General features: G+C 65.5%; 100 protein-coding genes, 1 tRNA gene and 1 pseudogene. 49 read left to right on the forward strand and 53 right to left on the reverse strand.

Annotated features, from left to right (window positions below):
* The first annotated feature begins 206 nt into the window (after positions 1 to 206).
* Positions 207 to 488 carry a hypothetical protein gene (locus ASD94_RS06330; RefSeq protein ID WP_056640140.1) on the forward strand — a complete coding sequence of 94 codons (282 nt, stop codon included), beginning with the start codon at positions 207 to 209 and terminating at the stop codon, positions 486 to 488.
* A gap of 68 nt (positions 489 to 556) precedes the next feature.
* On the opposite strand, the gene ASD94_RS06335 is transcribed toward ASD94_RS06330, so the two are convergent.
* The 5 genes from ASD94_RS06335 to ASD94_RS06355 all read right to left on the reverse strand — a co-directional run bounded on the left by ASD94_RS06335 (position 557) and on the right by ASD94_RS06355 (position 4,572).
* Positions 557 to 1,444, reverse strand: a complete 888-nt coding sequence (locus ASD94_RS06335; protein ID WP_056640144.1) for an alpha/beta fold hydrolase — start codon at positions 1,442 to 1,444, stop codon at positions 557 to 559.
* Positions 1,445 to 1,746: 302 nt separating this feature from the next.
* Positions 1,747 to 2,622, reverse strand: a complete 876-nt coding sequence (locus ASD94_RS06340; RefSeq protein ID WP_056640147.1) for an alpha/beta fold hydrolase — start codon at positions 2,620 to 2,622, stop codon at positions 1,747 to 1,749.
* A 59-nt stretch (positions 2,623 to 2,681) separates the two neighbouring features.
* Complete coding sequence (locus ASD94_RS06345) at positions 2,682 to 3,134, reverse strand: hypothetical protein (protein ID WP_233247157.1); 453 nt, start codon at positions 3,132 to 3,134, stop codon at positions 2,682 to 2,684.
* Positions 3,135 to 3,148: 14 nt separating this feature from the next.
* On the reverse strand, positions 3,149 to 3,721 hold the full coding sequence (locus ASD94_RS06350; RefSeq protein WP_056640153.1) for a hypothetical protein: 573 nt from the start codon (positions 3,719 to 3,721) through the stop codon (positions 3,149 to 3,151).
* Between the two features lie 152 nt (positions 3,722 to 3,873).
* The gene (locus ASD94_RS06355; RefSeq protein ID WP_056640156.1) at positions 3,874 to 4,572 is read right to left on the reverse strand and encodes a class I SAM-dependent methyltransferase; all 699 of its coding nucleotides are present in this window, start codon (positions 4,570 to 4,572) and stop codon (positions 3,874 to 3,876) included.
* A 126-nt stretch (positions 4,573 to 4,698) separates the two neighbouring features.
* On the opposite strand from ASD94_RS06355, the gene ASD94_RS06360 reads away from it, so the two are divergent.
* Both ASD94_RS06360 and ASD94_RS06365 read left to right on the forward strand, forming a co-directional pair.
* Positions 4,699 to 5,583, forward strand: a complete 885-nt coding sequence (locus ASD94_RS06360) for a LysR family transcriptional regulator (RefSeq protein ID WP_056640163.1) — start codon at positions 4,699 to 4,701, stop codon at positions 5,581 to 5,583.
* A 132-nt stretch (positions 5,584 to 5,715) separates the two neighbouring features.
* Positions 5,716 to 6,627 carry a bifunctional GNAT family N-acetyltransferase/nucleoside diphosphate kinase regulator gene (locus ASD94_RS06365; RefSeq protein WP_056640399.1) on the forward strand — a complete coding sequence of 304 codons (912 nt, stop codon included), beginning with the start codon at positions 5,716 to 5,718 and terminating at the stop codon, positions 6,625 to 6,627.
* Between the two features lie 91 nt (positions 6,628 to 6,718).
* Here ASD94_RS06365 and ASD94_RS06370 read toward each other — a convergent pair whose 3' ends face one another.
* Genes ASD94_RS06370 through ASD94_RS06390 form a run of 6 tightly spaced genes read right to left on the reverse strand, consistent with a single transcriptional unit; the run spans position 6,719 to position 12,105 of the window.
* Positions 6,719 to 7,432: an SDR family NAD(P)-dependent oxidoreductase gene (locus tag ASD94_RS06370; RefSeq protein WP_056640167.1), complete on the reverse strand. Its 714-nt coding sequence runs from the start codon at positions 7,430 to 7,432 to the stop codon at positions 6,719 to 6,721.
* A gap of 53 nt (positions 7,433 to 7,485) precedes the next feature.
* Complete coding sequence (locus tag ASD94_RS06375; protein ID WP_056640169.1) at positions 7,486 to 9,036, reverse strand: cryptochrome/photolyase family protein; 1,551 nt, start codon at positions 9,034 to 9,036, stop codon at positions 7,486 to 7,488.
* The gene (locus ASD94_RS06380) at positions 9,033 to 10,349 is read right to left on the reverse strand and encodes a DASH family cryptochrome (RefSeq protein WP_056640172.1); all 1,317 of its coding nucleotides are present in this window, start codon (positions 10,347 to 10,349) and stop codon (positions 9,033 to 9,035) included. The genes ASD94_RS06375 and ASD94_RS06380 overlap by 4 nt, the downstream gene beginning before the upstream one ends.
* The gene (locus ASD94_RS23075) at positions 10,346 to 10,522 is read right to left on the reverse strand and encodes a DUF2256 domain-containing protein (RefSeq protein WP_082576785.1); all 177 of its coding nucleotides are present in this window, start codon (positions 10,520 to 10,522) and stop codon (positions 10,346 to 10,348) included. Before ASD94_RS23075 ends, ASD94_RS06380 begins: the two co-directional genes overlap by 4 nt.
* Before the next feature lie 15 nt (positions 10,523 to 10,537).
* Entirely contained in the window at positions 10,538 to 11,551 is a 1,014-nt protein-coding gene (locus ASD94_RS06385) for an NAD(P)/FAD-dependent oxidoreductase (RefSeq protein ID WP_056640174.1), read from the reverse strand.
* A complete protein-coding gene (locus tag ASD94_RS06390; protein WP_235510594.1) occupies positions 11,548 to 12,105 on the reverse strand; it encodes a lipocalin family protein in 558 nt (185 codons plus the stop codon). The genes ASD94_RS06385 and ASD94_RS06390 overlap by 4 nt, the downstream gene beginning before the upstream one ends.
* Positions 12,106 to 12,228: 123 nt before the next feature.
* Between ASD94_RS06390 and ASD94_RS06395 the strand changes: the two genes are divergently transcribed.
* Together ASD94_RS06395 and ASD94_RS06400 are read left to right on the forward strand one after the other, a co-directional pair.
* Positions 12,229 to 12,471: a glutaredoxin gene (locus ASD94_RS06395; protein WP_056640180.1), complete on the forward strand. Its 243-nt coding sequence runs from the start codon at positions 12,229 to 12,231 to the stop codon at positions 12,469 to 12,471.
* A gap of 232 nt (positions 12,472 to 12,703) precedes the next feature.
* The gene (locus ASD94_RS06400; protein ID WP_015014942.1) at positions 12,704 to 12,955 is read left to right on the forward strand and encodes a DUF2789 family protein; all 252 of its coding nucleotides are present in this window, start codon (positions 12,704 to 12,706) and stop codon (positions 12,953 to 12,955) included.
* A gap of 39 nt (positions 12,956 to 12,994) precedes the next feature.
* Here ASD94_RS06400 and ASD94_RS06405 read toward each other — a convergent pair whose 3' ends face one another.
* From ASD94_RS06405 to ASD94_RS06470, 14 genes are all read right to left on the reverse strand, one after another.
* Positions 12,995 to 13,870 (reverse strand): alpha/beta fold hydrolase, encoded by an 876-nt coding sequence (locus ASD94_RS06405; protein WP_056640183.1) that lies wholly within the window; start codon positions 13,868 to 13,870, stop codon positions 12,995 to 12,997.
* Positions 13,871 to 14,045: 175 nt separating this feature from the next.
* On the reverse strand, positions 14,046 to 15,194 hold the full coding sequence (locus ASD94_RS06410; protein ID WP_056640186.1) for an ABC transporter substrate-binding protein: 1,149 nt from the start codon (positions 15,192 to 15,194) through the stop codon (positions 14,046 to 14,048).
* 125 nt (positions 15,195 to 15,319) lie between these two features.
* Entirely contained in the window at positions 15,320 to 17,464 is a 2,145-nt protein-coding gene (locus tag ASD94_RS06415) for a D-(-)-3-hydroxybutyrate oligomer hydrolase (RefSeq protein WP_056640189.1), read from the reverse strand.
* A 93-nt stretch (positions 17,465 to 17,557) separates the two neighbouring features.
* Positions 17,558 to 18,631 carry a branched-chain amino acid ABC transporter permease gene (locus tag ASD94_RS06420; RefSeq protein WP_056640192.1) on the reverse strand — a complete coding sequence of 358 codons (1,074 nt, stop codon included), beginning with the start codon at positions 18,629 to 18,631 and terminating at the stop codon, positions 17,558 to 17,560.
* Positions 18,632 to 18,647: 16 nt separating this feature from the next.
* Positions 18,648 to 19,634, reverse strand: a complete 987-nt coding sequence (locus tag ASD94_RS06425) for a branched-chain amino acid ABC transporter permease (protein WP_056640195.1) — start codon at positions 19,632 to 19,634, stop codon at positions 18,648 to 18,650.
* Between the two features lie 115 nt (positions 19,635 to 19,749).
* A complete protein-coding gene (locus ASD94_RS06430) occupies positions 19,750 to 20,487 on the reverse strand; it encodes an ABC transporter ATP-binding protein (protein ID WP_056640199.1) in 738 nt (245 codons plus the stop codon).
* Complete coding sequence (locus tag ASD94_RS06435) at positions 20,484 to 21,266, reverse strand: ABC transporter ATP-binding protein (RefSeq protein ID WP_056640202.1); 783 nt, start codon at positions 21,264 to 21,266, stop codon at positions 20,484 to 20,486. Before ASD94_RS06435 ends, ASD94_RS06430 begins: the two co-directional genes overlap by 4 nt.
* A gap of 82 nt (positions 21,267 to 21,348) precedes the next feature.
* The gene (locus tag ASD94_RS06440) at positions 21,349 to 22,833 is read right to left on the reverse strand and encodes a PHB depolymerase family esterase (protein ID WP_056640205.1); all 1,485 of its coding nucleotides are present in this window, start codon (positions 22,831 to 22,833) and stop codon (positions 21,349 to 21,351) included.
* Positions 22,834 to 23,034: 201 nt separating this feature from the next.
* A complete protein-coding gene (locus tag ASD94_RS06445) occupies positions 23,035 to 24,228 on the reverse strand; it encodes a substrate-binding domain-containing protein (RefSeq protein ID WP_056640208.1) in 1,194 nt (397 codons plus the stop codon).
* Positions 24,229 to 24,379: 151 nt separating this feature from the next.
* Positions 24,380 to 25,891 carry a sigma-54-dependent Fis family transcriptional regulator gene (locus ASD94_RS06450; RefSeq protein WP_056640402.1) on the reverse strand — a complete coding sequence of 504 codons (1,512 nt, stop codon included), beginning with the start codon at positions 25,889 to 25,891 and terminating at the stop codon, positions 24,380 to 24,382.
* A 165-nt stretch (positions 25,892 to 26,056) separates the two neighbouring features.
* On the reverse strand, positions 26,057 to 26,722 hold the full coding sequence (locus ASD94_RS06455) for a DUF2325 domain-containing protein (RefSeq protein WP_056640211.1): 666 nt from the start codon (positions 26,720 to 26,722) through the stop codon (positions 26,057 to 26,059).
* Positions 26,723 to 26,945: 223 nt separating this feature from the next.
* Positions 26,946 to 28,451, reverse strand: coding sequence for a tripartite tricarboxylate transporter permease (locus ASD94_RS06460; protein WP_056640213.1), 1,506 nt, complete (start codon positions 28,449 to 28,451; stop codon positions 26,946 to 26,948).
* Positions 28,452 to 28,463: 12 nt separating this feature from the next.
* Positions 28,464 to 28,982, reverse strand: coding sequence for a tripartite tricarboxylate transporter TctB family protein (locus ASD94_RS06465; protein WP_056640216.1), 519 nt, complete (start codon positions 28,980 to 28,982; stop codon positions 28,464 to 28,466).
* 88 nt (positions 28,983 to 29,070) lie between these two features.
* Positions 29,071 to 30,030, reverse strand: a complete 960-nt coding sequence (locus ASD94_RS06470) for a tripartite tricarboxylate transporter substrate binding protein (RefSeq protein ID WP_056640219.1) — start codon at positions 30,028 to 30,030, stop codon at positions 29,071 to 29,073.
* A 128-nt stretch (positions 30,031 to 30,158) separates the two neighbouring features.
* On the opposite strand from ASD94_RS06470, the gene ASD94_RS06475 reads away from it, so the two are divergent.
* Genes ASD94_RS06475 through ASD94_RS06485 form a run of 3 tightly spaced genes read left to right on the forward strand, consistent with a single transcriptional unit; the run spans position 30,159 to position 32,727 of the window.
* The gene (locus tag ASD94_RS06475; RefSeq protein WP_056640405.1) at positions 30,159 to 30,842 is read left to right on the forward strand and encodes a response regulator transcription factor; all 684 of its coding nucleotides are present in this window, start codon (positions 30,159 to 30,161) and stop codon (positions 30,840 to 30,842) included.
* Entirely contained in the window at positions 30,839 to 32,299 is a 1,461-nt protein-coding gene (locus ASD94_RS06480; protein ID WP_056640222.1) for a sensor histidine kinase, read from the forward strand. Before ASD94_RS06475 ends, ASD94_RS06480 begins: the two co-directional genes overlap by 4 nt.
* Positions 32,296 to 32,727 carry an RNA-binding S4 domain-containing protein gene (locus ASD94_RS06485; RefSeq protein ID WP_056640225.1) on the forward strand — a complete coding sequence of 144 codons (432 nt, stop codon included), beginning with the start codon at positions 32,296 to 32,298 and terminating at the stop codon, positions 32,725 to 32,727. Before ASD94_RS06480 ends, ASD94_RS06485 begins: the two co-directional genes overlap by 4 nt.
* A 101-nt stretch (positions 32,728 to 32,828) precedes the next feature.
* On the opposite strand, the gene ASD94_RS06490 is transcribed toward ASD94_RS06485, so the two are convergent.
* From ASD94_RS06490 to cysS, 6 genes are all read right to left on the reverse strand, one after another.
* A tRNA-Ser gene (locus ASD94_RS06490) sits at positions 32,829 to 32,921 on the reverse strand.
* A 189-nt stretch (positions 32,922 to 33,110) separates the two neighbouring features.
* Entirely contained in the window at positions 33,111 to 34,061 is a 951-nt protein-coding gene (gene tilS, locus ASD94_RS06495) for a tRNA lysidine(34) synthetase TilS (RefSeq protein ID WP_056640228.1), read from the reverse strand.
* A 164-nt stretch (positions 34,062 to 34,225) separates the two neighbouring features.
* Positions 34,226 to 36,076 carry a methyl-accepting chemotaxis protein gene (locus ASD94_RS06500; protein ID WP_056640231.1) on the reverse strand — a complete coding sequence of 617 codons (1,851 nt, stop codon included), beginning with the start codon at positions 36,074 to 36,076 and terminating at the stop codon, positions 34,226 to 34,228.
* A 193-nt stretch (positions 36,077 to 36,269) separates the two neighbouring features.
* A complete protein-coding gene (locus ASD94_RS06505; RefSeq protein ID WP_056640234.1) occupies positions 36,270 to 37,247 on the reverse strand; it encodes an acetyl-CoA carboxylase carboxyltransferase subunit alpha in 978 nt (325 codons plus the stop codon).
* A gap of 78 nt (positions 37,248 to 37,325) precedes the next feature.
* On the reverse strand, positions 37,326 to 37,997 hold the full coding sequence (locus ASD94_RS06510) for a DNA-3-methyladenine glycosylase (protein WP_056640236.1): 672 nt from the start codon (positions 37,995 to 37,997) through the stop codon (positions 37,326 to 37,328).
* Positions 37,998 to 38,044: 47 nt separating this feature from the next.
* Complete coding sequence (gene cysS, locus ASD94_RS06515; RefSeq protein ID WP_056640239.1) at positions 38,045 to 39,427, reverse strand: cysteine--tRNA ligase; 1,383 nt, start codon at positions 39,425 to 39,427, stop codon at positions 38,045 to 38,047.
* A gap of 220 nt (positions 39,428 to 39,647) precedes the next feature.
* Here cysS and ASD94_RS06520 point away from each other — a divergent pair.
* The 5 genes and pseudogenes from ASD94_RS06520 to ASD94_RS06540 all read left to right on the forward strand — a co-directional run.
* Positions 39,648 to 40,119 (forward strand): annotated as a pseudogene (locus ASD94_RS06520) (tetratricopeptide repeat protein); the annotation flags it as partial.
* A gap of 235 nt (positions 40,120 to 40,354) precedes the next feature.
* Positions 40,355 to 40,939: a peptidylprolyl isomerase gene (locus tag ASD94_RS06525; RefSeq protein ID WP_056640245.1), complete on the forward strand. Its 585-nt coding sequence runs from the start codon at positions 40,355 to 40,357 to the stop codon at positions 40,937 to 40,939.
* Positions 40,940 to 40,961: 22 nt separating this feature from the next.
* A complete protein-coding gene (locus ASD94_RS06530) occupies positions 40,962 to 41,489 on the forward strand; it encodes a peptidylprolyl isomerase (protein ID WP_056640247.1) in 528 nt (175 codons plus the stop codon).
* Between the two features lie 36 nt (positions 41,490 to 41,525).
* A complete protein-coding gene (locus tag ASD94_RS06535; RefSeq protein WP_056640250.1) occupies positions 41,526 to 42,302 on the forward strand; it encodes a UDP-2,3-diacylglucosamine diphosphatase in 777 nt (258 codons plus the stop codon).
* A 46-nt stretch (positions 42,303 to 42,348) separates the two neighbouring features.
* Positions 42,349 to 43,173, forward strand: coding sequence for a zinc-dependent peptidase (locus tag ASD94_RS06540; protein WP_056640255.1), 825 nt, complete (start codon positions 42,349 to 42,351; stop codon positions 43,171 to 43,173).
* 120 nt (positions 43,174 to 43,293) lie between these two features.
* Here ASD94_RS06540 and ASD94_RS06545 read toward each other — a convergent pair whose 3' ends face one another.
* The gene (locus ASD94_RS06545; RefSeq protein WP_056640260.1) at positions 43,294 to 43,527 is read right to left on the reverse strand and encodes a hypothetical protein; all 234 of its coding nucleotides are present in this window, start codon (positions 43,525 to 43,527) and stop codon (positions 43,294 to 43,296) included.
* 146 nt (positions 43,528 to 43,673) lie between these two features.
* A complete protein-coding gene (mdeB, locus tag ASD94_RS06550) occupies positions 43,674 to 46,340 on the reverse strand; it encodes an alpha-ketoglutarate dehydrogenase (RefSeq protein WP_056640263.1) in 2,667 nt (888 codons plus the stop codon).
* A 102-nt stretch (positions 46,341 to 46,442) separates the two neighbouring features.
* Here mdeB and ASD94_RS06555 point away from each other — a divergent pair, with 102 nt between their 5' ends.
* On the forward strand, positions 46,443 to 46,910 hold the full coding sequence (locus tag ASD94_RS06555) for an Lrp/AsnC family transcriptional regulator (protein ID WP_056640266.1): 468 nt from the start codon (positions 46,443 to 46,445) through the stop codon (positions 46,908 to 46,910).
* Between the two features lie 36 nt (positions 46,911 to 46,946).
* Here ASD94_RS06555 and ASD94_RS06560 read toward each other — a convergent pair whose 3' ends face one another.
* The 6 genes from ASD94_RS06560 to ASD94_RS06585 all read right to left on the reverse strand — a co-directional run bounded on the left by ASD94_RS06560 (position 46,947) and on the right by ASD94_RS06585 (position 51,137).
* On the reverse strand, positions 46,947 to 47,837 hold the full coding sequence (locus ASD94_RS06560; protein WP_056640269.1) for a DUF3014 domain-containing protein: 891 nt from the start codon (positions 47,835 to 47,837) through the stop codon (positions 46,947 to 46,949).
* Positions 47,838 to 47,997: 160 nt separating this feature from the next.
* Complete coding sequence (locus ASD94_RS06565; protein ID WP_056640272.1) at positions 47,998 to 48,669, reverse strand: alpha/beta hydrolase; 672 nt, start codon at positions 48,667 to 48,669, stop codon at positions 47,998 to 48,000.
* 58 nt (positions 48,670 to 48,727) lie between these two features.
* Positions 48,728 to 49,558 (reverse strand): class III extradiol ring-cleavage dioxygenase, encoded by an 831-nt coding sequence (locus ASD94_RS06570; protein ID WP_056640275.1) that lies wholly within the window; start codon positions 49,556 to 49,558, stop codon positions 48,728 to 48,730.
* A 155-nt stretch (positions 49,559 to 49,713) separates the two neighbouring features.
* Positions 49,714 to 50,127 carry an alternative ribosome rescue aminoacyl-tRNA hydrolase ArfB gene (gene arfB, locus ASD94_RS06575; RefSeq protein ID WP_056640280.1) on the reverse strand — a complete coding sequence of 138 codons (414 nt, stop codon included), beginning with the start codon at positions 50,125 to 50,127 and terminating at the stop codon, positions 49,714 to 49,716.
* Positions 50,128 to 50,156: 29 nt separating this feature from the next.
* Positions 50,157 to 50,630, reverse strand: coding sequence for a type II 3-dehydroquinate dehydratase (gene aroQ, locus ASD94_RS06580; RefSeq protein WP_056640410.1), 474 nt, complete (start codon positions 50,628 to 50,630; stop codon positions 50,157 to 50,159).
* 171 nt (positions 50,631 to 50,801) lie between these two features.
* Positions 50,802 to 51,137: a hypothetical protein gene (locus ASD94_RS06585; protein ID WP_056640282.1), complete on the reverse strand. Its 336-nt coding sequence runs from the start codon at positions 51,135 to 51,137 to the stop codon at positions 50,802 to 50,804.
* A gap of 171 nt (positions 51,138 to 51,308) precedes the next feature.
* On the opposite strand from ASD94_RS06585, the gene ASD94_RS06590 reads away from it, so the two are divergent.
* The 4 genes from ASD94_RS06590 (at position 51,309) to ASD94_RS06600 (ending at position 55,645) form a co-directional block, all read left to right on the forward strand.
* The gene (locus ASD94_RS06590) at positions 51,309 to 53,144 is read left to right on the forward strand and encodes a glutamine--tRNA ligase/YqeY domain fusion protein (RefSeq protein ID WP_056640286.1); all 1,836 of its coding nucleotides are present in this window, start codon (positions 51,309 to 51,311) and stop codon (positions 53,142 to 53,144) included.
* A gap of 14 nt (positions 53,145 to 53,158) precedes the next feature.
* Positions 53,159 to 54,151: a TIGR02391 family protein gene (locus tag ASD94_RS23080; protein WP_156391363.1), complete on the forward strand. Its 993-nt coding sequence runs from the start codon at positions 53,159 to 53,161 to the stop codon at positions 54,149 to 54,151.
* A 530-nt stretch (positions 54,152 to 54,681) separates the two neighbouring features.
* Positions 54,682 to 55,230 (forward strand): DUF924 family protein, encoded by a 549-nt coding sequence (locus ASD94_RS06595; protein ID WP_056640290.1) that lies wholly within the window; start codon positions 54,682 to 54,684, stop codon positions 55,228 to 55,230.
* A gap of 115 nt (positions 55,231 to 55,345) precedes the next feature.
* Positions 55,346 to 55,645: a hypothetical protein gene (locus ASD94_RS06600; RefSeq protein WP_056640294.1), complete on the forward strand. Its 300-nt coding sequence runs from the start codon at positions 55,346 to 55,348 to the stop codon at positions 55,643 to 55,645.
* 55 nt (positions 55,646 to 55,700) lie between these two features.
* Here ASD94_RS06600 and ASD94_RS06605 read toward each other — a convergent pair whose 3' ends face one another.
* The gene (locus ASD94_RS06605) at positions 55,701 to 56,651 is read right to left on the reverse strand and encodes a M14 family metallocarboxypeptidase (protein ID WP_056640296.1); all 951 of its coding nucleotides are present in this window, start codon (positions 56,649 to 56,651) and stop codon (positions 55,701 to 55,703) included.
* Between the two features lie 215 nt (positions 56,652 to 56,866).
* Here ASD94_RS06605 and ASD94_RS06610 point away from each other — a divergent pair, with 215 nt between their 5' ends.
* The 5 genes from ASD94_RS06610 (at position 56,867) to ASD94_RS06630 (ending at position 60,784) form a co-directional block, all read left to right on the forward strand.
* Positions 56,867 to 58,282, forward strand: coding sequence for a serine protease (locus ASD94_RS06610; RefSeq protein ID WP_056640299.1), 1,416 nt, complete (start codon positions 56,867 to 56,869; stop codon positions 58,280 to 58,282).
* The gene (locus ASD94_RS06615; RefSeq protein WP_056640302.1) at positions 58,279 to 59,280 is read left to right on the forward strand and encodes an FHA domain-containing protein; all 1,002 of its coding nucleotides are present in this window, start codon (positions 58,279 to 58,281) and stop codon (positions 59,278 to 59,280) included. The genes ASD94_RS06610 and ASD94_RS06615 overlap by 4 nt, the downstream gene beginning before the upstream one ends.
* A gap of 60 nt (positions 59,281 to 59,340) precedes the next feature.
* Positions 59,341 to 59,670, forward strand: coding sequence for a hypothetical protein (locus ASD94_RS06620; RefSeq protein ID WP_015014990.1), 330 nt, complete (start codon positions 59,341 to 59,343; stop codon positions 59,668 to 59,670).
* A gap of 152 nt (positions 59,671 to 59,822) precedes the next feature.
* Positions 59,823 to 60,140 carry a DUF2322 family protein gene (locus tag ASD94_RS06625; protein ID WP_056640304.1) on the forward strand — a complete coding sequence of 106 codons (318 nt, stop codon included), beginning with the start codon at positions 59,823 to 59,825 and terminating at the stop codon, positions 60,138 to 60,140.
* A 170-nt stretch (positions 60,141 to 60,310) separates the two neighbouring features.
* Positions 60,311 to 60,784: an SRPBCC family protein gene (locus ASD94_RS06630; protein ID WP_056640307.1), complete on the forward strand. Its 474-nt coding sequence runs from the start codon at positions 60,311 to 60,313 to the stop codon at positions 60,782 to 60,784.
* A gap of 40 nt (positions 60,785 to 60,824) precedes the next feature.
* Here ASD94_RS06630 and ASD94_RS06635 read toward each other — a convergent pair whose 3' ends face one another.
* On the reverse strand, positions 60,825 to 61,610 hold the full coding sequence (locus ASD94_RS06635) for a transporter substrate-binding domain-containing protein (protein ID WP_200954201.1): 786 nt from the start codon (positions 61,608 to 61,610) through the stop codon (positions 60,825 to 60,827).
* Between the two features lie 258 nt (positions 61,611 to 61,868).
* On the opposite strand from ASD94_RS06635, the gene ASD94_RS06640 reads away from it, so the two are divergent.
* Positions 61,869 to 62,117, forward strand: a complete 249-nt coding sequence (locus ASD94_RS06640) for a hypothetical protein (protein WP_015014994.1) — start codon at positions 61,869 to 61,871, stop codon at positions 62,115 to 62,117.
* A gap of 29 nt (positions 62,118 to 62,146) precedes the next feature.
* Here ASD94_RS06640 and ASD94_RS06645 read toward each other — a convergent pair whose 3' ends face one another.
* Positions 62,147 to 63,409 carry a phosphatidylserine/phosphatidylglycerophosphate/cardiolipin synthase family protein gene (locus ASD94_RS06645; protein WP_056640310.1) on the reverse strand — a complete coding sequence of 421 codons (1,263 nt, stop codon included), beginning with the start codon at positions 63,407 to 63,409 and terminating at the stop codon, positions 62,147 to 62,149.
* 194 nt (positions 63,410 to 63,603) lie between these two features.
* Here ASD94_RS06645 and ASD94_RS06650 point away from each other — a divergent pair, with 194 nt between their 5' ends.
* Both ASD94_RS06650 and ASD94_RS06655 read left to right on the forward strand, forming a co-directional pair.
* Complete coding sequence (locus ASD94_RS06650) at positions 63,604 to 64,530, forward strand: M23 family metallopeptidase (RefSeq protein WP_082576790.1); 927 nt, start codon at positions 63,604 to 63,606, stop codon at positions 64,528 to 64,530.
* Between the two features lie 88 nt (positions 64,531 to 64,618).
* Entirely contained in the window at positions 64,619 to 65,155 is a 537-nt protein-coding gene (locus ASD94_RS06655; RefSeq protein ID WP_056640312.1) for a pseudouridine synthase, read from the forward strand.
* A gap of 19 nt (positions 65,156 to 65,174) precedes the next feature.
* Here the strand turns inward: ASD94_RS06655 and ASD94_RS06660 are convergent, their stop codons facing one another.
* Both ASD94_RS06660 and gstA read right to left on the reverse strand, forming a co-directional pair.
* A complete protein-coding gene (locus ASD94_RS06660; RefSeq protein ID WP_056640317.1) occupies positions 65,175 to 65,885 on the reverse strand; it encodes a glutathione S-transferase family protein in 711 nt (236 codons plus the stop codon).
* Entirely contained in the window at positions 65,885 to 66,493 is a 609-nt protein-coding gene (gene gstA / locus ASD94_RS06665) for a glutathione transferase GstA (RefSeq protein ID WP_056640319.1), read from the reverse strand. Before gstA ends, ASD94_RS06660 begins: the two co-directional genes overlap by 1 nt.
* 132 nt (positions 66,494 to 66,625) lie before the next feature.
* On the opposite strand from gstA, the gene ASD94_RS06670 reads away from it, so the two are divergent.
* From ASD94_RS06670 to ASD94_RS06685, 4 genes are all read left to right on the forward strand, one after another.
* Entirely contained in the window at positions 66,626 to 67,516 is an 891-nt protein-coding gene (locus tag ASD94_RS06670; RefSeq protein ID WP_056640322.1) for a LysR family transcriptional regulator, read from the forward strand.
* A gap of 295 nt (positions 67,517 to 67,811) precedes the next feature.
* The gene (locus ASD94_RS06675) at positions 67,812 to 68,225 is read left to right on the forward strand and encodes a PaaI family thioesterase (protein ID WP_056640325.1); all 414 of its coding nucleotides are present in this window, start codon (positions 67,812 to 67,814) and stop codon (positions 68,223 to 68,225) included.
* Between the two features lie 85 nt (positions 68,226 to 68,310).
* On the forward strand, positions 68,311 to 69,246 hold the full coding sequence (locus ASD94_RS06680) for an IclR family transcriptional regulator (RefSeq protein ID WP_369818043.1): 936 nt from the start codon (positions 68,311 to 68,313) through the stop codon (positions 69,244 to 69,246).
* Positions 69,247 to 69,249: 3 nt separating this feature from the next.
* Entirely contained in the window at positions 69,250 to 69,651 is a 402-nt protein-coding gene (locus ASD94_RS06685; protein WP_056640327.1) for a hypothetical protein, read from the forward strand.
* Between the two features lie 12 nt (positions 69,652 to 69,663).
* On the opposite strand, the gene ASD94_RS06690 is transcribed toward ASD94_RS06685, so the two are convergent.
* The 4 genes from ASD94_RS06690 to ASD94_RS06705 all read right to left on the reverse strand — a co-directional run bounded on the left by ASD94_RS06690 (position 69,664) and on the right by ASD94_RS06705 (position 74,649).
* Positions 69,664 to 70,638 carry a tripartite tricarboxylate transporter substrate binding protein gene (locus tag ASD94_RS06690; protein ID WP_056640330.1) on the reverse strand — a complete coding sequence of 325 codons (975 nt, stop codon included), beginning with the start codon at positions 70,636 to 70,638 and terminating at the stop codon, positions 69,664 to 69,666.
* Positions 70,639 to 70,670: 32 nt separating this feature from the next.
* Positions 70,671 to 71,873: a CaiB/BaiF CoA-transferase family protein gene (locus tag ASD94_RS06695; RefSeq protein WP_056640422.1), complete on the reverse strand. Its 1,203-nt coding sequence runs from the start codon at positions 71,871 to 71,873 to the stop codon at positions 70,671 to 70,673.
* 8 nt (positions 71,874 to 71,881) lie between these two features.
* On the reverse strand, positions 71,882 to 73,021 hold the full coding sequence (locus ASD94_RS06700) for a MaoC family dehydratase N-terminal domain-containing protein (protein WP_056640333.1): 1,140 nt from the start codon (positions 73,019 to 73,021) through the stop codon (positions 71,882 to 71,884).
* A 77-nt stretch (positions 73,022 to 73,098) separates the two neighbouring features.
* Positions 73,099 to 74,649, reverse strand: coding sequence for an acyl-CoA synthetase (locus ASD94_RS06705; RefSeq protein WP_056640336.1), 1,551 nt, complete (start codon positions 74,647 to 74,649; stop codon positions 73,099 to 73,101).
* A gap of 272 nt (positions 74,650 to 74,921) precedes the next feature.
* Between ASD94_RS06705 and ASD94_RS06710 the strand changes: the two genes are divergently transcribed.
* Positions 74,922 to 75,461 carry a dihydrofolate reductase family protein gene (locus ASD94_RS06710; protein WP_056640339.1) on the forward strand — a complete coding sequence of 180 codons (540 nt, stop codon included), beginning with the start codon at positions 74,922 to 74,924 and terminating at the stop codon, positions 75,459 to 75,461.
* Positions 75,462 to 75,514: 53 nt separating this feature from the next.
* Here the strand turns inward: ASD94_RS06710 and ASD94_RS06715 are convergent, their stop codons facing one another.
* Positions 75,515 to 75,952, reverse strand: coding sequence for an Lrp/AsnC family transcriptional regulator (locus tag ASD94_RS06715; RefSeq protein ID WP_056640342.1), 438 nt, complete (start codon positions 75,950 to 75,952; stop codon positions 75,515 to 75,517).
* Between the two features lie 139 nt (positions 75,953 to 76,091).
* Between ASD94_RS06715 and ASD94_RS06720 the strand changes: the two genes are divergently transcribed.
* Positions 76,092 to 76,637, forward strand: a complete 546-nt coding sequence (locus tag ASD94_RS06720) for an alpha/beta hydrolase (protein WP_056640344.1) — start codon at positions 76,092 to 76,094, stop codon at positions 76,635 to 76,637.
* Positions 76,638 to 76,682: 45 nt separating this feature from the next.
* On the opposite strand, the gene ASD94_RS06725 is transcribed toward ASD94_RS06720, so the two are convergent.
* Positions 76,683 to 77,177: a DUF2242 domain-containing protein gene (locus tag ASD94_RS06725; RefSeq protein ID WP_056640425.1), complete on the reverse strand. Its 495-nt coding sequence runs from the start codon at positions 77,175 to 77,177 to the stop codon at positions 76,683 to 76,685.
* A 440-nt stretch (positions 77,178 to 77,617) separates the two neighbouring features.
* Here ASD94_RS06725 and ASD94_RS06730 point away from each other — a divergent pair, with 440 nt between their 5' ends.
* The 4 genes from ASD94_RS06730 to ASD94_RS06745 all read left to right on the forward strand — a co-directional run bounded on the left by ASD94_RS06730 (position 77,618) and on the right by ASD94_RS06745 (position 82,743).
* Complete coding sequence (locus tag ASD94_RS06730; protein ID WP_369818044.1) at positions 77,618 to 78,115, forward strand: thermonuclease family protein; 498 nt, start codon at positions 77,618 to 77,620, stop codon at positions 78,113 to 78,115.
* A gap of 149 nt (positions 78,116 to 78,264) precedes the next feature.
* On the forward strand, positions 78,265 to 79,563 hold the full coding sequence (locus ASD94_RS06735; RefSeq protein ID WP_056640347.1) for an MFS transporter: 1,299 nt from the start codon (positions 78,265 to 78,267) through the stop codon (positions 79,561 to 79,563).
* Positions 79,564 to 79,714: 151 nt separating this feature from the next.
* Complete coding sequence (locus ASD94_RS06740) at positions 79,715 to 81,319, forward strand: DUF1800 domain-containing protein (protein ID WP_056640350.1); 1,605 nt, start codon at positions 79,715 to 79,717, stop codon at positions 81,317 to 81,319.
* A gap of 197 nt (positions 81,320 to 81,516) precedes the next feature.
* Positions 81,517 to 82,743, forward strand: coding sequence for a DUF1501 domain-containing protein (locus tag ASD94_RS06745; protein ID WP_056640354.1), 1,227 nt, complete (start codon positions 81,517 to 81,519; stop codon positions 82,741 to 82,743).
* Positions 82,744 to 82,841: 98 nt separating this feature from the next.
* Here the strand turns inward: ASD94_RS06745 and ASD94_RS06750 are convergent, their stop codons facing one another.
* Positions 82,842 to 83,759: a DHH family phosphoesterase gene (locus ASD94_RS06750; protein WP_056640357.1), complete on the reverse strand. Its 918-nt coding sequence runs from the start codon at positions 83,757 to 83,759 to the stop codon at positions 82,842 to 82,844.
* Positions 83,760 to 83,897: 138 nt separating this feature from the next.
* On the opposite strand from ASD94_RS06750, the gene ASD94_RS06755 reads away from it, so the two are divergent.
* Positions 83,898 to 84,362 carry a TerB family tellurite resistance protein gene (locus ASD94_RS06755; protein ID WP_056640359.1) on the forward strand — a complete coding sequence of 155 codons (465 nt, stop codon included), beginning with the start codon at positions 83,898 to 83,900 and terminating at the stop codon, positions 84,360 to 84,362.
* A 112-nt stretch (positions 84,363 to 84,474) separates the two neighbouring features.
* Here the strand turns inward: ASD94_RS06755 and ASD94_RS06760 are convergent, their stop codons facing one another.
* The gene (locus tag ASD94_RS06760) at positions 84,475 to 84,810 is read right to left on the reverse strand and encodes an ankyrin repeat domain-containing protein (RefSeq protein ID WP_056640362.1); all 336 of its coding nucleotides are present in this window, start codon (positions 84,808 to 84,810) and stop codon (positions 84,475 to 84,477) included.
* A gap of 106 nt (positions 84,811 to 84,916) precedes the next feature.
* Between ASD94_RS06760 and ASD94_RS06765 the strand changes: the two genes are divergently transcribed.
* The 8 genes from ASD94_RS06765 to ASD94_RS06800 all read left to right on the forward strand — a co-directional run bounded on the left by ASD94_RS06765 (position 84,917) and on the right by ASD94_RS06800 (position 94,600).
* The gene (locus ASD94_RS06765) at positions 84,917 to 85,708 is read left to right on the forward strand and encodes a pseudouridine synthase (protein ID WP_156391364.1); all 792 of its coding nucleotides are present in this window, start codon (positions 84,917 to 84,919) and stop codon (positions 85,706 to 85,708) included.
* Between the two features lie 71 nt (positions 85,709 to 85,779).
* A complete protein-coding gene (locus ASD94_RS06770) occupies positions 85,780 to 86,730 on the forward strand; it encodes a nitronate monooxygenase family protein (RefSeq protein WP_056640367.1) in 951 nt (316 codons plus the stop codon).
* Positions 86,731 to 86,870: 140 nt separating this feature from the next.
* Entirely contained in the window at positions 86,871 to 88,049 is a 1,179-nt protein-coding gene (locus ASD94_RS06775; RefSeq protein ID WP_056640370.1) for a two-component system response regulator, read from the forward strand.
* Positions 88,050 to 88,154: 105 nt separating this feature from the next.
* Entirely contained in the window at positions 88,155 to 88,790 is a 636-nt protein-coding gene (locus tag ASD94_RS06780) for a histidine phosphatase family protein (RefSeq protein WP_082576791.1), read from the forward strand.
* A 25-nt stretch (positions 88,791 to 88,815) separates the two neighbouring features.
* Complete coding sequence (locus ASD94_RS06785; RefSeq protein ID WP_056640378.1) at positions 88,816 to 92,490, forward strand: response regulator; 3,675 nt, start codon at positions 88,816 to 88,818, stop codon at positions 92,488 to 92,490.
* A 218-nt stretch (positions 92,491 to 92,708) separates the two neighbouring features.
* Positions 92,709 to 93,617, forward strand: coding sequence for a DMT family transporter (locus ASD94_RS06790; protein ID WP_056640380.1), 909 nt, complete (start codon positions 92,709 to 92,711; stop codon positions 93,615 to 93,617).
* A 138-nt stretch (positions 93,618 to 93,755) separates the two neighbouring features.
* A complete protein-coding gene (locus ASD94_RS06795) occupies positions 93,756 to 93,983 on the forward strand; it encodes a hypothetical protein (protein ID WP_056640383.1) in 228 nt (75 codons plus the stop codon).
* Between the two features lie 77 nt (positions 93,984 to 94,060).
* On the forward strand, positions 94,061 to 94,600 hold the full coding sequence (locus ASD94_RS06800) for a DUF924 family protein (RefSeq protein WP_056640386.1): 540 nt from the start codon (positions 94,061 to 94,063) through the stop codon (positions 94,598 to 94,600).
* Between the two features lie 80 nt (positions 94,601 to 94,680).
* Here the strand turns inward: ASD94_RS06800 and ASD94_RS06805 are convergent, their stop codons facing one another.
* Positions 94,681 to 95,616 (reverse strand): succinylglutamate desuccinylase/aspartoacylase family protein, encoded by a 936-nt coding sequence (locus ASD94_RS06805; protein ID WP_056640390.1) that lies wholly within the window; start codon positions 95,614 to 95,616, stop codon positions 94,681 to 94,683.
* Between the two features lie 105 nt (positions 95,617 to 95,721).
* Here ASD94_RS06805 and ASD94_RS06810 point away from each other — a divergent pair, with 105 nt between their 5' ends.
* From ASD94_RS06810 to ASD94_RS23480, 4 genes are all read left to right on the forward strand, one after another.
* Positions 95,722 to 97,455 carry a polymer-forming cytoskeletal protein gene (locus ASD94_RS06810; protein WP_200954203.1) on the forward strand — a complete coding sequence of 578 codons (1,734 nt, stop codon included), beginning with the start codon at positions 95,722 to 95,724 and terminating at the stop codon, positions 97,453 to 97,455.
* Positions 97,456 to 97,536: 81 nt separating this feature from the next.
* On the forward strand, positions 97,537 to 97,947 hold the full coding sequence (locus ASD94_RS23990; protein WP_156391365.1) for a DUF6678 family protein: 411 nt from the start codon (positions 97,537 to 97,539) through the stop codon (positions 97,945 to 97,947).
* Positions 97,948 to 98,002: 55 nt separating this feature from the next.
* Positions 98,003 to 98,260: a CPCC family cysteine-rich protein gene (locus ASD94_RS24260; RefSeq protein ID WP_082576789.1), complete on the forward strand. Its 258-nt coding sequence runs from the start codon at positions 98,003 to 98,005 to the stop codon at positions 98,258 to 98,260.
* Between the two features lie 35 nt (positions 98,261 to 98,295).
* A complete protein-coding gene (locus ASD94_RS23480) occupies positions 98,296 to 98,595 on the forward strand; it encodes a hypothetical protein (protein ID WP_156391366.1) in 300 nt (99 codons plus the stop codon).
* Positions 98,596 to 98,771: the final 176 nt, after the last annotated feature.

The following is a 98,771-nucleotide window of genomic DNA, read 5'->3' on the forward strand; positions in this document are numbered from 1 at the left end:
CTATAGCGTCGTCATTGGCATGGCCCGGTAGAGCCAAGGGCCGATTTTCGGCATCAATCAAGCGATTTCAAATCAGTGACGGCTCTTGGGAGACGATGGTCACCGTCGGCTCAGGGCCCAAAGCCGAAGTTCGATACCACTTGAAAGGGGGCATTCATAGGAGCCGGGTACAGTCCTTATGCCATCTCAAACTCAAGGAACATCGCATGCCGCAAGACCTCGACAAGCTTCTCGGCCAAGTGACAGACGAAGACTCGTTCCGGACGTTTGTTGCGGCCTTGGCGGCCGACTTCGCAGAGGAACGCGAGATTGAAGCAGTCACACCGAGCAGTCCCTACGGACCCGGTGCGCTGGGTTGGGAACACGGCACGATTGACGAATACCTGGGCGCGGCTGCCGCGTGCGGCGTTGCGGCCGTCGATGGCAACCTGAGTAACCCCTGGCTTCGTTGCGCAGCCATTCTGTATGGTGGCAAGGTCTACGAGTAAAAGTCGAACAGCCGCTTTTGGCCGAAAACAGGCATCGAACAAATCGCCTAAACAGCATTGCGCATCGACTACGCCACCCCAACACGCATCCGCAACCACCCCACCACATCCCCCGTCACCTCATCCCGATTCGTCTCGTTCAAGATTTCATGCCGCGCCGCCGAGTACAGCTTGACCGCCACATCGGCCACACCGGCATCCCGGTATCGCTGCCCCAGTTGCTCCAACAAGACGCCGCCTGCGGCCAGCGGGTCTGCGTCGCCGGATGCGATGAGGATGGGCAGGTCGCTGCGGATGCGCGCGAGTTGTGCGGGGTCGGCCAGGCGGGGCGCGGGGGCGAAGAGCGAGGGGATTACGTCGGGCGGCACGTCCCAGCCGCACCACGGGTCGGCCACGTAGGCATCGACCTCGGCAGCATCGCGCGACAGCCATTCGTAGCCGGTGCGGTGTTCAAAGCCTGCGTTGAAAGCAGCGAGCCCGGCGGGCGCGTCGGCGGGGGCGTTGGCCATGGCGGCGGCGAACAGGTCGAGGGCGGTGGAGCCTGACAGGATGACGCCAGACCAGGTGGATGAATGGTCGACGATGGCCGCCTGCGCTGCGAACGAGCCCATGGAGTGGCCGAAGAGAAAGAGCGGGAGCTGCTGCGGCCCGTGCTGCGCACGCAGCAGCGCGCCGAACTGGGCCACGTCGGCAATGAGGCCGCCGAAGCCAGCGCTGCCAAAGTCACCCAGCTTGCCACCGGCCGTGCGCCCGTGGCCGCGATGGTCCACGGCGTGGACGATGAAGCCTGCGGCGTTGAGGGCCCGCGCAAAGCGGTCGTAGCGTTCGCCATGCTCGGCCAAGCCGTGGGAGATTTGGACGACGCCCACCGGTTGGCCCGGTGTTTCGGCCCAGGTGTAGGTGGTGACCCGGGTGCCGTCGGCGTTGGACTGGAGGGAGGAGGTGGTGGTGCTCATCGGGTCATTCTGGCATGGGGTCTGGCCGCTACGCCACGATGAAATTGCCAGGGGCGAGACCGCCACCACTTGCTGCGATGCGTGCCGTAAGGCGCGTGCAAAGGCCCAGTGAAAGCGTGTGGCCTGTGCTGGGGCGTGCTGCACGCCGGCAGTGGTGACACGCTCAGGCCTTTAGGTCAAATCAGTGCTTTGCGCCCTTTTTGCGGGCGCTGATAGCTATCCAATTGATAGCTAACTGATTGCACACCAGAATGCGCAGCGCATGTACGCGCAGCAGCTCACCAGCCATCCCAACGTGTACCTCACTGCGCGGGCGCGCTGCCCTCAGCGCGCCCCGGGGCGGGAGCGGTTTGCCCGTGCCCGTCGTCTCGCGCTGCGGCGCGGGGCGCGCGGGTCGCCTGCAGTGCTGCGCGAATTGCGCTGACCACGGCTTCGGGTTTCTCCAGCGGGATGCCGTGGCCGCTGTCCACCCACACCTGGGTGGAGCCGGGGTAGAGGTGGGCAAAGTCAGCGCGTTTTTGGCGCACATCTTCGGCCAGCGCAGACGAAGCCCCCGGGGTTTGCAGTGCGCTCAGCACAAACACGGGCACCGATGGGTCCACCGGCAGGCTGGCAACGCGCTGCCCGGTGGCGTCCAGCGCTGCCAGCTCTTGTTTGACCACGTCAGAGGTGCCCAGGCGGAAGGCCACTTTCAGCCAGGTCGGCCACAGGTCGGGGTTGCCCGCCCCGCGCATCTGCTCGGGGTGGGTGGAGTCCACCAGCACCAGCGCGGCCACCTCGGCGGGGTATTGGCGCGCATACAGCTGCATGTACAGGCCGCCCAGCGAGTGGCCGACCAGTACATAGGGCGGCGGTAGCTGGCGGGCCCGGAGCAAGGCGCGCAGCTCTTGCACCACTTGCGCACCATCGCGCGGCTGGGGGGACGCATCGCTGCGGCCGTAGCCCGCGCGGTGGTAGGCCAGCGCGCGGGTTTCTGCAACGGTGTCGGGCCAGACCTTGGCCCACCAGTCCAGCCGGGCGCCCAGCCCGTTCTCAAACACCACCACGGGCGTGCCCTGCCCCGCCTGCACGTATTCCACCGTGCGCCCGTCCACCGTGTCGGTGGTGGCGCCGGGCAAGCTGGCGCAACCGCTCAAGCAGGCCGCCAGCAGCAGGCTGGCCCAGTGCCATGGCTTCATGGTGCAAGGCCCGTTGCAGACAAGGATGTGGCCCGCAGGCCAAAGCGGTGCGGTGCCATTCAGCAGCGCCCTGCCGTGCGCAGCAGTGCATTGCATTCCTTGGCCGTACCGCGGCCCTGTGGCTGGGCGGCTGCTGCCGGTGCCTGGGTACCGCCGTTGCCCGCGCCGCCCACCATGGCGGTGCAGATGGCGTCGGAGTGTGGTGTCTGGCCGAAGGTCATGGCCTTCTGAAAGCCCGTTACTCCGTACACGTAGCACCGGTAGCTGGCGCCGTCGCGGGTGTTGACGGTGTAGTTGATGCGGCCGCCGGTTTCCTCCTGCCGGTCGGTGATGGTGAACTGGCCTGTCGTGCGGCCAATGGCTTGCCCCGTGCGCTGCTCCAGGCCTGCCTGGTCGAGGGTGGACGCGCAGCCGCTGAGGAGCGCCAGAGCTGCGACGACGCAAGCCACGGGGTTCACGGACAGCCGGTGCATGCGTGATTTCACGGCAATGATGTGTGTCATAGATGTCATGGTGTGGATGGATGTCAGCGGGTAAAGCAGTTGTCTGCGGGGATGGTGGCCACACTGGACGCGACGGCTGCGAGTGTGGGTTGAATGGTCGGGATCTCGTCGCCCAAAAGGCACAGCAGGTTGTTGGGCCGCAGCGTCCAGATAGCTCCTGAGCGGGTGCCGATGACGGTGCGCAGCTCGCCCCAATGGGCGGCCAATACCTGGTTGGCTTCTGAGCGGGCAAAAGTCACCGTTCCCGTTTTGGTGGGCCCAGCCGCTTGCGACGCGCCAGCGCAGTCGTTGCCATTGAAGGTCAGCACGCCTTCGAAGTAGTCAATGGCGGTCTGACCTGTGATGCGCACACGCAGGGTCCGCTTGAACGACTGCGCACCCGCCTTGACACATCCTTTCTGCAACCAATCTCCTTCCAGCGCGCTGATGGACACCGATGGCCCCACACCGCCAGAGCCGCCGTCTGGCGGCTCACTGTGACCGTCCGAGCCTCCACCACCGCAGGCCGCCAGCGTCAGGGTGGCCACAGCGATCAGCGCGCTGCCAGACCAGCGCGCAAGGTGGGTGCGATCCGACGAAGGGGAAAGAACAGACATGACAGGCTCCTTGGGGTTAATAGGGACGAAAGAACTAGGGCTCAACCAACGGATCAGAAAACGCGCTGCAACAGCGCAGCAAAAACCAGCAGGCAAAACAACCCCCTGCGGCCCCGCAAAGGTCCGCACGCGTTGTGATGGAAGGGGGAAATTCAGCCCGGCTTGCGGGCCACGACAAAGGCGCGGGTGTCCTTGCCCCGCGTGCCATGCCGCTCGACGCAGACGATCTGCAGGCCTTGCCGCAACATGGCCGACCGCAGACGCTGTTCGTCAAGGCACAGCAAGGGCGGGGCCTTGCCAATGGCGCGCATCAACGGCACAGCCAGATAGGGGATCAGCGGGTTCATCTCGGCAATACAGGCCGTCTTGGAGATCAGTAGCCCGCCCGGTCGCAGGGCCAGTACCAGCCGCTTCAACGCCTCGTTCAGGTCGCTCGTCAGATGCAGCACGTTGAAGGCCAGTACCGCGTCGTACACCTCTTGCCCCAAGTACGTGGCCTCGGCGTCTGCCACGGCAAAGCGCAGCTGCGGCGAGGGCTGCGCGGCCAATCGCTGGTGGGCAATGGCAATCATCTCGGGCGAAACATCGGTGGCCAGCAGGCTCCGGGTGAAGGGGGCCAAGCGCAGGGCCGTGCTGCCCGTGCCGCAGCCGATCTCCAGCACCTCTTGCTGGGTAGACAGCAGGCCCTGCACTCGCTGCAACGTGGCCTCATACCCCGCCAGGTCGGCGATGGGATCGGCTGCGTATTTGGGCGCAATGCGGTCCCAGAATTGCGCTTTGGACGCTGCAGCCGGTCGGGCCGCAGCAGAGGGCAAAGCGTCAGGGACCGGAGCAATATCAGGAGAGGACATGGGTGCAGGGCCAGGTGAAGGCGAAGAAGCGGTAAGGCAAAAAATGCAATGGGCGACACCCGGATGCTATCCATGCAACGAAGCGCAGAAAATGCGACAAATTGCAGTGAACATATACATTTACGTATGGATAACCTCGACTGGAATCAGCTAAAGGCGTTTTTGCACACGGCGCAGACCGGCTCGCTGTCTGCCGCCGCTCGCAAGCTGGGGCTGACCCAGCCCACGCTGAGCCGGCAGGTGGCGGCCATTGAACAGCAGATGGGGGTGACCCTGTTCGAGCGCGTGGGCAAGGCCATGGTGCTCACTCCCACCGGGCTGGATCTGCTGGAGCACGCCCGCAGCATGGGCGCCGCCGCAGAGGCTCTGGGCCTGGCCGCCAGCGGCCGGTCGCAAGCCGTGGGAGGCGTGGTCTCGGTGTCGGCCACCGACGCCGTGGCCACCTACCTGCTGCCTCCCATCGTCCAACGCCTGCGGGCTGCAGAGCCGGGCATTGCTGTCGAGGTGATCTCTTCCAACGCGCTGAGCGACCTGCTGCGCCGCGAGGCCGACATTGCCATCCGCCATGTCAAGCCCGAGCAGCCCGAACTGATCGCCCGCTTGGTGCGCGAGGCGAAGGCCTACTTTTATGCAGCCGAAACCTGGGTCCAGGTCCACGGCCATCCGCGCACCGCGGACGATGCTGCGCAATTGCCGTTTGTGGGCTCAGACCGGAACGGCCAATATCTTGCCTATCTGCGCCAGTACGGACTGAACCTGAGCGAGAGCAACTTCACCTGCTACGCGGACAACACGGTGACCCATTGGGCGCTGGTGCGCCAGGGCTTGGGCATTGGCGCCATGATGGACGAGATTGCCCACGAGACGCCCAGCATGGTCCGCGTGCTGGACGACGTACCGCCCCTGCGCTTCCCGATCTGGCTGGTGTCGCACCGCGAACTACGTACCTCTCGGCGGATTCGACTGGTGTTTGAGGCGCTGGCGGAGGGGTTGGCCGGGCTGTCCGATTAGCACAAAGCAGGTGCTTTGCCTGAGCCGCACCCTTCGCGCAAAGGCGGTGGCTTAAAATTAGAGCTACGTCGAAAGAACCGTCGCGGCTACCGCCCTGAAAGGCTTTCATTCTTGAAACCAAAGGTGGTGAAGATGAACAAGCCTTTCATTTCTCTGTGCCCCGAGATCACCCGGGCCAACGCGCTGACTCTGATGGACTGGCTGGAAGACGAGGACGTCACCCGCTACCTGAGCGACTCGCGCCATGTCTCCCGTTTCATCGAGCAGGTCATCGGCCGGGTGCAGTTGCCGATCCTGACGCATCTGTTCAACCAGGGCGGCCGGTTCTTCATGGCCTACGACCAGCATGACGTGCCGGTCGGCTTCGTGCGGCTCGTCAAGGCGGGCACAGACTGCGAAATGGTCCTGGTCATCGGCAACCGCGACAACTGGGGCCGCAAGCTAGGAGCAGGCGCCATCCGCGAGGGCATGAAGCTCGCGTTCTTCGATATGCGTGCCGAACGGCTCATCGCCAAGATCCACCCGGACAACGCACGATCACTGAAGGCCTTTGTGCGCAGCGGTTTCTGGCTGGAGAACGAAACGCCTGCGATCACGTCGCTGGTCATGAGCTCAGAGCGCTATCGCCGGCTGTTGCGCGAGAGCCCTGCGGCGCACACGGCTGACATCTACATCACCGAGATCGACAAGGCCCGGCTCAGGAGCCTATTGGAGTTCGAGCGTGGTTCGGAAATCTTCGAGCTGGAGCATGAGATCGAGCGCGCCATCGTGGTCGATCCACGGCAGGTGGCAGAGGACGTCGTCACGATGAACTCCAAGGCCCTGCTGAAGGTGGATGACGAAGCGATGGAAGTGGCGCTGGTCTACCCCGAGGATGCGGACGACCGTGCCGGAAAGCTGTCGGTGTGCTCCGGCATTGGCACCGCGATCCTCGGCTACAAGGAGGGCGATGCCTTCAGCTGGCGGGTTCCAAACCGGACCTGCCATATCCGGATTGAGAAAGTGCTTTACCAACCCGAAGCTGCGGGTGATTTCCATCTGTAACGTGTTTGATGGAGTTCCTTCGCTGGCGCCCGCCCACCAGCGATCTTCGGTATCCAACCCGTAGCCAATCGCTGCACCGTCACGCGCCGCATCACCACGGTAACTGCTCGCCGTTGTAGGCATAGAAGCTGCCGGTATCCTGCGCCCCCAACCCGTCCAGCACCCGCAGCAGGTCGCCTGCGGCATCGGCAGCGGGGCGACCGATTTCTGCGCCTTTGAACGGGGCGGACAACGCCGAGTTGACCGTACCCGGGTGCAGTGCCACCAGCACCGCCTGGGGGTGGCTGCGAGCCACTTCAATGGACGCAGTTTTGAGCAACATGTTGAGTGCGGCCTTCGAAGCGCGGTAGCTGTACCAGCCGCCCAGGCGGTTGTCGCCAATGCTGCCCACCTTAGCAGACAGCACAGCCAGCAGGCTGCGCCCCTGCTTGGGCAGTAGCGGAGCAAAGTGCGCCAGCACCAGCGCCGGGCCGAAGGTGTTGGTGCGGAAGGTGGCCTCCATCTGAGCGTAATTGAGCTGGCCCAGGCGCTTTTCAGGCATGCCGTGGGGGCCATGCAGCATGCCTGCGGCGTGGAGGATGCAGTGCCATGGGCCCTGCGCTTGGAGCTGCTGAGCGGCACGGGCAATGGTGGCTTCGTCGTCCAGATCCAACGCCGGGATGGTGTGACGGCCCAACCCCACAGCCAGAGCGCAGCGCGGGTCGGCCTGCAGGTGGGCCAGCACCGCGCTGCCGATGGCGCCGCTGGAACCAATGACGAGGGCGCGATAGCCTTGAGGAAGGGATTGCAATGAAGGCGACGACATGGGGCGGCTCCGGTGGATGGAGTGAGTGAAGTGACGGTGCAGTGCGCGGTTGGCTACAACGTATCCAGCCGCGTGCGCAGACTGGCGGCGTGCTCGCGCAGTGCATCGAGCTGCGGGCCCTCCATCTTCTGCAACTGGCGGTACACCATGCCGAGACGAAAGTTGCTGCCCAGCGTGCCTTCGTTGCGCGCAAAAAAGTCCCAGTACAGCGCGTTGTACGGGCAAGCGCGGTCGCCCAACTTTTGCTTCTTGTCGTAATGGCAGCCGCTGCAGTAGTCGCTCATGCGGTCGATGTAGGCGGCGCTGCTCACGTAGGGTTTGGTGGCCAGCAAGCCGCCGTCGGCAAACTGGCTCATGCCCACAGTGTTGGGCACCTCCACCCATTCGAAGGCGTCGATGTACACACCCAAGTACCAGCGGTGCACGGCGGCGGGGTCGAGCCCCGCCAGCAGCGCAAAGTTGCCAATGACCATGAGGCGCTGGATGTGGTGGGCGTATGCATGCTCCAACGACTGGCCCACGGCGTGCTGCATGCAGCGCATATGGGTCTTGCCCGTCCAGAACCATTCGGGCAGCGGCGTGTGGTGGCCCAGGGCGTTGCGCTCGTCGTAGCCGGGCATGTGGGCCCAGTAAATGCCACGCACGTACTCGCGCCAGCCAAGGATCTGGCGGATGAAGCCCTCTACCGCTGGCAGAGGCGCAACGCCTGCGTGGTAGGCGGCCTGGGCACGTTGCACCACCTCGTGCGGGCGCAGCATTTTGGTGTTGAGCGCGAAAGACAGCAGCGAGTGAAAGAGCCGGCTGCTTCCCGTGCTCATGGCGTCTTCGTACGCTCCAAAGTGCGGAAGCGTGGTGGTGATGAAGTGGCCCAGCCACGCCAGCGCCTCCGCCCGGTTCAGTGGCCAGCGCAGTGCGTGGGCCTGCGGATTGCCAAAGCTTTGCACGCCTGCGGCCTGGATGGTGGCCCACAGGGCGCTGTGGTCGTGCATGGGGCGGGCGTCGGGCGGCAACGCGGGCGTGCCAGGCCAGGGTTTGCGGTTGTCGTGGTCGTAGTTCCATTGGCCGCCTTCGGGCTCGCCAGCCTCGTCGATCAGCACGCTGTGGCGCTGGCGCATGCGGCGGTAGAAGTGCTCCATGAGCCATTGCTTGCGGCCCTTGAATACCTCGGCCATTTCGGTGCGGGTGGTGTAGAAGTGCTCGCTGTTGACGGCCTGCACAGTGAAGGACTGCTCCGCCCCCCAGATGCGCAGTTGCTCGTCTAGCCGCCATTCGTCGGGGTGCTGGTATTGCAGCGTGTGCGCGCCGTAGTGGGCCACGAGGGCGGCCAGGTTGTCAGGCATCGACTGGCGGTTGCTGGCGTCGTCAATCGCCACGTAGCGCACACGGTGCCCCGCCTCGCGCAGGTGCCGGGCCAGGTCACGCATAGCAGCAAAGATGGCGAGGATTTTTTGCGCGTGGTGCAGCACGTAGTCGGTCTCTTGCCGCACTTCCATCAGCACGTAGACCACGCCCTCGTCCTGCGTGGCGAACCATGAATGCTCGGGGTTGAGCTGGTCGCCGAGCAGCAGGCGCAGGGTGTGCGTTCGCGGTTGCGGCGTGCTCATAGCGTGCCCCACATGCGGCGGTAGCTGCCGTCGGCATCGTGGTCTTGCGCCTGCTTGATGGGGTTGAAGCGGCGCCCCCCGCGCGGGTCGGTGCCGCGTCCGGCGATGTAGAGCCAGTTGCCCTGGTTGCTGTACACGTCGTAGTCCACCAGCTGCGATTCAAACCATGCAGCACCTGCGCGCCAGTCGCTGTGCAGGTCGTAGATGAGGTAGCTGGCGACCACTTGGCGCAGGCGATTGCTGAGGGTGCCAGTGGCTGCCAGCTCGCGCATGGCGGCATCGACCAGCGGCTCACCGGTCTCGCCACGGCACCAGCGTTCAAAGCCACGCGGTTTGTGTGGGGTGGGCGGCAGTGCTGACAGGCCCCGCGCCCGGTACAGCGCCGCGCCGTACTGCAGGTGCAGCAAGCGGAAGTAGTCACGCCACAAAAGCTCAAACCACAGCCAGTAGGTGCCATCGTTCGCGCCGTGGTCGCGCTCAAAGGCTTTCAGATCGGCATAAATCTGGCGCGGAGACAGCGCGCCGGTAGCCAACCAGGGCGAGAACTTGCTGGAGTAGTCCAACCCCGTGAGCCCGTTGCGAGTGTCCTTGTAGCTGTGGGGCAGCTTGCGGGCCAGGTACTGTGCCAGGTGGCCTAGTGCGGCGGCCTCGCTGCCATCGCAGGCAGGCGTGCCGTAGGGGAAGGATGAACGGGCATCGCTGCCCTGGGGCAACTCAGGGGGCTGGATGCTCGCAGCGCCCTGCACTGCGCCCACGGCCTGCAACACGGGCGCGGGCACATCGGGCGGCAGCAGCAGTTGGGTCGGCAGCGGCAATGGCGCAGCGGGAGCTATGCCTGCACGCTCGACCTTTTGGCGGAAGCTGGTGAACACGCCCGGCAGTTGGTCTACCGGCCACGGCATGCGCGACGGCGGCAGCAGGCTGCTGTGCCACACAGTACGCACCTGCAGGCCAGCGGCGCGCAGTGCGGCCACCTCGGCCTGCTCGTAGGGGGCGGCAATGTCTTCGCACACCACGGTGGTGGAACCGATGGCCCGGGCCAGTTGCGGCAAGGCAGTGGCGGGCGGTGCCTGGCAGATGAGCAGCGGGTTACCCAGTGCGTCCATCTGCCTTTGAAGCCCGCGCAAAGCGGCAGCAGTGAAGGTACGGCGGTGCACGCCCACGCGGGCAAAGCCCCAAGGCGTGGATTCATCGGCTGCGGGCAGGCACACCACCGGCAGCAGGTGCGTGGCGCCGCTGGCCAGGGCTGCGTGCAATGCGGGCTGGTCGTGCAGGCGCAGGTCGTTGCGGAACCAGAACAGCACAATGCTCATGGGGTTGTGCCCTCCCCCGTGCCAAGGCCCGAGCGCTTGCGTTCGCTGCGGCAGCGGTCAGAGCAGTACTTCACCTCGTCCCACACCTTCTCCCACTTCTTGCGCCAGGTGAACGGCAGGCCGCAGTGTTGGCAGGTCTTTTGGGGCAGATCGGACTTCTTGCGCATGCGCATGTGGGGCCTGCGAGTTCAAGCGACGTGTGCGACCTGCCGCGCCAGCGCGCGCCCGCTGAGCCAGGCGCCTTCCACCTTGCCGCCATTCAGCCAGTCTCCACACAGACCCAGGCGGGCGTCCGCGTCCCACCAGCAGCCCAGGGTGAGGGCAGGTTCGGTATCCGCGTAGCGCCAGCGGTGGGCCGTGGCCGCCAGGGGTGCGGGCCCGCCCAGGGCCGCAAAGGCGGCAAGCAAGGCAGCGATCACGCTGTCTGCACTGTCTTCGATATGCGTGTCACTCCACTCGGCGCTGGCGTGCAGCAGCCAGGTTTCTGGCCCTGCACGGCCGGGCTTGCTGCTGTCGCGCGCTACCCAGCGCAGCGGGCCGGCGTTGATGAAAGCGCCATCCCACGGTAAAGCCACAGGCGCGCCGTAACGCAGCATGACGGCCCAGCTGCCACGCATGCGGGCGCGGCCCGCCACAGCGGCACCGGCAGGAGCCACGTCAGTCAGCAACGGCCCCCCCTGGGGCGCAGGCAGGGCCAGCAGCACTGCGCTGTAGCGCTGGGGATGCAGACCCTGTTCGGCCGAGGTGATGGCCCATCCGTCAGGGTGGCGCTCCAGTTGCCGCACGGTGGTCTGCCACTGGGTGTGGGCGCGCTCGCCTACCTGCGCCAGCCAGGTCGCGGGCGAAGTCATGCGCGGCGTGCCCACAAAACGCTCCAGAGGCGTATGCGGTGCGGTCCAGGTTTTGCCGTCAAAACTGGCCAGGCGTGCATCCCACTGCGCGGCCACACCGGCCTGCTGCCAGCGGGCGACTTCAGCGCGGAACTGCGGATCGCGTACGGTGAAGTACTGCGCTCCGTGGTCACACTGCCAGGGGCCTGCCGCATCTTCGGCGCGGCGCGTGCTCATACGGCCAGACGGGCCCCGGCTTTTGTCGAACACATGCACGGTGTGCCCTGCCAGCAGCAGGGCCTGCGCGCACGACAGGCCCGCCAGGCCTGCGCCGATGACGGCGATGGGGAGTGTTTGAGTGAATGCGCTCATGGCTGCGGGTCGGTGCGTTCGTGGGTGACCCAGATGAGGGCTTGCGCATCAATGCCCAGTGCTTGGGCACGGGCGATGAGCTGTTCGCGCACGGCGGGTGCAAGTGTTTTGGTGCGCGACAGGATCCAGCAGTAGCTGCGGTCCGACCCCACCACCAGGGCCCACTGGTAGCCGGCATCGAGCGCGGCCACGTGATAACCGCCGTAGAACGGGCCGAAGAACGAGACCTTGAGCGAGGCGGTGTTGGCATCGCCCGTGAACAGGGCCTTGCCCTCCGCCTGTCGCCAATCGTTCTTGCCGGTATCAAAACCCCGATTGAGCACGCGCACACTGCCATCCGGCTGGCGCTGGTAGGTGGCGCTCACGTCCGTCATGCCGCGCTCGAACGAGTGGTCGAGCCGCGCTACCTCGTACCAGCGGCCCTCGTACCGGGACAGGTCAAACGGCGTGACAGGGGTGACGCCCGGGGGCGGAGCGGTGGTTGAGCAGCCCATCAAGGCCACAACAAGAGCCGCCGACAAAAGCAGCATCGAACGGCGGATCCAGAGGAGCATCGGAGACATAAATTACCAATCGGTCACAAAACAAACCGAATGGTAAACCACTCCGAAAAAAGAACGCACCCGCCAGCGACCCGCGCGCCGACAGATGCATGCCCTGCCCCGTAAACTTACGTCATGACCCTTCAAATCACCGTGTACTCCAAGTCCGCCTGCCCCCAGTGCGAGTCGGCCAAGATGCTCCTCAAATCCCGCTCACTGCCCTACGAAGAAATCAAGATGGATGACGAAGCCGAGCGCCTGGCGTTCTATGCCAAATGCGGGCCATCGGTGCGACAGATGCCACAGATCTTCATCAATGACCAGCGCGTGGGTGGTCTGGCGGGCCTGCAAGCCGCGCTGGCGCAGCTGGCCGCCTGAGTCCGGGGCTGGCGCGCCCTGCCGCCCCATCGGTACGGTGTAGCCACGATGAGCGGCCCGCTGCGCAATGGCGGGGTACCGCCGGTCTCACACCTTGTGCGGGCGGCGCTGCAACTCCGTGGCCGTCCTACATCCCGATCTGCCAGGGCATGCTGCAATAGTGCCCAGGCTAGGCATGCTGGCATGCGTATGCCCTGCCGGCTCTCTCACCCAACACACAAAGGATTTCCCCATGGAAACCGGTATTCACACCATGTCCGACCTGTTTGATCAACTGGGGCTGCCGTCCGACGAAGCATCGATGACCACGTTCATCGCAACGCATCGCACGACGGCGGTCAATTTCACGCTACCGGACGTGGCGGTGTGGTCGCCCGCACAGGCCAAATTTTTGCGCGAGGCGATTGCAGCGGACGCCGACTGGGCCATCCCTGCCGAGCAGCTGAGCCAGGCCTTGGGCTGCGGGCCCGGCGTGCCACGCTGAAGCGAATAGCGCGGGCGGATGGGCAGACGGGCAGACAGGCTATTGCCCGCCTTGTGAGCTCGCCAGAAACCCGTCCACCAGCGCGTAGTGCTCAGGCACATTGAGCGCAGGGGCATGGCCGCAGCCGGACACCTCCACCACCTGGGCCTGGCCGCGTGATCCTGGGCCCCGGGTCAACATTTCGGCAGTGACGTCTGGCAGCACCAGATCCGACTCGGCCCCGCGCAGGCACAACACGGGAACGTCCAGCGCGTCGTAGTGGTCCCAGATCAGGTAGTCGTTGGTGTGGTGCGTGAACTGCTGCACCATGGCGGGGTCGTAATGCGGCGTGACACGGCCATCTGGCAGGCGGCGGGTGCTGCTCTCGGTGAGCAGGCGCCACTGGTCATCGCTAAGCCAGCCGTACGGCTTGTATACCTGCCGAAAGAACGCCTCCAACTCCTTCACCGTGTCGAATGCGGGCGGATGGCCCGCATAAGCCTTGATGCGCTCCAGCGCCGCATCGGCCAGACGGGGGGCGTTGTCGTTGAGCAGCAGGCTCTGGATGCAGCCCTTGAGCTGCGGCTCGAACAATCCCGATGCGCAGACCGTACCGATAGCGCCGCCCATGGACGTACCCACCCAATGCGCTTTCTCGATGCCCAACTGGTCAAACAGGTCGGCCGCAATGCGCGCGTAGAACGACAGGCGGTATTCGTCCTGCGGCGCGCGCGCCCACTGGCTCAGGCCCCGGCCCAGCGTATCGGGGCAGATCACCCGGTAGCGCGATGCGAGGTGGGCGGCCAGCGGGTCCATGTCGCGGCCGGTGCGCGCCAGCCCGTGCCACGCAATCACCACGGGGGCATCCGGCGCGCCCCATTCCATGTAATGGATTTCATAGCCTGCGCAGGTGGTGTAGCGCGATAACGGAGTCATGGTGGGCAACCTTGTGAGTCGGTGGAGGGATGCAGGCTGCGGACAAAACAACCTGTGGACGGGTAGCGGCTCACAAAACTCAGCGAAGCGGTCCTGGCTAGGCGTTGCGTCGCAGACAGTACTGAAAGTACGGCAAGACGCAACAACGACGCCAGGAGAGTTTTTTGAGCCGCGCTCATTTCATGAGGCGGCCGTTGCTGCCGATGACGGTAACCTCGACATAGCGCGAGCCAATGCGGTTGGTGGGCGAATAGCCCAGCGTGATGCCGCCGAGGTCATAGCTTTGCAATGACTCCAGCGCCTTCACCACCTTGGAGCGTGTGGGCGCAGGCCCGGCGCGGCGCAGGGCTTCGACCAGTACCTTGGCACCGAGGAACTGCTCGAAGCTGGTGTAGTTGACCTCGGCGTCTGGGGCGTACTTTTTCAGCAGCGTCTGGTACTCGCGCACCACGGGCAGTTGCGGCCGGTAGGGGTATGGCACCACCTGGCTGATGCCCAGGCCGTGCGCGTTCTTGAGACCTGCCAGCTTGACCAGCTCCGTCGGGTCCACCACCGAGATGTTGTACAGCTGCGCGCCGCCGCCCTGCTCGCGGTAGCGCTGGATGAAGGCCGCCGCAGGCTTGTTCACCGCAATCATGATGACCGCGTGCACATCGGCGGCCTTGATGGCCTTGACGGCGTCATCCACCTTGTCGGTATTGCGCTCGTAGCCTGCAGACACCACGAGCTTGAGGTTGCGCTTGGCCAGCGCTGCCTCCACCCCTGCCAGGCCCGCCTTGCCAAAACCATCGTCCTGGTACATCACCGCCACGCGGTTCATGCCCAGGGTGGTGAGCTGCTGCACCATGTGCTCGGTTTCGTCGGCATAACCGGCACGTACATGAAAGATCCAGGGGTTGAACGGGTTGCGCAGCGACTCACCCCCCGTGTACGGCGCCACCAGCGCGGCGCCGCCCTGCTCCAGCACACCATCCGACAGCAGCTGGGTGATGTTGGCCGTGCCTGCAAAGCCGTACAGGGCCACCACCTCGGGTTTGGCCAGCAGCTCGCGGGTGCGGGTCACCGTGTCTGCCACCTTGTAGCCATCGTCGGCCACCGCCTGGCGGATGCTGGCGCCGTGCACGCCACCCTGTGCATTGACCCAGTCGAAATAGATCTTGCCGCCCAGCACCATCTGCGCGCCGGTGCTGGCCAGCACGCCGGTGAGCGGCGCCACCTGCCCCACCACAATCTCGGCAGCGTGCAGCGAGGGCGTTGTGGCACCCACCCACATCACCGCCAGCGCTGCCGCCAAGCGGCGGCCCCATGTATTCATTTTTTCCATGTCGGTTCATTCCCTGGTTGACTGGCTTGTTGCAGCCGCGCCCACGGGCGGCGCAGGGGCAGACAGCCCATGCGCGTGCCCGGCAGGCAACGGTGACGGCGTGTCGTCTGGCAAAGCTCCTTGGGTCAGTCCGGGATGGCAATGGCGCCCGCCGTGATGGCGATGGCGTTGGCGGCAGCGGGCGTGGTAGCCAGCGGAGGCACGTTCGCGGCGGTGATGGCCGGGGCGCTGCCCGGTGTGCCGCCACGTGGCACCGTACGCACCACCTGGCTGGCGGGCAGCGCCTTGCCGCTGGCAAGGTGGTCGTACACGGCGTCGAGCGCGTGGTTCAGGTACACGTGCAGCGGCACATAGCGGGTGTCGTAGCCAGGCAGCACGGTGGGCAAGCCAATGAAACTGTCGAAGTGCTGGGCATTGGCGACTTCCACATAGCTGAGCTTGCTGGCGGCGCCTTCGACCTTCTTGTTCAGCGCAGCGTAGGGGCGCGAGGTGTGGCTGACGGGCAGCAACGCGTCGGCACGGCCATGCACGATGACGGCAGGCTTGCCGCGCAGGTTGCCGCTACGGCGGGTTTCGTCCACCCCTGCCTGCAGCTTCTTGGCCGCAGCGTCATTGCCAACAACAAGGTTGCGCAGGCACAGCGCACCGCTCAGGTTCCAGTCAGCCACACCCGCGTCAGACACCGACAGGAAATCGCGCGCGGGGCCCAGCTTGCCCAGGTTGTTGACTAGGTTGATACCGCCCGATGGAGGCACGCCGTTGCCCGTGGCAAACATGCCCGCCAGCGCGGCAGGGGCCAGCGTCGTCACCGCGCCCGTGGCTGCCGTGGCCGCATAGCTGAAGCCGCACAGGTGGTCCTTCACGCTGGCGCGCGACAGGCTGTTGGCGAAGGTGACAGCAACCGCCGGAGCGACTTCAAACGCAGCCAGCGACGCATGCAGGTCGTTGGACTCCGGCTCCCAGCCGTAGGCGCGCAGCTTTTGCAAAGCCTCTTCGGCCTGCGTGGCCGTGGTGGAGGCCGTGAGCAGGCCTGCCGCCTTGAGCGAGGCACAGCGATTGGGCGCAATCGGCAGGGCCGCACTGCCAAAGCCTGCGGCAAAGGCGGCGGCGTAAGGGCTGGTGCTGACCGATGGCGCCAGCGATGCGCAGGCCTGGTACAGGTTGGCGTAGGTCGTGAAGTCCACCAGTGTCTTGCCGGTGACGGCCACATCGGCACTGCCACGGCGCACGGTGACACCGGGGTTGGCAGGCATCTCGATGGCGGGCTCGGACACTGCCACGCCGCTGATCAGGCCCTGCGTGTCCAGCTCGGCCGCAGCAATCGCTGAACCGCCACCGTTGGAGATACTGGAGGCAATCACGATGGTGTTGGCCGGGGTCAGCGTCTTGAGGCGCTGGCCTGCCGCATCGGTGGCGCCGTAGCGCTGGTTGAGTACGTAGTAGCCAAACTCCACCGCCTGCAGGGTGGTGGTGCCCCAGTCCTTTTCAGAATTCTGGCCCGAGTGGGCGTGCTTGAAGGCAAAGCGGTTGGGGGTGGCGGTATTGAAGGCCGCCAGCTCGGTGGCGGTGAGCCCTGCATTGAAGGCCGCTGCCTTGCCCGCTGCCGTCGCCGTGGTGCGGGTGCCGTCGATCAGCGGCACGGTGTCGTTCTGCAGGTCGTGCGGTGCGCCACCCGTGCCCTTGTCAGAGTACGCCACGGCGCAGCCCTTCTTGAGGCCCCACTCGCCGGTGGAAATGCCGCCGTACACACCGCGCGAACCCGAGGCCGTCGCAGTGATCATGCAGGGCTTCTTGGGGTCGAAGCTGGCAGGCACCTGCACCATGAGGGTGACGTTCTTGCGGCCCGAGCCGTCGTCCGCAAACGCGATGTATTCGGTGCCCGCCACCTTGCCTTCGCCGGTGGTGACCTTGCCCTGCGCGTCCACATTGGGACCATACAGCGTGCCGTAGCCGCCGGCCGCTGTCATGTCGAGCATGGCGCGGTAATTGGTGTGGATGGCGGTGCGGCGCAGCTCGGTCGCGGTGGGCTTGAGCGGGTCGGCATAGGCCGGTGGCACCGCGGCTGCCAGGCCTGTGGCACCCAGGCCCGCCGTGAGCAGGTCGTTGCTGGTGCCGTCGTACGTGGCCTCGCTGATGGCGCCCAGGTACACGAGCTTGGTGTTGAGTGCGGCGCTGTCGCCATCACTGCCGCCGCAGGCAGCCAACACAGCCGCAGCCAGCACGGCGGGAACGAAAGGACGAAAACGCGGGTTCTTCATGCTCATCTTCATGTGCTTGTCTCCTGGAGTTTTTTCTTTGCGTCTTTGTTGCACAGCTCACCCACACACCCAGGCCACGCCAGTCACCCGGCGCGGCCGGGCCACTCAACCCACCTTGCGCGCAGCTGCCGCGCGCAGGCGCCCCACCACACCGGTGGGGAAGTAGTAAACAGACAGAACGAACAGCACGCCCAGCCACAGCAGCCAGCGGTCGGGCGACAGCAGGGCCGACAGCCAGGGCAGGCCCGAGGTGGCCTCGCTGCCCAGGCGCAGCAGATCCTGCAGGTAGCTTTGCGCCACCAGAAAGAGCACGGCGCCAATGGCCGAGCCGTAGATGGTGCCCATGCCGCCGATCACCACGATGAGCAGGCAGTCCATCATGATTTCAAAGCTGAGCGAGGTGTCCGGCCCGTTGTAGCGCAGCCAGAGCGCCAGCATGGCTCCTGCCATGGTGGCAAACAACGCCGACAGCACGCTGGACGTGGTGCGGTACACCACCACACGGTAGCCAATGGCCTCGGCGCGGAACTCGTTCTCGCGGATGGCCTGCAGCACGCGGCCGAAGGGCGAATTGACGATGCGCAGCAGCGCCAGCACCAGCGCCACGGCCGTGACGAAGAGCAGGTAGTAGCAGATCAGCCGCCCGTCGATGCTCACGCCCAGGAAGGGGTCGTCAAACGGCTCGAAGCTAGGCGACAGGAACTCGGGCACTTTGAAGGTCAGGCCGTCTTCGCCGCCAGTGATGTCCGATAGCTGTGAGGCCAGCGTCTGGAACGCGGCGGCCACGGCCAGCGTGATCATGGCAAAGAAGATGGCCCGCACGCGCAGCGAGAACAGCCCCACCGCCAGCGACAGCAGCAGCGAGAGCACCAGCGCCCCGGCCAGCCCCACCAGCAGCGCCGACCACGTGGGCCCCATGCGGGTGGTGGCCACGGCAATGCCGTAGGCCCCGATGCCAAAGAACATGGTGTGCGCAAAGCTCACGATGCCGGTGTAGCCCAAGAGCAGATCGAAGCTGGCGACCAGCACCACAAAGATCAGCACCTTGGCCGCCACGGACAGCGCCTTGACACCCGGGAAGAGGAACGGCGCGAACGCCAGGCCCACAAAGATGGCCACCAGAATCACCGCCAGCACCTTGCTGCGCGGATAGTCGCCGGAGAGAAGTCGGTTCAGCATGTCAGTCGGCTCCTCATCAGCGGTTGGCCACGGGATAGACGCCCTGCGGACGCCACAAGAGAATGGCCACCATCAACGCGATGTTGGAGAACAGCGCCACCTTGGGCACCAGGAAGCCGGTGTAGTTGGCCATCAGCCCCACCAGCAGCGCGCCGATGAGCGCGCCGCCCGTGCTGCCCAGGCCACCGATGATGATCACGATGAAGATCAGCACGTTGACCTGCGCGCCCATCTGGGGCACCACGTTCTGCTGGTACAGGCCCCACATCACGCCGCCCAGGCCCGCCAGGGCCGAGCCCACCACGAACACGCCCACAAACAGGCGACGGATGCGGTAGCCCAGGCTTTCGACCATCTCGCGGTCCTGCACACCGGCACGGATCAGCAGGCCAACCTTGGTGCGCGACAGCGTCCAGGCCAGCACACCAAACACCAGCAGGCCCACGGCCACCGCCACCAGGCGGTACTTCTCGATGGCGGCATCGCCCACCAGCAGCGAGCCGCGCATGCCCTCGGGCAGCGGCAGCGGGATCTGCGCGGGGCCCCAGATGACCTTGATGAGTTCTTCACCAATGATCATGCCGCCCATGGTGATGAGGATCTGCTTCAGGTGCTGGCCGTACACCGGCCGCACGATGAAGCGCTCGAACGCAAGGCCCACGGCACCCGCCACCGCCATGGCCACCACCATGGCAGGCAGCACGGCCATCAGGTTGCGCCAGAGCTCGGCGCTCTGGGTGTAGTCGCCCATGGCGCCCAGCACGCTGGTGGCCACAAAAGCTCCCAGCGCAATGAACACGCCGTGGCCGAAGTTCAGCACGTCCATCAGGCCAAACACCAGCGTGAGGCCCGAGGCGATGATGAAGATGATCATGCCCATGGCTAGCCCCGCCACCGTGAGCGTGAGCCAGGTGCTGGGCGAGCCGATGAAGGGCAGCACCAGCAGCGCAAGCGCCGGCACCAGCGCCAGCGGCTTCCAGTCGAAATCGCGGGTGATGCTCATGCCCGACCTCCAGCAGCTACGGCCGCACCGCGTACATCAGCTACACATTTAATAGCTAACAGGGCAATAGATACCTGCGCTACCGCCCGAAAACACCTGAAATTGCTCATACGACTCATAGCGCCAACCCCAGCAGCGAGCGCTGCAGTTCTTCGTCTTGCGCCAGTGCGGCCATGCTGCCCGCATGCACCACCTGGCCGTTGTCCATCACGGCCACGGTGTCACCCAGCCGCTTGGCAAAGTTGATGTTTTGCTCGACGAGCAGGATGGTCACGCCGCTCTTCTTGAGCTGGTCGAACGCATCGATCATGTTGTTGATGATGGCGGGCGCGAGACCCTTGCTGGGCTCATCGACGATGAGCAGATCGCGCGGCTCGACGATGGCGCGGCTCACGGCCACCATCTGCTTCTGGCCGCCGCTGAGCTTGCCGGCGGGGTGGTTCCAGAACTTCTCCACGGCCGGGAAGAGCTTGAAGATCCACTGCAGCCGCGCCTCGTCCATCTGCGCAGCGTTGCGCGCGCTGCGCGCGGCCAGCAGCATGTTCTCCTTCACCGTGAGGTCGGCAAAGATGCCCATGTTCTCGGGCACATAGGCGATGTTCATGCCCGCAATGGCAGGCGTATTCATCGCCGTGATGTCTTTGCCGCCGAAGTGGATGGAGCCCTGCGACGCATGCCACAGGCCCATGATGGTGCGCAGCGTGGTCGTCTTGCCCGCACCATTGCGGCCCAGCAGCATGGTGAGCTGGCCCTTGGGCACGGCAAGGTCCACGCCGTGCAGGATGTGGTACGCCCCGATGTGCGTGTGCACGCCCTTGAGTTCGAGCAGGTTGGTCTTTGGCGTCGTGCTCATACGGCCTCCTTCTCTGCGTCCTTCGAGACGCCCAAGTAAGCCTCTTGCACCACGGGCGACGCAATCACCTCGGCCGGTGGGCCGTCGGCCACCAGCGTGCCGTTGGTCAGCACGATGATGCGGTCGGCCAGCTCGCGCACCACGTCCATCTTGTGCTCCACCAGCAGGATGATCTTGGTCTTGTCCTTCTTCAGCTCGCGGATCAGGTTCAGGATCACGGGCGCCTCGTCATGGCTCATGCCAGCCGTGGGCTCGTCGAACATGTAGACCTGCGGCTCCAGCGCCATGAGCAGTGCCACTTCGAGCTTGCGCTGGTCGCCATGCGGCAGGCTGGCCACGGGCGTGTCGGCCCGGTCGGTCATGGCCACAGCCTGCAGGATCACGCGGGCGCGCTGGGTCAGCGCGTTGTGGTCGCTCCAGATGCTCCACAGGTTCATGCCCCGGCGGTGCTTGCCCTCTTGTGTGGCCTGCACAGCCAGGCGCACGTTCTCCAGCACGCTGAGGTTGGGGAACAGGTTGGTGAGCTGGAACGCCCGGCCCAGACCCGCGTGCGTGCGTGCCGAGACGGACTGGCCGGTGAGGTCCTGCCCGCCCAGCATCACGCTGCCGCTGGTGGCCTTGAGTTGCCCTGAGATCAGGTTGAAGTAGGTGGTCTTGCCCGCGCCGTTGGGGCCCACGATGGCGGTCAGCGTGCCGGGCTCGAAAGAGCAGGTCACGCCGTTGACTGCCACGTGGCCGCCGAAGCGGATGGTCAAGTCCTTGGTGGCCAAGGTGCTCATGGGTGGGGGTTCACTTTCACAGTCTGAGTCAATCGATGGAATGGGTGGGGCGCCCTGCCCTGCGGCAGCGCGCCCCGGCACTCTAGGGGCAGGTGCCGATCACGTAGTAGTTGGTGCTGGTCTGCTTCAGGGTGTTGGTGACGAACACGTTCCACAAGCCCATGTTCTGGTTGGAGCCCAGCGCATAGGTGTAGCCCCCGGCGGCATACGCGCGCCCGGCCAGGGTGTGTGCATAGTTGCTGGCCGTGGTGCAGGTGGCGGTGCCACCGCCCGAAGCCGCCAGCGTGGTGCCCGATGCTGCGACCGATGTGGCGCCTTCGGCCCCGTTGGCATCGGCGGCGCGCACCGTCCAGCTGTAGGTGGTGGATGCGGCCAGGCCGGTGTCGGTATAGCTGGTGGCGGTCACAGGCAGCGCGTTGACCTTGTTGGCGCTGCGGTACACGTTGTAGCTGGCCGCACCGGTGACGGCGGCCCAGCTGATGGCCATGCTGCTGGCCGTGGCGCCCGAGGTGCTCACGCCCGTGGGGGCTGGCAGGGCCACAGGGTCGGGGGGCGTGGTGCCGCCCGTGCCGCTGGAGACGCGGTCCACCATGGCCTTGATGGCCGCCATCTGCGGGCCGGACTTCTTGGAGTAGTTGGCGCTGTCATAGCCCCACCAGTCCCAGCAGCTGTTGGTGGCTGCAGTGCTGGTCTGCGGGTACAGCATCACGATGTTGTTGGTGTCGGCCCAGCGGTTGTAGCCGGTGTTGCGCACGTACTGCTGCTGCACGTCGCTGATGTTTTGCTTGCAGCCATGCAGCACCACATGCAGCTTGCAGGTGGCCGTGCCCCCCGCCTGGCAGGCCTGGGGCACATAAGCCCAGCCCGTGGTGGCCATGCCATGGTTGGTGATGAACTCGCTCTGGTTGAACTCGATGTAGTTGCCGGTGGGCAGGGTGGCGTTGTTGCGGGCGTTCAGCGTGCCGTACAGGTGCTGCAGCATGGCGCCGGCCAGGTCGAAGTTGCAGTTGCTGATGTAGGGCGCGCCCTTGGTGGAGCAGGCGTTGCCGTAGTCGTCCGTCACCATCGCGTGTTCGGCCGCAATGTCCTTCTTGTAGACCACGTTGGCAGCGGGCACGAAGCTGTTGTAGTAGGTGCGCAGCGCGTCCATCACCCCGGTTTTGACCACGCTGTCGAGCGTGCCCGAAAACAGGTAGACCTTGGAGTTCTGCAGGTTGGCTATCGGGTCGATCACGCCCTGGCTGGCCCAGGTGTTGGTAGTGCTGACCAGCGTGCTGGTGGGGATGCCTGCGGGGCTGGCCATGCAGCGCCCGGTGGCGTTGACGACCGATCCCTCGGCGCAATAGAACGGGCCGCCAGCGACCACGCCCGCACCCTTGGCAAACGTGGCCGAGTACGCCACGTGCAATTGCACGGCCATGAAGCCGCCCGAGGACAGGCCCGATACCGTCGTCTGTGTCTTGTCGATCTTGAGTGCTGGCAGGTTGACGGCAGCGTGAACACTGCCCACGCCACAGAGTGCCATCGCAGCCCCTGCTGCAGCCGCCCGGATGAAATTGAAAGCCATGTTGTCTTGTCTCCAAATAATTTTTGAGAAAAACCGACCCAGCCCCCGTGTCAACCCGGGAGCTCATGCATCAATTCACTGGAAAAAGAGGGGCGGCCGCCCCTGCGGGATGTGCCCCGACGGAGCAGGACGGTGGTCCTGTCCGACGGGCCTCGCTAACTCACCAACTCGCCATCACTCTGACGGAGTCGAAAGACCGGCTTATCGCTTGTTGCGAATCGGCACATTCATTTCTTCAGGCTTGATCTCGCGCACCAGCTCGGGCACGCCCCAGGCAAAGGCCGGGTCCACCTTGATCTTGAAGTGGTACATGCTCTGCATGGCCTGGTGGTCTTCCTTGCGGAAGGTCATCTTGCCCTTGGGGGTCTCGAAGCTCATGCCCTCCATGGTCTTGATGAGCTTGTTGGTGTTGGTGTCACCGTTCGTGGCCTTGAGGGCCGTGACCAGCGCCATGGCGGAGCTGAAGCCACCGGCCGTAAAGAAGTCTGGCGGGGTCTTGAACTCCTTGTAGTGCGCGGCCACCATGGCTTCGTTCACGGGGTTCTTGGGGATGCCGAAGTAGTAGTACGTGGCGCCTTCCATGCCGGGGAAGTTCTTGTACGCAGCCATGGCGGGCAGGATGTTGCCGCCGGTGGCGATCTCGATGCCATAGCGCTTCAAGTCCATGTCAGCGATCTTGAACGGATTGCCCGCGCCAGCCCAGATGATGAAGATGACCTTGCGGCCGGGCACGTCCTTGAGCTTGTCGATCAGGCGCTGGGCACCGGCGGTGAAGTCGGTGGTGGTGGTGGGCAGGTATTCCTCGTGCACCAGCTTGGCGTTCTTCAGCGCGTCCTTGAAGGCCTTCACACCGTCGCGGCCAAAGGCGTAGTCCTGCGCCAGCGTGGCTACCGTCACGCCGGCCTTGTCGATGGCTACGGCGTTGGAGATGGCGTCCTGGCTGCTGTTGCGGCCAGTGCGGAAGATGTACTTGTTCCACTTGTCGCCGGTGATGGCGTCGGCCACGGCGGGCTCGACCAGCAGGATCTTCTTGTATTCCTCGGCCACGGGCAGCAGGGCCAGGGCCACGCCGCTGGAGGTGGGGCCGACGGCGATGTCAGCCTTGTCGTCGGAGTAGGCCGAAGCCAGCAGGCTCTTGCCCAGGTCGGGCTTGCCCTGGTCGTCCTTCTCGATCACGACGAGCTTCTTGCCATTGACGGTCATGCTGCCGCCGGTGGCGTAGTTCAGGCCCATCATCAGGCCGGTCTGGGTCTGCTTGCCGTAGGCCTCCAGGGGGCCCGTCTTGCTGTACACGTGGGCAATGCGGATTTCACCGGTCTGCGCAAACGCGGGGGCAGAAAGTGTGGCGGCGGTAACGGCTGCGGAAGCGAGGGCGACCAGAGTGCGACGTTGCATGGCGATGTCTCCTGTTGTGATGCTTCTTTATTGCACAGTCTGTGCCAGCATCCAAGTGCTTGATTTCAAAGATACTTTTACTGACACCCTGGCGACACTGACTGATTTAAAGACATACTAAATGTCTTATTTTTAGACATTTGTCTGATTTTTATTCAGGGTTTTCCAGACGCCCATAGAGTGTGGCGCGCGAAATGCCCAGCTGCCTGGCGGTAGCCAGCTTGTTACCCCCATGGGCCTTCAGGGTGGCGGCGATGGCCTTGCGCTCCAGCTCAGCCACCTGCTCGGCCAGCGGGCGCAGGTAGCGGCTTTCGTCCTCGGCATCGGTGGCGTGGCCCGGGTCCTGCACCGGGGCGGGGGCTGCGGGCTCCACACCCGCCTCGCGCAGGATGCGCTCCAGCTGCGCGGCGTCGATGGACTGGCCTTCGCCGCGCATCACCGCCTGCTCCAGCACGTTGCGCAGCTCGCGGATGTTGCCGCGCCAGGGCTGGCCCGCCAGCAGGGCCATGGCGTCGGGTAGCAGCTCGGGCGGCGGCGTGCCGTTGCGCAGCGCCAGGTCTTCGCCCAGGGCTTCGACCAACGCGGGAATGTCGCCGCGCCGCACGCGCAGCGGGGGCACCCGCACAGGCAGCACATGCAGGCGGTAGAACAAGTCCTCGCGGAACTTGCCCTCGCGCACCAGCGCGGCCAGGTCGCGCGAGGTGGCGGCCAGGATGCGCACGTTGAAGGGCACGAGCTTGTTGCTGCCCAGCGGCTCGATCTCGCCCTCCTGCAGCGCGCGCAGCAGCTTGGCCTGCAGGCTCTGCGGCATGTCGCCGATTTCGTCGAGGAACAGCGTGCCGCCATCGGCCAGCTTGAACTTGCCGTCGCGGCCCTTGCGGTCGGCGCCGGTGTAGGCGCCAGGCGCCACGCCAAAGAACTCGGCCTCCAGAAGCGTGTCGGGCACGGCGGCGATGTTCACGCTGACAAACGGGCCACTGGCGCGGCTCGATGCCGCATGAATCGCGTGGGCCAGCAACTCCTTGCCGGTGCCCGTCTCGCCCAGCAGCAGCACGGGGCTGCTGGACTGCGCGGCACGCCGCGCCTGGCGCTTGACCTCGGCCGCCGCAGGGCTGGAGCCGATGAAGCTGGCAAAGGTGTACTTGGACCGCCGCTCGCCATCGCCCGCCACCGCGAGGCTACGGCGTCGCTGGCTGGCCAGCTCACGCCGGGCGTCGTCCAGGTCGCGCTGCAGCAGCGCAAACTTGCTGATGAGGGGCTGCAGCGTGGTCTCGGGGTGGTCGAACAGCACGATGCCAATGGCGCCGATCACGCGGTCGGCATCGTCGCGCAGCGGGATGCGGCTGACCACAAAGGTACCCGCCTTGTTGGTGAGCAGGTCGATCAGCACGGGCTGGCCGGTTTCCAGCACGCGGCGCATCTGGGTGTTGGGGATCACCTCTTCCACCGTGCGGCCGACGAACTGGTCCACCGACGAAAACCCGAGGTCCGGCAGAAAGCGCTGATACCCTTCATTCACCCACACGATGCGCCCGCTGCGGTCCACCAGGAACATGCCCTGGCTGACGCTGGAGAACAGCTGGAACATGGAGCGTGCCGCCAGTTCCAGAATGCCCTGGGCATCCAGCGGCAAAGCGGGGGCGTCGTCGGTGATCAGGGGCATGCGTGGATGGTAGCGCGGCAGCGCACCGCACAAAGCCCCATGCTTACCGCAGGCGGCCGGGTGGACGCCAGGGGCCTCCAGCGCATGGCCACGGCGCAGTCACACCTTTCACCGGATCCTTAGACGCTATCCATAACATAGCAACTACTCCAATCTACACCGGCACTACCGGCCATTTTCCTCATAAAAATGCATCACGGAGGCAGTGAGTGGCAGATTGGAGACGGCAACGCTGGCGGCCAATGGCGGGTCTATCAGGATGCAGGGCTTGCCCGTGCGGCGGCAATGGTCCTGCACGCGCCAGTAGTCGTCATGGCTGAGGCACCCGGTCTGGCAGATCACCAGGTTGGCCGCGGCAAGGCTGGCGTCAAACGCGGCATCCGCAGCCCGGCCCTTCGCCACAGCCACCGCCACGGGCCGCACCGTGCGTGAAGCGCCCACCGCCACGTCGCTGCCAGGACCGGCGTGGGTAGCCCTTTCCTCACCCTGCAGCGGTGCGCCACCGTCTACCCGGGCTTGGCCCCCGGCCGCCAGGCGCCACCGCAGGCATTCGCGTGACAGCGCAGCAATGCGATCGACCAAGGCACTGATGTGGCGCGCCACGGCCCGGCGCCGCCATAGGCCGGGGGCCATGGCCTGCAACTGCGTCAACTCGTCCTGCGCCAGGGCCAACCGCGTGTCGCGCAGCACCACGGCGCCGCGCAGCCGCACCACCTCGGCCTGCAGCGCCTGGATCTCGGCAGCCTGCGCTGCCAGGGCGGCGCTGCAACGCTGCTGGACCTCACCGAGTTGGCGGCAGAGCACCAGAAACTCCTGCGGAAATGAAGACATGCGCCCATCCTGCAAATAAGAATTATTCGCATTTTATGGTACGATTCGCACCGAGTTCGCAGCAAGTCGCCTGGTGGGGAGGGCACCGGGAGCACAGCGCCTCGGGGTCTGGCTTGCTAAGAAAATCGTCGGCACGGATTCGCCCGCGCCGTCTGGACGAAAAAAAACCGCGCCGGGTGGCGCGGTTTTTTTATGGGCGCGGGCCGGGAGCCTCGCCAGGGCCTCAGGCCTCTGCCAGCGCCATCTTGCGGGCCGCCCAGCGGCGCAGCAGGCGCGGCACGATCAGCACCGCCAGCACGATGACGATCAGGGTGACCGAGCCGGGGCGCTCCAGGAAGATCGTCCACTTGCCTTCGCCAATCGACACGGCATTGCGCATTTGCGCCTCGGCCAACGGGCCCAGGATCATGCCCACCACCACAGGCGCTGCAGGGAAGTCAAAGCGGCGCATCACCACACCCAGCAGGCCAATCGCATACAGCAGCACCAGGTCGAACGCGCTCTGGCGCATGCCGTACACACCCAGCGTGGAGAACACCAGAATGCCCGCGTACAGGTACGACTTGGGGATGTTCAGCAGCTTGACCCACAGTCCCACCAGAGGCAGGTTCAGGATCAGCAGCATCACGTTGCCGATGTACATCGACGCGATCAACGCCCACACCAATGCACCGTTGGTGTCGAACAGTTGCGGGCCGGGCTGGATGCCGTAGTTCTGGAACGCACCCAGCAGGATGGCCGTGGTGTTCGACGTGGGAATACCCAGGGTCAACAGCGGAATCAACGTGGCCGTGATGGCTGCATTGTTGGCGGCCTCGGGGCCCGCCACGCCTTCAATGGCGCCGGTGGTGCCGAACTCTTCCTTGTGCTTGCTCAGCTTCTTTTCAGCGGCGTAGCTCAGGAAGGTCGGGATCTCGCTGCCGCCCGCGGGCACGGTGCCGAACGGAAAGCCGATGGCGGTAGCGCGCAGCCACGCGGGCCAGGAGCGCTTCCACTCTTCCTTGGTCATGTGCGTGCTGGTCAGGCGGTTCTGGGTTTCGTCGGACTTGCCTTCGTACATCACGTTGTACAACGCCTCGCCCACAGCAAACAGGCCCACGGCGATCAGCACGACCTCGATGCCGTCCATCAACTCGGGCACGCCACCGGTGTAGCGCGCCTGGCCCGTGATCTGGTCGATGCCGATCAGGCCCATGGCCAGGCCGACAAACAGCGCCACCATGCCGCGCAGCGTGCTCTTGCCCAGCACCGCGCTCACCGTGGTGAAGGCCAGCACCATCAGCATGAAATACTCCGGCGGGCCCAGGCGGATGGCGTATTCAGCCACCAGCGGCGCGCAAAAGGTCACCAGCACCGTGGCAATGGTGCCCGCCACAAACGACCCGATGGCGGCTGTGGCCAGGGCCGCACCGGCACGCCCATGCTTGGCCATCTTGTTGCCCTCCATGGCCGTGACCATGGACCCGGCCTCACCCGGGGTGTTGAGCAAGATGGATGTGGTGGAACCGCCATACATGGCGCCGTAGTAGATGCCCGCAAAGAAGATCATCGAGGCCGTAGCCTCGACCTTGACGGTGATGGGCAACAGCATGGCCACCGCCACGGCCGGGCCGATACCGGGCAACACGCCCACGGCGGTGCCGATCATGCAGCCCACAAAGGCCCACATCAGGTTGATGGGTGTTGCCGCCGTGGCAAAACCCTGCATCAAAAGGTTTAACGTATCCATGACATGCAGGCTTTACAGCCACCCCGTGTTGGTCAGGCCGGGCAGGTTGATGGCCAGCAGTTGCGTAAACATCCAGTACACCGGGGCCGCTACCGCGATACCGATGAAGGAATCCTTGATCCAGGCCTGCAGGCGCAGGTCCAGTTCACCTTCCGAGCTTTTGAAACCCCGCACCGACAGCACGAAGCACAACGCACAGCTCAGGATGAAGCCCAACGTGGTGATGAGCAGGGCGTTGAGCAGCAGCCCCGCCGACACCCAGATGAAGCCCTTCCAGTGGGCCCGCTCGTCGCCAGAGCCTTCTTCCAGCTCGCGAAACCCGCCGTTCAGCGCATGCACCACACACAGCACGCCGCAGACCAGGATGGCAATGCTGACCACCCAGGGAAAGAAGTTGGGGCCCACGCCGCCATAACCGGCCTCTGAACTGACCGAGCTGGCCCCCCAGGCCAGGCCCAGCGCCAGCACCACCAACCCCACCCCGATGAGGGTCTGCAAGGGCTTGGAGCGCGATGAATGTTGTTGTGTCATGTTTTTTCCTTCGCACCAACCAGTGCACGGCAACGCCCGCCTCCATCCACCAGGAGGGAGAAGGCGACTGCCGCGCCTTGCTTCGAGATCAGATCATTCCGGACTTGGCCATCGTGGCGCGCATGCTGGCGAACTCTGCGTCCACAAAGTTGGCGAATTCGTCGCCGGCCATCCATGCAGGGGTCCAGCCGTTCTTTTCCATCGCGTCCTGCCAGGCCTTGTGCTTGAAGGTCTTGGCCAGCGCATCGATCAGGGCCTTGCGCTGCTCTGGCGTGATGCCCGGCGCGCCGTACACGCCGCGCCAGTTGCCGATCTCCACGTTGATGCCCTGTTCCTTGAGCGTGGGCACATTCACGCCCTTGAGACGGGTGCCCGAAGTCACACCCACGGGGCGCATCTTGCCGGCGGTGATGTACTCGGAGAACTCGCTGTAGCCGCTGCCGCCTACGGTGACGTTGCCGCCCAGGATGGCGGCAGTCGCCTCGCCACCCCCACGGAACGCCACATAGTTGATCTTGGCGGGGTCCACACCCACTTCGCGGGCGATCATGGCCGCAGCAATATGCTCGGTGGAGCCGCGCGAGCCACCGCCCCATTTCACGCTGCCGGGGTCTTTCTTGAGCTGGTCCACCACGTCCTTCATGGTCTTGAAGGGCGAGTTGGCGGGCAGCACGAACACGTTGTATTCACTGGTCAGGCGCGCCAGGGGAGTGACCTTGTCCAGGCCCACCGGGGGCTTGCCGGTGATGATGCCACCCAGCATCACGGCGCCCATCACCATCAGTGCATTCGGGTCGCCCTTGCTGGCGTTGACGAACTGCGCCAGACCAATTGCACCCGCTGCGCCGCCCTTGTTGTCATAGGACACTGACGAGGCTGTGCCCGCATCCTGCATCGCCTTGCCCAGCGCACGGCCGGTGGTGTCCCAGCCCCCACCCGGGTTGGCAGGGATCATCATCTTGATGGCAGACGCCGTCTGGGCCGACACGGGCAACACACCCGCAGCGGCCATGACGGCCAGTGATTTCAGAAAGGTATCGCGACGCATGTGTCTGTCTCCTGATAAGGTTTGCGAACCGCCCGATGATGCGCGCGCTGCCTGTCAAACGGCTGTCCTCAGACTCAGGGAAAACACTCATGCGCCGGGCCCAATGAGACGGTGCTATGGTGCCGCGCATGCAATTGCTCCTTGTAGAAGACGACCCCACCATGCAGGCCACGCTGCACCGCGCACTGACTCGGCGCGGCATGGAGGTGACGGCCGTGGGCGACGGGCGCGCGGCGCTCAGCCAGTGGACCGCACTGCAGCCCGATGCCGTCATCCTGGACCTGACCCTGCCTGGCCTGGACGGTCTGCAGGTGTTGCAGCAGGCCCGGTCGCGCGGCCTGCGCACCCCCGTGCTCATCCTGACAGCGCGTGGCACCGTGGGCGACCGTGTGATGGGCTTGAACGCCGGAGCCGACGACTACCTGCCCAAACCTTTTGACCTGGACGAACTGGAGGCCCGCCTGCGCGCCCTGGTACGCCGCAGCGCAGACCCCGCCGTGGCACCCCTCGCCCCCAGCACCGTGCAGATTGGCGCCATCCGTTATGACAAGGACAGCGGCGCGCTGTACCTGAACGGTGAGGTGATGGAGCTCACCCCGCGCGAGCTGGCTTTAATGCACGCATTGCTGGCCCAGCCCGGCCATGCGGTGACCAAGGAACGGCTGTATGAGTTGGTGTTTCCGGGCCAGCTGGACGTGCAATACGAAGCCATCGAGGTGGTGGTGTATCGGCTGCGCAAAAAGCTGGCAGGCACGGGCCTGACGTTGATGACGCTGCGCGGCCTGGGCTACCTGCTACGGGCAGACACATGAGCCCCAAAGGCGTGCGCCACCACTCGCTAAGGCGGCGCCTGCTGCTGGGCATCTTGCTGCCGGTGGTGCTGTTCATCGGCTTCAACACCTGGAGCCTGTACCACCAGACCCTGGCATCCCTCAACACGGCCTACGACCGCACCCTGCTGGCATCCGCCAAGAGCATCAGCGAGCAACTGGATGTGAAAGGGTTTGACGAGGAGGCGCAGCTGCGCGCTATCGTGCCGTATTCCGCCCTGGAGGCCTTTGAAGCCGACAACCAGAGCCAGATGTTCTACCGCGTCTCGACCCTGAAGGGCGAGATGGTGTCGGGCTTCGAGGACCTGCCGATGTGGCACGGCAGCATCCCTGCCCGCCCGCCCTACGCGGCCTTGGTGGACTTTTACGACGACCGCTTTCGCGACCGCGATGTGCGCGTCGCCGTGCTGCTGCAGCCGGTGGCCAGCTCTCAGGGGCGCGCCATGGCGGTGATCCAGGTGGCCGAGACGCTGGAAGTGCGCGAGACCCTGGCCCTTCAGATCCTGCGCAACACCCTGCTGCGCCAGGCACTGCTGATCGCGGTGATCGCCTTCACCGTGGTGCTGGTGGTACAGCGCGCCACCCAGCCCGTTCGCCAGCTCAGCCAGCAGCTGCAGGCCCGGCGCGAAGGCGACCTGAGCCCCATCGCCGCCCCCCTGGCCCCGCGCGAGCTGCAGCCGCTGGTCGACGCTACCAACGAGGTCATGCAGCGCCTGCGCCACCTGCTGCGGCACCAAAAGCGCTTTGTGCGCGATGCATCCCACCAGTTGCGCACACCGTTGGCCGTGCTCAAGACCCAGGTGCAATCGGCCCTGCGCGGAGACGTCGAGCCGCAGCAGGCCCTTCATGAAATCAGCGACACCGTGGACCGCGCCACCCAGCTCGCCAACCAGATGCTGGCCCTGGCCAAGGTGGAACAGCTGCGCCAGCAGAGCGCGCCACCCAACACGCGGTTTGACGAGATTCTGCGCACGGTGGCACTGGAGATCTCACCGCTGATCGCCCAGCGCGATCTGGACTTCGGCATTCACACCGAGCCCACCCTGGTGCAGTCCCACGAATGGATGTTGCGCGAACTGAGCCGCAACCTGCTGCACAACGCCGTGCGCCATGCACCGCCAGGCAGCGAGCTGACCGTAGACCTGCGCAGCGACGGACGGCATGTGGCGCTCACGATCAGTGACCACGGCACCGGTATTGATGACGAGCTGGCGGCCCGGCTGTTCCAGCCCTTCTCGGCGGGCGACGTGCGTACCGGCAGCGGCCTGGGCCTGGCCATCTGCCATGAGATTGTGCAGGCCCTGGAAGGCAGCATCGCACTGACCAACCGGGTCCAGGGGCACAAGGTGACGGGGCTGGATGCTGTTGTTCGCCTGCCGCTGCCTGCGCCCCTGACTGACAGCGCGTCGACGGTGCAGGCGGCACAATCTCGCCCATGAATACCTCGGAGACGATGCGGTTGGACAAGTGGCTTTGGTGCGCCCGCTTCTACAAAACCCGCAGCCTCGCCACGGAAGAAATCGGCAAGGGACGGGTCACCGTTAATGGCCAGCTGGCCAAACCCGCGCGCGACCTGCGCTGCGGCGACACCGTGGCGCTGCGCCAAGGGCCCGTGGCGCGCACCGTGCTCGTACGGGGCCTGAGCGGCGCCCGGGGCCCCGCGCCTGTAGCCCAACAGCTGTATGAGGAAACCCCTGACAGCATCGCCGCCCGCGAAAAAGCAGCGGAAATACGCCGCCTGGCCCCTGAGCCTGCAGCAGCCCTTCAGGAGGGGCGCCCCACGAAGCGCGACCGGCGCGAGATCGACAAGGTCAGCAACAAGGGGAGTGACTGGGGCAGCCGGTGGAGCGCTTCGATCGACGAGTGAACCTGAGATGAACTCTGGCCCCCAAGCCTGCCCATACAGAACGGCGTAGACGCGGGACGCAAGAAAAAAGCCCAAGCGACTGAATCGCTTGGGCTTTATCTTGGCGGAAACGGAGGGATTCGAACCCTCGATGAGGCTCTACACCCCATACTCCCTTAGCAGGGGAGCACCTTCGGCCACTCGGTCACGTTTCCAATCCCGCTATTATGCCTCATTTCAGAGGGGGTTCCGGCTGTTGAGGCCGCCCATGCCCCGTCCGCTGAAGATACCTTTCGCCGATCCCCCTGACAGCTTGACCTTGTCGCGGCGGGCTGCGATGCGGGATACATCGGTTGGCTTCAACATCCGCCGTCTCCGAGCGCGAACAAAGCCCCCCCCGGGATCTACGGACTGCACCAGCCCAGCGTGGACCCCGATCGCACCACAACCCCACGGCCCACCTTGATGCGGATTTGGTGGCCCCGCGTGGTGCAGCACTGGATCTGGTTCAGCAATTCACCCAGCTGCGCCCCAGTCGGCGTGGTGTGGTGCGTATGGCGCAACCAATGGCGCAATGCATTGGCTTGGCGCGCGCGACTGAGCTCCTGCAAGGCCTTGATCCCAGGGGGGATGCCCACCAGGGACAGATCTTGCTGCGCCATCTCCTGCAGCAATTCAGCCGCCTGGGCGGCGTTGGCAGCCGAGCGAGCGAAGGTATCGCGAAAGGAGGGAAAGGCCGCATCCAGCGCGGGCAGCAGTTGCGCCCGAATGCGGTTGCGCGTAAAGCGCACATCGGTGTTGGTGGGGTCCTCCACCCAGGCTTGGCCCCGTGCCTTGAGCCAGTGACGCACATCCGTTGCTGCCACTTGCAGCAGCGGACGGTGCCAGACCAGCCCTCCCCGCTCCCACCGGGCGGGCATCGCGGCCAGCCCCGCCACGCCTGAGCCGCGCGACAAAGCGAGCAACAGGGTTTCGGCCTGGTCGTCGGCGTGCTGCGCAATTGCTATGGATTGAATAGCACCCACTGCATGATTCTCCAGCGCTACTGCCGTCAATGCCTGGTATCTGGCTTGGCGGGCGGCATCTTCGGGGCTCTGGCCGGGCGCGGGGCGCGCGTCCAGTCGCTGCACACGCAGAGACACACCCAGCTGGTCGCACAAGGCCACGCAATGCTGCTCGAAACCGTCGGCAGCCTTCTGGAGCCCGTGGTGTACATGGATGGCCAGCACCTGCCCGGGCCAGCGACGCGCGCAGCCCAGCAGCAGTGCGGTCGAGTCCGCGCCCCCGCTCAACGCCACCGCCATGGGTAGCGCGGGCGCAAAGGCCTGCAAAGCCGCGTCCATCGATTGGGTCATGGCATCTGCCCTTCAGGCTCGCAATACCGCCCAGTCGTAAGCGCTCCAAGCATCATCTGAAGGGCGAAAAGCACAAAGAGGATACGACGGCACATGGGCGCCGATTATCACGGCGCCAGAGTCTCCAACCCTGGGATGCCTTGAGCCCCCAGCCGACCAACCGCTCAGCCGCCCGGCGGGGACAGCCGTGGCGCAGCCTGGGTGGAGTCGGTGGACAGGCGGAAGGTGCCCACCACCTCCGACAGCCGCACCGACTGGTCCTTGAGGCTCTGCGCGGCGGCAGCACTCTCCTCCACCAGCGCCGCATTCTGCTGGGTCATCTGGTCGAGGTGGGCCACGGCTTGCCCCACCTCGTTGATGCTGGTGCTCTGCTCGTTGGTGGACGCCGTGATCTCGGCCATGATGTCGGTCACGCGCTGAACAGAAGTGACAATATCGGTCATGGTGGTGCCCGCGTCATGCACCAGACGCGAGCCGTTTTCCACCTGCTCCACCGAGGTGTTGATCAAGGTCTTGATCTCGCGCGCCGCCTCGGCGCTGCGCTGAGCCAAGCTGCGCACCTCGCCCGCCACCACCGCAAAGCCCCGGCCTTGCTCGCCCGCCCGCGCCGCTTCCACTGCGGCGTTCAGCGCGAGGATGTTGGTCTGGAAGGCAATGCCGTCGATGACACCGATGATGTCGTTGATCTTGCGCGAAGCCGCGTTGATATGGTCCATGGTGGTCACCACATTGCCCACCACTTGTCCGCCATGCTGCGCCACGTTGGAAGCCTGGGCCACGAGCTGGTTGGCCTGGCGCGCAGAGTCTGCGTTGTGCCGCACGGTTTCAGTGAGTTGCTGCATGGAGGCCGAGGTCTCTTGCAGGCTGGACGCCGTGAGCTCGGTGCGGCCGCTCAGGTCATGGTTGCCAGTGGCAATCTCTTCGGCGGCCACGCGCACCGAGCTGCTGGCGTCCCGGATCTGCGCGAGCACGCCCGAGAGCTTGCCCGCAAAACTGTTGAAACTGCCCGCGATCTGCGCGAGCTCGTCCTCGCCATGCGCATCGATACGGCGCGACAGGTCGCCATCGCCCGCGCCGATCTCATGCATGGCATCGCGCACCAGCGTGAGCTGACGCAAACGCCGGGTGAGCACCACACCCAGCAACCCCGCCGCCACGATCAGCACCAGCACGCTGGACACCAGCGATGTGGCCAGCATCGAGCGAATGGGTGCCATGGCCTCGCTTTCGTCCAGAGCTACCACCAGCATCCAGGAGGTGCCCGCAATCGGCACCACACTCAGCAGGCGAGTGCGCCCGGCAATGTCCGTCGGCAGCAGCGCCTTGTCCTTGGCCACAGCGAGCAGTGGCTCGATCGAGAGGTCTTTGGAAAGCTCCGTGATGGGCTTGAGCGTGAGCCCCTGGTCCTTGTGGGCAATGATCTTGCCGTCGGCTGACACCAGAAAGGCGAAGCTCTGTGGGGTGGGCTGAATGGACGCCACATTGGCAACCACCGACTCCATGTAGACATCCCCCGCAGCCACGCCCTTGAGTGCAGAGCCCGCACCCACCGGGGCCGCAAACGTCACGACCAGCTTTTGGTCGGACGCAGAAATGTAGGGCGGTGTGACCACCGGGGCTGCGGCCTGCGAGGCCTGTTTGTACCAGGGGCGCGCGGTGGGGTCATAGTCGGCCGGCAGGTTGCGGGCCTCTGAAAACACGTACTTCTTGTCGGCGTACCCGAAATACGCTGTGCTGAACTTGCCCGCGTCGCGCAGCATGGCCAGAGACTTGGCGGGTTCGGGCTCGTCAAAGGCTGCCACGGAGGCGGCAATGATTCCCGCTTTCGCACGGGTCCATTCCTCGATGGCCTCTGCATGGCTCTTGGCAGTTGCCTGCCCCTCCTCCGCCAGCGACACCCGCGCCTGCGCGCGGGCCGAGAAGTAGTTCACCAGCGTGAGAACCAGCAGCGCCGCCACCATGCAGGCGGTGGACACCACCAGGATCTGGCCCTTGAGCGTCTTCAGAAGCGACATGGATCACCCCTCGAACCGCCCGCGCAGGCGGTGTTCGAGCATGTTACATCCAGTAGCAGTCTCTACGCCAGGGGGGGCGCTGTCCGCCGCCGCTGCGATTCGGCATCAAAAACAACAACGGCCCCGAAGGGCCATTAGAGGAGCACCAGGCTGGCGCATTCGGCGCCGACACGGGTCGGCCGAAAACCTGCGCTCAGCGGGCGTCCGCCTTGGTGTCGCTGAAGCGGCCGTAGCTTTGCAGGCGCTCGTAGCGACGATCCAGCAGGTCCTTGGTCTTGAGGTCTGCCACCTGACGGAAGGCATCGCCCAGGGCGCGCTTGAGGAAGGCGGCCATCTGCTTGTGGTCGCGGTGTCCGCCGCCCACGGGCTCGTTCACGATCTTGTCCACCAGGCCCAGGGCCTTGAGGCGGTGGGCGGTGATGCCCAGCGCGTCTGCGGCGTCTTGCGCCTTGTCGCTGGTCTTCCAGAGGATGGATGCACACCCTTCGGGGCTGATGACCGAATAGATGGCGTACTGAAGCATCACGACCTGGTCGGCCACGCTGATGGCCAGGGCGCCGCCGGAGCCGCCTTCACCAATGATGGTGGTGATGATGGGCACTTCGAGCTGCGCCATCTCGAAGATGTTACGGCCGATGGCTTCGGACTGGCCGCGCTCCTCGGCATCAATGCCTGGGTAGGCGCCGGGCGTGTCCACAAAGGTGAACACGGGCAGTTTGAACTTCTCAGCCGTCTTCATCAGGCGCAGGGCCTTGCGGTAGCCCTCGGGCTTGCTCATGCCAAAGTTGCGCATGGCGCGCTCCTTGGTGTCGCGCCCTTTCTGGTGGCCCAACACCATGCAGGCATGGCCGTTGAAGCGGGCAAGGCCACCCACGATAGACAAATCGTCTGCGTAATGGCGATCGCCGTGCAGCTCGACGAAGTCGGTGAAGATGTCGCGCACGTAGTCGAGCGTGTAGGGGCGCTCGGGGTGGCGGGCGATCTTGGTGATCTGCCAGGGCGACAACTCGCTGTAGATGTCCTTGGTGAGCTGCTGGCTCTTCTTGCTCAGCTGGTCGATCTCTTCCGAGATATCGACGGCACTTTCGGTCTGCACGTAGCGCAGTTCTTCAATTTTGGACTCCAGCTCGGCAATGGGCTGCTCGAAATCCAGAAAGGTCTTTTTCGCCAACGTTTTTCTCCTAGGGGATCGCACCCGGCGGGGTTGCCACGAATGGCACGCAATGTAACCGGCGTGCCTGCAATGGTGTCAATAGGTCACAGGCAGGGGGTCCAGAGACCGCCAAATATACCAAGTCGCGACGCTGCACCAGGGCTTCCAGGCCTCGGCCACCTCGCGGGCGTCGCTGCGGCTCACGGGGTCGCCAGAGAAGTAATTCTGGCTGATACCGTTGATCAACCCCACGTCGTCGAGGGGCAAAACATTGGGTCGCATCAAATAGAAGATCAAAAACATCTCGGCCGTCCAGCGGCCAATGCCGCGGATGGCGACCAGCTCGGCAATGATGGACTCGTCATCCATGGCGGCCCAGTCCTTGACGTGCAGCTTGCCGCCCTCGAAGTGCATGGCCAGGTCCACCAGGTAGTCCACCTTGCGGGCTGACAGGCCGGCGGCGCGCATGTCGTCGATCTTGAGCTTGAGCACACTGGCGGGCTTCATGCTGCGGGGCAGCGCTGCAAAACGCTCCCACACCGTCTGGGCAGCCTTCACGGAGACTTGCTGACCCACGATGGACCGCGCCAGCGTGATGAAGGGATCGCCCTTGGTCTGCAGCGCGGCATCGCCAAACTGCGGGATCAGGCGCTTCATCACCCGGTCCTTCTTCATCAGGTGCTTGCAAGCCTCGGCCCAGTAGTCGGGCGTGGCGATCACTGGCTCGTTTGTCAGCGCATCGCTTGCTATCTTTTTAGAAGCTGCCACTGCTTACCCTACCTGCACTACTGGCATATTTGGCATGAAAACGTGGCTCACTGTGCTGCTTCCCAGGTCGTGCCTGCGGCAGAGTCCTTGAGCACGACACCCTGCGCCAGCAGCGCCTGCCGGATGCGGTCGGCCTCGGCAAAATTCTTGGCCGCCTTGGCAGCCGCGCGGGCGGCAATCTGGGCCTGGATCTCGGCTTCATCCAAACCCGCAGCGCCCGCCTGCAGGAAGGCCTGGGGATTGCCCTGCAACAGCCCCAGGCAGCCACCCAGTGCCTTGAGCAGCCCCGTCAGACCGGCCGACCGGGTCTTGTTGACCTCGCCCGCCAATTCAAACAGCACAGCCACAGCCTCGGGGGTGCCAAAGTCTTCATCCATGGCAGCCTTGAAGCGGGCTGCGTAGGGGTTGCTCCAGTCGATGGAGGCCACGTCGGCTGGGGTCACCAGGCTCAGCGCGGTGTACAGACGCTTGAGAGCCTGGCGGGCGTCGTCCAGGTGGGCATCGCTGTAGTTGAGCGCGCTGCGGTAATGGGCGCGCACGATAAAGAAACGCACGGTCTCCGCGTCGTACTGCTGGAGCACATCGCGGATGGTGAAAAAGTTGCCCAGGCTCTTGGACATCTTTTCGTTGTCCACGCGCACGAAGCCGTTGTGCACCCAGAACTTCGCCAGCGGCTTGCCGGTGGCGCCTTCGCTCTGGGCAATCTCGTTTTCGTGGTGCGGAAACTGCAGGTCCGCGCCGCCGCCGTGGATGTCAAAGGTCTCCCCCAGCGTCGCGCAGCTCATGGCCGAGCATTCGATGTGCCAGCCGGGGCGGCCAGCGCCAAAAGCGCTGTCCCACTTGGCCTCGGGCGGCTCCTCGGCCTTGGCGGACTTCCACAATACAAAGTCCAGCGGGTCTTCCTTGCCATCCAGCACGGCCACGCGCTCGCCGGCACGCAGCTCATCCAGCGACTTGCCCGACAGCTTGCCGTAGCCGTCGAACTTGCGCACGGAATAGTTCACATCGCCATTGCTCGCGCGATAGGCCAGGCCCTTTCCTTCGAGCTGGCCGATGAGCGAGAGCATCTGGGGCACGTATTCGGTGGCGCGGGGCTCGACCGAGGGCGGCTCGATACCCAGCAGGCCGATGTCCTGGTGCATGGCCGCAATCATCTCGTCGGTGAGCTGGCGGATGGTGATGCCCCGCTCCAGCGCGCGCTTGATGATCTTGTCGTCAATGTCGGTGATGTTGCGCACGTAGGTCACACGCAGCCCGCTGGCCTTGAGCCAGCGCTGCACCACGTCAAACGCCATCATCATGCGGGCGTGGCCGATATGGCACAGGTCATAGATGGTCATGCCGCACACATACATGCGCACGTGGCCGGGTTCGAGCGGGGAAAAGTCCTCCAATGCACGCGACAGCGTGTTGTAGATGCGCAAACTCATGGGATTTCAGTAACGGGAGACTTGATGGGGGTGGGTGAGAGACAGAAATTCACCCGGCAGCAGCGGAACGAGTCCCTTGGAAGGGGGTGGCCCGGCAAGGGGCGTCCAGCAAAATCACCAGCGGCAACAGCGTACCGTCATGACAACCCCCTCAGCTACAATCCGCCGCAGTATAAGCCCCCGCCCGGGCTGGCAGCCGCCCAACTCCCTGGTACCCCCCATGAAGCAAGTCCGACGCACCCTCCCACGCCTCTTGCGCCTCCTGGCACTGACCGCCCTGATGGGCGCGGGCGCGGTCCATGCAGACGACTACGCCGATATCACCCAATTGCTCAAGGCGGGCAAGGCGGCGGACGCACTGACCAAGGCCGACGAGCGCCTGGCAGCCAACCCGCGTGACCCGCAACTGCGCTTCCTGCGCGGCGTGGCGCAGACAGATTCCGGCAAGCAGGCCGATGCCATCGTCACCTTCACCAAGCTCACCGAAGAGTACCCGGAGCTGCCCGAGCCCTACAACAACCTCGCCGTGCTGTATGCCAACCAGAACCAGCTGGACAAGGCCCGCACCGCGCTGGAAATGGCCGTGCGCAACAACCCCGCTTACGCGGCTGCACACGAGAATATGGGCGACATCTACGCCCGGCTGGCCTACGAGTCCTACGGCAAGGCCCAACAGCTTGAGGCCAACAACCCCACGGTCAGATCGAAACAGGCCAAGCTGCGCGATGTGTTCCAGCCCACGGCTTCGCGTGCCGCGACCAAGCCCGTAGCCTCGCGCCCCTGACCTGACATCCGCCCGTAGCCAGGGGGCTTGCGGCCTTGCCGCCTGTCGGGCTGGCGCACCGGTGGTAACTTCAGCGCTGCCTTGCCCTTCGCCGGACCGGAAAACCCTCGGTTCGAGGCACCTATTCACATAAGGAGTTCTGCATGATTTCCAAAAGAAAATCGTCCATAGCGCTTGCCGGAATTGCCCTGGCAGCTATATTTTCGGTAGCATCCCCGGTCCAGGCGCAGGATACCGCCAAGGTCAAGCTGGCCACGTCGATGGGTGACATCGTGGTACAGCTTGACGCCGCCAAGGCCCCCAAGACGGTCGAGAACTTTCTGGCCTACGTGAACAGCAAGCACTACGACGGAACCATCTTCCACCGCGTGATCGACGGCTTCATGATCCAGGGTGGCGGCTTCACTCCCGACATGCAGCAAAAGCCCACCAAGGCTCCCATTCCGCTCGAAGCCAAGAACGGCCTCAAGAACGATACCTACACCATCGCCATGGCCCGCACTGGCGATCCCAACTCGGCCACATCGCAGTTCTTCATCAACGTGAAGGACAACGCCATGCTCAACGCCCCCAACCCGGACGGCCACGGCTATGCCGTGTTCGGCAAGGTGGTGGAAGGCACCGCCGTGGTCGACAAGATCAAAGCCGTGGCCACCGGCAACAAGGGCGGCCACCAGAACGTGCCCACCACTCCCATCACCATCAACTCCGCCACCGTGGTGAAGTGAATTTTTTGAAGAAAGCACTGCAATGAGCAATCCACAAGTTGAACTCCACGTGACCATCAACGTGGCCGAAACGGCCACCCAAGGCGTGATCACCATCGAGCTGGACGCCGAGAAAGCCCCCAAGTCCGCGGCCAACTTCCTGAGCTATGTGAACAGCGGCTTCTACAACGGCACCGTGTTCCACCGCGTGATCAAGAACTTCATGATCCAAGGCGGCGGCATGACAGCCGACATGAAGCAAAAGGAAACCCAGGCCCCCATCGAGAACGAAGCCCAGAACGGCCTGAAGAACGACAAGTACACCCTGGCCATGGCGCGCACCGGCGATCCCCATAGCGCCACCGCGCAGTTCTTCATCAACACGGTGGACAACGCCTTCCTGAACCACAGCTCGCCCACCGCACAAGGCTGGGGCTATGCCGTGTTCGGCAAGGTCGTGAAGGGCCAGGACGTGGTGGACGCCATCAAGGCCGTGCGCACCACACGCAAGGGCTTCCATGACGACGTGCCTTTTGACGCCGTCGTGATCGACAAGGCCGTGGCCCTGTAAATCCACCGCCTGATCCGGGCCTTGACTGCCGCCCCGTTGACGACCGTGCCCCTGTTCGAGGAGCTTGTTGCTCCACCGCACTGGCGCACGGTCGATTTCATTTCGGACCTGCACCTGCAGGCCAGCGAGCCCGCCACGGTGGCTGCGTTCCAGCAGTATCTGGAGAGCACCCCGGCAGGCGCCCTCTTCATCCTGGGCGACCTGTTCGAGGTGTGGGTGGGCGACGATGCCCTGCGCGAGCCCGGCAGCTTCGAGGCCCAGGGTTGCGCACTTCTGCGCGATGCCTCACAGCGCCTGCCGGTGTATTTCATGCACGGCAACCGCGATTTTCTGGCGGGCCCTGCCTTCCTGGCCGCGTGCGGCATCACCGGCCTGGCAGATCCCACGGTCCTGGCCTTTGGCGGCCAGCGGTATGTGCTGAGTCACGGCGACCTGCTGTGCCTGGACGATGTGGACTACCAGCGTTTTCGCCTGCAGGCGCGCAGCACCGCCTGGCAGCAGCAGTTTCTGACCCAGCCCCTGGCCACGCGCCGCGCACAGGCGCGCGGCATCCGCCAGGAGAGCGAGGCCAAAAAACAATCCGGCGCTAGCTATGCCGATGTGGACGGCCCCGCCGCCGTCGCCTGGCTGCAGGCCGCTGGCGCACACACCCTCATCCACGGCCACACCCACCGGCCAGCCAACCATGTGCTGGCGCCGGGGCTGCAACGCGTGGTGCTGAGCGACTGGGACGCTGCGGCATTGCCCCCCCGCCTGGAAACACTGCGTTTGTCCAGCGCGGGCTTGGAACGGCTGTCCCTGGCCCCCAAGTAACAGCGGTCATGAACTGAGCGGGCCCACCTCCCGCAGCCCGATCGCCATGCCCCCCTTGCTCAACCGCCTTTGGCGCCGCGTGCGCGCCGCCGTGGCCCCGGTGCCGGACATCTCCGCCACGCTGTGGCTGCAGACCGTGCAGCGCTACCCGTTTCTGGCCGCGCTGTCGCTGCACGACCAGGCCAAACTGCGCGTGCTGAGCGCCCTCTTTTTGCACCACAAGGAATTCCACGGCGCCCATGGCCTCGCGGTGACCGACGCCATGGCCATCGACATTGCCGCGCAGGCCTGCCTGCCCCTGCTGCATTGGGGCGACCCCGCCAAAGCGCTCGGCTGGTACGACGATTTCGTGGGCATCGTGCTGCACCCCGGCGAAGCCGTGGCGCGCCGCCAGACGATGGACGAAGCGGGCGTAGTGCACGAGCACACCCAGGTGCTGCTGGGCGAGGCCATGGAGCGCGGCCCCATCATGCTGAGCTGGCAACATGTGAGCAACGCCACCGAGAACACGGCGCGCGGCCACAACGTGGTGGTGCACGAGTTTGTGCACAAGCTCGACATGAAGAACGGCACACCCAACGGCTGCCCGCCCCTGCCCGCAGGCTTTATGGGCACACGCACCGGCCGTGCGGCGTATGAAGCCTGGTGGGCAGCCTGGGAGCCCGCCTACGAGCAGTTTCGGGAACGCGTGATCATGGCCGAGCGCTTCGGCGCCGAACGGCCCTGGCTGGACGCGTACGGCGCCACCTCGCCATCCGAGTTTTTTGCTGTGGCCTGCGAGGCGTACTTTGTGAACCGCGAACGGTTTGCCCAGGAGTTTCCGGGGCTGATGCCGGTGCTGGATGCATTTTTCCAGCGCCCTGCGGGCTGAGCTTGGCCGCATGCGTAGGGGCCCACGCCCCTCATACATTGGTTGGAAGCCCTGCGCTTGCCGCCGCCGGTACACGCAAGCGCAGTCACTCAGACTGCAGCAGTGCTCCAGGGCACCGCCTCAAGCCCCCAGAGCGCTTTCCACCGCCTGCTTGGCTTCTTCCAGACTGCTGAAAAACTGGGTGGGCTGCGCCATGGCCTTGGGCAGATGGGCGGGCGGCGGCCACAGGCGGTCGTCTGTCCAGGCGGCGGTCCACCCGCCAATGTCTTTGCGCTTGATGGAGCAAAGTGCTTGCCCGTCCACGTTGGCTACCCAGGTGGTCGGCGGGTTATGGTCCCAGATGACATGTGCCATGGCGCCCTCTCACGGTTGCTGAACCATTTTAGGAAGCCTGAGCAAAATTGGGCAATGGCGTTCACCCCACCCCCGCTGCCATCAGGCACCAGAGCGGGAGGCCAGGCAAAACGACGGCAGGCGCTCGTGCAGCGCCCAGCCCGTCATCAGCCAGCAGCCAGCGCGCGCCGCGCGGCCTGGGCGACGCTGGAAGCGTCCACCCCAAAGAATTGGCGCAACGCTGCCCGCGTGTCACTGCGTCCAAATCCATCCGTGCCCAGGGTCACATACTTGCGTCCTTCGGGGATGAGCGCGCGCACCGTCTCGGGCACGGCGCGTACGTAGTCGGTGGCGGCGATCACCGGTCCACGGGTTGAGGCCAGTTGCTGCGTCAGCCATGCGGGAGCAGGCTGCGCATCGCCCGCCAGCCAGCGCTGTTCGCAGGCCACACCATCGCGGGCCAGCTCGCTCCAGCTGGTGACGCTGAGCACGGTCACGTCCACACCCTCGCTGGCGAGTTGCTCGGCGGCTTTGACCACCTCCGTCAGGATGGCACCAGAGCCCATCAGCGTGACAGATTTGGAAGAAATTGCGCTGTCGCGCTGGTGCGTATTGCCTGGATAGCTCCTGAAAACATAGCAGCCACGCAACACACCCTCTGCCGCATCGGCGGGCAGGTCGGGCTGGGCGTAGTTCTCGTTCATCAGCGTCACGTAGTAGAAGACGTCGCGCTGCTCGGTCACCATCTCGCGCATGCCGGCGTCGATGATGACGGCCATCTCGCCCGCATACGCTGGGTCGTAGGCCTTGCAGTTGGGGATGGTCGCGGCCACCAGGTGGCTGGTGCCGTCCTGGTGCTGCAGGCCTTCACCGCCCAGCGTAGTGCGGCCCGAGGTGGCGCCCAGCAAGAAGCCGCGTGCACGCTGGTCCGCTGCGGCCCAGATGGCGTCGCCCACGCGCTGGAAGCCGAACATGGAGTAGTAGATGTAGAACGGCAGCATGGCCAGGCCGTGCACGCTGTAGCTGGTGGCGGCTGCCGTCCAGCTCGCAATGGCACCCGCCTCGCTGATGCCTTCTTCGAGGATTTGCCCATCGAGCGCTTCGCGGTAGCTCAGCACCGAGCCGATGTCCTCGGGCGCATAGCGCTGGCCCACGCTGCTGTAGATGCCCACCTGCTTGAACAGGTTGGCCATGCCGAAGGTACGTGCCTCGTCGGCCACGATGGGCACGATGCGCGGGCCCAGCGTGGCGTCCTTGAGCAGGCTACCCAACATGCGCACAAAGGCCATGGTGGTGCTCATTTCCTTGCCATCGGCCTGCAGGGCAAACTGTGCGTAGCTTTCGATGGCGGGCACGGGCAGCGCATCGCAGGTCGTGTCGCGACGCGGCAGATAACCGCCCAGGGCTTGGCGGTGGCTGCGCAGGTAGCGCATCTCGGCGCTGTCTTCGGCAGGCTTATAGAAAGCGAGGCTGGTCGCCTGCTCATCACTCAAAGGCAGGTTGAAGCGGTTGCGGAATTCGATGAGGTCGGTCTCGTCCAGCTTCTTCTGGCTGTGCGTGGTCATCTTGCCTTGCCCTGCTGTGCCCATGCCATAGCCCTTCTTGGTGTGGGCCAGGATCACAGTGGGCTGGCCCTTGTGGGCGCTAGCTGCAGCATAGGCGGCGTGGATCTTGACGAGGTCGTGCCCGCCGCGCTTCAGGCGGTCGATCTGCTCGTCCGTCATGCCCTGGGCCAGCGCGGCCAGTTCGGGGTTTTGACCGAAGAAGTTGTCGCGGTTGAAGCGGCCGTCCTTGGCGGCGAAGGTCTGCATCTGGCCGTCCACCGTGCCTTCGAGCGTGCGCACCAGCGCGCCCGTGAGGTCGCGGGCAAACAGGCCGTCCCAGTCGCTGCCCCAGACCAGCTTGACCACGTTCCAGCCCGCGCCCGCAAACAAGCGCTCCAGCTCGTCGATGATGCGGCCGTTGCCACGCACGGGCCCGTCTAGGCGCTGCAGGTTGCAGTTGACCACCCAGACCAGGTTGTCCAGGCCCTCGCGCGCGGCCAGGGTCAGGGCGCTCATGCTCTCGGGCTCGTCCATTTCGCCGTCGCCAAATACGCCCCAGACCTTGCGGCCCTCACAGTTGAGCAGGTTGCGGTGCGTGAGGTAGCGCATGAAGCGCGCGTGGTAGATGCTGCTGATGGGGCCGATGCCCATGGAGCCGGTGGGGAACTGCCAGAAGTCGGGCATGAGCCAAGGGTGTGGGTAGCTCGACAGGCCTTGCGCGCCTGCGCCCGGGGCCGTCAGTTCCTGGCGGTAATGCATCAGGTCCTTCTCGCTCAAGCGGCCTTCGAGGAACGCCCGCGCGTACACACCCGGCGCGCTGTGCGGTTGAAAGAACACCAGGTCCCCACGGTGCTGGCCCTCGCCCAGCCCTTCGCGAGCACGAAAGAAGTGGTTGAAGCCGCTCTCAAACAGATCCGCCGCACTGGCATAGCTGGCGATGTGGCCGCCCAGCTCGCCATACGCCTGGTTGGCCCGCACCACCATGGCCAGCGCGTTCCAGCGCACGATGGAGGCCACCCGCTCCTCGATGGCCAGGTCACCCGGGAACACGGGCTGGTCCTGCACCGCCACGGTGTTCACGTACGGCGTGTTCAGGTCGGGCTGCCAGCCAATGCGCTGCGTGCGTGCCACCCGCACCAGCTCTTGCAGCATGTGCCGCGCGCGCTCGGGGCCTTCGGTGGCGACCAGCGCCAGGAAGGCATCGCGCCACTCGGCGGTTTCTTCGGGGTCGGCGTCCAGCGGGGCGCCGGGGGCTTGTTGCAGCAGGGCGTGGGGTGTGAGGGCGTTCATGGCAGCCACTGTAGCGAGGCTGGCTCCAAATGAGTTGCCGTTTTGCCTTTTACGCCATGCTGTCATGGCACTTTATGCCGCCAAAGCCATAAACTGCAGCACATGAAACTGGACACCCTCGATTTGCGCATCCTGGCCGAGCTGCAGGCCGACGGCTCTTTGTCCAACGTGGAGCTGGCGCGGCGCGTACACCTGTCGCCCTCGCCCTGCCTGGCACGGGTGAAGGCGCTGGAGGCGGCTGGCGTCATCAGCCGCTATGTGGCGCTGGCCAATGCGGCGGCGCTGGGGCTGGGGCTCAATGTGTTCATCAGCATCAGCCTCAAGACGCAAAGCAAGGAAGCCCTGGCCGACTTTGAACGCCGCATTGCCGAGCACGACGAAGTGATGGAGTGCTACCTGATGAGCGGCGACAGCGACTACCTCATCCGCGTGGCGCTGGCCGACATCGGGGCGCTGGAGCGGTTCATCTTGGAGCAGCTGTCGCCCATTCCGGGCGTGGAGAAGATCCGGTCCAGCTTTGCGCTCAAGCAGGTGCGCTACAAGACCGCCCTGCCCTTGCCCAGCGCCTGAGCATGCACATTGTTGCTGCAAGCAACGCTGCGAACGCTATTTGCGCGCCACGCCGCTCGTCGCCACGCGCTTGCGCAGCTCGCGGATCAGCGCCTTGGCACGCGCCTCGTTGGCGGGGCCCATGCGCAGCAGGATCTTCTGGCCGCTGGGCAGCGCCTCCAGCGCGGGGTCCACAAACTCGTAGCGCACCCAGGGTCGCAGGTTGGGCACGTCGGTATTCACGGGCGTGAGCTTGACCTGCAGCGGGCCCGCGGGCTCGGGCGCCTGCAGCAACTGGTCCAGCACCGCCACCAGGCGGTCATTGAAGTAGCGCCGGGGGTAGCCCAGCTCTTCATACGCTTGCTGAAACAGCGGGTACATCCGCGCGTACAGCGCCACGGCGGGCTCCATCGGTACCGCTTCGGCAAACGCCAAGAAGGCGCTGTAGCGAGCTGCATTGGCCGCCGCGATGGCGGTGGGCGCGTTGCCAGTGCCATCCACCACAAACCGTTGCGCCGTGGGCTGCACCGGCCACATGCGCGATGGCGCGTGGGCACGTCCCAGGTTGTCCACGGTGGCCACCACACGGCGAACAAAACCGTCGGTCTGCAGAAACATCGCCAGCTTGTCACGGCCCAGCAGCTCGGCCAACAGCTCTGCCACCCGGGGGTCGGACTCAGCCAGCGCGGGCAAGGCGGCGTCGGGCGGTGCCAGCGCATCCACAGGGTTCTGCGGCCGCGACGCCTCGGGGGCGGGCGGGGGCGCTGCCGGTGCGGCGGGGGCGACCACTACCGGGGGTGGCGCTGCCGCTGGCTCTACCGGCCGCAGCCAGAACCACCAGGCGGCGCCAGCCGCCACTGCGCATACCAGCGCGGCCAGCACGACCCAGAGGGTGGAGGAAGTGCGCTCTGGCGCGGGGCGGAATTCTGCGGTGTCTTGATCGGGCATGGGCTCTCCTTCAACACAGGAACAACCCTTGTCCGACGCTCCATGGCGTCAGGCGTTCCCTCTCAGTCCCACATGAGAACTGCACGATTGGACAACCGCACACCCAGGCCCCAGTAACGCGTTGTAGCCCGGCCCGGGCCGGCCCGCGAATATGCCCTGCTTAAAACGCCGTCGGTGTGGTGGACAGCGACTCCAGCCAAGCCACCGTGGCAGCCAGCTCGGACGGGCGAATTTCGTGCGCGCTGGGGAACTCGTGGTACGTCACCGTCACCGGCAGCGGCGCCATGTGATGAGCGATGGCCTGGGCGTTGGCCAGCGGGATCACGTTGTCGTGCGTGCCATGGCTCAGCCATAGTTGCTTGCCGCGCAGCGCATCGGCGGGCGCCGTGAGCGGCACCACCTGGGGCAGCAGGCGGCTGTGCCACACCAAGCCCGCATGCATCAGCGCGGGCTGGGTCAGCAGCAGCGACAGAGCCATGATGCCGCCCTGGCTGAAGCCGCCCACCACCACGCGCTCGGGCGGGATGCCCAGTTGTTCGGCGGCGGACTCGACCGCCTGGGCTATCAGCGCGCGACTTTGCGCCTCTTGCTCTTCGTTGATGGAGCGCTCGCCGCTCGGCTCGATGGAGAAATCAAACCACGCATGCGAACCCGGCCCCATGCGAAACGGCGCCCGCAGGCTCAGCACATGGAACCGGTCCGGGATCTGTGGCGACAGGCTGAACAGGTCCTGCTCGTTGCTGCCCACGCCATGCATCAGCACCAGCAGCCAGGGGCGGGGGGTGGTGGCAGCAGCGGGGCGCTGCAAAAATGTGAGCGGCAAGGTAAGCATATATGTGCGCCTCAAACGGTTTAGGGCCAAAAACGGGTGGAGTGCGAGGAGTTCCGTGTCAGTGCACTGGCTCCAGGGCAAAAGCGTCCATCGACAGCATGCTGTACATCACCTCGCGGCTCAAGTAGTTTGCGTGCAGGTCGTCGCCCGCCGCACCCAGCGCAAAAAAGATCGGCAAAAAATGGTCCTCAGTGGGGTGAGCGCGGTGGGCATGGGGTGCCTGGCTGCGGTAGTTGAGCAGCGCCGCCATGTCGCCACGGGCCAGAGCATCCTCGATCCAGCGGCTGAACTCCAGCACATAGGGCGCGGGCGCGCGCTCGCCGCCAAAAAACTCGGCCAGGTTGTGCGTCATGCTGCCCGACCCCACCACCAGCACGCCTTGGCTGCGCAGGCTGCGCAAGGCGGCGCCCAGCGCATACACCTCGGCCGGGCCAGCGCCCACGGGCAGCGCCACCTGCACCACGGGCACGTCGGCCTGCGGGAACAAATGCATCAGCGGCACCCAGGCGCCATGGTCAAAGGGGCGGGCCGCGTCACCCTGGGCCGCCACACCCGCGGCCTGCAGCAGGCCCAGCACCTCTTGCGCCAGCGCGGGCGAGCCGGGGGCGGGGTATTGCAGCTGGTACAGCGCGGGGGGAAACCCGCCAAAGTCGTGCCAGGTAGCGGGCTGCGGCCCGGTCATCACCTGCGCTGACCGCGCCATCCAGTGCGGCGACATGACCACCACACCCCGCAGACCGGGGTACTGCGACTTCAGGCTCTGGCCCCATTGCGTGAGCGCCGGGCCGGTGGTGCCAGCGTCCAACGCAAACAAGGGCGCACCGTGCGACACAAACAGGGCAGGAATTGCAGCAGAAACTGGAATGGGGGCTTGGGCAGAGGCAGACATGACAACTCCATCAAGGGATGCCATGAATGTAGGACTGATGGCCCGTGATACCAAGTCCTGCAGGGCAGACAGATTGTTCTACGGATGATGCCAATCAAACATTGACAGGCCCATGGTGTGCAGCGGGAAGCACCGGACAACTTGGGATCAATGCATCATGACCCGTCGCGCACCCGACCCCGCAGCGCCTTGGTCTCGCCCCGCTGCGTCTTGGTTTGCAGGCGCCGCTGTTGGGACCCATAGGTGGGTTTGGTGGCCCGGCGAACCCGGGGCGGCACGGCCACGCTGTTGACCAGCGCGTTCAGGCGCTCCAGGGCGTCGGCACGGTTCAGCTCCTGGCTGCGGTATTGCTGGGCCTTGATGACCACCACACCGTCTTGCGTGATGCGGGTGTCGCGCAGGGCCAGCAGGCGCTCCTTCACATCTTCGGGCAGCGACGATGCCACCACGTCAAAGCGCAGGCGCACTGCACTCGATACCTTGTTGACGTTCTGCCCGCCCGCCCCCTGCGCGCGCATGGCGGTGATTTCGACCTCGTCCTCAGAAATTTGCAGGGGCAGCGGGGCCATGGCAGTGGAATCCCCCGCGCGCCCGGCCGTCAGGCAGCAGGCTGCTGGGCCAGCAATTGCGCCAGGCCATCGATCGCCAGGCCATAGCCCAGCACGCCAAACCCACACATCACCGCCTTGGCGGCTGCCGCCATGTACGAATGGTGGCGATAGGCCTCGCGTGCATGCACGTTGCTGATGTGCAGCTCGATCAGGGTGATGCCCGTGCCCTTGATGGCGTCGTGCAGGGCAATGCTGGTGTGGGTGTAGGCCCCGGCGTTGATGACCACACCCGCCAGCTCGCCCGCCGCATGCAGGCGGCCCGCCTCATGAATCCAGTCCACCAGCGCGCCTTCGTGGTTGCTTTGGTGAAAACGCAGCGCAAAACCGTGGCGATTGCAGGCGTCAGTGCAGAGCTTTTCCACATCGGCCAGGGTGGCCGCGCCATATACGGCGGGCTCACGGGTGCCCAGCAGGTTCAGATTGGGGCCATTGAGGACAAAAACGGTTTTTTGGGCGGTCACAGACAGGGTCTCCGGGGCAACGCCTGCCACGCTGGCAGGCCAGAAGGCCGGATTATGAAGTGCCAAGAAAAAAGCGGCCCCGAGGGACCGCTGTAAAAGGCAGCCTGTGCAACGCTGCCAATGAGCGACTCGCGCCCAAGAGGTTGGTGAAAGACCAGCCGCCAGGGCTGATCAGCGGTCCCAGTGGCGACCGTGGCCGTGCCCGTGGTGGCGATGGCCGTAGCCATAACCGCCGTAAACCACCGCTGGGGGTGGTGTGTAGTACACCGGGGGAGCGCTGTAGTACACGGGGCGTGGAGGGGGAGCGTAATACACCGGAGGGGGCGGTGCCACGTACACCGGGGCGGGGGCGTAGTAGCCATTGCTGGCCCCCACCACCACGCCGGGCACGCCAATGCCCACGGACCAATTGACATCGCGGGCCTGGGCGGAGCCAGCACCAGCCAACAGGGCCAGTGCCACACCCGCCACAGCGGCCGCAGTAGAAACAGAACGGGTTTTCGTCATGGAAATCTCCTAGTGAATGAGGGCGGCCCACCAAAAGGACACACCTCACCGGTACACAACGCACCAAGTGCCTAAAAGGATGGCACAAAACCGTCTTTACGTTGTGTCTGAACGTACACGCGCTTGTTTTAATGCGTAAACCGTCACGAAACCGCCGCCTAAAATGGCTGGATGAGCACCCCCTCCCCCGCCAATACCGCCGCCACTGCCACCTCTGCGGCCGCTGAAACCGTCAAGCCCAGCAACTTTTTGCGCCAGATCATCGAACACGACCTGGACAAAGGCACCTACGCCACCCGCCGCTGGGCCGGCACCCCCGGCGACGCCGCCCACCAGGCCCAGGGCGAGCCCGACCCCGCCAAGATCCGCACCCGCTTCCCGCCCGAACCCAACGGCTACCTGCACGTGGGCCACGCCAAGAGCATCTGCATCAACTTTGGCCTGGCGCGCGACTACGGCGGCGTGTGCCACCTGCGCTTTGACGACACCAACCCCGAAAAAGAAGACACCGAATACGTCAACAGCATCATCGACGCCGTGAAATGGCTCGGTTTTGACTGGACACAGATCGGCCAGGCCCCCGGCAGCGCCGCACCCTACCAGGCCAGCGACTACTTCGACTTCATGTACCGCGCGGCCGAATACCTGATCGAAGCCGGTCACGCCTACGTGGACGAGCAGACCGCCGAACAAATGCGCGTGAACCGGGGCGACTTCAGCAAACCCGGTGTGGACAGCCCCTTCCGCAGCCGCACCCCGGCTGAGAACCTGCGCATCTTCCGCGAGATGAAGGACGGTCAGCACGAAGACGGCTCCATGGTGCTGCGCGCCAAGATCGACATGGCCAGCCCCAACATCAACATGCGCGACCCGGCCATCTACCGCATCCGCCGCGCCACCCACCACAACACGGGCGACACCTGGTGCATCTACCCCATGTACACCTACGCGCACCCTATTGAAGACGCGTTGGAGCAGATCACCCACAGCCTGTGCACGCTGGAGTTTGAAGACCAGCGCCCCTTCTACGACTGGCTGCTGGAGCGCCTGACCGAAGGCGGCCTGCTGTCCAGCCCGCCCCCCCGCCAGTACGAATTTGCGCGCCTGAACCTCACCTACGTCATCACCAGCAAGCGCAAGCTCGCCCAGCTGGTGTACGACCACAAGGTCAACGGCTGGGACGACCCCCGCATGCCCACCATCGTCGGCCTGCGCCGCCGTGGCTACACCCCTGCCGCCATCCAGACCTTTGCCGAGCGCATCGGTGTGACCAAGTCCGACAGCTGGATCGACTACAGCACCCTGGAAGGCTGCCTGCGCGAAGACCTGGAGCTGAAGGCCCACCGTGGCATGGCCGTGCTCAACCCCGTCAAGCTGGTGCTGACCAACTGGGACGACGTGATGGGCGCAGGCCACCTGGAGCCCTGCAGCCTGCCCGCCCTGCCCCACCCACCCGAAGGCGTGGAAAGCCCCGTGCGCCACTTCACCATCGGCAAGGAAGTCTGGATCGAACGCGAAGACTTTGAAGAAGTGCCCCCCAAGGGCTACAAGCGCCTCTTCCCCGGCAACAAGGTGCGCCTGAAGGGCGGCTACGTCATCGAATGCACCGGCTGCACCAAGGATGCTGACGGAGTCATCACCGAAGTGCTTGCCACCGTGGTGCCCGACACCAAGAGCGGCACCCCCGGCGCCGACAGCGTCAAGGTCAAGGCCGCCATCACCTGGGTAGGCGTGGCCGACGGCGTGAACGCCGAAGTGCGCATGTACGACCGCCTGTTCCTGGACGCCCACCCCGACGCGGGCGGCAAGGATTTCATCGAAAGCCTGAACCCGAACAGCCTGAAGGTGGTGACCGCCATCGTGGAGCCGTCATTGGCCAATGCCAAGCCGGACGACAAGTTCCAGTTTGAGCGGCACGGGTACTTTGTGGCGGACCGGGTGGATCACCGGGCGGAGAAGCCGGTGTTTAACTTGGCGGTGGGGTTGAAGGATTCTTGGGGGAAGTGATTTCACTTTGAATCTTGAAAAAGCCAGCAGACCTCAAGTCTGCTGGCTTTTTTGATTTAGAGCGACCATTGCTGCTGAGCCGAAAGTACCCGTTCGCTGAAACGATCATTGATTCAAAATGGATTCGTTGGCACCGAAAAGCACGGTTGGCAGACCCACGTTTTAGTCGACGTAAAGGCGAGCTCAGTTTGAAGAAGCTCCAGCTCGGTTGCAGCCGATGTTGCATGGATTTCCAATCTTCATTACCTTTGACGTCGCAAATGACCCCACTTCGCTCACTGGTCCCAGAAGGACACGCCGTCGCAACGATGCCGATCACAGATCTCGCCGGTTACGTGCTCGAAGTGCTTATGTCCGCTGACCAAATGGAGCGCGGGGTCTGGAATCGACGCAACTTCTGCATCCAAGCAGAACGTGAGTACGCTCAGCCCGGACAGACAGCCGACGGAGCAGTTGGCACTGCTTGCTCAGCAGCTTGGTCGTGGCTGGAAGCAAATGGATTTATCGCCAAACACCCAGAGCAAGACAACGATTGGTACGTACCAACTCGCCAAGGCGAAGCTCTGCGTGACCATCAAGCTCTAAGGCAGTTCATGACAAGTGAACAACTGCCAGAGACCTTTCTGCATCCGGAACTGCTGCAGCACGTCCGGCCACTGTTCTTTCAGTCTAGGTTCGAGACCGCAGTTTTCGAGGCGTTCAAGTCGCTGGAAGTTTCAATACGGACCGCCGCGAACTTAGGTCATGACCTGATTGGCGTACAACTTGCAAGCCGAGCTTTTCATCCAGAAGAAGGTCCTTTGACTGACATGACCGCCGAGCGAGGCGAACGCGTCGCGTTAATGAGTCTAATGACCGGAGCAATTGGTAGCTACAAGAATCCATCGTCACATCGTCGTGTTGCGATCGAAGCGAAGGAGGCACGAGACATGATCATGCTCGCATCGCACCTTCTAAAAATTGTTGACTCTAGGCGTTGTTCTGACATTTCAACGCTCGCTACTTAAACGTCAGATCACATGCAAATCCAAGACGTCGAGATATACCGCTCAGACCTCGAAGAACTGATTAAGCGCTTCGCAACCAAGACGGTATCTTTGGTTTTAGCCGAGACCATTAGGTCTTGGGCCCAGGCCAACGCCTACAGCGTTAGGGGCGATCCGATCGCAGCAGCCTTCCCACCCAATCGCACTCACTCTTTCATCGTCGCTGTACGACGAGCTATCGATGAACGGTCGATACGTAGCGTGATCGATGGACTTGCCGTCACCGGCTTTGCGACAGAAAGTGAACTGCTAGAAAGTAGCCCATATCAGTTCTTGTCACACACTGTTCTTCACGAACTGGCTCACATTGAAAACGGGTGGGGTCAAGAATTCGAAGCAGAGTGTGATCAATGGGCATTCTCGCGACTAGAAAACAGGAAATGCGGCTTAACCTCGCCCACGGCGCGATCTGCCTCCTACGTTGAGCGCTTCAGGTTGCGATAACTTCACCGACAACTCCTGGCCATCGCCCCTATAACCAAACCCACGCCATGGCTCTAACGCAATTTACCCAGATCCTCCAGTTCTGGTTCTCTGAACTCACTCCCCAGCAGCACTTCGCCAAAGACACGGCGCTGGACGAATCCATCCGCACCCGCTTCGGCCCCACGCTGGAGGCCGCAGCCCGCTGCGAACTGTTCACTTGGCGCGCCACCCCAGAAGGCCGGTTGGCAGAAATCCTGGTGCTGGACCAGTTCTCGCGCAATGTGTACCGTGACACCGCCCACGCCTTTGCGCAAGACGCGCTGGCCCTGGCACTGGCGCAAGAGCTGGTGGCCAGCGGGCAGGACCGCAGTCTGCCCACCGCGCAGCGCGTGTTTGCCTACATGCCGTACATGCACAGTGAATCTGCCGTGATTCATGAGCAAGCGCTTAAGCTGTTCGCTCAGCCGGGCATGGAAAACAACCTGGACTTTGAGCGCCGGCACAAGGCCATCATCGACCGCTTTGGCCGCTACCCGCATCGCAACGCGGTGCTGGGCCGCACCTCTACGCCAGAAGAGCTGGCGTTTTTGAGCGCGCCGGGGTCGTCGTTCTGACACGGGCGCTATCTCAGCCCAGAACGCTCTTCTATTGATAGCTGCCAGCGCTTACCCATCTAGCGCTACAGGCCGATTTCATCCAAAGCAGCTACAGCACCAGCAAAGCCCATCCATGACGCCTCCATTCACCCCCACCCTCACCCACATACCGCCCGGCCCGGTGGCAGGGCCACTGCAGTTGCTACCCATCAACGCCGCCGTGGTGTCCGTACACACCGCTGATGGCGCGCATGTGGGCTCGCTCAAGCTGGTCGGCGGGGCGTGGAAGTTCAAGGCCATGGGCTACGACGCCGCTGGCCGCATGGAGCCAGGCCATGGGCCGCTGACGGAGCAGCACAACATGGCGTTTGCCACGCTCGATGAGGCCGAGGTCAGCGCCAGGTTGCTGGGGGCCTTGGGAAGCGCTGCATAACGAGCGCTAAGAGAGCACCCGAAGTACGAAGCCGTACCGCGCGGGGCCGCAACCCTCAGCGCTGCGCGTCGGCCGCCACAAACTCCACCGCCGCACACACCGCCGCCACCTGCGCCTCAATGCACTGCTCGGGCGTGGCACGGGGGCTGTCGGGGTAGACCTCGGTCGTGGTGGTGTAGCGCGCGCCGCTGATGCCCGCGCACAGGCCCCACTGCTTCATCGGGTAGTGGATGACGCCCGGCGCCACCACGGGCGTGCCGATGATTTCGTTCTTGTCGTCCGCAGGCGCAATGTGCGTCACGCGGCTGACGGCTTCGATGATGGCTTGCTGGAAGGCGGGCTGGGGGTTGTCGGTGTCGTCCACCAGGTAGAAGCCGTCGGGGATGCTGCCGGGCTCGAACACCTTGCCGTCGCGCGCGGCCACGGCGGGGCGGTATTCGGATTCGTCGGTGTCGGTGGTTTCGTGCAGGTCGATGTGGGCGGCAAACGGGCCGTATTGGGCCTGGTGCTGCACTACCAGGCGCATGAGGGCGGCGGACTCTTGTGCGGGCGATCCGTCGCGGAACGAGCGGTTGGGGTCGATGGCGTCGAAGTTCCAGCGCTGAACACGCTCGTACGCCCAAGGGCTGACGCAGGGCACCACCAGCAGGTTGGCGCGGCCGGCAAAGCGCTCGGCCTGCGTGTCTGCAAACCGCAGCGCACCGCGCACGCCACTCGTCTCGTAGCCGTGCACCCCACCGGTCACGAGCACGCTGGGCAGGCCGGGTTGCCACTGGCGGCTGCGCAGGGCCCGCAGGGGAAAGCGCGCTGCCGGGTGCTGCGCATCGACATAAATCACGTCGCCGTACATCTCCACGTCCAACCGGCCCCGCAGCGCCTCGATGGCCGTGAGCACGTCGTCGGCGTAGCTGCGCTGGCGCACCTGGCGTGCGCGCCACTGGTCGCGTTCTGCAGCGCCCCAGGCTTGGCCGGGCGTGCCGATGGGATAGGTGGGGGTGGGTTGCATGGGTGAGTGGGATGGAGTGGCAGGTGAATGGCAGGCCCGGCGGCAAACGGGGCCGACGGAATGGACAACGCCAATAAGAGCGGCTAACAAAACTCAGCGAAGCGGTTCTGGCTAGGCGCTGGGTCGCAGGCAGTACGACAAGACACAGCAACGACGCTAGAAGAGTTTTGTTAGCCGCTCTAAGGCTTGTCGCAGGGCGTTCATAGAATACCGCGATGCCCTTCCCTTCGATTCGGCCCTTGCGGCTGGCGACCTCGTCGCTGCTTTTGCTGCTGTGTGCGCTGGCGCACGCGCAGCCCGCCCCCCCACCCGCTGCAGCCAACGCCCCGGCCACTCGCCCGGCGGGCAGTGCCCCTGTGGACGGTGCGGCGTCTACACCAGCCGCCGCACCCATGGCCGCCGATGCAGCCCTGCTCTCGCGCGATGCGCGGCGCATTTACGAGCTGTCGCGCGACAAGCTGGTGCAGATCCGCACGCTGCTGCGCAATGCCAACACGCAGGCGTCGATTGGCTCGGGCTTTTTTGTATCGGCCGATGGACTGATCGTCACCAACTTTCACGTGGCCAGCCAGTTGGCGCTGGAGCCCGAGCGCTACCGGGGCGTGTACGTGACGATGGAGGGGCAAGAGGGCGAGGTGGAGCTGCTGGCGTTTGATGTGCAGCGTGACCTGGCCGTGCTGCGCGCCAAAGGGCGCACAGCCGCTGCGCCGGTGCTGAGCTTTCGCCCCACCACCGACCCACTGGCGCAGGGCGAGCGCATTTACTCGCTGGGCAACCCGCTGGACATCGGCTTTGCGGTGACCGAGGGCACCTACAACGGGCTGGTCAAGCGCAGCTTTTACCCGCGCATCTTTTTTGGTGGCGCGCTCAACCCGGGCATGAGCGGCGGCCCCGCCGTGGACGACGCGGGCCGGGTGCTGGGCGTCAACGTGGCCAAGCGGCTCGATGGCGAGCAGGTCAGCTTCTTGATCCCGGCGGAGTTTGCGCAGGCGCTGGTGCAGCGCGCGGCCAATGCCCAGCCCATCACCCAGGCCGCACATGCCGAGATGACGCGGCAGCTGATGGAGCACCAGCAACTGCTGACAGACCGCTTCTTGAAGGCGCCGTTTCGTGAGCAGCGCCACGGCAACTACCGCCTGCCCGTGCCCGACGATGCGCTGGCGCGGTGCTGGGGATCGGGGCGTGACCCGGCCTTCCCGGGCCTGAACCTGGAGCGCACGCAATGCCAGGCCGACAGTGACGTGGTGGCGGGCGACTTCAGCACCGGCGCAGTGCGACTGTCTTACGAGGCCTACAACGCGCCCACGCTGGGCGCCGCCCGGTTTGCCCGCATGTATTCGCAAAGTTTTGCCAACGAGCGCCTGCCCACACGCGGCAACCGCCACCAGACGGCAGCCGAGTGCACCGAGCGGTTTGTGGACCCCGGCAGCGTGCCGCTGCGCGCGGTGGTGTGCCTGTCGGCCTACCGCAAGCTGACCGGCCTGTACAACATGACGGTGCTGGCCACCTCGGTCAACCAGCCCACACAGGGCGTGCTGGGCCGCCTGGATGTGCAAGGCATCGCGTTTGACAACGGCATGAAGCTGGCCAGCCACTACCTCAAGGCCTTTCGCTGGGAGGCCGCACCATGAGCGCGATGCCAACCACCACCACCCTGGGGCTGATCGAGGCGTTTGACCGCCACGGCGCGCTGCTGGCGCGTGCGCCCATCACCCGCTGGCCCGTGACCGTGGGCCGCGCGCTGGACTGCGACCTGGTGCTGGACGACCCCTTTGTGGCGCCCCGGCATCTGCGCATTGACCGCGCGGTGGACGAGCCCCGCACCGTGCAGGTCGAGGTGCTGGAGACGCGCAATGGCGCACGCCTGCAGCGCAAGCAACATGCCCAGGGCGAGCGCTTTGACTGGCCCGATGGCACGCCCATCGACCTGGGCCACACCCACATCAACCTGCGCCTGGCCGACGCGCCCATTGCCGAGGAGCAGGCGCTACCGCAGTTTCCGTGGCGCACCGTGGGCACTACGGCAGTGCTGGCGGTGCTGGTGCTGCTGGCCGGGCTGGGAGAGTCGTGGCTGGAGGCGCGCGACGCCGCGCAATACCTGAAGGCGCTGCCCCTGTTGCTGCTGACCACGCTGGCCGTGGTGGGGGCCTGGGCAGGTCTTTGGTCCGTGGCCAACAAGCTGTTTGGCAGCCAGCTGCGGTTCTGGCGGCACGTGCGCATTGCGTGCGCCGCCGTGCTGGTGGCCGACGCGGTTCAGTTGCTGAGCTACCTGACGGCGTTCACGTTCTCGCTGGAGTCGCTGTCGCGGTTTGCCCCGGTGCTGATGGTGCTGGTGCTGGCGGGCGCGCTGTACGCCCACCTGGCCACCGTGCTGCCCCGCCGCCGCGTGGGCCTGGCCTGGGCCATGGCGGCCGTGGTGCTGCTGGGCGTGCCCTCGTGGCTGGGTGCGCAGTGGCTCAACCGCATGCGGCTGGGCAGCGAGTTGTACATGAGCAGCCTGTTCCCGCCCGCCCTGCGCGTGGCCCCTGCGGTGCCGGTGGACCAGTTCCTGCAAGACGCCGACGCGCTGCGCGGCAAGCTGGACCGCCGCCTGCGGGACGACGGGCTGGCGGAAGAGGACGACGAGTAGCCCGCCAGACGGACTGCGTAAAGCGGCCCAACCCCACACAGCCCCGCCCCACCAGCCCCCATGCGCCGCCGCAAGCCCCACCACCACGTCTACGTGGTCGAACTCTCCAAAGACGTGCTGCTGGAGCCGCGCTTTCGCAAGTGCAACCCCGGCTACATCGACGGCAAGCCCTGCGTGTACGTGGGCATGACGGGGCTGGACCCGGATGTGCGGTTTGACAAACACAAGGCGGGCATCCAGGCCAACCGGTTTGTGACGCAGTACGGCCTGCGGCTGCTGCCGGACTTGTACGAGGGCTTCAACCCCATGACCTACGAGGAGGCGGTGGACCGGGAGATCGAGATCGGCATCGACCTGCGCTCGGCGGGGTTTGGGGTGTGGCAAGCGTGAGCGCCTGCTCAACGATAGCGCCTGTTCAAAGTCTGGGTCCTTTCACGCATCCCTTAAGATTCCGCCCCGCTGATTCCATCACTCACTTTTTTATAGCTGCTCGCGCATGATCTTCTAGCGCTTGCGGCCCATTTCACTTGAATTTGACTGCCATGAACTTCGCAGACCGCCTGAAGCAACTCCCCTCCGCCAGCCACCTCGCCGCCCTGCAACTGCTGGGCGCGGACGGCCAAACGCTCGCCACCATCGAGAACAAGCCCGGCCAGACCGGGTCGCTGGTGGTGTATGCCGCGCTGGCGGCGCTGTATGGCGGGCAGATCACGCCTGCCGCCGCGAGCCTGGGGCTGGAGTGGTATGCCGAGCATGTGGCAGATGCGCGCGCCTTCCCGGGCAAACACCCCAACATCGACCGGCTGCTGGCCTGGGCGCAAGGCAGCGCGAGCTTTGCAGTGCGCACGGTGGCAGCCTGAAGCAGCGCCGTCTCGCAAAAAGATGGGCGAGGGCCACGGCGGGTTGTCGAAAACGCGCCGGCCCATTCGTCGTAGGGGTGTGAACGCGTAAACGCCCCGGGCCATTGACCGCCATGGTGTTGAGGCGCACGCTGTCATCCATCCACCCGATTCCCGCAAGGAGACCCTGCATGACAACCCCCAACCCCTCCGCAGCCGCCACCGGCACCGTCACCCTGCACCGCGTGCTGCGCGCACCGGCCGAGCGCATCTACCGCGCGTTTCTGGATGCCGACGCCATGTGCAAATGGCTGCCACCCCATGGCTTCACTGGCCGGGTGCTGAGCCTGGATGCGCGCGTGGGCGGCAGCTACCGCATGCAGTTCACCAACCTGAGCAGCGGCGGCACGCACGCGTTTGGCGGCGAGTATGTGGAGCTGGTGCCGGGCGAGCGCATCGTGCACACCGACCGGTTTGACGACCCCAACCTACCGGGCGAGATGCGCACCACCATCCAGCTCAAAAAGGTGATGACGGGCACCGAGGTGTCCATCGTGCAGGCGGGCATCCCGGCGGTGATCCCGACCGAGATGTGCTACCTGGGCTGGCAGGAGTCGCTGCAGCTGCTGGCGCTGCTGGTGGAGCCGGAGATTCCGGGCGAGTAACCCACGGCCCCCGCGCCAGGCCCACGTTACTTCAGAGCCATCACTTCAACCACTTGTCTGCCGCCTGCTTGATGGTGCCCCGGCTGTCCACCAGGCCCCACACAAAGCCCATCACGCGCACATAGTCGGCGTCGTCGGTGGGCAGCATAAAGCCCAGGTAGTTCTTGGGCGTGAGCGGTGCGTCCACAAACGCGGCAGCCAGGCGCGGGTCGGCCTTGGCGTAGTGCAGGGCTTCATACGTCTCGGTGATCATCACGTCGCCCTTGCCCTCGGCAATCAGTGCGGGGATCTCGGCGTTCTTGTCGTGCGTGCTGACCTGGGCGGCCTTGAGGTTGGCGAGCACATAGGTCTCATTGGTGCCGCCGGGGTTCTTGATGACGCGCACGGTGGGCTGGTTCATCGCGTCCACGCTGGTGTACTTGGCCTTGTCGGCCGCGCGCACCAGGGCCACTTTGCCGAACGGCGCGTAGCCGGGCAGCATGTCAAAAATGCGCATGCGGTTGACGTTGCGGGTGATGCCCCCCACGGCCACGTCGAACTTGTCGCCCTGCAGGTCCTTCACCAGGTTGGGCCAGGTGGTGGGCACGTACTCGATCTTCACGCCCAGTTCCTTGGCCATGGTTTCAATCACGTCGATGTCGTGGCCGCTGTAGCCCGCGTCGGTCTTGATGGCAAAGGGGCGGTAGTCGCCGGGCGTGCCTACGCGGATGACCTTGGTCTCCATGATCTTGTCGAGCCGGGGGCCGGCATGCGCGGCCTGGGAGACGAGGGACATGGCGGCAAACAGGGCGGCCGCAGCCACGGCGAGTGATTTCTTGGGGATCATGGGAAAGGGCTCCAGAAGACAAAGGGGTGCAGAAGGGATAAATCGGCCCGCCCGGCCAATGCTGCACGCACCAGCCCAGGCGGGGCCACCAAAGAATACGCCAGCACCAAGCATTCAACGTGCCATGTGCGTGTCACTGTGCGTGCCCCATGATGGCACCGCGCAGGCACTGCCACCCTGCTGGGTTACCCTGCATGCCCTGAAGGCGCTGCCAACGGCTGGCGCGCCCCCCACAGCCCCTACCCAACAAGGAACATCATGAAAAAACTCAACGTCACCATCCAGCTCGAAATGACCGTGCCCGACGACTGGCAACTGGTCGAAACCTCAGAAGGCACGCCCGTCATCCAGATGGCCGACAACAAGTTTCTGGACCTGGCCATCGAGCCCCTGTTTGCCAACGACCCCGAAGACATGTGGAGCAGCAGCGAGAACGAGGACGAGCTCAACGAGGTGCTGGAGATGGTGGAGAGTGAAGAAGTGGCGTACGAGTTTGTGACGCACTGACCCGTGAAACACCGGGCGCTGCAGTCACCTCACAACTGCGAGCGCAGCAGCCCCGTCATCTTTTCGTGCAGCTTTTCGCTCCACGGCCGCTCCAGCCACGCCTCGTAGGTCACGCGGCGTGACCGCTTTATGTCGTCTTCAAACACCAGCGTCTGGCGCTGCGCAAAGGCGGCGTCATACACGTTCAGGTTGGCCTCGTCGTTCAGGCGGAACGAGCGGTTGTCAAAATTGGTGGAGCCCACCGACACCAGCAGCAGGTCCACGATCATGACCTTGCAGTGGTACATGGTGGGCCCGTACTCGTAAATCTCGGCCCCGGCCTGCAGCAGCTCGCCCCAGGTGGCGCGGGATGCGGCCTTCACCGTTTCGGTATCGGTGTGCTCGCCGGGGGTGACCAGGCGCACGCGCACGCCGCGCGCCAGCGCATCCATCAGCAGCTTGCGGGTCAGGTCGTCGGGCACAAAGTAGGCCACCGACAGGTCGATGCTGCGCTCGGCTGCCGTGATGGCCAGGTGGTACATGAGCTGCATGCTCTCGCTGCCGCTCGATGGCGAGCTGGAGAACATCTGCGCCTTTTGCCCACCCGCTGGAGCAATGGCCGGAAAGTACGCCTCGCCATGCAGCACCTTGCCGGTGACCTTGAGCCAGTTGTCCAGAAACGTGGCCTGCATCTGCGCCACGGCGGGGCCGCGCACCAGGTAGTGCGAGTCGCGCCAGTGGTCGGGGTCTTGCGCGTTGCCCGTCCACGCGGGCGCAATGCCCACGCCGCCGGTAAAGCCCACCTGCCCGTCCACCACCAGCAGCTTGCGGTGGGTGCGGTTGTTCAGGCGGGCCAGGTTGTACCAATGCGGTTTGTGGAATTTTTCAATCTGCACCCCGGCCTCCTTCATCTCGGCCAGGTAGCTCTCTTCCATCTTGGCGCTGCCCACCCAGTCGAGCAGCACATGCACGGGCACACCGGCGCGGGCGCGCTCGCTCAGGGCGTCGGCAAACTGCTTGCCGATGTCGCCCGACCAGTAGATGTAGGTTTCGAAGGTGACGCTCTTTTGGGCGGCCTTGATGGCGGCCAGCATGGGCGGAAAGATCTGGTCGCCGTTGATCAGCTCCGTCACCGCATTGCCGCCCACAATGCCTGGGCCGAGCAGGCTGCCCAGGGCACGCTCGAACTGCGGGTGGGCGGTGGTGTACAGGCGCGGCAGCTGCTGCTGCACCTTTTTCTCGCCCGCCGTGAAGTTGAGTGCCAACAGGACAAGGGCCCCCGTGGCCAGGGCCGTGAGCAAAACAGTGAGCATGGTGGAGCGGCGGCGACGAGGGGCGGCGGGTGGCATGGCGCGATGGTAGGTGGCACCATGCACGCGCGATGTAGGCGGACGCCGCCAACACCGGGGGCACAATGGCCCTTGTCGGCCAAGACAGCGGTGCGCTTTGTCCATCGCTACACCCCCTCGCGCTGCCTCTTTGTTTTTTGTTCTCGCCCTTCTCCGCCGTGCCTGAATCTGCCCGCCCTGCTCCCCTCCGCCCCGCCCTCTCCGTCACCCGCCGCAGCGCCTTGATCGGCACGGCGGGCCTGCTGGCGCAGCCTGCCCTGGTGGCGCCCCTGCACGCCAAGCCCTTGCCACCCGCGCCCACTGTGTGGCCCCAGGCGCTGCAGGTGCCGGGGGGCGTGGCGCGGCTGTCGCTGGGCCCGGCGGCCACGCGGCCGGTGGCGCAGTTGCGCCAGGGCGAGGTGGATGTGCCGCTGCGCGTGGTGGGCGATGCCATTGAGTGGACGGCCATCGTGGGCATACCGCTGGCGGCAGCGCCCGGCGATGCCTTCATCAGCGTGCTGCCCGAGGGCGGCGGCAGCCCGCGCCTGGTGCACTACAGCGTGGCCCCCAAGCAGTACAAGGAGCAGCACCTCAAGGTATCGCCCCGCACGGTGGACCTGTCGCCCGAGGACCAGGCCCGCTACGAGCGTGAGCGCGACCACCAGGCCCAGGTAATGACCACCTTCACCGAACAGCCCGCGGGCGTGGCGCTGGCATCGCTGCGCATGCGCGTGCCCGTGCCGGGGCGGCGGTCCAGCTCGTTCGGGCTGCGCCGCGTGTTCAACGGCCAGCCGCGCAATCCGCACAGCGGCATGGACATTGCCGCCGCCACCGGCACGCCCATCGTGGCGCCGCTGCCGGGCCGGGTGATTGACGTGGGCGACTACTTCTTCAACGGCGGCACGGTGTGGCTGGACCACGGCCAGGGCCTGCTGACGATGTACTGCCACCTGAGCAGCATGGACGTGCGCGTGGGCGATGTGCTGCAGGCCGGCGACGCGTTCTGCAAGGTGGGCGCCACCGGCCGCGTGACCGGCCCGCACCTGCACTGGGGCGTGATGCTGAACCGCACCATGGTGGACCCGGCGCTGTTCGTGCCGGCCTGATGGTGCCGGGCTTCATTACTATGCATTTGATAGCATCCAGCGCATATTGCACTGGCGCATCCGGCCCTTTTTGCTTGAAACCAACCCCATGACACCGCGCTTGATCCGCTTCAACAAACCCTACGGCGTGCTGAGCCAGTTCACGCCCGAGGGCAAGTGGCAGGGCCTGAAGGACTACATCGACCTGCCCGGCGTGTACGTGGCCGGGCGGCTGGACGCCGACAGCGAAGGGCTGCTGCTGCTGACCAACGACGGCAAGCAACAGGCCCGCATTGCCGACCCGCGCTTCAAGATGGAGAAGACCTACTGGGTGCAGGTGGAGGGCATCCCCAATGAGGCTGCGCTGGCCGCGCTGCGCAGCGGCGTGGTGCTGAATGACGGCCCCACCCTGCCCGCCCGCGCACGGCTGCTGGAGCCCGCACCCCAAGTGTGGGACCGCACCCCACCCATCCGCGAGCGCAAAGCCATCCCCACCACCTGGATCGAACTCATCATCCGCGAAGGCCGCAACCGCCAGGTGCGCCGCATGACGGCCGCCGTGGGCCACCCCACGCTGCGGCTGATCCGCGCAGCCATCGGGCCGTACACGCTGGACGGGCTGGCACCGGGCACCTGGGCGGATTGAGTTGTTAGGCGTGCAGGGCTTAGGCGGCCACTGCCTGCATGCGCAGCGACAGGGCAGAGCCACGCGCACGCAAAAATGCGCGCAAGCCCTCGGCATAGTCCGTGCCCACGGCCTGCTGCACCGAAGGGCGCACCGCCAGCGCCGCACGCCACTGCTGCACCAGCGGCAAGCCTTGCCAAAGCGCCAGGTCATCCATGCCCGGCAAGGTGTCGATGACGTCGAAGTACCGGAACACCGGGCCGAACACCACATCCACCATGCCAAAGTGCAGCCCTGCAAAGTACGGCCCCGGCGCGCTGCGCTGGCCCAGCGCCTCTTCGATCTGCACAAAGCGGCTGCGCAGGTCTTGCGCGCGGGCCTGCACCGCGGCCTCATCGGGCGCGGCGTAGAAGGCGCCGATGGTGTTCAGCACCGCAGAGCCAAACTCCATCCACGCCCGGTGGCGCGCGCGCTGCAGCGGGTCTTGCGGGTGCAGCACGGGCATGGCCACCTCGTCCAGGTATTCGCAGATCACGGCCGACTCAAACAGGCTCTGGCCGCGCACCTGCAAGACCGGAGTCTTGCCCAGCGGCGAGATCGCCAGAAACCAGTCGGGCTTGCGGGCCAGGTCGATGGTGCGGCGCTCAAACGCCAGGCCCTTTTCGTGCAGCACGATGGCCACGCGCTGCACATAGGGGCACAGCGCGTGCGAGACCAGAGTGAGCGCAGCGGGCGCTGTGGTCTGGGCCATCACGACAGCAACCCCTCGGCGCGCAGCGCAGCCTGCACCTGCGGGCGCGCCGCCACGCGTGCCATCCAGGCCTGCAGGTGCGGGTAGGCGGTGAGAGGGATGCCCAGCAGGTTCGACCAGTTGACGATGGTGAAGCCATAGGCATCGGCCACGCTGTAGCGGCCCGCCAGAAAGTCGCTGCGCGACAGCACGGCGTCCATCTCGGCAAAACGCACGGCCAGTTTGGCCTTGACGGCCTGGCGCGTGGAGTCGGCCGTCTCCTTGTGCCACAGCCAGGGGCTGAAGCCCTTGTGCAGTTCGGTGCTGACGAAGGTGAGCCACTCCAGCACGGCCAGCCGCTCGCTGGAACCGGGCTGTCCGATGAATGCGCGCGCCGGGTCCAGGTCGGCCACGTACTGCAGCAGCGCCGCTGCTTCGGTGTGGCGCGACTGGTCGGCCAGCTCCAGCAGGGGCACATAGCCGCGCGGGGCAATGTCGAGGTAGCTGGCACCGATCTCTGTGGTGTGGTGCACCAGGTCCACCTTGACCAGATCGAACGGAACGCCGACCTCGCGCAGGGCCATGTGGACGGCGAGCGAGCAGGCACCGGGGGCGTAGTAGAGCTTCATGGGAACGGGGCTTTCTGTAAAAAGGGTTGGAATATGTCGCTCCTCGGCACCCACGGATACCCATCGGTACACAGCAACGGCCAGCGACAGGCAGAATCTATGCTTGCAACAATGCAAACAAAATAAGCGACCATGAAATCAACCGTTGCATCAGCGCAATACCAACTGGGCGCCGCCGAGTTGGAAGTGCTGCTGGCCATGGCGCGCACCGGCACCCTGGCCGCCGCCGGTGAGCGGCTGGGTGTGGACGCGTCCACGGTGTTTCGCGCCATCCAGCGCATTGAGCGGGGGCTGGGCCAGTCGCTGTTCGACCGGTCACGCGCGGGCTACCGTCCGTCGGAACTGGCCCAGGCCCTGGCCGAGCAGGCCGAGCGTGTGGAAGCCGCCCTGGAGGCCGCCCGCTCTGCCGCGCAGGCACAGCCCGAACGGGTGTCGGGCACGGTGCGCATCTCCACCACCGACACCATCCTGCACGGCCTCATCGCCCCCGCCCTGCAGCTGTTGCAGCCCCGGCACCCGGCCCTGGTGTACGAGCTGCACGCCGGCAACGAGCTGGTGAGCCTGACGCGGCGCGACACCGACATCGCCGTGCGCGCCACCAAGCGCCCGCCGCAGCACTTGGTGGGGCGGCAGCTGGGCATGATCCGCTCGGCCCTGTACGCAGGCACCGCCAGCCCGCTGGCCCTGTCGGACGTGGAGGCCGGCCGCGCCGCCTGGATTGCGCCCGACGACGCCCTGCCCGACCACCCCTCGGTGCGCTGGCGCAAAAAGCAATACCCCAGGGCCCAGCCCACCTACCGCGTGAACAGCCTGCTCACCGTGATGGAGCTGGTGGCCCTGGGCATGGGCGTGGGGGTGCTGCCCCTCTTTCTGGTCCAGGGCCGCAGCGACCTGCGCCCACTCACGGGCTCGCTGGCCGATGGCGAAACCGAGCTGTGGCTGCTGACCCACCCGGAGTCGCGGCACCTGCGGCGCATTGCGACGGTGTACGGGCACCTGGCCGAGACGGTGCAGCTGCCCTGATGCGGCGTGCCTTCCCACGCATGGCGTTGTGGATGCGCCTTGCCGGGCTGCGGCACTGTCTGCGGATTCCTGCCTGTTTGTCCGATGGAGTGCCGTTCCACAGGAGACCCGTGGCGGCGACTCTTGCGTCCAGGCCACGTCATGGGAGCAGTGCCTGGCTTTGCGCCCAGCACCCGTGGTGGGGCCCACCGGGCGGGCCTGCACATCATCGATAGTTTTTTGTACTAAGACAATTTAAGTTTAAATGTACAATTTTCCTTGCATCTGCCGCAACGATAGATGTGAGGAGACCCCATTGCTTGATACCCCCTCTCCCCCAGCCGCGGGCTGGAAGGCCCGCAGCCTGCCCGGTTTCATCCAGCATGCAGGGCCGCTGTGGGCCAAGCGGGAGGAGCACGGCTGGGCCTACGGCTTTGCGGTCGGGCCCCAGCACCTCAACCCAGCGGGGGCGGGCCATGGCGGCGCCCTGATGACCCTGATGGACCATGCACTGAGCGCAGTGGCCTGGGAGGCCTGTGATCGTGCTCCCTGCGTCACGCTGCAGCTGGACTCCCACTTTGTGAGCCCGGTGCGGGCCGGCCAGTTTGTCGAGGCACGGGCCGAAGTGATACAGCGCACCGCCAGCCTGGTCTTCATGCGGGGCGAGTTGCGCACAGGCGAGAGCCTGGTACTCACGGCCCATGCCCTCCTGAAGGCCATGAAGCCCTGAGACAAGGCCGGTCTGCCACTCCACCCAATCCCCAGACCGTTCCATTGCCGCTGAAATTTCTTTGTACCCAGACAAGGAGAACGCCTTGGACATTCCAGCCCACCACAGCCTGATGGCCTTGTTCGGGGCCCAGCCGCAACGCAGCACGGCGGCCGATGCAGCCGTAAATGGGTTTACGCTTGCGGGTTTGAAGCCCAAGCACACCCACATGGTCACCCGCTCCAAGCCCGCCCCGCAACCTGCAGAAGCCAAGCCCGCGAAGGGCATGCGCGTGCGGCCCGTGCCCGCCGTGACACGTTCCATCGCCATCCTGCGGCTGCTGGGGGAACACAAACAGCCGCTCACATTGAAGACCGTGGCCGAGGCCCTGCACCTGGTGCCGAGCACCTGCCTGCACATCCTGCGGGTGCTGGTGGCCGAGGACCTGGTCACCCTCGACGCGGGCACCAAGCGCTACGCGCTGGGCACCGGCATGATCAGCCTGGCGCGCAGCGTGCTGGAGGGCGGCGGCTTCACGCAGCTCGTGCAGCCGGTGCTCGACCGCCTGGCCGCGCAGTTTGGCGTGACGGCCATGGGCGTGGAGATCACCGCGCGGCAAACGGTGATGGTGCTGGCGCTGTCACGCTCCAGCCAGCCGTTTCGCGTGCATACCGACGTGGGCAGCCAGTTCGACACGCTGGTCAGCGCCACGGGGCGGCTGATTGCCGCCTACAGCGGTGAACCCTGGCCCGTGCTGAAAGAGAAATTTGCCCACGTGGTGTGGGACAAGGCCCCCACGTACACCACCTGGAAGAAGGAGGTCGAGCTGACGCGGTCCCGGGGCTGGAGCCTGGACCGCGACAACTTCATGGCAGGCATCACCGTGGTGGCCGTGCCGGTGTTTGCCCCGGGGGGGCGGCTGGTGCATACGCTGGTGGTGGTGGGGCTCAGCAGCCAGATGGGCGCTGCGGTGGTGCAGCAACTGGCCCAGGTGATGCAGCGGGAGGCGGCCGAGCTGTCGCGCCTGCTGAGAGGGAGCTGAACCATGCAAGAGCCCCGCACCGCCGTGCCGCACACCCTGCTCAAAACCATGACCATGCCCGCCCACATCGACGCCAGCGGCCAGGTGCCCACGGGCTGGCTGCTGGCCCAGATGGACTTGGCGGGCGCCGTGCTGCCCGGCCAGCATTTTGCGGCGCCGGTGGCCCTGGTGGGTCTGTCCGATGTGGTACTGCTGGCCCGACCCCGGCTGGGGCAATGTGTCACGTTCACGGGCCATCTGCTGTCCTGCAGCGACCAGGATGCCTGCGTTGCCATCGAGGCCTGGAGCGAGGAGCGTGGCCAGACCGGGACCACCCCGCTGATGCGTGCCCGGCTGCGCTATGCACCTGCCACCATCGAAGTGCCGGGGAATCTGTTCCCCGGCACGTTCCAAACGGGCTCTTGAAGGGCTGGGCCTTCAGTCCGCGCGGATACCGGCCGCCTTGATGATGGGCGCCCAGCGCTGCCGCTCCTTTTTGGCGAAGACCCCCAGGTACGCAGCGCTTCCCCCTGCGGGCTCAAACCCCAGATCCAGCAGACGCTGGCGCACCTCGGGCTTGGCCAGCACCTTGTTGACCGCCGCATTGAGCACCCGGGTGATTTCGGCCGGCGTGCCCTTGGGGGCGTAGAGCGCATTCCAGGCAACAAACTCGAAGCCGGGATACCCTTGTTCGGCCACGGGCTTGACCCCCGGCACCAGACTGCTGGGTGTGGCCGACGTGACGCCGATGGCACGCAGCTTGCCGGCCGCCAGGTGGGGGCGCAGTGCCAGCGGGGTGTCGATCGTCACCGCAAGCTGACCGCCGAGCACATCGGTCATGGCGCTGCCCGAGCCCTTGTACGGGATACCAAAAAGCGGGGCCCCCGAGCGCTCTTTCAAGAATTCGAGCACCAGGCGCGCCGAGGTACTGGGCATGGCGATGTCGCTGGACCCGGGCGTGCGTTTGACGGCATCCAGCACGTCGCCGACCGCACGGTACGGGGTGGCGGCGCCCGCAGCGAGCACCATCGGAAAGGTGCCCACCATGGCGATGGGCTCGAAGTCCTTCTCGGGGTCGAACGGCATCTTGGCATAGAGGTACTGGTTCAGGACATGGGTCGCATTGGTCCCCATGGTCAGGGTGTAGCCGTCCCCGGCAGCCTGTGCCGCCAGCTCGGTCCCCAGGATGCCGCCGGCGCCGGCCTTGTTCTCCACGACAAAGGGCTGACCCAGCTCTCGGGAGAGCTGCTCGCCCAGCAGCCGGGTCGCCACATCGGTGCCCTGGCCGGCGGCGTAGGCCACGATGACCCTGATGGGTTTGATGGGGTAAGGGGGCTGCGGGGCCTGTGCATGGGTCGCCGCAGCGGTCGCAATCAAACCGGCAGCAGTCATGATGGCAGCGATGGTTCGCATGCTTGTCTCCTATCTTTTTTGTGATCTGCAAATCAGAGCGGGCGAGTGCGGGCAATACCCCGGCTGTACAAGTCGCGCCTCTGGGCGTCATTGAATCCGAGATCGGCCAGCACCTCGTCGGCATGCTGGCTGAAGTCCGGTGGCGGAGCCCCTGGCAGGGCCGGGGTGCCGTACAGCCGCGCCGGGCCGCGCAGCGCCGTGAACGGGCCCTGCCGAATCACCATCTGGCGGTGCGCGCAGTGCGCCTGAGCCAGCGCCTGCGGCACATCGTTCACCACCCCGGCAGGTACACCCACACGCATCAGCGCCTCGCACAGCGGCTCGCAGTCTGCGGTGGCAATGGCGGCCTCGATGATGTCCTTGAGCGCCTGGCGGTGCTCGATGCGGTCTGCGTTGGTGTGGAACCTCGGGTCGTCCGGCAGGCTCGCACACCCAATGTGCTGGCCGAACCGGCGGAACTGGCCATCGTTCAGGATGCCGATGAACACATGGCCGTCGCGCGCCCTGAACTTGTCATACGGCGCGATGTTGGGGTGCGCGCTGCCCAGCAAGCCCGGTGTCTTCTTGGACGCAAACCAGTTCGACGCATGGGGCAGCAGCAGGCTCAACGCCGTGTCGTACAGGGTGGCCTCCACCCGCTGCCCCGCGCCGCTTTGGTGCCGGCTGCACAGGGCCATGAGGATGCCCGTGAGTGCCACATACCCCGTGAGGTGGTCCACGATGGGGATGCCCATGCGCGTGGCACCGGTGGCCGATTCGCCGTTGATGCTCATCAGCCCGCACTGCGCCTGCAGCACCGCGTCGTAGCCCGGCAGCCCGCCCAGCGGCCCATCGCGGCCAAAGCCCGAGATGGCGCAGTAGATGAGGCGCGGGTAGCGCGGGGCCAGCACGTCTTCGTAGCCCAGGCCCCATTTCTCCATGGTGCCGGGCAGGAAGTTCTCCACCAGCACATCGGCGTCCTGCAGCAGGCGGTGCAGCACCTCCTGTGCATCGCTCTGGCTCAGGTCCAGGCTGATGGCCTTTTTGCCCCGGTTGAGCGCGGCAAAGTACGCGGAGTGCCCCATCTCGTCGTATGGCGGCCCCAGGTGCCGCGTCTCGTCGCCACCAGGCGGTTCGATCTTGACCACCTGGGCGCCGTTGTCAGCGAGCATCTGGGTGCAAAGGGGGCCTGCGAGCACGCGGGTGAGGTCCACCACCCGCAGGCCCTCCAGCGCCGTGGCGCTGAAGCTAGTCATGCTGATCTTCACCCGCGGCTGGGCAACACCACCACGCCACCGCCGAGCACCGACAGCTCGCCGTCCTGGTTGTGCGCCTCCTGTTCGATCTCGACCAGGTGCTGGCCGTTCTCCACGAACTTGCGGGTGACCTTGCCTTTGATGAACAGCATGTCGCCCTCGGGATTGTGGCGGCGGATCTTGCAACTGGCCTTGTGCAGAAAGCCCGTGTCGCCCATCCAGTTCGTGAGGTGGTGCGTGAGCCACGAGGTGCGCTCCGGGCCGTAGTCGTAAGCACCTGGTGCGCCCACTTCCAGCGCAAAGTCTTCCTCCCAGTGCACGCGCTCTGGCACGTCAGGGATGCCGAAGCGGTTCTTGATGCCTACGCCGGGGTGCGCGTCGATCAGCTTCCACGCCAGCTTGTTGGCGCGGATGTACAGACCGCCCCAGCCCTGCGCATAGGCGATGAAGCCGGTCACGGTCATCGGCCCCTTGAACATGGTGGGCAGCTGGTCGCCCACGTTCACGTCCTCCCAGTAACGAGGCACTGCGCCACGCACTTCCTCGTTGCGGTAGAGCTTGTAGGCCTCGTTCAGCTCTTCGTCCGTGTACTGGCGGGGACCGCGTTCGCGTACGTTGAGGTATTTGCTGCCCTGCTCTCGCGCATGGTCGCGCTCGGTGCGAAAGCACCAGCTGTCGGCCTCGGCCACCTTGTCGCCCTCCTGGTTGAAGAAGTCCACATGGTAGATCTGCTGGATGGCGCGGCCGGCAAAACGGGTCTGGTGCTCGATCAGGTCCTTGAGCGAGGCTTCGGTGGAGATCACGTCGTTGCGGCGGATGGGCTTGTGCCAGGTCCAGTCCGCGCCCGACCACATGGCGTGCACACCCGGCAGTCCGCCCACATAGCCCGACACGATGCGGCTGGTGGCAAACAGAAAGCTCGGCAGGGCCACGATGCCGCCATAGTGACTCTTGGCCGCATAGTCCGGGTCGCACCACAGCGGGTTGTCGTCGCCAATGCCGTGCGCGTAGTGGCGGATGTTGTCGCGCGTGGCCTCGTGGCACCAGGGCTCGGCCGTCTGGCCGATCTTGATGCCGATGCGTTCGCGCAATTCGTCAAGGCCGCTGTCGGTGATTTTGGGAAAGCTGCGCTGCTGGCTGCTGGACATGGTGAAGTCTCCTTGGTAGTGGATGAGGGGAACCGAGAAAGAGGGATGCAAAAAGCAGGGAGGGAGAACGAAATGGGTCAGGCGCAGGCCACTGCCTCGCGCTCGCGCAGCACCTTGCGGTGCACCTTGCCGGCGGGGGTTTTGGGCAGCTCTGCCACGAACGCGATGTGGCGCGGGTATTCGTGCTGGCTGAGCTTGGTCTTGACGAGGCTCTGTACCTCTTCGACAAAGCCCTCGCTGCGCTCGCGGCCTGACACGATGAAGGCCTTGACGACCTGGCCGCGCAGTGCATCGGGCACACCGATCACGGCGGCTTCGAGCACGTCTTCGTGCATGAGGATCACGTTCTCGATCTCCACCGCACTCATGGTCCAGCCGGCGGAAATGATCACGTCGTCAGCGCGGCCACCATGGAAGAAGTAGCCGTCTTCGTCGGTGCGCCCCAGGTCCTTGGTGGGTATCCACTGGCCCCGGCGGAGCACCATGAGCTGCCCCGTCGTGCCGGGCGGGCAGATGTTGCCGTGGGCGTCATGCACCTCGACCCGCGTGCCCGGCACGGCCTTGCCCAGCGAGCCGCGCTTGACCGGGAAGTCGCTCGCCCCCGGGTAGCTCACCAGCACCACGCCAATCTCGGTGGTGCCATACATGCTGCACACCGGCAGGCCAAAGCGCTCGTGCACAAAGTCGGCCGTGTCGTCGTCGATGGGCTCGCCAGTGAACGACAGCTTGGTGAAGTGGTAGCGGTAGTCGCCCGCCTTGCCGCAGTTCTTCATCATGCGGTAGTGCGTGGCAGCGGCCGACATGTTGGTGAACTGGTGGACTGACAGCGCCTGCAACAGCCGCTCGGCATTGAACCGGCCGCTGTAGCTGCCGATGGTCAGGCCCAGCGCCAGCGGTGCCAGCGTGCCGTGCCACAGGCCATGCCCCCAGGCGGGCGACGAAGGGCACATGAAGCGGTCGCCAGGGCGCAAGCCCGTACCGTACAGCGCGGCCACCATCAGCGTGACCAGGGCCTTGTGGGTGTGCTTGACGGCCTCGGGCAACTCGCGGGTGGTGCCGGAGGTGTATTGAAAAACCGCCAGGTCATCGGGCTGCGAACTGACCGTGTAGGTGGACGGCAGCGCCTCCAGTTGGCGCCACAGGGCTTCGTCAAACACCTCGAACGGCGTGGTGGCGAGACCTGCCACCACTTCGCGTTTTTCTTCGTTGGTGACCAGCAGGCTGGGCTTGCAGTCGCCCACCCGCAGGCGCACACCATCGGGGCCAAACAGGGTGAACAGCGGCACGGCAATCGCACCCCGCTTGATCACACCGAACATGGCGGTATAGAAGGCCCGCGAGGGCTCCAGCATGATCGCCACGCGGTCGCCGCGCCGCACGCCCTTGCGCTCCAGAAAGTGCGCAAACCGGGCGGAATCCCGCGAGAGTTCGTCAAAGGTGATGGTCTCGTCCACGCCGTCGGCACGGCAGACGATCACGGCATCGCGGCCTGCACCGGCATGGCGGTCCACGCACTCATGGGCAATGTTGAAAGCACTCCGGTTTCCATCAAACAGATCCCACAAACGCTCAGGCGCGAAGTGGGTCTGGGCATCGGCGTAACTCGTGTATTCGGTCAGTCGTTTCATGGCTGCATGGGCTCTGTGTGGCGGTGCATGCAGTCTCAATTTTTCGGCAATTATTGTCAAATACGACTATTAATTGTCTAAATACAATTTTTAAAATAACGCATGAACGACCCCCACATCGCTACTCGCGCACTCGCGTGCTCGCGCGACCGAAGGGCTCCACAGCGTTGAAATCCGCATCCAACGCCGACGCGGTGCACCATTGCTGCCAGTACGCTGTCACCAGCGCCCTGCACATTCCCAGGTTCCCATCACGACCCGAAGAAGAGCGCATGACCACACAGTTCTACGGAGCCTCCAGCCTGGACGGCTTCCTCGCAACGCCCGACCATGACCTCGGCTGGCTGCTGCAGTTTGGCGAGATTGAGGGCTCCAGTTACCCAGCTTTCATCCGCGACGTGGGCGCGCTGGCCATGGGATCGCACACGTACGAATGGATGTTGAAACACGCCATCGATGCGGGCCAACCCTGGCCGTACACGCAACCGACCTGGGTGTTCAGCTCGCGCACGCTGCGCGCCATCCCGGGTGCCGATGTGCGATTTGTGCATGGCGATGTACAGCCCGTGCAACAGGCCATGGTGCATGCCGCAGCGGGACGCAATGTGTGGGTGGTGGGTGGGGGTGACCTGGTCGGTCAGTTCCATGACGCAGGCCTGCTGGACGAACTGATCGTGCAGATCGCGCCCGTCACGCTGGGCGTGGGCACGCCGCTGTTTCCGCGCCGCGTGGTGCAGCCGCCGCTGCAGCTGCAGTCGGTGACCACGCTGGGTGGGGTGTTTGCGGAGTTGCGCTACAGGGTCTGCCGTTGAGCACGGCTACTGCGAGCGGGTCACACGCAGACAGGCCCTGCTGACCCGCCGCGTCATGCCAGCGGTACCACCTTGCTCACAGGGTGCGATAGCACCAAGGATGTAGACACGCTGCCAAACGCCGCCAGGGCATCCACCACGCGCTCCAGATCCGCAGGCCGACCAAATGCGCAGCGCACCACAAAGCAGTCCTCGCCCGTCACGCGCACGGCGTCCAGCACCTCTGGCATGGTCTGAAACAGCTGCACATAGCGCTGGATGTGTTCATGCGTGGTGCGCACCCGCACCACAGCCTGCAAGCCCAGGCCAGCAGCAGCCAGGTCGATGCGGGCCTGGTAGCCCACGATCACTCCAGCGTCTTCGAGTTTTTTGACGCGCTCGCTCATCGCAGGCTGCGACAGGCCGATCTGCTTGCCCAACGCAGACAGGCTCTGGCGAGCATCGGCCTGCAGCGCCATGAGGATCTGTCGGTCTTTTTTGCCCAGCTCCACGGTGCAATGCTCCCTTTGCGATGACTTCAAGGTTTGGAGGGCCACTTTCCGATGATGCCCCCTGCCCATCCACAGGCCCTGCACCTATCGTTGGCAGGCAGTGACACCACTGCTTTTTTGACCCAAAGGAATTCTGACGATGAGACCTGTTTTGCTTGTTCCCGGCATCTATAACTCCGGCCCTCGCCATTGGCAATCATTGTGGCAAACCCAGCACGCAGGCGTCGCGCGCGTGGAGCAGGACGATTGGGCGCACCCGCAATGCGAGGCCTGGGTGCAGGCCATTGACGCGGCCATCCACGCAGCAGGTCAGCCCCCGATCGTGGTGGCCCACAGCCTGGGGTGCCTCGCGCTGGCGCGGTGGGCCGCCGGCTCGTTGGCCGCCGTGCATGCCCTGCTGCTGGTGGCCGTGCCCGACCCTGATGGCCCCCACTTTCCAGCGGATGCCAAAGGCTTCGCCCCAGTGCCTGCCGCACTGACCGCACCGGGTCAGCCCGCGCGCCAAACCGTGCTGGTGAGCAGCAGCGACGATCCGTATTCCACACCGTCCTTCTCGGCGCACTGCGCAGCCGCCTGGGGTGCTCAGCAGGTGGACCTGGGAGCCAAAGGGCACATCAATGCCGACAGCAATCTGGGCGACTGGGCAGAAGGATGGGCCTGGGTACAACGCTGGCGCGCCGCCTGATGACGGGGATGCGACGAGCGAAGAAGCCGGCGACGCCCCTGGCGATCAGTCCGCCAGGGCCTGGTCGATGACCAGGTAGCGTTTGACCAGGTCAAAAAAGCTGTCGTAGAAGGTGTCTTTGGCGATGGTCTCGCTGCCGACCTTGACCAGCGACTCGCTGCTGGACGAAAACGGCAGCGACACCGAGCCAATGGCGCCCACGCCCACGCTGGCCGAGTTGTTGGTCTTGCGCAATGCGTAGGTGTCCTGCGTGGCGGTGACAAAGCCCAGGCTGACCTTGCCATCGTTGGCCTCGGGCACACACACCACACGCACCACCATCTGCAGGTGCGATTCGGGCTCGGGCTGGAAGCTCTTCTTGCCCTCGACCAGATCGGCTGAGCTGGACGAGATGACGTAGCCCTGGCTGAGCAGCGCGCGGCGCGAGGCCTCGCAGGTCTGGGCCGGGGTGGCATCAAACAGGCGCGAATAGGTGGCAACCGAGCCAAAGCTCTCCTGCACGCCAAACGTCTTGACCCCCGTGCTGGTGCAGCCTGCCATGACCAAGGTCGCGCCACAGGCCAGGGCCACTGCGGCGGCGCGCAAAAGCGCGGTTGGGGGGGCATGGAATTCTGTGGACCAGGGGAAACGCAAAACCGGGACTCCTTGGGTGATGGTGGCTAGTGCCGACGATAACAAGCGCTAAGCAAACGCGAAACGAGCGCATTGGACAATGCACCCCATTGTCACAGCGCCTGGGGTGTCTGACGGCAGTAACCGCTCCCGGTTCCCCACATTCTTCATGCCGTGCACACAGGGGGGTGGTAACACCTTGAAGCAAAACAGACCGGCGTTGTGCCGGGTGCCAGGAACGGGTTCTCAGCGGCGACAACGCGCCTCGTGCCAGCCCCTGTGCCTGCCTGCCACCGCACTCCTGCAGCTCGCGAATGCTATACTATTCATAGCTATCAAGGCATGCTGCTGTAGCACATCAGGCCCCAATGAGCCCATTGCTGCAAAAGCATCGCCGCCACTGCCTGCCTACCACCATCAAGTCCCCTGTGCCCTTCGCCGCCTCCCTGCTTTGCCTGGTCGTCGCCATCAGCGACGGCGACACCCTCACCGCCCGCTGCGGCAAGCCCGGCGCCTACCAGCAGGTGAAGGTGCGCATCGCCGCCATCGACGCACCTGAATCGCGCCAGGCGTTTGGCCACAAGTCGCGCCAGCATCTGGCCCAGCTGTGCTTTCGCCAGCGTGCCACGCTGCAGCCGGTGGATGAAGACAGCTACGGGCGCATGGTGGCGCAGGTGCGCTGCGGGGGCACCGATGTCGCCACGGCGCAGGTGCGCGCGGGCATGGCCTGGGTCTACACGCCATACGCCAGCGGCTACCCACACCTGGCGCCCCTGCAGCGCTCCGCACAGGCGCAGCATGCGGGCCTGTGGTCCCACAAGCGGCCCTTGGCGCCCTGGGACTACCGGCACCGACAGCGCCGTTGACTCCATCGGCGACCAGTCCCTCAGGGCGCCCGTAGCAAGGCTTTACCAGCGCTTGACAGCAGCCCCGCGCCACAAACGCTAGCATCTGGCCTCCCGCCTTTTGGGGGCATCGCCGCATCGGGCGAACACCCCACCCGCTGACCCCACCCATGCCCACCCCCGAGCCCATCACCCCGAGCGCCGCTGTTGCCGCGCCCGCCGAACCTGCCAACGTCTACCGCCATGCCGGTTTTGTTTCCTTCCTGATCGCCCGCGTGGTGGCCGTGGTCGCCACCCAGGTGCAGGCTGTGGTGGTGGCCTGGCAGGTATACGACCTGACCCGCCAGCCCTTGGCACTGGCCTATGTGGGCCTGGCGCAGTTTCTGCCCATGCTGGCCCTGCTGCTGCCAGCGGGCGACCTGATCGACCGCTTTGACCGCAAGCGCATCCTGGCACTGGCCTGGTCGGTGGGCGGCGTGTGCAGCGCCTTGCTGTGGTGGCTGTCGGGTCACGGCAGCAGCGGCGTGGCGGGCATTTATGCCGTGCTGGTGCTGTATGGCTGCGCCCGAGCATTCTCAGGCCCGGCCATGCAAAGCCTGTTGCCACAGATCGTGCCGCGCGCACAACTGGCCCAGGCCATCGCCGCCAACAGCATGCTGATGCGCGTGGCCAGCATTGGCGGACCACTCTTGGGCGGGCTGCTGTACGCACTGGGCGGCGGTGAGCTGACCTATGCCATCTGCTGCGCCTGCTTTGTGCTGGGCGTGGCGCTGCTGCTGCGCGTGGTCGTGGCCCATGCCACGGCGCCCGGCCCTGCGCAGGGCACGATGCTGCAGCGCTTTGGGGCGGGCATCACCTTCATCCGCACACGGCCCATCATTCTGGGCACCATCTCTCTGGACTTGTTTGCCGTGCTGCTGGGCGGCGTGGTGGCGCTGCTGCCCATTTACGCACAAGAGGTGCTGCATGTGGGCCCGGCAGGCCTGGGCGCGTTGCGCAGCGCCATGGCGGTGGGCGAGGTCAGTGCCGGGCTGTACCTGAGCATGCGCCCCTTCAATCGCCATGTGGGTCGCACCATGTTCATCGCCGTGGCGGTGTTTGGTGTGGCCAACCTGGTGTTCGCGCTGTCCACGCTGTTCTGGCTGTCGTTTGCGGCGCTGCTGTTGGCCGGGGCGGCCGACATGGTGAGCGTGTACATCCGCGGCGCTCTGGTGCAGTTCTCCACGCCCGACTCTATGCGCGGGCGGGTCAACGCCGTAAACATGCTTTTTATCGGCTCGTCCAACGAGCTGGGCGAGTTCCGCGCGGGCACGAGTGCCGCTTGGCTAGGCGTGGTGCCTGCCGCCATCGTGGGAGGACTGTGCACCCTGGGGGTGGTGGGTGGCTGGATGCTAGCGTTCCAGACCCTGCGCAAGGTGGACCGTTTTGAAGAGGCCGCGCAGGCCACGGGCGCTGCGCCTTCGCGGTAAAACGCCTCCTGCAGGGGCGCTTTGGGAAACCCCTCGATACATCCTCGCTGGCGTTTGTATCGCGCAGGTAAAACCCGCTGCGCCGCCTTGCACCCGGTGGATCGCAGCGGCACCATGGGGGTCGCCATTGGTTGGCAGCCAGCGAGGCACCATGACCCCCAACTCCTCCCCGCCACTCCACCGCCGCACCCTGCTGCTGGGCATGGCGGCTTTCGCAGCTTTTGGCGCCGCACCCTCGACCCAGGCTGCGCGCCCTGCATCGCCCAACCCCGTAGGCCCAGGCGGCTGGGCGTCCACCGACGAACCCACACAGGCCCACCTGCTCGACCGCGTGACCTGGGGCTGCACCGGTCAGGGCGTGCAAGCACTGGGCGGCTTGGGCATCAGTGCCTACCTGGCAAGCCAGCTGCGCCCGGGTGCCAACGCACCGCTGCCGCGCGAGGCCCAGGCGCAGATCGACGCCATGGCCATCTCACGCACCCCCATCGAGGCGCTGGCGGCCAACATGGAAGCCCGCCACCGCGCCGCCAAGGCCCTGCCTACCGAAGACGAGCGCAAGGCCGCGCTCAAGACCTGGCAGCAGGACATGCGCGCCCTGCAGCAGGAGGCGGCCGCCCGGTTTGTGCTGCGCGCGGTCTATTCGCCCACCCAGCTGCTCGAGAAGATGACCTGGTTCTGGATGAACCACTTCAACGTGTTTGCCGGCAAGGGCAACCTGCGCGCCTTGGTGGGCGACTACGAGGAACGCGCGATTCGCCCCCACGCACTGGGCCGCTTTCGCGACCTGCTGGGCGCCACCGCGCGCCACCCGGCCATGCTGCACAACCTGGACAACGCGCAAAACGCCGCAGGCCGCATCAACGAGAACTACGCGCGCGAGCTGATGGAGCTGCACACGCTGGGCGTGGACGGCGGCTACAGCCAGCAGGACGTGCAAGAGCTGGCACGGGTGCTGACCGGCGTGGGCGTGTCGCAGCGGCCGCCGGGCGACGAGCCACCGCGCATGAAGCCCGCGCTGCGCCGCCACTACGCGCGCGACGGCCTGTTCGAGTTCAACCCCCAGCGGCATGACTGGGAGCCCAAGACGTTGCTCGGCCAGCCGCTGCGCGCCGAAGGCCTGGCCGAAGTGGACGAAGCGCTGGACCGCCTGGCCCGCGCGCCTGCCACCGCGCGCTTCATCACGCGCAAGATCGCGCTTTTTTTGGTGGGAGACAACTCGCCGCCCGCGCTGCTGCAGACCCTGGCCCGCAGCTTTGAGCGCACCGACGGCGACATTGCGGCAGTGCTGGAAACGCTGTTCAACACCCCAGAGTTCCGCGCATCCCTGGGCCAGCGGTTTCGGGACCCGGTGCACTATGCGCTGGCGGGCCTGCGCCTGGCCCATGGCGACGCTGTGCTGCCCAGCACCGACCCGGCACTGGCCTGGCTGCAACGGCTGGCCGAGCCTTTGTATGGCCGTGTCACGCCCGATGGCTACCCGCTCGACTCTGCGTCGTGGTCGGGCTCGGGGCAGATGAGTACGCGCTTTGAGATGGCGCGGGCCCTGGGGGCAGGCGCTCTGACCGCCCCGCCAGCAAGCGATGACGCAGCGCCCCGCGCCGCGCCGCGCATGCCGCCCGCCCTGGCGCAGACGGCTTACGTGCGCGCCATGGAGCCCACCTGGTCCCCTGCCACACGCAACGCACTGGCGCAGGCCACCTCGCCGCGCGAATGGAACCTGCTGTTCCTCGCATCCCCCGAGTTCATGCACGGATGAAACAAGATGGAGTACATCCCCCTGAGTCGCTTCGCGCCTTCCCCCTTCTCTCGAATGGCTTCGCCCTTCGGGAAGGGGGGCGCAGCCCGTGCGGCGGGCGGCCCTTGCACGGCTGCCACGGCTTTGACCGCGCACGCGCCTGCGCAGCAGCCGATGATGCGTTCGGGCGCCATTGAATAGGTTGAAAGGACAGCCCCATGCTTTGTAGACGACACCTTCTCCAGGCCCTGGGCGCCAGCGCGCTCGGCGTGGGCCTGGGCGTGCACAGCGCTAGCGTGCTCGCCGCCCCCCGCGCGCAGGACGCGCGCTTTCTGCTGGTGTTCTTGCGCGGTGGCTACGACTGCGCCAGCCTGCTGGTGCCTACGGCCAGCAGCTACTACTACGAGACGCGGCCCAACATCGCCATCGCCCGGCCGGGGCAGGAGGGCGGCGCCCTGTCGCTCACGCCCGACTGGGGCCTGCACCCGGCACTGGCTGAATCGATGCTGCCGCTGTACCAGCAGCGCCAGCTCGCGTTTGTGCCGTTTGCGGGCACGGACGACCTCTCACGCAGCCACTTCGACACGCAGGACAGCATCGAGCTGGGCCAGCCCCTGGGCGGGCGGCGCGACTACCGATCGGGCTTTCTGAACCGGCTGGTGGCCGAGCTGAACCCGCGCGCCGACAGCACTGCGGCGGCGCTGCAGCCCATGGCATTCACCAGCACCCTGCCCCTGGTGCTGCGGGGGGCGGTGGATGTGCCCAACACCGCGCTGAGCGCAGGCGCCGGGCGGGGCGGCGTGGATGCGCGGCAGGCCGAACTCATCGCCTCCATGTACCGGGGCACGGCGTTGGCCACGCCGGTGAACGAAGGCTTTGCCACCCGCGACGAAGTGGCCCGCACCATGCAGGGCGAGATGGAGGCCGCCAGCCGCAATGCGCTGAGCACCAAGGGATTCGAGGGCACGGCCCGGCGCATGGCGCGGCTGATGCAGTCGCGCTACCAGATCGGCTTTGTGGACGTGGGCGGCTGGGACACCCATGTGGGCCAAGGGGCTGCCACCGGCGCGCTGGCCAATCGCCTGGAGGAACTGGGCCGGGGCCTGGCAGGCTTTGCCGACGAGATGGGCCCCGCGTGGAAGTCCACCGTGGTGGTGGTCATCAGCGAGTTTGGCCGCACCTTCCGCGAGAACGGCAACCGGGGCACAGACCACGGCCACGGCACGGTGTTCTGGGTGCTGGGTGGCGGGGTGAATGGCGGCCGCATTGCGGGCGAGCAGCAGGCGCTGACCGCCACCACGCTGTTCCAGAATCGCGACTACCCCGTGCTCAACGACTACCGCAGTGTGTTGGGCGGGTTGTTCGCGCGGATGTACGGGCTGAACGCCACGGCCGTGGCGCGGGTGTTTCCGGGGAGCAAGGGCGCGGACCTGCGGCTGGTCTAGCCGCGCTCGCGCTCCACGCCGTTCACTATATTTTTGATAGCTACTCAGGCATGCAGTTGTAGCGCTTCAGGTGACTTTCGCTCCAAATCACCCCAGCACTACGCGTTGAAGGTGCCTGTCAACAGTTCGGGCAGGCGCTCCACCTTCATCTTGAAGCCGCAGGCCTGCGCATGGCCACCGCCGCCCATGCTTTCGGCCAGCGCGATGCAGTCAAAGTTGCGCTGCGCGCGCAGCCCCACCTTCACGCCCTTCTCGCCCGCGCTCCACATCAGCGCAAAGGTGCCGGTCTTGGCCGAGAGCATGTCGCCCACCAGGCTGTGGAACATGCCGGGGGCATTGACCATGAGGCCCGTGATGCCGTTGAACACCAGTGGCTGCGCGCCTTCGGCAATGTCGGCGCAGAGCTTGCGGTACTTCTGGTCCATGGCCTCGCCGCGCACCATGAACTGCTGGAGCTGCTCGGGCGTGAAGTCGGCAATCTCGCGCCAGCGCGCAAAGCCTTGTTCTTCCATGTCCAGGGCCGACAGGAAGGCCGCGCTCTCGGCAAACTCCCACTTCCAGATGTCGCGGTCTTCCACGTACTTCAGCAATGCGGGGATGGGCGCGTGCGGGTGAAAGAACTCCCACGCCAGCCGCGCACCCGACTTGTTCATGTCAAAGTGCACCACACCGCAGCGGCAGGCAAAGCCGGTGAGCTTTTCGGCCGCGCTCTTGTGGTGGTCCAGCATGACCAGCTTGGCGGCGCGCTCGTCGATGGCGGCCATCACCTCGTTGGCAAACGAGAAGTCGAGGATGTACACCGCGCGGCCTTGCAGGGGCGGCAGGTCGTCCACGGTCTTGACATCGCCGTGGTCCAGCCCCACGTATTCAGCCTGGTCGCCGTAGTACAACCATGCGGCCAGCGCCGCGCCAAAGCCATCGGGGCAATTGCGCCCGTGGTAGAGGATCAGCGGCGCGGGGTCGTTCTTGTCGGGGGCAACCAGCAGTTGCAGGGGGAGTATGGTTTTCTTCGTCATGACCCCCGATTGTCGCCGGGGCATTGCAAGGCACCGAGCGCAATCTGCGCAGCCTGGACACTCACACCCCGTCAATGCAGCGGAACCAACGCGCCCCCCAGCGCATCCATCCTATTCACGCAGCCTCGTAAGCCCACGATGTTCCAAACCCTCAAAGACCTTTTGGAAAGCATTGCTCCCCTGCACCCCACGCCCTCGCCCGCCGAGCGTGCACGGGCACTGCAACTGGCAGCCGCCGTGTTGCTGGTGGAGGTGGTGCGCACCAAGGCGACCCTGAGCGACGCGGAGCGCAACGTGATGGAAAGCGCACTGCGCCAGCAGTTTGCGCTGACGGACGAGGAACTACAGGCACTGCTGGACCAAGCCACCACCACCTCCAGAACGGCCTACGACTACCAGCACTTCACCAGCCAATTGAACGAGCACTTCACCCAGGCCGAGAAGATCCGGCTGGTTGAAGCCATGTGGCAGGTGGCCTACGCGGACACACACCCGGACGAAAACGAGATGCACACCATCAGCAAGGTGGCGGGTCTGCTGCACGTGACGCACGGCGAGTACATCGGCGCCAAGATGCGCGCGAAGGAAACAAGCCCCCACTGAGTCGCTTCGCGGTTTCCCTCCAAGGGACTACGCCGTTGGTGCGGCGGGGGCCTTACACGGCGGCCGCTGGCCTGCGCCGCGCGGGCTCTACGGGTTCGCCTTTGCTCGGCATCTACACCGGCAACCAGCGCCACCAGAACGGCTTGCGCTCTTCCTTGGCCCCTTGGGCCTGCAGCAAGGCGACGAACTCGGTGCGCCGATAACGGCGCGCAGCCTCCAGCGGGGTCATGTCGTCGAAGTCGGACCGCAGCATCGGGTCCGCCCCATGGGCCAGCAGGTATTGCGCAATGGCGTCGTGGCCGTGGATGAGGCTGGCCACGAGCGGTGTGCAAAGAATCTCTGGATGCTGGTAGTTGGGGTTCACGCCCGCGCTGATGTGGTGGCGCACCAGCGCCAGGTCGCCCGCCACGGCGGCGGCGTACATGTCTTTCCAGTCTCCAGCGGACATACCTGGGCATCCTTTGCAAGGGTTGAACGGGGCCAGTGTAGGCAGCGGCGCGTGCGGCACAATCCGCGCCTTCCCCTAGCCCGCGATGGCGCATACACATTCCTCCATGCCCCCTCCCCTGCACATCCTCTGGCGCGACGAGCACCTGGTGGCCGTCTACAAGCCTGCGGGCTGGCTGGTGCACCGCACGGGGCTGGACGCGGGCGAGACGCGCTTTGTGATGCAGACCCTGCGCGACCAGCTGGGCCAGCATGTGTTCCCGGTGCACCGGCTGGACAAGGGCACCTGCGGCGTGCTGGTGATGGCGTTGCACAGCGATGCAGCGCGGGCACTGTCGCAAGCCTTTGAGCAGGGCGCCACGCACAAGCGCTACCTGGCGATGGTGCGCGGCTGGGCACCCCAGGCCATCGAGGTGGACCATGCCTTGAAGCCCGACGATGCTCCGGCCGATGCGGCCGTGCAGGACGCCCACACACGCTTTCGGCGGCTGGCGCAGCTCACGCTGCCCGAGACCAGCGATGCGCGTTTTGCCACCACCCGCGCCTCACTGGTCGAGGCCCTACCGACCACCGGGCGGCGCCACCAGATCCGCCGCCATCTCAAGCACCTGGCCCACCCCATCATCGGCGATGCCACGCACGGCAAGGGCCCGCTCAACCGCTGGTGGGCCGAGCGGCTGGGCCAGCAGCGGCTGTGGCTGCATGCCTGGCAGCTCACGGTGCCCCACCCGATGTCGGGAGTTGCGACGACGTTCGACAGCGGGCTGCGCTGGCCTGAGCCTGCGGACTGGGGCGGCGGGCACCTCCCAGCCGAAGATTCCGCTGCGCCGCCCTGCGCCGACTGGCTGCGCCTGTTGGCGCGGCTGCCCTGGCAAGAGACACCTGCCTCGGCCCCGTAACGCGGGCGACACGGTGACGGCATACCCGTCGAAATAATGGGCGCTCCAAAAAATAGCAGGAGACACCGCCCATGACCGCACCCGCCACCAACCGCGTCCTTGCCCACACCGGTGCGCGCTACCCCATCATCCAGGCGCCCATGGGCTGGATTGCGCGCACGCAGCTGGCCTCGGCGGTGTCGCGCGCGGGTGGGCTGGGCATCATCGAGACCTCGTCGGGCGAGACGGCCAACTGCCAGGCCGAGATCACCAAGATGAGCGCACTGGGCCTGCCGTTTGGCGTGAATCTGCCCATCCGCTTTTTGAAGGACGACGCCATGCTGCGCTTTGTGTGCGCGTCGGGCGTAAAGTTTGTGACCACCTCGGCAGGCAGCCCGGCCAAGTTCATTGCGCCGCTCAAGGACGCGGGCATCACCGTGTACCACGCGGTACCCACAGTGGACGCTGCGCTCAAATGCGTGGACGCAGGCATTGACGGCCTGGTGGTCGAAGGGGGCGAAGGCGGCGGGTTCAAAAACCCCGAAGAGGTCTCCACCCTGGTACTGCTGCAGGCCATCCGGGCGCGGGTGGACGTGCCATTAGTGGCAGCCGGGGGCATCTGCGACGGGCGTGGCATGGCCGCAGCCTTTGCGCTGGGGGCCGAGGCCGTGCAGATGGGCACGCGGTTTGTCAGCTGCGCCGAGAGCCCCGTGCACGCCAACTACAAAAACGCCATCGTCGATGCGGGCGTGACCGGCACCTGGATGCTCAACACCAAGGCCAGCCCCTGCATCCGTGCGCTCAAGTCGCAGCGCACGCAGGCCATCCACGAGGCCGGTCTGATGCCCGCCGACAGCTTTGCGGGCATCCAGCGCGTGTACTTTGACGGCGACATGGAGGCAGCCCCGGCGCTGGCGGGGCAGACCGTGGGATTGATTGACTCCGTCAAGACCACGCAGCAAATCATCGACGACATGGTGGCGGAGTTCTTTGCGATCAGCCAGCGCATGGGCGCGATGGGTATTGCACGGTCGTTCGGCTGAGGCACCGGGAAGAGGTCCTGCAAGCCCCCTGCGGATGCCCCCGCCGCCACGCGAACAAACGCGTGGCAACACCCAGAACACCGGTAACATGTGGTTACCCGCAGCACCCCCTGCCGAGGACGCCCGAAAGCACCACGACCATGTTTTTGCCCGCCGACGATAAAGCCCTGCTCAAAACGGTGCTGGTTGTGGATGACACCCGCGAAAACCTGACCGTCATTGGCCAACTGCTGCGCCCGTACTACCACGTGCGGGTGGCCAACTCAGGGCAGCGGGCCTTGCAGGTCGCCCAGTCCCAGCCGGTGCCCGACATCATCCTGCTCGATGTGATGATGCCCGAGATGGACGGCTACGAGGTGCTGGCAGCCCTGCGTATGGCGCCTGAAACCCGCGAGATCCCGGTGATCTTTGTGACCGCCCTCGACGCCATTGCCGACGAGGAGCGCGGCCTGCAGGCGGGCGCGGTGGATTATGTGGCCAAGCCCATCAAGCCCGCCGTGCTGCTGGCGCGGGTGCGTACCCACCTGGAGCTGAAGGCCGCGCGCGACTGGCTGGCAGACCAGAACAGCTACCTGGACGCCGAAGTGCAACGGCGCATGACCGAGAACGAGCTGATCAAGGACTTCAGCCTGCACGCCATGGCCACGCTGGCCGAAAAGCGCGACAACGAAACCGGCAACCACCTGCACCGCACGCAGGCCTATATCGATGCGCTGATGCTGCACCTGCAAAGCCATCCGCGCTTTGAGCACCTGCTGGGCAGCGCCGGCCAGCGCCGGCAGATCGCCAAGGCCGCGCCGTTGCACGATATTGGCAAGGTGGGCATCCCCGACGCCATATTGCTCAAGCCGGGGCGCCTCACCCCCGAAGAGTTCGAGGTGATGAAGACCCACGCCCGCATTGGCGCCGACGCCATCGATGAGGCCATTCGCAGCGTGTTGCAGCTGGGCCACCACCAGCCGCTGTCGCCCGGGGCGGCACCCGGGAACTCTGCCCTCGAGTTCCTGGAGACGGCGCGCCAGATCGCGGCGGGCCACCACGAAAAGTGGGATGGCTCGGGCTACCCCGAAGGCCTGCAGGGCGACGCCATACCACTGCCCGCGCGGCTGATGGCCATCGCCGACGTGTTTGACGCCCTGATCTCGCGCCGACACTACAAGCGCGCCTTCACGCTCGACGATGCGGTGGACATCATCCGCCAAGGCCGTGGCCAGCATTTCGACCCCGATATCTGCGACGCGTTTCTCCAGCTGGTGCCGCAGTTTGCGGCCATCGCGGACCGGTTTGCGGACCATCCCGCCACGGTGCCAGAGGCCTGAGCCATGCTGGCGATGCGCACCCTGCGTTTGGCCCCCACTCCGCCCGGCAGGAGGGGCCCCCGCGCGGAAAAGGGGTGGACTCGGGTGCCGGCTGTGGTGGTGGCCATGGTTGCCGCAACGGGAACGATTGCATGGCCCGACGTTGGCATCGCGCAGGACCAGGACTTCCAGGAGATCCTGGCAAGCCCTGCCCTTTTGGCACAAATGCGCCAAGGCGGCTTTGTGCTGTACCTGCGCCACGGCACCTCGGACCCCAGCCGGGTGGACAGAGCGCCGCAGGTGGACCTGAACGACTGCAGCACCCAGCGCGTCCTCAGTGATGCAGGCCGGCAACAGGCACGCGATCTGGGGCTTGCCTTGCGGCGCGCCAGGATTCCCGTGGGGGAGGTCATCCACAGCCCGATGTGCCGCGCCCGCGAGAGCGCCCAGCTCACGTTTGCCACGCAACCGCAGTTGCTGCGTGCAGAGCCCCTGCTGGCCTACACCGCCAACCTGACCAGCGAGCAGAAAAAGCCTGTCGCTGCCGCCACGCGGGCCCTGGTGTCCACGCCCGTTCCCGAGGGCACCAACCGCGTCATCGTGGCGCACGCCCCCAACCTGGCCGATCTGATGGGCTACTTCGTCAAGCCCGAAGGAACCATGGTGGTGCTGCGCCCGCTGGGGCGCTCGCAATTTGAATACATGGGCAGCATTCCCCCATCGCACTGGAGCCTCCTGCTCCCGGCCACTCCCAAACGCTGATCCACCACTGCGGCCCCTTTCGCCCATGCTCCACCTGCTCAAGCGCCAACGGTTTTTTCTGCGATTTTTTCTGCCGGTGGTACTGGCCGTGCTGGTAGGCATGGGGTTTGACTATGCGGTGCAGCAACGCACCCAGGCCATCCAGCTGAAGGCATTGCAGAGCCAGGAGAAAGACATCGAGGTGGCCGCCAAGGCAGAAGCCATCAGCCGCAAGCTGCTGGAGATCAAGTTGCGGCTGGCGCAGACCCTGACGGCCTCCAAGGACCGGCGTGTGGATGAAGCCAAGGCCTACCAGCTTCACACGCTCATCGTGGACGAAATGGCCGCGCTTGAAAAGGACCTGACCACGCTGACCACAGCCCATGATTTCTCACACGTCCAGGCCCACTACCCAGCAGCCCTGAGCGCGTTCCAGGAGTTTCGCCAGTTCGCCTTGATGAGTTCGGACCAGATGTCCATCGACCAGTCGCTGGCGGGCGAACACCTGATCAGCGCCACGGCGTACTACGGCGCGTTTGCCCTGCGCATGGGCGACATCGCCCGGACCTTCATGGACCATGCGCTCCAGAACGCAGCGGCCATACGCAACCAACTGCAGGATTTCAATCGCCGCATGCGCATCTACAGCACGCTGGCGGCGCTGGTGTTTCTGGCGCTGTGGTTCGGGCTGTCGCTGTCCACCTCGCGGCAGCTGGACCGGCTCAACCTGATTCTGCAAAAGCTCTCGCGCGGTGAGAGCGGCCTCAGCGGCTACAAGACCTTCGCCCAGATCAAGGCCATGGCCGCGCGCAAGGGCACGCTCATTGGCGACATGGCAGATGCCGTGCTGGCGTTTCAAAAGACGCAGGACGAACGTCGCGTGGCGCTGGCAGAGCTGCACGACCGCGAGGAACTGCACGCCAACATCATCAGCCAGGCCCCCATCGGCATCGTGGTGCTGGACATGCAGACCCTGCAATTCGTCAGCTTCAACGACGCCACCAATGAATCGCTGGGCTACACGCGCGAAGAGTTTTCGCAGATGAACCTGTACGACCTGCAGCTGGACCCAGACACCGCCAAGGTCGATCAACGGCTCCAGCGCATCCAGGCCGAAGGCGGCCAGGACTTTGAGACCCAGCGGCGCGACAAGAGCGGCAACGTCCGCGATTTCTGGGTGTCCATGCGCCCCCTGCACATGCATGACCGCGAATGCATGACCGGCATCTGGGTGGACATCACCAACCGCAAGCAGTCCGAGCGCGAACTGGCCCGCTACCGCGACGAGCTGGAGCAACTGGTGGCCGAGCGCACGCTCGACCTCGAAAAGACCAGCCAGGCCCTCGCCCAGCAGACGCTGGAGCTGCAGCACACCAATGCGCAGCTGCGCAGCGCGAAGGCCATGGCCGATGAGGCCAACCAGGCCAAGAGCGCCTTCCTGGCCAACATGAGCCATGAGATCCGCACGCCCATGAACGCGATCATCGGCCTGACCCACCTGATCCGCCGTGACACCACCAACCCGCACCAGCGCCAGCAGCTGGACAAGGTGTCGGGTGCCGCCATGCACCTGCTGGCCGTGATCAACGACATCCTCGACTTTTCCAAAATCGAAGCGGGCAAGATGGCGCTGGACCCCACCGACTTCGAGCTGGAGAAGGTGGTGAGCAACGTGTTCACCATCACCGGCGACAAGGCCGAGGCCAAGGGCCTGGAGGTGATGGCCGAGCTGGCGGGGGTTCCGCCCCTGCTGCACGGGGACGGGGTGCGCCTGGGGCAGATCCTGACCAACTTCATGGGCAATGCCGTCAAGTTCACCGAACGCGGCAGCGTGTCGTTGCACGCTTTCGTCACCCACCGCGAAGACAACGAGGTGCGCCTGCGTTTTGAGGTGCGCGACACGGGCATCGGCCTGAGCCCGGAGCAGCAGGGCAAGCTGTTCCTCGCGTTCCAGCAGGCCGATGTCTCCACCACCCGCACCCATGGCGGCACGGGCCTCGGGCTGGCCATATCGCGCCGTCTGGCCCACCTCATGGGCGGGCAGGTCGGGGTGCGCAGCGAACCCGGCAAGGGCAGCACCTTCTGGTTCGAAGCCCCCTTCGGCATCAGCACCCAGGCCGCAGCACCCCGCCACGTGCAGGCACTGCCCCCGAGCACCCGCGTGCTGGTGGTCGATGACATGGAGGAGGCCCGCGAGCTGCTGGCCGACCTGCTGACCCAGCTGGGGGCCCGGGCCGACGCGGTGTCGTCGGGCACGCTGGCGCTGCAGGCCGTGGCGCAGGCCGACGAGGTGGGCGACCCGTACGAGTTGGTGCTCACCGACTGGCTGATGCCTGACCTCAATGGCACGCAAACCTGGCACCAGATCTGTGCCCTGCCGCTGCGCCACCGCCCCGCCTGCATTTTGGTCAGCGGCAGCCTGAGCTGCCCGGCCGACGAGGTGGATGCCGGCCGCTTTGCCGCGTTTTTGCCCAAGCCGGTGCTGCCCACCGCGCTCGAAGAAGTGCTGGTGCGCGTCTGGAACCGCGCGCAGACACCTGCGGAGGGGACGCCCGCGCTGCCTGCGGATGCCTCTGTCCATTTCACCCCGGGGCTGCGTCTGTTGCTGGCAGAGGACAACGCGCTGAACCAGGAAGTGGCGTGCGAACTGTTGCAGCAACTGGGTTTTGCGGTGGACGTGGCAGGCGATGGCCTCATTGCCGTGGACCACGCCCGCCAGCAGCACTACGACCTGATCCTCATGGACATCCAGATGCCCCATCTGGACGGCCTGCAGGCCACCCGCCAGATCCGCGCGCTGCCCGGCCATGCACAGACACCCATCGTGGCCATGACGGCGAACGCCTTTGCCGAAGATCGCGCCGCCGCGCTGGCCGCCGGCATGAACGACCACCTGCCCAAGCCGGTGGACCCCGCCCAACTGGCGCGCGTGCTGGCGCACCTGCTGCCCCATGCGGTGGAAGCCGCAGGGACCGGCGCGTACCCGGTCGCTGTGCCCTCCACCCTCACGCCGGCCGACGAGGCGCGCATGCGAGTTCAGCTTCAGGCGGTGGCAGGCTTTCAGTTGCAGCAGGGGTTGCGCTCGTTGGGCAACCACTTTGCGGCCCTGGTGCGGCTACTGCAGCGCATCGTGGTCGAGCACCACCAGGACGCCCGGAAAGCGCTGCACGCGTGGCAAACCGGTGACCAGCAAGAGGCGCTGCGCACCGTGCACACGCTCAAAGGCCTGGCGGGCACGGCTGGCCTGATGGACCTGCAGATGGCCGCGCAGCAGGCCGAGGTCAGGTTGCAATCCGCCCCCCAGGAAGGCCAAGGCGCGGACACCGCACAGGCACTGCGTGATCTTGAGGGGCGGCTGCAACAGCTGGTGCAATCGCTGCGCTTTGTGGTGGATGCCAGCGCGGGTGCTGCAGGGGATGGCGGGGATGCAGGGGTTAAAGGGTCAGCCCCGGCCACTGACGCCGCACAGCTGCAAGAGGCTCTGCGCAAGCTCCGCCCTTTGCTGGCCAGCGACGACCTGGATGCCAGCGCTGCGTATGCCGATCTGCATCCGGCCATGGTGCAGCACTACCCGGACCGCGCCCAAGCCTTGGCACAGGCCATCGACGGATTCGATTTTGTGCAGGCCCTCGCGTTGCTGGATGCCACGCTGCCTCCGGCAAGCCATACCCCCGACACCACCCTCGCCCGCCCGCCCGAGCGCCCCCCTTCGGCCACCTGACGCAGCCCGTGGAACGGCGGGGCTGCGCTACACTTTTTGGCCTTGCCGCCCCGACCCTTCAGCCGCCTTGCCACCGCATGCGCCGCACACACAGGGCCAACTCTCTCCCATGCACTTGCCCTGCCCGCCCTTGCCACGCCTGCCCACCGCCAAGCTCTGCGCCCCCTGTGCCCTGCCGCGCCTGACTGCCTGCGCGGGTGCCATCCCCGGGTTGCGCCATGTCTGACGCGCCACGCACCGCCCCGGGGCCTGCGCTGCCCGCAGGCAACCTGCGCGGCATCATCGCCATGGTGGCGGCCGTGGGCTTCTTTTCGTTGATGGACGCACTGCTCAAGACGCTGACCGCACACTACCCGGCCATGCAGGTGGCGGCGCTGCGGGGCTGGGCCGCACTGCCGCTGGTGGCCCTGTATGCGCTGTGGCGTGGCGAGGTACCACGGCTGCTCAAGGTGCGCTGGCCGCTGCACCTGCTGCGCGGCGGGCTCAACGTGGCCATGCTGGCGCTGTTTGCGTTCGCCATCCGTGAGCTGGCGCTGGCCGAGGCCTACACACTGTTCTTCATTGCGCCGCTGCTCATCACTGCGCTGTCTACCGTGGTGCTGCGTGAAAAGGTGCGCCCCGCCCACTGGGTGGCCATCGCCCTGGGCATGGTGGGCGTGCTGGTGGCCCTGCGGCCCAACCAGGAGGCTTTTTTTACCCTGGGTGCGCTGGCGGTGTTGGCAGCAGCCACCTGCTACGCGGTGTCGGCCATCACGGGCCGCATGCTCACCCGCACCGACTCCAGTGCCAGCCTGGTGTTCTGGACCACCACCCTGCTGGCATTGGGCGCAGGCGCCCTCGCGTGGCCCCAGTGGGTGGGCGTGGCGCAAGCCCACTGGCCGCTGGTAGCAGGGCTCGCCGTCACCGGATTTGCGGGGCAGCTGGCCATCACCGAGGCGTTTCGCCACGGGCAGGCCTCGGTGGTGGCCCCGTTTGAGTACACGGCCCTGGCCTGGGGCATGGGGCTGGACTGGGTGCTGTGGCAGACAGTGCCCGGCTACAGCACGCTGCTGGGCGGCGCCATCATCATTGGCAGCGGCCTGTACCTGGTGCGCCAGGAGCGCACTCAGGCGGTGGTGCCGCCTTGATGCGGCGGTCACCTCCACCAGCCAGCAGGGCAAGATGGGTTCAATCCGCGCGCGGGCGTGCGGTGTGGTCTGACAAGCAGCCACGCGGGGACGGTCTGTAATGGGAGTCTGGAACGCAACCACGCCAAGGAGCCCCCCATGTCCTCACCCGCCCCTCAGCACGCCACCATACAGGGCCTTGTGACGTATCGCCCCGGTGACGGCGCACCGCTCACGATTCCCAAAGGCCCGGTCGAAGTCACGCAAGCCAAGGACAGCGCCACCCTCAGCTGGACGGCCGACAACGACGCGGCCGGCTCGGCCGCCCTGCCCAAGGACCAGTTCAACCAGTATGTGCGGGAAGGCAAGATCCAGCTGCACGGCTGATTTTCACTATTATTTTGATAGCTATTAGCGCTTTATGATCAAGCGCTTCCGCCCCATTTCATTCAATATTCCCGTCCATGCAACTCGAAGACGTTCTTCATTTCTGGTTTGAGCAGCTCACCCCCCAGCAACACTTTGCGCGGGACGATGCAGTGGATGCGCAAATCCGCGAACGTTTCGCGCCCGCATGGCAGGCGGCGCAGCGGTGCGAACTTTCGGCATGGCGCGCGTCCCCCGCCGGGCGGCTGGCCGAGATCATTGTGCTGGACCAGTTCTCGCGCAATCTGCACCGCGGCTCGCCATTGGCGTTTGCGCAGGACGCGTTGGCCCTGGCGCTGGCGCAGGAGCTGGTGGCCGGGCAAAACGACCGCGCATTGCCACCTGTCCAGCGCGCATTTGCCTACATGCCTTACATGCACAGCGAATCGCCCGTGATCCACGAACAGGCCATGGTGCTGTTTGACCAGCCGGGGCTGGAGAGCAACCTGAAGTTCGAGGTGCTGCACCGCGACATCATTGCCCGGTTCGGCCGCTACCCGCACCGCAACGCGGTGCTCGGCCGCACCTCGACGCCCGAAGAAGTGGCGTTTTTGGAGCAGCCCGGCTCGTCGTTCTAGGGCCGGCCACCAGGCCGCCCCCTCTTCAGCATCTCAGAACATGTTGGCGATCTCGCAGGGGATCGATCGCCAACACGTTCTCAGATAGGCCGCGTGAGGTACACCGCCTCGCGGCCCACGATGGGCTCGCGGGTGGGCATGAGGATGGTGCAGTCATCGCACAGCGCACGGATCTCGTGCGGGCCATCGGTGGCGATGAGGTCACCCTTGGCAAACACTTCAAACCCTTGTACCGGCCGCGTGAAACGGAAGTCCGCCGTGCGCACCATGCAGGTCTCCAGCAGCTCGTAGCGGCGTTGCTCTGCCGGTGCGGGCCGGTCGGACACCGGCACGATCAGGCCAAAATGCGCCAGAAAGTCCAGCGCCACCATCGTGGCCATATCGGCCGCTGACTGGCGGAAATGCTGCCCACACTCCACCACCAGCGCCACGCCATCACCCTCTGTCTGCCCGTGGCGGCCATGCTGGATGAGCGGCGTGCCCGACCCCAGGCCGCTGGGCATCACCAAGTGCACCGGCGGGCGGCCGATGGCCAGCGCCACTTCGGCATTGCGCGGATAGGAGGGATACACCCAGAACGGCTGCACGTCCTGGCTGGTGGAGTGGATGTCCAGGATGTGATCGGCCGCAGCCACCACCGGTCGCAGGACGCGGGCACGCTGCAGTTCGGGGCTGTCGGCGGTGCCGTCCAGCTCAGCCGCCGACCAGATGCGGTTGAGGTTGTGCACCAGCTGGCGGCTCTCGAACGGGCGGCTCTGGTCGAACGACTCGTACGCGGCCACATTGGCAAAGCTGATGGTCAGCGTGCCGATGAGGGGACGTACGCCCGTGTCCAGCAGGTGCGTGGCGGCCACCATGCCGCAGATCTCGTTGCCATGCGTGAGGGCATTGATGAGCACGTGCGGCCCGGGCTTGCCCGACTCGAAGCGGTGCACATAGTCGATGCCCACATTGCCCTGGCGGTAGGCCGAGAGGTCGCGGGGGAGGACTTCAAAAACGGGAGGGTTCTGCGTCATGGCGGTGAATTAATAAGATGACACATCATTGTCCGCGCAAAGCCGGATCGTTGCTGAGCGCGGTGTACGATGCCCGCCGGTCCAGTCCCTTCTGCGCCCCGCTCCATGCCCACTGCCCGACTTTGCCCGCTGGCCGATGTGGCCCACCGCCTCCCTCCTGCCGGCTGGATGGCCGAGCGCCTGGCGCAAGACCCTGCGGCGCTGGCCAATGAAACCGCGCTGTGGGTCACGGGCGATGTGCAATGGCCCGCACTGCACCTCGACGCGCCCCTGGCCCCGGGCAGCCCATTGCGCTCATGGTTGCAAGACCTTGCGGATGGCTTTGGCGCCGACTCCCTGCCCAGTGCGCCCTTTCTGATCCTGGTGGACGGAGACCTGCGCATCGACGGCGCCTTGACCAGTGCCGATACCGACGGCACCACGCACCTCGTCGTCGCCGGCAACGCCCACCTGCGCAACGCTGTGGTGGGCGGGCAGCTGGTGTGCGTACAGGGCACGCTGCGCGTGGACGAACTGCTGTGGGGCCACCACAACCACGGCGAGCTGCGGGTACAGGGCGGATTGCAGGCGCATGTGGCGCTGTTCACCGACGAATACCACCTGCACATCAAAGGGCCCGAGCAGGTGGAGCTCTTGCTGGACGAGGTGCGCAACGTGCCGCACCTTGCCGAGTTCTCCTCCGAGATCGTGGGCGCCGTATTCCCACCCGAGTTCTACGACGGCGTGGATGCGGGCGAAGGCGGCCTGGCCGCCATGCTCAATCGCAACCAGGTGCTGGCCGCCGTGCGTGCGGGCCATAGCGCGGTGCGCACCAGCGCAGGCATCGACGCCGACCAGCCCATGGCCCACGACCTGTGCGCCGACAACGCCATCAGCATCGAGAACATTCGGGCCGTGGTGCACACGCCGGTGATCGCGCACAAGGAGCACAAGGCCTCCGGCTGGTTCCAGCAGACCGATTTTTCACTCTGCCAGCGGCATGTGGACGAAGAAGGCGACGCGCGCGACGACAACGTGTTCATCACCGTGTGGAAGGCCTGGGACTTTTACCTGTCGGTGGAGCAGGTGCCTGCGCCCCGCAACTGGCTGGAGCGGCTGGCGACCAAGGTGTGGCGCAGCGCGGTGCCCACCGCAGCGCAGCGCACGCTGCTGTACCGTCGCTACACACAAGGGGAACCCGGCCCCTGGCAAGTGCTGGCGCCCCCGCCAGACGCCGGCAGCGCCCCCGAAGCCTGGAAGGCCTGCGAACACGCCTGGCGCGGCGTGCTGGACTACGTGCGCAAGGCCGTGGGCCAGCACCGCGCCCGCTACCCGCTCTACCAGCGCCTGCAGGCCACATTGACGGCAGAGCACATCGAGGCTTTCACCAGCCTGCCGGTGTTCGCCGAGCAGTACAACGACTGGTGGGACAGTGACCGCAACGGCTACTGGGAGGACGAGGTGTGGGTGGGAGCCCGCCAGCCCTGCATGCACAACGGCGTGCCGTGGGGCCGCGTACTCAAATACAGCTGGCGCAACGGCGACGATGCACCGGGCGATGACGAAGACAACGCCCACAGCGCCTACCAGATCGACGTGGACGAGGCCCGCGAAGGCCCCGCTGTGGTCGAGTTCAGCTACACCCAGCGCCAAAGCGACATCCGCGCCCCCCTGCCCCGCTGCGCCGCCGACCACGTGGCCCGCCTGCTGCGCTTTCACGGCCTAGTCCAGGCCCGTATCCGCGCACAGCACGACAAGGCGCAGGCCGAGGTCCGCGGCTCCGAAGCCGCCGCTCAACGGCCAGCCACGCCACCGCCGGCGGCTGGTCTGCCCGATGCAGGAGGGGTTGAAGGGCGTTGAGTTAACCACCACCTTGCGTGGCGCGACTATGCTCCGGGGCCTGACTTCTGTATTCGGCCACAACCGGACATTGGATACACCATGACCATTGAGCACAAATTTGGATGGGGTCCAAAGACAATGCCTCGACCGAGCGAGTCTGAAATGAATCGTTTGGCTGGGATGGTTAGCCGTGGCGAGTTACACCCCGTTCTTAATCACACGAAGTGGGCGGAACTTCGAGCCGAGATGCTCACGGCGCCTGCCGAGCAGCATCCCCAATTTAGAGCTCGCAGCGTGTTTGCACCACCTGATTTCTGCACCGATTGGGATGGGGAGTTTTATTACCACGTCCACCCGGTCGCAGACCTGGAGTGGATGGAGCTGCAAGCCACCTCTACGGATTGGCTTCTTGGAATTCTCCGGCGTCATAGCATCCCCTACTCGACAGAAGATGGCGTCGTGCGGGTGTGGGGTTACACCCGCCCCGGACCGCAGCCAGTGTGGCAGTGAGCGGCCATGAGCGGACCTTGCCTGAATCGTAGGATGTTACGTAACAATCTACCTTATGCCCTACGACCAAACGCGCTTCTCTTGCCCTTGCTGCCAGCACCTCACTCTTGAAGCGCGAGGGGGCTTTGAAATCTGTCCAGTGTGCTTTTGGGAAGATGACGGACAGGGCGATGATGATGCGACGGTGGTTCGCGGTGGCCCGAATGGCAAGGTCAGCTTGAAGCAAGCACGGGAGAACTTCAAGGCATACGGCGCCAGTGAAGCTCGCTTTTTGCACAGTGTGCGACCGCCTCTCTTGTCCAAAATTTCCTGACTACTTGCGGCCAGAAGCAGCCTTGGATGACAAGAATGAAACCACAACTCCGGATCAGGGTCAGCACCGTGCTGCTATGCGCGGGTTTGCTTCTCCTGCCTTGGTCATCAACGCTGCTCGCAACCCCCAAACTCCCTCCATCTTTGGATGGCATCCAGCATTTTCTGAATGGCATGATTCTCGATGTTGGGCCCCTGTTGTTTTTTGTGGCTTTTTTCATCGCCTTAGGCCTTCTCGTCGCTGCAATCTGGCGGCGGCAATGGGCATGCGCAAGTCAGTCAATGGCAGAGATGTCAGCTTGTGTTCTGGCTTTCAGCGCAGTACCAGCGTACTAATTCTGCGCCTCATTGATCGCTGGCATTGCTGTTTTGAACGCATCAAATTTCCGCTTTGGGCCCTGAGCCGACGGTGACCATCGTCTCCCAAGAGCCGTCACTGATTTGAAATCGCTTGATTGATGCCGAAAATCGGCCCTTGGCTCTACCGGGCCATGCCAATGACGACGCTATAG

This window comes from Acidovorax sp. Root70 (genome assembly GCF_001428225.1).
Lineage (GTDB): Bacteria > Pseudomonadota > Gammaproteobacteria > Burkholderiales > Burkholderiaceae_C > Acidovorax.

Excerpts from the sequence above, each read along its gene's own strand:
- ASD94_RS06445 (WP_056640208.1), bottom strand. The coding sequence starts at position 24,228 with ATGCAACGTCGCACTCTGGTCGCCCTCGCTTCCGCAGCCGTTACCGCC.
- ASD94_RS23480 (WP_156391366.1), top strand. The coding sequence starts at position 98,296 with ATGAAACCACAACTCCGGATCAGGGTCAGCACCGTGCTGCTATGCGCG.
- ASD94_RS06760 (WP_056640362.1), bottom strand. The coding sequence starts at position 84,810 with ATGTCCGCTGGAGACTGGAAAGACATGTACGCCGCCGCCGTGGCGGGC.
- ASD94_RS06530 (WP_056640247.1), top strand. The coding sequence starts at position 40,962 with ATGAGCAATCCACAAGTTGAACTCCACGTGACCATCAACGTGGCCGAA.
- cysS (WP_056640239.1), bottom strand. The coding sequence starts at position 39,427 with ATGAGTTTGCGCATCTACAACACGCTGTCGCGTGCATTGGAGGACTTT.
- ASD94_RS06605 (WP_056640296.1), bottom strand. The coding sequence starts at position 56,651 with ATGCAACCCACCCCCACCTATCCCATCGGCACGCCCGGCCAAGCCTGG.
- ASD94_RS06790 (WP_056640380.1), top strand. The coding sequence starts at position 92,709 with ATGTCTGACGCGCCACGCACCGCCCCGGGGCCTGCGCTGCCCGCAGGC.
- ASD94_RS06470 (WP_056640219.1), bottom strand. The coding sequence starts at position 30,030 with ATGCGTCGCGATACCTTTCTGAAATCACTGGCCGTCATGGCCGCTGCG.
- ASD94_RS06625 (WP_056640304.1), top strand. The coding sequence starts at position 59,823 with ATGAACTTCGCAGACCGCCTGAAGCAACTCCCCTCCGCCAGCCACCTC.
- ASD94_RS06425 (WP_056640195.1), bottom strand. The coding sequence starts at position 19,634 with ATGAGCATCACCCGCGATTTCGACTGGAAGCCGCTGGCGCTGGTGCCG.
- ASD94_RS06560 (WP_056640269.1), bottom strand. The coding sequence starts at position 47,837 with ATGCCCGATCAAGACACCGCAGAATTCCGCCCCGCGCCAGAGCGCACT.
- ASD94_RS06400 (WP_015014942.1), top strand. The coding sequence starts at position 12,704 with ATGGAAACCGGTATTCACACCATGTCCGACCTGTTTGATCAACTGGGG.
- ASD94_RS06730 (WP_369818044.1), top strand. The coding sequence starts at position 77,618 with ATGAGCCCATTGCTGCAAAAGCATCGCCGCCACTGCCTGCCTACCACC.
- arfB (WP_056640280.1), bottom strand. The coding sequence starts at position 50,127 with ATGGCCCCGCTGCCCCTGCAAATTTCTGAGGACGAGGTCGAAATCACC.
- ASD94_RS06775 (WP_056640370.1), top strand. The coding sequence starts at position 86,871 with ATGTTTTTGCCCGCCGACGATAAAGCCCTGCTCAAAACGGTGCTGGTT.
- ASD94_RS06330 (WP_056640140.1), top strand. The coding sequence starts at position 207 with ATGCCGCAAGACCTCGACAAGCTTCTCGGCCAAGTGACAGACGAAGAC.
- ASD94_RS06780 (WP_082576791.1), top strand. The coding sequence starts at position 88,155 with ATGGTTGCCGCAACGGGAACGATTGCATGGCCCGACGTTGGCATCGCG.
- ASD94_RS06345 (WP_233247157.1), bottom strand. The coding sequence starts at position 3,134 with ATGACATCTATGACACACATCATTGCCGTGAAATCACGCATGCACCGG.
- ASD94_RS06370 (WP_056640167.1), bottom strand. The coding sequence starts at position 7,432 with ATGTCGTCGCCTTCATTGCAATCCCTTCCTCAAGGCTATCGCGCCCTC.
- ASD94_RS06645 (WP_056640310.1), bottom strand. The coding sequence starts at position 63,409 with ATGCTCACTGTTTTGCTCACGGCCCTGGCCACGGGGGCCCTTGTCCTG.
- ASD94_RS06755 (WP_056640359.1), top strand. The coding sequence starts at position 83,898 with ATGTTCCAAACCCTCAAAGACCTTTTGGAAAGCATTGCTCCCCTGCAC.
- ASD94_RS06800 (WP_056640386.1), top strand. The coding sequence starts at position 94,061 with ATGCAACTCGAAGACGTTCTTCATTTCTGGTTTGAGCAGCTCACCCCC.
- ASD94_RS06810 (WP_200954203.1), top strand. The coding sequence starts at position 95,722 with ATGCCCACTGCCCGACTTTGCCCGCTGGCCGATGTGGCCCACCGCCTC.
- ASD94_RS06450 (WP_056640402.1), bottom strand. The coding sequence starts at position 25,891 with ATGCCCCTGATCACCGACGACGCCCCCGCTTTGCCGCTGGATGCCCAG.
- ASD94_RS06355 (WP_056640156.1), bottom strand. The coding sequence starts at position 4,572 with ATGTCCTCTCCTGATATTGCTCCGGTCCCTGACGCTTTGCCCTCTGCT.
- ASD94_RS06360 (WP_056640163.1), top strand. The coding sequence starts at position 4,699 with ATGGATAACCTCGACTGGAATCAGCTAAAGGCGTTTTTGCACACGGCG.
- ASD94_RS06465 (WP_056640216.1), bottom strand. The coding sequence starts at position 28,982 with ATGACACAACAACATTCATCGCGCTCCAAGCCCTTGCAGACCCTCATC.
- ASD94_RS06700 (WP_056640333.1), bottom strand. The coding sequence starts at position 73,021 with ATGTCCAGCAGCCAGCAGCGCAGCTTTCCCAAAATCACCGACAGCGGC.
- ASD94_RS06395 (WP_056640180.1), top strand. The coding sequence starts at position 12,229 with ATGACCCTTCAAATCACCGTGTACTCCAAGTCCGCCTGCCCCCAGTGC.
- ASD94_RS06405 (WP_056640183.1), bottom strand. The coding sequence starts at position 13,870 with ATGACTCCGTTATCGCGCTACACCACCTGCGCAGGCTATGAAATCCAT.
- ASD94_RS06690 (WP_056640330.1), bottom strand. The coding sequence starts at position 70,638 with ATGCGAACCATCGCTGCCATCATGACTGCTGCCGGTTTGATTGCGACC.
- ASD94_RS06430 (WP_056640199.1), bottom strand. The coding sequence starts at position 20,487 with ATGAGCACGACGCCAAAGACCAACCTGCTCGAACTCAAGGGCGTGCAC.
- ASD94_RS06365 (WP_056640399.1), top strand. The coding sequence starts at position 5,716 with ATGAACAAGCCTTTCATTTCTCTGTGCCCCGAGATCACCCGGGCCAAC.
- ASD94_RS06610 (WP_056640299.1), top strand. The coding sequence starts at position 56,867 with ATGCCCTTCCCTTCGATTCGGCCCTTGCGGCTGGCGACCTCGTCGCTG.
- ASD94_RS06570 (WP_056640275.1), bottom strand. The coding sequence starts at position 49,558 with ATGTCTGCCTCTGCCCAAGCCCCCATTCCAGTTTCTGCTGCAATTCCT.
- ASD94_RS06585 (WP_056640282.1), bottom strand. The coding sequence starts at position 51,137 with ATGACGAAAACCCGTTCTGTTTCTACTGCGGCCGCTGTGGCGGGTGTG.
- ASD94_RS06440 (WP_056640205.1), bottom strand. The coding sequence starts at position 22,833 with ATGGCTTTCAATTTCATCCGGGCGGCTGCAGCAGGGGCTGCGATGGCA.
- ASD94_RS06745 (WP_056640354.1), top strand. The coding sequence starts at position 81,517 with ATGCTTTGTAGACGACACCTTCTCCAGGCCCTGGGCGCCAGCGCGCTC.
- ASD94_RS06385 (WP_056640174.1), bottom strand. The coding sequence starts at position 11,551 with ATGAGCGCATTCACTCAAACACTCCCCATCGCCGTCATCGGCGCAGGC.
- ASD94_RS06670 (WP_056640322.1), top strand. The coding sequence starts at position 66,626 with ATGAAATCAACCGTTGCATCAGCGCAATACCAACTGGGCGCCGCCGAG.
- ASD94_RS06565 (WP_056640272.1), bottom strand. The coding sequence starts at position 48,669 with ATGCTTACCTTGCCGCTCACATTTTTGCAGCGCCCCGCTGCTGCCACC.
- ASD94_RS06460 (WP_056640213.1), bottom strand. The coding sequence starts at position 28,451 with ATGGATACGTTAAACCTTTTGATGCAGGGTTTTGCCACGGCGGCAACA.
- ASD94_RS23075 (WP_082576785.1), bottom strand. The coding sequence starts at position 10,522 with ATGCGCATGCGCAAGAAGTCCGATCTGCCCCAAAAGACCTGCCAACAC.
- ASD94_RS06525 (WP_056640245.1), top strand. The coding sequence starts at position 40,355 with ATGATTTCCAAAAGAAAATCGTCCATAGCGCTTGCCGGAATTGCCCTG.
- ASD94_RS06380 (WP_056640172.1), bottom strand. The coding sequence starts at position 10,349 with ATGAGCATTGTGCTGTTCTGGTTCCGCAACGACCTGCGCCTGCACGAC.
- ASD94_RS06750 (WP_056640357.1), bottom strand. The coding sequence starts at position 83,759 with ATGACGAAGAAAACCATACTCCCCCTGCAACTGCTGGTTGCCCCCGAC.
- gstA (WP_056640319.1), bottom strand. The coding sequence starts at position 66,493 with ATGAAGCTCTACTACGCCCCCGGTGCCTGCTCGCTCGCCGTCCACATG.
- ASD94_RS06415 (WP_056640189.1), bottom strand. The coding sequence starts at position 17,464 with ATGAAGATGAGCATGAAGAACCCGCGTTTTCGTCCTTTCGTTCCCGCC.
- ASD94_RS06600 (WP_056640294.1), top strand. The coding sequence starts at position 55,346 with ATGACGCCTCCATTCACCCCCACCCTCACCCACATACCGCCCGGCCCG.
- ASD94_RS06635 (WP_200954201.1), bottom strand. The coding sequence starts at position 61,610 with ATGATCCCCAAGAAATCACTCGCCGTGGCTGCGGCCGCCCTGTTTGCC.
- ASD94_RS06555 (WP_056640266.1), top strand. The coding sequence starts at position 46,443 with ATGAAACTGGACACCCTCGATTTGCGCATCCTGGCCGAGCTGCAGGCC.
- ASD94_RS06765 (WP_156391364.1), top strand. The coding sequence starts at position 84,917 with ATGCCCCCTCCCCTGCACATCCTCTGGCGCGACGAGCACCTGGTGGCC.
- ASD94_RS06540 (WP_056640255.1), top strand. The coding sequence starts at position 42,349 with ATGCCCCCCTTGCTCAACCGCCTTTGGCGCCGCGTGCGCGCCGCCGTG.
- ASD94_RS06390 (WP_235510594.1), bottom strand. The coding sequence starts at position 12,105 with ATGCTCCTCTGGATCCGCCGTTCGATGCTGCTTTTGTCGGCGGCTCTT.
- ASD94_RS06630 (WP_056640307.1), top strand. The coding sequence starts at position 60,311 with ATGACAACCCCCAACCCCTCCGCAGCCGCCACCGGCACCGTCACCCTG.
- ASD94_RS06740 (WP_056640350.1), top strand. The coding sequence starts at position 79,715 with ATGACCCCCAACTCCTCCCCGCCACTCCACCGCCGCACCCTGCTGCTG.
- mdeB (WP_056640263.1), bottom strand. The coding sequence starts at position 46,340 with ATGAACGCCCTCACACCCCACGCCCTGCTGCAACAAGCCCCCGGCGCC.
- ASD94_RS06710 (WP_056640339.1), top strand. The coding sequence starts at position 74,922 with ATGACCACACAGTTCTACGGAGCCTCCAGCCTGGACGGCTTCCTCGCA.
- ASD94_RS06770 (WP_056640367.1), top strand. The coding sequence starts at position 85,780 with ATGACCGCACCCGCCACCAACCGCGTCCTTGCCCACACCGGTGCGCGC.
- ASD94_RS06590 (WP_056640286.1), top strand. The coding sequence starts at position 51,309 with ATGAGCACCCCCTCCCCCGCCAATACCGCCGCCACTGCCACCTCTGCG.
- ASD94_RS06655 (WP_056640312.1), top strand. The coding sequence starts at position 64,619 with ATGACACCGCGCTTGATCCGCTTCAACAAACCCTACGGCGTGCTGAGC.
- tilS (WP_056640228.1), bottom strand. The coding sequence starts at position 34,061 with ATGACCCAATCGATGGACGCGGCTTTGCAGGCCTTTGCGCCCGCGCTA.
- ASD94_RS06720 (WP_056640344.1), top strand. The coding sequence starts at position 76,092 with ATGAGACCTGTTTTGCTTGTTCCCGGCATCTATAACTCCGGCCCTCGC.
- ASD94_RS06475 (WP_056640405.1), top strand. The coding sequence starts at position 30,159 with ATGCAATTGCTCCTTGTAGAAGACGACCCCACCATGCAGGCCACGCTG.
- ASD94_RS06480 (WP_056640222.1), top strand. The coding sequence starts at position 30,839 with ATGAGCCCCAAAGGCGTGCGCCACCACTCGCTAAGGCGGCGCCTGCTG.
- ASD94_RS06805 (WP_056640390.1), bottom strand. The coding sequence starts at position 95,616 with ATGACGCAGAACCCTCCCGTTTTTGAAGTCCTCCCCCGCGACCTCTCG.
- ASD94_RS06705 (WP_056640336.1), bottom strand. The coding sequence starts at position 74,649 with ATGAAACGACTGACCGAATACACGAGTTACGCCGATGCCCAGACCCAC.
- ASD94_RS06725 (WP_056640425.1), bottom strand. The coding sequence starts at position 77,177 with ATGGCAGGCTGCACCAGCACGGGGGTCAAGACGTTTGGCGTGCAGGAG.
- ASD94_RS06545 (WP_056640260.1), bottom strand. The coding sequence starts at position 43,527 with ATGGCACATGTCATCTGGGACCATAACCCGCCGACCACCTGGGTAGCC.
- ASD94_RS06685 (WP_056640327.1), top strand. The coding sequence starts at position 69,250 with ATGCAAGAGCCCCGCACCGCCGTGCCGCACACCCTGCTCAAAACCATG.
- ASD94_RS06795 (WP_056640383.1), top strand. The coding sequence starts at position 93,756 with ATGTCCTCACCCGCCCCTCAGCACGCCACCATACAGGGCCTTGTGACG.
- ASD94_RS06640 (WP_015014994.1), top strand. The coding sequence starts at position 61,869 with ATGAAAAAACTCAACGTCACCATCCAGCTCGAAATGACCGTGCCCGAC.
- ASD94_RS06410 (WP_056640186.1), bottom strand. The coding sequence starts at position 15,194 with ATGGAAAAAATGAATACATGGGGCCGCCGCTTGGCGGCAGCGCTGGCG.
- ASD94_RS06595 (WP_056640290.1), top strand. The coding sequence starts at position 54,682 with ATGGCTCTAACGCAATTTACCCAGATCCTCCAGTTCTGGTTCTCTGAA.
- ASD94_RS06435 (WP_056640202.1), bottom strand. The coding sequence starts at position 21,266 with ATGAGCACCTTGGCCACCAAGGACTTGACCATCCGCTTCGGCGGCCAC.
- ASD94_RS06695 (WP_056640422.1), bottom strand. The coding sequence starts at position 71,873 with ATGACTAGCTTCAGCGCCACGGCGCTGGAGGGCCTGCGGGTGGTGGAC.
- ASD94_RS06340 (WP_056640147.1), bottom strand. The coding sequence starts at position 2,622 with ATGAAGCCATGGCACTGGGCCAGCCTGCTGCTGGCGGCCTGCTTGAGC.
- ASD94_RS06335 (WP_056640144.1), bottom strand. The coding sequence starts at position 1,444 with ATGAGCACCACCACCTCCTCCCTCCAGTCCAACGCCGACGGCACCCGG.
- ASD94_RS06350 (WP_056640153.1), bottom strand. The coding sequence starts at position 3,721 with ATGTCTGTTCTTTCCCCTTCGTCGGATCGCACCCACCTTGCGCGCTGG.
- ASD94_RS06660 (WP_056640317.1), bottom strand. The coding sequence starts at position 65,885 with ATGGCCCAGACCACAGCGCCCGCTGCGCTCACTCTGGTCTCGCACGCG.
- ASD94_RS06500 (WP_056640231.1), bottom strand. The coding sequence starts at position 36,076 with ATGTCGCTTCTGAAGACGCTCAAGGGCCAGATCCTGGTGGTGTCCACC.
- ASD94_RS06375 (WP_056640169.1), bottom strand. The coding sequence starts at position 9,036 with ATGAGCACGCCGCAACCGCGAACGCACACCCTGCGCCTGCTGCTCGGC.
- ASD94_RS06485 (WP_056640225.1), top strand. The coding sequence starts at position 32,296 with ATGAATACCTCGGAGACGATGCGGTTGGACAAGTGGCTTTGGTGCGCC.
- ASD94_RS23990 (WP_156391365.1), top strand. The coding sequence starts at position 97,537 with ATGACCATTGAGCACAAATTTGGATGGGGTCCAAAGACAATGCCTCGA.
- ASD94_RS06615 (WP_056640302.1), top strand. The coding sequence starts at position 58,279 with ATGAGCGCGATGCCAACCACCACCACCCTGGGGCTGATCGAGGCGTTT.
- ASD94_RS24260 (WP_082576789.1), top strand. The coding sequence starts at position 98,003 with ATGCCCTACGACCAAACGCGCTTCTCTTGCCCTTGCTGCCAGCACCTC.
- ASD94_RS06620 (WP_015014990.1), top strand. The coding sequence starts at position 59,341 with ATGCGCCGCCGCAAGCCCCACCACCACGTCTACGTGGTCGAACTCTCC.
- ASD94_RS06455 (WP_056640211.1), bottom strand. The coding sequence starts at position 26,722 with ATGTCTTCATTTCCGCAGGAGTTTCTGGTGCTCTGCCGCCAACTCGGT.
- ASD94_RS06785 (WP_056640378.1), top strand. The coding sequence starts at position 88,816 with ATGCTCCACCTGCTCAAGCGCCAACGGTTTTTTCTGCGATTTTTTCTG.
- ASD94_RS06420 (WP_056640192.1), bottom strand. The coding sequence starts at position 18,631 with ATGCTGAACCGACTTCTCTCCGGCGACTATCCGCGCAGCAAGGTGCTG.
- ASD94_RS06735 (WP_056640347.1), top strand. The coding sequence starts at position 78,265 with ATGCCCACCCCCGAGCCCATCACCCCGAGCGCCGCTGTTGCCGCGCCC.